The organism is Nocardia bovistercoris (genome assembly GCF_015674855.1).
In the GTDB taxonomy this organism is placed as follows: Bacteria; Actinomycetota; Actinomycetes; order Mycobacteriales; family Mycobacteriaceae; genus Nocardia; species Nocardia bovistercoris.
Map to the genome: position 1 here is coordinate 1 of NZ_JADMLG010000024.1, position 104,969 is coordinate 104,969.

Annotated in this window: 97 protein-coding genes and 1 pseudogene; 32 read left to right on the plus strand and 66 right to left on the minus strand. The window is 68.1% G+C overall.

Going from position 1 to position 104,969, the window contains the following annotated elements:
* Positions 1-292: 292 nt before the first annotated feature.
* The 8 genes from IT779_RS34360 to IT779_RS34395 form a co-directional block, all read right to left on the minus strand.
* Entirely contained in the window at positions 293-1,669 is a 1,377-nt protein-coding gene (locus IT779_RS34360) for an alpha/beta hydrolase family protein (RefSeq protein WP_196153661.1), read from the minus strand.
* Positions 1,670-1,756: 87 nt separating this feature from the next.
* A complete protein-coding gene (locus IT779_RS34365; protein ID WP_196153662.1) occupies positions 1,757-2,200 on the minus strand; it encodes a hypothetical protein in 444 nt (147 codons plus the stop codon).
* A 25-nt stretch (positions 2,201-2,225) separates the two neighbouring features.
* Positions 2,226-3,260 carry an ATP-dependent 6-phosphofructokinase gene (locus IT779_RS34370; RefSeq protein ID WP_196153663.1) on the minus strand — a complete coding sequence of 345 codons (1,035 nt, stop codon included), beginning with the start codon at positions 3,258-3,260 and terminating at the stop codon, positions 2,226-2,228.
* A 271-nt stretch (positions 3,261-3,531) separates the two neighbouring features.
* A complete protein-coding gene (locus IT779_RS39155) occupies positions 3,532-5,763 on the minus strand; it encodes a serine/threonine-protein kinase (RefSeq protein WP_408637823.1) in 2,232 nt (743 codons plus the stop codon).
* 95 nt (positions 5,764-5,858) lie between these two features.
* Positions 5,859-6,752, minus strand: a complete 894-nt coding sequence (locus IT779_RS34380) for a serine hydrolase (protein ID WP_196153664.1) — start codon at positions 6,750-6,752, stop codon at positions 5,859-5,861.
* A gap of 161 nt (positions 6,753-6,913) precedes the next feature.
* Positions 6,914-10,261 (minus strand): serine/threonine-protein kinase, encoded by a 3,348-nt coding sequence (locus IT779_RS38340; RefSeq protein WP_332839093.1) that lies wholly within the window; start codon positions 10,259-10,261, stop codon positions 6,914-6,916.
* Between the two features lie 50 nt (positions 10,262-10,311).
* Complete coding sequence (locus tag IT779_RS34390; RefSeq protein ID WP_198429257.1) at positions 10,312-11,001, minus strand: response regulator; 690 nt, start codon at positions 10,999-11,001, stop codon at positions 10,312-10,314.
* A complete protein-coding gene (locus IT779_RS34395; protein ID WP_196153665.1) occupies positions 10,998-12,362 on the minus strand; it encodes a sensor histidine kinase in 1,365 nt (454 codons plus the stop codon). The genes IT779_RS34390 and IT779_RS34395 overlap by 4 nt, the downstream gene beginning before the upstream one ends.
* A gap of 207 nt (positions 12,363-12,569) precedes the next feature.
* Here IT779_RS34395 and IT779_RS34400 point away from each other — a divergent pair, with 207 nt between their 5' ends.
* The 3 genes from IT779_RS34400 to IT779_RS34410 are packed head-to-tail and all read left to right on the plus strand — an operon-like array spanning position 12,570 to position 16,127.
* Positions 12,570-12,887 (plus strand): hypothetical protein, encoded by a 318-nt coding sequence (locus IT779_RS34400; protein WP_196153666.1) that lies wholly within the window; start codon positions 12,570-12,572, stop codon positions 12,885-12,887.
* Between the two features lie 31 nt (positions 12,888-12,918).
* Complete coding sequence (locus IT779_RS34405) at positions 12,919-13,638, plus strand: ABC transporter ATP-binding protein (protein WP_196153667.1); 720 nt, start codon at positions 12,919-12,921, stop codon at positions 13,636-13,638.
* Positions 13,635-16,127, plus strand: coding sequence for an FtsX-like permease family protein (locus IT779_RS34410; protein ID WP_196153668.1), 2,493 nt, complete (start codon positions 13,635-13,637; stop codon positions 16,125-16,127). Before IT779_RS34405 ends, IT779_RS34410 begins: the two co-directional genes overlap by 4 nt.
* A 28-nt stretch (positions 16,128-16,155) precedes the next feature.
* On the opposite strand, the gene IT779_RS38985 is transcribed toward IT779_RS34410, so the two are convergent.
* Positions 16,156-18,909, minus strand: coding sequence for a serine/threonine-protein kinase (locus tag IT779_RS38985; protein WP_332839094.1), 2,754 nt, complete (start codon positions 18,907-18,909; stop codon positions 16,156-16,158).
* 293 nt (positions 18,910-19,202) lie between these two features.
* Here IT779_RS38985 and IT779_RS34420 point away from each other — a divergent pair, with 293 nt between their 5' ends.
* Positions 19,203-20,075 carry a serine hydrolase gene (locus IT779_RS34420; protein ID WP_232542370.1) on the plus strand — a complete coding sequence of 291 codons (873 nt, stop codon included), beginning with the start codon at positions 19,203-19,205 and terminating at the stop codon, positions 20,073-20,075.
* 3 nt (positions 20,076-20,078) lie between these two features.
* On the opposite strand, the gene IT779_RS34425 is transcribed toward IT779_RS34420, so the two are convergent.
* On the minus strand, positions 20,079-20,744 hold the full coding sequence (locus IT779_RS34425; protein ID WP_196153669.1) for a response regulator: 666 nt from the start codon (positions 20,742-20,744) through the stop codon (positions 20,079-20,081).
* A gap of 56 nt (positions 20,745-20,800) precedes the next feature.
* Positions 20,801-22,009 carry a sensor histidine kinase gene (locus IT779_RS34430; RefSeq protein ID WP_196153670.1) on the minus strand — a complete coding sequence of 403 codons (1,209 nt, stop codon included), beginning with the start codon at positions 22,007-22,009 and terminating at the stop codon, positions 20,801-20,803.
* 578 nt (positions 22,010-22,587) lie between these two features.
* Between IT779_RS34430 and IT779_RS34435 the strand changes: the two genes are divergently transcribed.
* The 5 genes from IT779_RS34435 (at position 22,588) to IT779_RS38345 (ending at position 27,919) form a co-directional block, all read left to right on the plus strand.
* The gene (locus IT779_RS34435) at positions 22,588-23,319 is read left to right on the plus strand and encodes a hypothetical protein (protein WP_232542371.1); all 732 of its coding nucleotides are present in this window, start codon (positions 22,588-22,590) and stop codon (positions 23,317-23,319) included.
* A gap of 152 nt (positions 23,320-23,471) precedes the next feature.
* Positions 23,472-24,953: an alpha/beta-hydrolase family protein gene (locus IT779_RS34440; RefSeq protein ID WP_196153671.1), complete on the plus strand. Its 1,482-nt coding sequence runs from the start codon at positions 23,472-23,474 to the stop codon at positions 24,951-24,953.
* A gap of 21 nt (positions 24,954-24,974) precedes the next feature.
* Positions 24,975-25,421, plus strand: coding sequence for an SRPBCC domain-containing protein (locus IT779_RS34445; RefSeq protein ID WP_196153672.1), 447 nt, complete (start codon positions 24,975-24,977; stop codon positions 25,419-25,421).
* A gap of 49 nt (positions 25,422-25,470) precedes the next feature.
* The gene (locus IT779_RS34450; protein WP_408637824.1) at positions 25,471-26,214 is read left to right on the plus strand and encodes a chymotrypsin family serine protease; all 744 of its coding nucleotides are present in this window, start codon (positions 25,471-25,473) and stop codon (positions 26,212-26,214) included.
* A 136-nt stretch (positions 26,215-26,350) separates the two neighbouring features.
* Entirely contained in the window at positions 26,351-27,919 is a 1,569-nt protein-coding gene (locus tag IT779_RS38345) for an anti-sigma factor RsbA family regulatory protein (RefSeq protein ID WP_232542372.1), read from the plus strand.
* 12 nt (positions 27,920-27,931) lie between these two features.
* Here IT779_RS38345 and IT779_RS34460 read toward each other — a convergent pair whose 3' ends face one another.
* Both IT779_RS34460 and IT779_RS34465 read right to left on the minus strand, forming a co-directional pair.
* Complete coding sequence (locus IT779_RS34460; RefSeq protein ID WP_196153673.1) at positions 27,932-28,714, minus strand: RNA polymerase sigma factor SigF; 783 nt, start codon at positions 28,712-28,714, stop codon at positions 27,932-27,934.
* On the minus strand, positions 28,704-29,129 hold the full coding sequence (locus IT779_RS34465) for an ATP-binding protein (protein ID WP_196153674.1): 426 nt from the start codon (positions 29,127-29,129) through the stop codon (positions 28,704-28,706). Before IT779_RS34465 ends, IT779_RS34460 begins: the two co-directional genes overlap by 11 nt.
* A gap of 257 nt (positions 29,130-29,386) precedes the next feature.
* Here IT779_RS34465 and IT779_RS34470 point away from each other — a divergent pair, with 257 nt between their 5' ends.
* Positions 29,387-29,737, plus strand: a complete 351-nt coding sequence (locus IT779_RS34470; protein ID WP_196153675.1) for an STAS domain-containing protein — start codon at positions 29,387-29,389, stop codon at positions 29,735-29,737.
* Positions 29,738-29,762: 25 nt separating this feature from the next.
* Here IT779_RS34470 and IT779_RS34475 read toward each other — a convergent pair whose 3' ends face one another.
* From IT779_RS34475 to IT779_RS34485, 3 genes are read right to left on the minus strand one after another with little or no spacing between them, the layout of a single operon-like run.
* A complete protein-coding gene (locus tag IT779_RS34475; protein ID WP_196153676.1) occupies positions 29,763-30,206 on the minus strand; it encodes a response regulator in 444 nt (147 codons plus the stop codon).
* Positions 30,203-31,837 carry a sensor histidine kinase gene (locus tag IT779_RS34480; protein ID WP_196153677.1) on the minus strand — a complete coding sequence of 545 codons (1,635 nt, stop codon included), beginning with the start codon at positions 31,835-31,837 and terminating at the stop codon, positions 30,203-30,205. Before IT779_RS34480 ends, IT779_RS34475 begins: the two co-directional genes overlap by 4 nt.
* Positions 31,834-33,105, minus strand: coding sequence for a PP2C family protein-serine/threonine phosphatase (locus IT779_RS34485; protein ID WP_196153678.1), 1,272 nt, complete (start codon positions 33,103-33,105; stop codon positions 31,834-31,836). The genes IT779_RS34480 and IT779_RS34485 overlap by 4 nt, the downstream gene beginning before the upstream one ends.
* Positions 33,106-33,549: 444 nt before the next feature.
* On the opposite strand from IT779_RS34485, the gene IT779_RS34490 reads away from it, so the two are divergent.
* The gene (locus IT779_RS34490) at positions 33,550-34,236 is read left to right on the plus strand and encodes an ANTAR domain-containing protein (RefSeq protein ID WP_408637825.1); all 687 of its coding nucleotides are present in this window, start codon (positions 33,550-33,552) and stop codon (positions 34,234-34,236) included.
* An 8-nt stretch (positions 34,237-34,244) separates the two neighbouring features.
* Here IT779_RS34490 and IT779_RS34495 read toward each other — a convergent pair whose 3' ends face one another.
* A complete protein-coding gene (locus tag IT779_RS34495; protein ID WP_198429258.1) occupies positions 34,245-35,333 on the minus strand; it encodes an SEFIR domain-containing protein in 1,089 nt (362 codons plus the stop codon).
* Positions 35,334-35,576: 243 nt separating this feature from the next.
* Here IT779_RS34495 and IT779_RS34500 point away from each other — a divergent pair, with 243 nt between their 5' ends.
* Positions 35,577-36,305, plus strand: coding sequence for an NPCBM/NEW2 domain-containing protein (locus tag IT779_RS34500; RefSeq protein ID WP_196153679.1), 729 nt, complete (start codon positions 35,577-35,579; stop codon positions 36,303-36,305).
* Positions 36,306-36,370: 65 nt separating this feature from the next.
* Here IT779_RS34500 and gatA read toward each other — a convergent pair whose 3' ends face one another.
* Both gatA and gatC read right to left on the minus strand, forming a co-directional pair.
* Positions 36,371-37,843, minus strand: a complete 1,473-nt coding sequence (gatA, locus tag IT779_RS34505; RefSeq protein ID WP_196153680.1) for an Asp-tRNA(Asn)/Glu-tRNA(Gln) amidotransferase subunit GatA — start codon at positions 37,841-37,843, stop codon at positions 36,371-36,373.
* Positions 37,844-37,886: 43 nt separating this feature from the next.
* Positions 37,887-38,186: an Asp-tRNA(Asn)/Glu-tRNA(Gln) amidotransferase subunit GatC gene (gatC, locus tag IT779_RS34510; protein WP_196153742.1), complete on the minus strand. Its 300-nt coding sequence runs from the start codon at positions 38,184-38,186 to the stop codon at positions 37,887-37,889.
* Between the two features lie 296 nt (positions 38,187-38,482).
* Here gatC and IT779_RS34515 point away from each other — a divergent pair, with 296 nt between their 5' ends.
* A complete protein-coding gene (locus IT779_RS34515; RefSeq protein WP_196153681.1) occupies positions 38,483-39,133 on the plus strand; it encodes an ACT domain-containing protein in 651 nt (216 codons plus the stop codon).
* 5 nt (positions 39,134-39,138) lie between these two features.
* Here the strand turns inward: IT779_RS34515 and IT779_RS34520 are convergent, their stop codons facing one another.
* The 3 genes from IT779_RS34520 to IT779_RS34530 all read right to left on the minus strand — a co-directional run bounded on the left by IT779_RS34520 (position 39,139) and on the right by IT779_RS34530 (position 41,363).
* A complete protein-coding gene (locus IT779_RS34520; RefSeq protein WP_196153682.1) occupies positions 39,139-39,651 on the minus strand; it encodes a GNAT family N-acetyltransferase in 513 nt (170 codons plus the stop codon).
* A gap of 65 nt (positions 39,652-39,716) precedes the next feature.
* Positions 39,717-40,079 carry a hypothetical protein gene (locus tag IT779_RS34525; protein WP_196153683.1) on the minus strand — a complete coding sequence of 121 codons (363 nt, stop codon included), beginning with the start codon at positions 40,077-40,079 and terminating at the stop codon, positions 39,717-39,719.
* Between the two features lie 51 nt (positions 40,080-40,130).
* Positions 40,131-41,363: an AAA family ATPase gene (locus tag IT779_RS34530; protein ID WP_196153684.1), complete on the minus strand. Its 1,233-nt coding sequence runs from the start codon at positions 41,361-41,363 to the stop codon at positions 40,131-40,133.
* Positions 41,364-41,548: 185 nt separating this feature from the next.
* Between IT779_RS34530 and IT779_RS34535 the strand changes: the two genes are divergently transcribed.
* Positions 41,549-41,902: a hypothetical protein gene (locus tag IT779_RS34535; RefSeq protein ID WP_196153685.1), complete on the plus strand. Its 354-nt coding sequence runs from the start codon at positions 41,549-41,551 to the stop codon at positions 41,900-41,902.
* Between the two features lie 46 nt (positions 41,903-41,948).
* Here the strand turns inward: IT779_RS34535 and ligA are convergent, their stop codons facing one another.
* The 7 genes from ligA to IT779_RS34570 all read right to left on the minus strand — a co-directional run bounded on the left by ligA (position 41,949) and on the right by IT779_RS34570 (position 50,239).
* Positions 41,949-44,069: an NAD-dependent DNA ligase LigA gene (ligA, locus tag IT779_RS34540; protein ID WP_196153686.1), complete on the minus strand. Its 2,121-nt coding sequence runs from the start codon at positions 44,067-44,069 to the stop codon at positions 41,949-41,951.
* Positions 44,070-44,579: 510 nt separating this feature from the next.
* Positions 44,580-45,596, minus strand: a complete 1,017-nt coding sequence (locus IT779_RS34545) for a methionine synthase (RefSeq protein ID WP_196153743.1) — start codon at positions 45,594-45,596, stop codon at positions 44,580-44,582.
* A 452-nt stretch (positions 45,597-46,048) separates the two neighbouring features.
* Entirely contained in the window at positions 46,049-47,167 is a 1,119-nt protein-coding gene (mnmA, locus tag IT779_RS34550) for a tRNA 2-thiouridine(34) synthase MnmA (protein WP_196153687.1), read from the minus strand.
* Positions 47,167-48,396 carry a cysteine desulfurase family protein gene (locus IT779_RS34555; RefSeq protein ID WP_196153688.1) on the minus strand — a complete coding sequence of 410 codons (1,230 nt, stop codon included), beginning with the start codon at positions 48,394-48,396 and terminating at the stop codon, positions 47,167-47,169. Before IT779_RS34555 ends, mnmA begins: the two co-directional genes overlap by 1 nt.
* Positions 48,397-48,465: 69 nt before the next feature.
* The gene (locus IT779_RS34560) at positions 48,466-48,663 is read right to left on the minus strand and encodes a hypothetical protein (protein WP_196153689.1); all 198 of its coding nucleotides are present in this window, start codon (positions 48,661-48,663) and stop codon (positions 48,466-48,468) included.
* A 71-nt stretch (positions 48,664-48,734) separates the two neighbouring features.
* Positions 48,735-49,202, minus strand: coding sequence for a PPC domain-containing DNA-binding protein (locus tag IT779_RS34565; protein ID WP_196153690.1), 468 nt, complete (start codon positions 49,200-49,202; stop codon positions 48,735-48,737).
* The gene (locus IT779_RS34570; RefSeq protein ID WP_198429260.1) at positions 49,202-50,239 is read right to left on the minus strand and encodes an asparaginase; all 1,038 of its coding nucleotides are present in this window, start codon (positions 50,237-50,239) and stop codon (positions 49,202-49,204) included. The genes IT779_RS34565 and IT779_RS34570 overlap by 1 nt, the downstream gene beginning before the upstream one ends.
* 347 nt (positions 50,240-50,586) lie before the next feature.
* Here IT779_RS34570 and IT779_RS34575 point away from each other — a divergent pair, with 347 nt between their 5' ends.
* Positions 50,587-51,378 (plus strand): alpha/beta hydrolase, encoded by a 792-nt coding sequence (locus IT779_RS34575; RefSeq protein ID WP_196153691.1) that lies wholly within the window; start codon positions 50,587-50,589, stop codon positions 51,376-51,378.
* A gap of 11 nt (positions 51,379-51,389) precedes the next feature.
* Here the strand turns inward: IT779_RS34575 and IT779_RS34580 are convergent, their stop codons facing one another.
* The 3 genes from IT779_RS34580 to IT779_RS34590 all read right to left on the minus strand — a co-directional run bounded on the left by IT779_RS34580 (position 51,390) and on the right by IT779_RS34590 (position 53,056).
* Positions 51,390-51,566: a hypothetical protein gene (locus IT779_RS34580; protein ID WP_196153692.1), complete on the minus strand. Its 177-nt coding sequence runs from the start codon at positions 51,564-51,566 to the stop codon at positions 51,390-51,392.
* A 359-nt stretch (positions 51,567-51,925) separates the two neighbouring features.
* Entirely contained in the window at positions 51,926-52,396 is a 471-nt protein-coding gene (locus IT779_RS34585) for a DUF2690 domain-containing protein (RefSeq protein ID WP_232542373.1), read from the minus strand.
* A 174-nt stretch (positions 52,397-52,570) separates the two neighbouring features.
* Positions 52,571-53,056 (minus strand): DUF2690 domain-containing protein, encoded by a 486-nt coding sequence (locus IT779_RS34590; RefSeq protein ID WP_196153694.1) that lies wholly within the window; start codon positions 53,054-53,056, stop codon positions 52,571-52,573.
* Positions 53,057-53,301: 245 nt separating this feature from the next.
* Here IT779_RS34590 and IT779_RS34595 point away from each other — a divergent pair, with 245 nt between their 5' ends.
* The 5 genes from IT779_RS34595 (at position 53,302) to IT779_RS34615 (ending at position 59,026) form a co-directional block, all read left to right on the plus strand.
* A complete protein-coding gene (locus tag IT779_RS34595; protein ID WP_196153695.1) occupies positions 53,302-53,670 on the plus strand; it encodes a hypothetical protein in 369 nt (122 codons plus the stop codon).
* A complete protein-coding gene (locus tag IT779_RS34600) occupies positions 53,645-55,078 on the plus strand; it encodes a caspase family protein (RefSeq protein ID WP_196153696.1) in 1,434 nt (477 codons plus the stop codon). Before IT779_RS34595 ends, IT779_RS34600 begins: the two co-directional genes overlap by 26 nt.
* 1,044 nt (positions 55,079-56,122) lie before the next feature.
* The gene (locus IT779_RS34605) at positions 56,123-57,436 is read left to right on the plus strand and encodes a hypothetical protein (protein WP_196153697.1); all 1,314 of its coding nucleotides are present in this window, start codon (positions 56,123-56,125) and stop codon (positions 57,434-57,436) included.
* Positions 57,437-57,683: 247 nt separating this feature from the next.
* Positions 57,684-57,869 (plus strand): hypothetical protein, encoded by a 186-nt coding sequence (locus tag IT779_RS34610; RefSeq protein WP_196153698.1) that lies wholly within the window; start codon positions 57,684-57,686, stop codon positions 57,867-57,869.
* Entirely contained in the window at positions 57,866-59,026 is a 1,161-nt protein-coding gene (locus IT779_RS34615) for a caspase family protein (protein ID WP_196153699.1), read from the plus strand. Before IT779_RS34610 ends, IT779_RS34615 begins: the two co-directional genes overlap by 4 nt.
* Positions 59,027-59,398: 372 nt before the next feature.
* On the opposite strand, the gene IT779_RS34620 is transcribed toward IT779_RS34615, so the two are convergent.
* The 9 genes from IT779_RS34620 to IT779_RS34660 form a co-directional block, all read right to left on the minus strand.
* A complete protein-coding gene (locus IT779_RS34620; protein WP_196153745.1) occupies positions 59,399-59,791 on the minus strand; it encodes a hypothetical protein in 393 nt (130 codons plus the stop codon).
* A 168-nt stretch (positions 59,792-59,959) separates the two neighbouring features.
* The gene (locus IT779_RS34625; RefSeq protein ID WP_196153700.1) at positions 59,960-61,798 is read right to left on the minus strand and encodes a GmrSD restriction endonuclease domain-containing protein; all 1,839 of its coding nucleotides are present in this window, start codon (positions 61,796-61,798) and stop codon (positions 59,960-59,962) included.
* 94 nt (positions 61,799-61,892) lie between these two features.
* Entirely contained in the window at positions 61,893-62,207 is a 315-nt protein-coding gene (locus tag IT779_RS34630; protein WP_196153701.1) for a hypothetical protein, read from the minus strand.
* Positions 62,208-62,216: 9 nt separating this feature from the next.
* Positions 62,217-62,615, minus strand: coding sequence for a DUF4279 domain-containing protein (locus tag IT779_RS34635; RefSeq protein ID WP_196153702.1), 399 nt, complete (start codon positions 62,613-62,615; stop codon positions 62,217-62,219).
* A complete protein-coding gene (locus tag IT779_RS37310) occupies positions 62,612-63,115 on the minus strand; it encodes a polymorphic toxin type 33 domain-containing protein (protein WP_198429262.1) in 504 nt (167 codons plus the stop codon). The genes IT779_RS34635 and IT779_RS37310 overlap by 4 nt, the downstream gene beginning before the upstream one ends.
* A gap of 23 nt (positions 63,116-63,138) precedes the next feature.
* Entirely contained in the window at positions 63,139-63,831 is a 693-nt protein-coding gene (locus tag IT779_RS34645) for a hypothetical protein (protein ID WP_196153703.1), read from the minus strand.
* Between the two features lies 1 nt (position 63,832).
* Entirely contained in the window at positions 63,833-64,132 is a 300-nt protein-coding gene (locus tag IT779_RS34650) for a WXG100 family type VII secretion target (RefSeq protein WP_196153704.1), read from the minus strand.
* Positions 64,129-64,428 carry a WXG100 family type VII secretion target gene (locus tag IT779_RS34655; RefSeq protein ID WP_332839095.1) on the minus strand — a complete coding sequence of 100 codons (300 nt, stop codon included), beginning with the start codon at positions 64,426-64,428 and terminating at the stop codon, positions 64,129-64,131. Before IT779_RS34655 ends, IT779_RS34650 begins: the two co-directional genes overlap by 4 nt.
* A gap of 318 nt (positions 64,429-64,746) precedes the next feature.
* On the minus strand, positions 64,747-65,469 hold the full coding sequence (locus IT779_RS34660; protein ID WP_196153705.1) for a hypothetical protein: 723 nt from the start codon (positions 65,467-65,469) through the stop codon (positions 64,747-64,749).
* A gap of 253 nt (positions 65,470-65,722) precedes the next feature.
* Here IT779_RS34660 and IT779_RS34665 point away from each other — a divergent pair, with 253 nt between their 5' ends.
* The 4 genes from IT779_RS34665 to IT779_RS34680 all read left to right on the plus strand — a co-directional run bounded on the left by IT779_RS34665 (position 65,723) and on the right by IT779_RS34680 (position 67,892).
* Positions 65,723-66,130 (plus strand): DUF4440 domain-containing protein, encoded by a 408-nt coding sequence (locus IT779_RS34665; protein ID WP_196153706.1) that lies wholly within the window; start codon positions 65,723-65,725, stop codon positions 66,128-66,130.
* A 444-nt stretch (positions 66,131-66,574) separates the two neighbouring features.
* Positions 66,575-66,895 carry a hypothetical protein gene (locus tag IT779_RS38350; protein ID WP_232542374.1) on the plus strand — a complete coding sequence of 107 codons (321 nt, stop codon included), beginning with the start codon at positions 66,575-66,577 and terminating at the stop codon, positions 66,893-66,895.
* A gap of 20 nt (positions 66,896-66,915) precedes the next feature.
* Entirely contained in the window at positions 66,916-67,743 is an 828-nt protein-coding gene (locus IT779_RS34675; protein ID WP_198429263.1) for an RNA polymerase sigma factor, read from the plus strand.
* Entirely contained in the window at positions 67,740-67,892 is a 153-nt protein-coding gene (locus IT779_RS34680) for a hypothetical protein (protein WP_196153708.1), read from the plus strand. The genes IT779_RS34675 and IT779_RS34680 overlap by 4 nt, the downstream gene beginning before the upstream one ends.
* Positions 67,893-68,107: 215 nt before the next feature.
* On the opposite strand, the gene IT779_RS34685 is transcribed toward IT779_RS34680, so the two are convergent.
* Positions 68,108-68,740 carry a TetR/AcrR family transcriptional regulator gene (locus tag IT779_RS34685; protein WP_196153709.1) on the minus strand — a complete coding sequence of 211 codons (633 nt, stop codon included), beginning with the start codon at positions 68,738-68,740 and terminating at the stop codon, positions 68,108-68,110.
* A gap of 593 nt (positions 68,741-69,333) precedes the next feature.
* On the opposite strand from IT779_RS34685, the gene IT779_RS34690 reads away from it, so the two are divergent.
* Together IT779_RS34690 and IT779_RS34695 are read left to right on the plus strand one after the other, a co-directional pair.
* Entirely contained in the window at positions 69,334-70,050 is a 717-nt protein-coding gene (locus IT779_RS34690; protein WP_196153710.1) for a hypothetical protein, read from the plus strand.
* Between the two features lie 24 nt (positions 70,051-70,074).
* Positions 70,075-70,506: a hypothetical protein gene (locus tag IT779_RS34695; protein WP_196153711.1), complete on the plus strand. Its 432-nt coding sequence runs from the start codon at positions 70,075-70,077 to the stop codon at positions 70,504-70,506.
* A gap of 65 nt (positions 70,507-70,571) precedes the next feature.
* Here IT779_RS34695 and IT779_RS34700 read toward each other — a convergent pair whose 3' ends face one another.
* The 11 genes from IT779_RS34700 to IT779_RS34750 all read right to left on the minus strand — a co-directional run bounded on the left by IT779_RS34700 (position 70,572) and on the right by IT779_RS34750 (position 84,485).
* Positions 70,572-70,787 (minus strand): hypothetical protein, encoded by a 216-nt coding sequence (locus tag IT779_RS34700; RefSeq protein WP_196153712.1) that lies wholly within the window; start codon positions 70,785-70,787, stop codon positions 70,572-70,574.
* Between the two features lie 106 nt (positions 70,788-70,893).
* The gene (gene fxsT, locus IT779_RS34705) at positions 70,894-73,929 is read right to left on the minus strand and encodes an FxSxx-COOH system tetratricopeptide repeat protein (RefSeq protein WP_232542384.1); all 3,036 of its coding nucleotides are present in this window, start codon (positions 73,927-73,929) and stop codon (positions 70,894-70,896) included.
* Positions 73,930-74,037: 108 nt separating this feature from the next.
* Entirely contained in the window at positions 74,038-75,660 is a 1,623-nt protein-coding gene (locus IT779_RS34710) for an aKG-HExxH-type peptide beta-hydroxylase (protein ID WP_196153714.1), read from the minus strand.
* Positions 75,657-75,821, minus strand: coding sequence for a hypothetical protein (locus tag IT779_RS34715; RefSeq protein ID WP_196153715.1), 165 nt, complete (start codon positions 75,819-75,821; stop codon positions 75,657-75,659). The genes IT779_RS34710 and IT779_RS34715 overlap by 4 nt, the downstream gene beginning before the upstream one ends.
* A gap of 172 nt (positions 75,822-75,993) precedes the next feature.
* The gene (locus tag IT779_RS34720; protein ID WP_196153716.1) at positions 75,994-78,375 is read right to left on the minus strand and encodes an SAV_2336 N-terminal domain-related protein; all 2,382 of its coding nucleotides are present in this window, start codon (positions 78,373-78,375) and stop codon (positions 75,994-75,996) included.
* A 92-nt stretch (positions 78,376-78,467) separates the two neighbouring features.
* Complete coding sequence (locus IT779_RS34725) at positions 78,468-79,487, minus strand: AAA family ATPase (protein ID WP_196153717.1); 1,020 nt, start codon at positions 79,485-79,487, stop codon at positions 78,468-78,470.
* Positions 79,484-81,346, minus strand: a complete 1,863-nt coding sequence (locus IT779_RS34730) for a trypsin-like peptidase domain-containing protein (RefSeq protein WP_196153718.1) — start codon at positions 81,344-81,346, stop codon at positions 79,484-79,486. The genes IT779_RS34725 and IT779_RS34730 overlap by 4 nt, the downstream gene beginning before the upstream one ends.
* 13 nt (positions 81,347-81,359) lie before the next feature.
* Complete coding sequence (locus IT779_RS34735) at positions 81,360-81,698, minus strand: CU044_2847 family protein (protein WP_196153719.1); 339 nt, start codon at positions 81,696-81,698, stop codon at positions 81,360-81,362.
* 153 nt (positions 81,699-81,851) lie between these two features.
* Complete coding sequence (locus tag IT779_RS34740) at positions 81,852-83,159, minus strand: acyltransferase family protein (RefSeq protein ID WP_196153720.1); 1,308 nt, start codon at positions 83,157-83,159, stop codon at positions 81,852-81,854.
* The gene (locus IT779_RS34745; RefSeq protein WP_196153721.1) at positions 83,156-84,082 is read right to left on the minus strand and encodes an SGNH/GDSL hydrolase family protein; all 927 of its coding nucleotides are present in this window, start codon (positions 84,080-84,082) and stop codon (positions 83,156-83,158) included. Before IT779_RS34745 ends, IT779_RS34740 begins: the two co-directional genes overlap by 4 nt.
* Before the next feature lie 16 nt (positions 84,083-84,098).
* Entirely contained in the window at positions 84,099-84,485 is a 387-nt protein-coding gene (locus IT779_RS34750; protein ID WP_196153722.1) for a hypothetical protein, read from the minus strand.
* A gap of 208 nt (positions 84,486-84,693) precedes the next feature.
* Between IT779_RS34750 and IT779_RS34755 the strand changes: the two genes are divergently transcribed.
* The gene (locus tag IT779_RS34755) at positions 84,694-85,614 is read left to right on the plus strand and encodes an alpha/beta hydrolase (RefSeq protein WP_198429264.1); all 921 of its coding nucleotides are present in this window, start codon (positions 84,694-84,696) and stop codon (positions 85,612-85,614) included.
* Between the two features lie 28 nt (positions 85,615-85,642).
* Here the strand turns inward: IT779_RS34755 and IT779_RS34760 are convergent, their stop codons facing one another.
* The 9 genes and pseudogenes from IT779_RS34760 to IT779_RS34800 form a co-directional block, all read right to left on the minus strand.
* On the minus strand, positions 85,643-86,653 hold the full coding sequence (locus IT779_RS34760) for a DUF3349 domain-containing protein (protein ID WP_196153723.1): 1,011 nt from the start codon (positions 86,651-86,653) through the stop codon (positions 85,643-85,645).
* A gap of 320 nt (positions 86,654-86,973) precedes the next feature.
* A complete protein-coding gene (locus IT779_RS34765) occupies positions 86,974-88,155 on the minus strand; it encodes an acyl-CoA dehydrogenase family protein (protein ID WP_196153724.1) in 1,182 nt (393 codons plus the stop codon).
* 126 nt (positions 88,156-88,281) lie between these two features.
* Entirely contained in the window at positions 88,282-88,914 is a 633-nt protein-coding gene (locus IT779_RS34770; RefSeq protein ID WP_196153725.1) for a TetR family transcriptional regulator, read from the minus strand.
* 104 nt (positions 88,915-89,018) lie between these two features.
* Positions 89,019-90,008 (minus strand): ABC transporter substrate-binding protein, encoded by a 990-nt coding sequence (locus IT779_RS34775; protein WP_196153726.1) that lies wholly within the window; start codon positions 90,006-90,008, stop codon positions 89,019-89,021.
* A gap of 34 nt (positions 90,009-90,042) precedes the next feature.
* On the minus strand, positions 90,043-90,789 hold the full coding sequence (locus tag IT779_RS34780) for an ABC transporter ATP-binding protein (RefSeq protein ID WP_196153727.1): 747 nt from the start codon (positions 90,787-90,789) through the stop codon (positions 90,043-90,045).
* Positions 90,786-91,604, minus strand: coding sequence for an ABC transporter permease (locus IT779_RS34785; RefSeq protein ID WP_196153728.1), 819 nt, complete (start codon positions 91,602-91,604; stop codon positions 90,786-90,788). Before IT779_RS34785 ends, IT779_RS34780 begins: the two co-directional genes overlap by 4 nt.
* Before the next feature lie 411 nt (positions 91,605-92,015).
* Positions 92,016-93,122 (minus strand): lysophospholipid acyltransferase family protein, encoded by a 1,107-nt coding sequence (locus IT779_RS34790; protein ID WP_332839099.1) that lies wholly within the window; start codon positions 93,120-93,122, stop codon positions 92,016-92,018.
* A complete protein-coding gene (locus tag IT779_RS34795; RefSeq protein WP_196153751.1) occupies positions 93,119-93,946 on the minus strand; it encodes a GNAT family N-acetyltransferase in 828 nt (275 codons plus the stop codon). Before IT779_RS34795 ends, IT779_RS34790 begins: the two co-directional genes overlap by 4 nt.
* Positions 93,947-94,226: 280 nt before the next feature.
* Positions 94,227-95,501: pseudogene (locus tag IT779_RS34800) on the minus strand (NAD(P)/FAD-dependent oxidoreductase); the annotation flags it as partial.
* Positions 95,502-95,613: 112 nt separating this feature from the next.
* Here IT779_RS34800 and IT779_RS34805 point away from each other — a divergent pair.
* Entirely contained in the window at positions 95,614-96,471 is an 858-nt protein-coding gene (locus IT779_RS34805) for a LysR family transcriptional regulator (RefSeq protein WP_196153729.1), read from the plus strand.
* 4 nt (positions 96,472-96,475) lie between these two features.
* Here IT779_RS34805 and IT779_RS34810 read toward each other — a convergent pair whose 3' ends face one another.
* From IT779_RS34810 to IT779_RS34820, 3 genes are all read right to left on the minus strand, one after another.
* Positions 96,476-97,630 (minus strand): hypothetical protein, encoded by a 1,155-nt coding sequence (locus tag IT779_RS34810; protein WP_198429266.1) that lies wholly within the window; start codon positions 97,628-97,630, stop codon positions 96,476-96,478.
* A 168-nt stretch (positions 97,631-97,798) separates the two neighbouring features.
* On the minus strand, positions 97,799-98,755 hold the full coding sequence (locus IT779_RS34815; protein WP_196153730.1) for an electron transfer flavoprotein subunit alpha/FixB family protein: 957 nt from the start codon (positions 98,753-98,755) through the stop codon (positions 97,799-97,801).
* Positions 98,756-98,782: 27 nt separating this feature from the next.
* Positions 98,783-99,568: an electron transfer flavoprotein subunit beta/FixA family protein gene (locus IT779_RS34820; RefSeq protein ID WP_196153731.1), complete on the minus strand. Its 786-nt coding sequence runs from the start codon at positions 99,566-99,568 to the stop codon at positions 98,783-98,785.
* 191 nt (positions 99,569-99,759) lie between these two features.
* On the opposite strand from IT779_RS34820, the gene IT779_RS34825 reads away from it, so the two are divergent.
* From IT779_RS34825 to IT779_RS34835, 3 genes are read left to right on the plus strand one after another with little or no spacing between them, the layout of a single operon-like run.
* Positions 99,760-100,587 carry a class I SAM-dependent methyltransferase gene (locus tag IT779_RS34825; protein WP_196153732.1) on the plus strand — a complete coding sequence of 276 codons (828 nt, stop codon included), beginning with the start codon at positions 99,760-99,762 and terminating at the stop codon, positions 100,585-100,587.
* On the plus strand, positions 100,584-102,236 hold the full coding sequence (locus tag IT779_RS34830; RefSeq protein ID WP_196153733.1) for a 1,4-alpha-glucan branching protein domain-containing protein: 1,653 nt from the start codon (positions 100,584-100,586) through the stop codon (positions 102,234-102,236). Before IT779_RS34825 ends, IT779_RS34830 begins: the two co-directional genes overlap by 4 nt.
* A complete protein-coding gene (locus IT779_RS34835) occupies positions 102,233-103,495 on the plus strand; it encodes a glycosyltransferase family 4 protein (protein WP_196153734.1) in 1,263 nt (420 codons plus the stop codon). Before IT779_RS34830 ends, IT779_RS34835 begins: the two co-directional genes overlap by 4 nt.
* A 4-nt stretch (positions 103,496-103,499) precedes the next feature.
* Here IT779_RS34835 and IT779_RS34840 read toward each other — a convergent pair whose 3' ends face one another.
* Positions 103,500-104,429 carry an outer membrane protein assembly factor BamB family protein gene (locus tag IT779_RS34840; RefSeq protein ID WP_232542375.1) on the minus strand — a complete coding sequence of 310 codons (930 nt, stop codon included), beginning with the start codon at positions 104,427-104,429 and terminating at the stop codon, positions 103,500-103,502.
* On the opposite strand from IT779_RS34840, the gene IT779_RS38355 reads away from it, so the two are divergent.
* A complete protein-coding gene (locus IT779_RS38355) occupies positions 104,428-104,676 on the plus strand; it encodes a hypothetical protein (RefSeq protein ID WP_232542376.1) in 249 nt (82 codons plus the stop codon). The two genes, IT779_RS34840 and IT779_RS38355, sit on opposite strands and share 2 nt — an antisense overlap.
* The last annotated feature ends 293 nt before the right edge of the window (positions 104,677-104,969 follow it).

A 104,969-nucleotide genomic window follows, 5' to 3' on the forward strand; every position in this document is an offset into this window, starting at 1 on the left:
CGCGTCCCAGCGTTCGAGACAACGCGACGCAGGAGCAAGTCTCGAACGCTGGGACGCGAGACCCCCAGGGCCGCGAACCCGCGGCGCCGAAGGCGACGCCAATAAACACAGCCGCGTCAAACCATTGGGTAGCCATACATCCGGATCGCCCGGCGCCCCCGCATCCGTGCTCACGGCCACCGGTCGACGCCGCCGACGCCACCCCCACCGGACTCCGGCGCACCATGCCCAAGGCGCAGGCTCCGGCGTCGCACCACCGCCCGGCTCGCGCTCTCACAGTGCCGTGCGCTTCCTACTTCGGTGGGAATCGCCGAGTGAGCCAGTCGGTCACGAAGGTCAGCACCTCCGGCGACACCGTGGTCTCGATGACGGCGTACTCGCTCGGGTTTCCGCTGGCGCTCGGCTGCATCAGATGGTTGAGGCCCGCGAAGGTGTGCACCGTCGAATCCGGGCCCGCAGCAAGCAGGTCGCGCATCGGCTGCTCGTTCTGGGCGGGCAGCACCTGCAGGTCGGACCCGCCGAAGAAGGCGAGCACCGGGATGCGCAGCGCGGACAGCGCGGGTGCCGGATCGTATCGGATGAGCGCGGCGAAATACGGGGTGATCTGTGCGTCGACCTGGGCGTCCGGTACCCGCTTGTCCGCGGGCGCGGCGGCGTTGGCGCGTTTCAGGAATGCCTTGGCGCCTTCGACATCGCCCGCGCGCAGCAGCCGCGACATCTCGGCGGTGTTGGCGACCTCGGTGTCGATGTCCTGCGGGGTGGCTCCGTTGGCGGCCATGATGACCTTGGTCTGCTCGACGAGCACATCGGAGCCCGGCACCGAAGGACCGGCCATGAGCACCGCGAACGCGACGCCGCTTTCGGGCGCGGCGGCGACCAGCGGCGCCAGGTAGCCGCCTTCGCTGTGGCCGAAGAGTCCGACGCGCGCGGGGTCGATATCGGTGCGGGCGCGCAGGAATCGCACACCTGCCGCCGCGTCACCGGCGAGGTCGGTGTAGTTCGCCTGACCGAGATCGCCGCCGGTGCCGCCGATTCCGCGGTCGTCGGTGCGCAGGACGGCGTAGCCCGCGCGGGTGAGGGTGTCGGCGAACAGCAGGAAGGGCTTGTGCCCCATGATCTCCTCGTCGCGATTCTGCGCGCCACTGCCGGTGATCATGAGCACAGCGGGGAACGGTCCCGGCCCCTGCGGGGTGGTGAGCGTGCCCGCGACGGTGAGATCGCCGCTGCGATAGGTGACATCCTCGGACCGGTACGGATACGGGGGTTTCGGCTCCTGCGGACGCGACGGACCCGCTACCTTCCCGCGTTCGAAGCTCACCGGGAAGCTCTGCCCCGACTGGCTGAGATCGCCGGTGATGCGTTCGGATTCGTACCGGCCGCGGAACCTCGGATCGCCGGGGATGTTCGGGATCGCGAATTCGACGGCGGTCCGATCGGATTTCACGTCCCGCAGCGGCACCGCCGTGAGGCCCTGCGCGGGAATATCGATGGTGGCGGTGCCGTCGCCCGCGAAACTCACCCCGATCTCGAGCGGCTGCCCCGGCACCTGGACGGCGCCGTGCCAGTCGCCCTCGGTCGGATCGGGAGGATTCTCGTCCGAGGAGCAGGCCGCCACCGCGACGGCGGCCACGAGGGACATGGTGCAAGTGATCAGTCGCCCGGTGCGCATACCCGCCACGCTACTTGGGCGCCGGCATCGGCCGAATCCCGCTCGGGTCGCGGGGCGTGTACCCCGGCGGGACGCCTCGGGGCGCCGTCAGAGCCCGCGCGCGTAGCGGATGTCGGCGGCGATGGCCTCCAGATCCATTGCCAGGCCGGGGTCGCGCCGCATGGCCTCCCTGAACTCCTCCAGCGCGTCGTCGACACTGGTGCGGCGAGCCATCGAGATCAACTGGCCGCGCACGTACTCCGCGAGCGAGACGCCCGCCGCCCCCGCGCGACAGCCGAACCGGTCGAGCGCGTCGGCGGGCAGGTCGTAGGTGTCGGCGAGGGCGGCGGCGTCGGCGTCCCACTCGCAGCCGAGTTCACGGCCCTGGGAACGCAGGAAATCCACGACGGCGTCGTCGGGAACCCGCGTCCGCGCGCGGGCGATCAGTTCCGCCCGCAGGTAATCGGTCACGGCCATGCCCGCCGCACGGGCGCGGCGGCGCAGGACATCGGCCGATTGCGCGGGCAGATCCTCGATTTCGATGAGTGCCATGCCGGCCAGCGTAGACCTCGACCGGTCAGCCGAAGAAGGCTTCGGCCTCGCTGTATCGCGATTCGGGTACGCGTTTGAGCTGTTTGGTGGCCTCCGAGAGCGGCACCAGGTCGATGGCGGTGCCGTGCAGGGCGACCATCTGCCCGAAACTGCCCGCGTGCACCGCTTCCGCGGCGTGCAATCCGAAACGGGTCGCGAGCACGCGGTCGTAGGGCGTCGGGCTGCCGCCGCGCTGCACGTGGCCGAGGACGGTGGTGCGCACCTCCTTGCCGATACGGCGCTCGATCTCGGAACCGAGTTGTTGCGCGACCCCGGTGAAGCGTTCGTGGCCGAATTCGTCGATCCCGCCCTCGCGCAGCGCGAATCCGGATTCCGGCGCGGGATGCGAACCTTCGGCGACCACACAGATGAAGTGTTTGTCGCCGCGCTGGAATCGGCGCTTGATCAGCGCGCACACCTCGTCGACGTCGAAGGGCACCTCGGGTACCAGGGTGAGGTGCGCGCCCGCGGCCATGCCCGCGTTGACCGCGATCCAGCCCGCGTGCCGCCCCATGACCTCGACCAGCATGACGCGCTGATGCGATTCCGCGGTGGTGTGCAGCCGGTCGATGGCCTCGCTGGCGATGCTGAGGGCGGTGTCGTGCCCGAAAGTCACGTCCGTGCAGTCGATGTCGTTGTCGATGGTCTTGGGAACGCCGACCACGGGCACGCCCTCGTCGGACAGCCAGCTGGCCGCGGTGAGCGTACCTTCGCCGCCGATCGGGATCAGCGCGTCGATCCCGTTGTCGTCGAGGGTCTGTTTGATCCTCGGCAGCCCGCTGCGCAGGACGTCGGGATTGGTGCGCGCCGTGCCGAGGATGGTGCCGCCCTTGGTGAGCAGCCGGTCGGTGCGGTCGTCGTTGAGGATCTGGATCTTGCGATCCTCCAGTAACCCGCGCCAACCGTCCTCGAAGCCGACGATAGCGTCTCCGTAGCGACCGTTCGCGGTGCGAACGATGGCGCGGATGACCGCGTTCAACCCAGGACAGTCTCCGCCTCCGGTCAGGACTCCGATGCGCATGCCGGATATCTTGCCCCGTCCGGCATGCCCGCCTGCCTGCGCCCCCGTGAACCTTGGGTAACCAGCTGCGCTCACCGTTGCTCTCCGGATTCGTCGGGTGTGTGGATGGTGTGCTCTCCAGTGTCGGGGCAAGTCCGCCCGCGCGAAACCGGAGCGCTGCGCGGGTAGCCGAAATTCCGCGCCGACCGGCGGTGGGACCGCACGGACGATCGGGCGAACCGAGCCCGAACGGCGTGGGGGCGCCATGAATTCGGCTCCCGAGCGCCGCCCGTCAGTAGAGGTAGACGACCGCGTTCTCGCCGCCCTCGCAGGTGACGAAGTCGGCGCCCGCGACACAGTGCATCGTGTATTCGCGGCCGTTGACCGGGCTGGTCGCGGACACCTCGTGCTCGCCGCCCGCGTCACCGGCGGCGGCGCCGTACGCGGTGCGGACCGCTTCCGCGAACGGGCAGCTGGTCACTGCGGTGCCGACCGCCGACGCGGTGAACCGGCCCGCCGCCGGTTCGGTGGTCGTGCAGGCCCGCGCGCCGTCGGGCAGTCGGATGCCGGTACTCGGCACCGGCGAGGGTTGCTCCGCCCCGCCGCCGCGCACCACCCACCCGAGCACCCCCGCGACGATCGCCGCGGCCGCGAGCACGAGTAACCAGATCAGCCTGCGTCCGCGCCGCGCTCGGGCAGGCGCGGGCGCGGCACTCGCGAGCGCGGACCGCTCCATGGTGACGGCCGTCTCGTCCACCCGCCCGTGCGGGACGCCGCCGAACTGTCCGGGCGGCACGATCCGCGACTGCGCTCGCCGACGCTGCCCCGGCATACCCGCCGCCCGCGCGTCGAACGAGGCGACGGCGGGAGCCGGAATCGTGGGCCGAGCGGCATTCATATCGACCGTCACCGGGTCGCCTCCCGCCATCGGGCCGACCCGCCCCGCTGTCTGCGCCCCAGCCCCTGGCCGGGAAGTCGAACCGTCCCGAGCACCCGCCCTCGGACCGGTCCCCGACGAATTTCCCGCGACCGCGTCGAGACCCACCGTCGGCGCGGACGAGCCCGCGACCCCACCGGACCCGAGCGCCGCCAGATCGATCGTCGGCACCGCGTTGGAATGCGCGGGATCGTGCGTCGGCACACCCGACTGCCCCGCGTCCGACCGCGCACCTCCCGGCCCGCGCCCAGGCTCGACCTGCGGCAGACCCGACCGCGCCGAACTCGGCGACTCCGCTTGCGGCCACGACGAATTCGGCAGCGGCAGATTCGGGTGCGACGCACTCGACCGCGGCATCGCCTCGGCCGCACCGTGTGCGGGCGAGCTCACCTCGGACGGACCGGACCGCGACGGATTCGACCGCGGTGGGCCGACTTTCGACGGCGCTTCGCGAGATGTCCGTGGTCGCGGCTCGCCGTGCGACGTGCGGTGACCGCGGGGCGGGAGCGAGTCCGAATCCTGGCCCGTGCGGCGGGGATTCGGGCCGGAATCCGGTCCGCGACGGATCGCGGCGGACGCATTGTCGCCGACGGTCGGGCGAGGGACCGCGGGGCGGGCGTCGGGAGACATCGGGTTCGGGATGCGGCGGGTGGTCGAGTCGTCGGCGGGCGGGTCGGCGTGTTTGTCGCCGGGTTCGACGGACGGGAACACCACGGTCGGCGGGGCGGGCGGGCTCGCGGCGTCGCGGACCGGGGGCGCGGTGAGGGCGGCGCGGGCGGCGATGGCGAGGGCGCGCGCGGTCGGGTAGCGGTCGGCGGGATCCTTGGCCATGCCGCGCGCGACGACATCGTCCATGGCCGAGGGCAGGCCGGAGCGTTCGGCGCTCGGGCGCGGCGGCGGCGTGCTCAGGTGGGCGCGGATCAGGACGCTGATCGCGGCGGCCGGGAACGGCTGGGCGCCGGTCAGACATTCGTAGAGCACGCAGGTCAGCGAATACACGTCGGCGGTGCCCGCGACCGGGGCGATGTCGAGCCGTTCCGGGGCGATGTAGCTGTAGGAGCCAACGGCGGCGCCGGTATCGGTGAGACCGGGGTCACCGGCGGAGCGGGCGATGCCGAAGTCGGCGAGATACGCGAAATCCGAAGGCGTGACCAGGATATTCGCGGGTTTGACGTCGCGGTGCACCAATCCCTCGGCGTGCGCGGCGTCGAGCGCGGCGGCGATCTGCTCGACCACGACCACCGCGCGCAGCGGACTCAGCGCGCCCTTCTCGCGCAGCAGCGAACGCAGGTCGCGGCCGCGCACGAGCCGCATATCGATGTAGAGCACACCGTCGATCTCGCCCCAGTCGTGGATGGGGATGACATGCGGTTCGGCGAGCCGGGCCGCGGCCCGCGACTCGTGGCGGAAGCGCTGCTGGAACACCGGATCCTTCGCCAACTCGGCGGGCAGCAGTTTCAGCGCGACCACACGGTCCTTCACCGTGTCGAACGCCTCGTAGACCTCACCCATCCCGCCGCGGCCGAGCAGTGCGCGCAGTTCGTAGGGACCGAAGCGGGCACCGACCCGCGTGTCCGCGTCATCCACCCCGTTACCTCCAGCTCGCGCGGGCCGACGCTCTCCTACAGTGTTCGCCTGCCCGGCGACTCACGTTTCCTCACCACGACTTCTACCGCGTGAGCTCACGCGGCGCACCTGCCTGCGGACAGTTCGCCCAGATGCTCCGACACCAGCGCCGCCATCTTGTCGAGTGCATTCATACCATCGGAGAACGCGCCCGAATCCGGTTGCGCCGCAAAGGCCACCGCGATCTGCCCGGACGGTGTCGCGATCAGGCCGAATTGCCTGACCAGGTACTTGCCCGAGGTGTCGGGCCCCCAGCCGCCCTTGAACTCGGCGCCAGGAAACACCCCGAGGCCCCACCGGTGACTCGGCACGATCTGTTCCATGAGTTTCATCACCGTCGCGCTCTGCGCCAGACACGGCAACCGCGACGCGAAGCGGACCTGTTCGGCCAACGACCATTCGGTCTGCCCGAAGGCCGAATGCTCGGCCCGCACGCGGGTGGCCTGCACGGTGGTCTGGGTGGCGCCGCCCTCGCGCAGCACCGTTTCCACGGCCGCCGCCGCCTTCTGCGGCGAACCGAGCGCCTGCCACAGCACATCGGCGGCGGCATTGTCGGATTCGGTGATCGCGGCGTTCGCCGCGAAACCGCCGTTGGCCGGGTCGCTGCGGATCGCGGCGATGGTCAGCGGCACCTTCATCGTCGACCAGGCGGGTCCGGTGGTCCAGTTGCCGAAGGTGGCCATCCGCTGACCTCCGACCGGCATGATCGCCATACCGTAGCGCCCGCGCATGGCGCCTTGGAGCTCCTGGAAATCCGCCGCCAACGTACCGGGCAGGGTCCACGTCAATGCCGGTTCGGAGACCGCGGCGGCCTGGGTGATGCTCGTCGTGGTCTCCGCGGTCGCGTCGTTCGCGCCGTCGTCGCTTCCGCACGAGGTCGTGAGCAGCAGCGCGAGCGCGCCGACACCGAGAGCTCGCCGCCACCGACTGTCAAATAGGACTTCGCGCATCACTGTTACTGGCTCCCAGATACCCGGATCTCCGTACGGTAGCCCGCGTGTACCGCACCCGGTCCGGGCACCGTACACGCGGGCGACGACCCTCGTCCATCCGCGCGCGATCACACCCCGGGCGACCACACGCCCTCGCCCGACCGGTGTGCACGCGCATGTCAGTAGATGTAGACCACCGCGTTCTCGCCCCCGGAACAGATGACGACCTGCCCTTCGGCGACGCAGTTCATCGTGTAGGAACGACCGGTGACCGGACTGACCGCGACCACCGAACGCGGCGCGCGCGAGGACGTGGCCGCCGCCGACTCGGCGTACGCCTGCCGCACCGCCTCCGCGAACGGGCAGCTCGTCACCTCGCTGCCCGTCGCGGACTGGGTGAACGATCCGGGCACCGGCCTGCCCGTCGAACAGGTCTTGGCGCCCGCGGGCAGCGCGGCGGTGCTGGTGGACGAGGCGCTGGTGGACGACGGCGCCGACGGCGCTGCGCCGCCCGGCGTTGTGCCGCGCGGGGCCACCGCCGTCGCGGCCGGACCGGCCTGGTCCTGCACGTCGGTATCCGGCGTCGAACGCAGCATGGTCCAGCCGATCGCACCAGCGACCGCGAGCACCACGATCACCGCGGCGGTGATCAGCAGCGGCGCCGCGATCGAACGCCGCCGCGATTCCTGCCGGTACGGCGCATCGGGATAGTCGTCGGTGTAGGGGCCCTGCTCGTACTCGTACTCGCCCTGTCCCCCATAGCCTTCGGGCCCGTACGGCGCACCTGGATGCTGTTCGGGGCGGTAATCCGAATACGCCTGCGCGCCCGCGAATCCGGCGGCATCGGGATACGCACCCGGCGCCTGATACCCCGGCTCGTCGTAACTCCGGGTCTCGGCGGCATACCCGCCCTCGGGCGCGGGGTATTCCTGCGGAGCGACGTCGTGACGCAGCACGGTCGGGTCGTACTCCCGCGAACCCGGATCGCCTCGGCGCACGGTGGCGTCGTAACCCGCCGCCCCCGAATCGAAGCCGGGCGCCGCGGCGTCACCGCGAAGCACCGTGGTCTCGTAACCACTTTCGCCGCCCGCCACCGGCGCACCGCCGTAACCTCCGACATCCTCACGCCGCCCATGGCCGTCGAAACCTCGCGCACCCGAATCGTAGGCGGGCGCTTGCGGATTCCCGGGAAGCAGAGTGGTGTCGTACTCGGGCGCACCGGCCGCGTAGCCCGGCCCACCCGCGTCGTTGTACCACGCGGCGCCGTCGTGCCCCTGCGGGCTCGCCACACCCCGCAGCACCGTCGCGTCGTAGTCGCGCGCGGCCGCGTCGCCTTCCCACGCACGCTCAGGCGAACTCACGTCCTGGCGCAACACCGTCGCGTCGTAATCGCCCGTGCCCGCGTCGCGGTTCCCCGGTCCGCCGTAAGCAGGCGAGTTCAGGTCACCATGCCGCGCGGCCTCGCCGTGATCTCGCGCACCCGAATCGAATCCGGACCCGCCTCGAGCGCCTTGCCTGCCTACCGCGTCGTAGCCGAGCGCACCGGAATCGTCGCCGTGCGACCCGCCACCGAAGCCCGGCGCGCCCGCCGAATAGCTCTGCGGCTCGCCCGGGTACTCATGCGACCGCGCGTCGAATCCCTGCGGCTCCGAGCGGTATTCCCGCGTCGCGGCGGCGTGGTCATGGGGCTGGTTCGAGAAGTCTCGCGCACCCGCGAAGCCGTGCACCTCCGAGGCGTCGGCACCGCCGCCGGCGTAACCACCCGGTCCAGTCGAATACGCCTGCGCGTCGTAGCCGCGCGATTCGTTCGAGAACCCCTGCTCGTCCGCATCGAACCCTTGCGCCACCGGGCCATCGGCACCGGCATAGCCATGCGGCCCAGCCGAATACGCCTGTGCGTCGTAGCCCTGCGACTCGGCGCCGTATCCCCGTGTCGCGGCGGCGTACCCCTGCGACTCGCTCGCGAATCCCTGCGCGCCTGTGTCGAAGCTCTCCGGGGCGCGGGCCGCGTAATCGGGCGAACTGTCATAGCCGTCGGTCCCGGCCGTGTACCTCTGCGATTCACCGCGATAGTCCTGCGGATCGTCGTAGCCCTCGGGATCGCCCGCATAGCTCGGCGAGCCGGTTCCGTAGCCCTGCGGCTCTTCGTGCCCCCTCGGACCCGACGCATAAGCGTCCAACGGGGCGGCGACCGGCTCGAACCGTCGGTTCATGTCGGGTGCGGCCGCGGCGCCGTATCGCGCGGTCCGCGGCGCGGGTTCCGATGGCGCGCGCGAAATCGTCGGAGCGACGGGCGGTTGCGGTTCGGGTACGGCTGCGCCGTACTTCCGGGTCGGTGGCGCGACGGCGTCGAGCGGGCCGCTCGGCGCGGGCGGGTACGGGCCGGAAATGCTCGGTGACCACTGCGGATCCGGTGCGGAGGTCTCGGCCTCGCCGTAGCGCTGGTCCTCCGGGTACAGGTGCGCGTCGGGGAACGGGCGCATCGGCACCGGCGCGGCGGGTTCCTGCCGGGCCGACGGCAGCGGCGCGAACTGGATCTCGGTGAGATCGACGGCCGTCGCGGCGGTCGGGATGATGGAGAATTCGCCGGTGGCCTCGGGCGGGATCAGCGAACTCGCGGGCGCCACCGACTCGGTCTGCCCGAATCGGGACGGGTCGGGGGTGCGCACCACGAAGGTGGGTCCGGTCGGCGCGGGCGCCGCCGCCAACGCGATCCGCGCGGCCTGCGCCAAGGCGGCGGCCGTCGCATAGCGCTCGGCCGGGTTCTTGGCCATGCCGCGGGCGATCACCTCGTCGACGGCGGGCGAGAGACCAGGTCGCCGCTGGCTCGGACGCGGCGGCGGCTCGGAGCGATGCGCCCTGATCAGCCCGTTGATGCTCGACGCCGGGAACGGCGTGGTGCCGGTGAGGCATTCGTGCAGGACGCAGGTCAGCGAGTAGACGTCCGCGAATCCGGTGACCGCGCCGTCCGCGAAGCGTTCGGGCGCCGTGTAGATGTAGGAGGAGACCGCCCCGTTCGTCGCCACCGCCGCGTCGCCCTCGGTGTGGACGACGCCGAAATCGGCGAGGTAGGCGAAATCCGCCTCGGTGACCAGGATGTTGGCGGGTTTCACATCGCGGTGCACGAGACCTTCGGCGTGCGCGGCGTCCAGCGCGGCCGCGATCTGGTCGACGATCTTCATCGTGCGTTCCGCGGTGATCGGCCCCTGCGTGCGCAGGATGGCGCGCAGGTCGCCGCCGGGCACGAGCAGCATGTCGATGAACAGCGCGCCGTCGATCACGCCCCAGCCGTTGACGGGGACGATGTGCGGACTCCCCAACAGCGCCACGGACCGCGTCTCGCGCCCGAGGCGCTCGCGGTACGCCGGGTCGTCGGCGTACCGGCCTGGCAGCAGTTTCACCGCGACGACGCGGTTCTCGACGGTGTCGTACGCCTCGTAGACCTCGCCCATGCCGCCTCGGCCGAGCAGTGCGCGCAGTTCGTACGGCCCGAACCGACTACCGACCCTCCATCCAGGTCCGTCCACCCCGTGCAGCCTCCGTTTCCCGGGTGGCGGCATGGATCGCGGGCTACCCGTCAAACCATGGATTCTCCAGGTGCGACCACCCCGTGGTCAAACGCAAAGACGATCGCCGCGGCCCGATCCCGCAGGTCGAGTTTGCCGAAAATGTGTCCGACATGGCTTTTCACGGTCACTTCGGAGATGCCGAGCCGGGCGGCGATCTCGGAGTTGCTGCGTCCGCGCCCGATCAGTTCGAGCACTTCGTACTCGCGCGCGGTGAGTTCGCCGATGCGACTGTTCGGCGGCGGCGTGGTCGGGCGGGCGCTGCGGTAGGCCGAGAGCACCCGTCCGGTCACCGACGGGTCGAGCCACGCGCCGCCCCCCGCGACCGTGCGCACCGCGCGGATCAGATCCTCGGCGGGGGAATCCTTGAGGATGAATCCGGCGGCGCCCGCGCGCAGGGCGCCCGAAAGCAGCTGGTCGTCGTCGAAGGTGGTGAGCACGAGCACCGGCGGCGCGCCCGCGGCGGACCGCACGACGCGGGTCGCGTCGATGCCGCCGACCCGTTTCATCCGCAGGTCCATGAGCACCACATCCGGGGTGTTCGCGGCCAGCGCGGCGGGCACCTCGTCGCCGTCGGCGCATTCGCTGACCACGAATCCGTCGCGGCGGCGCAGGATGCGCCGCAGACCGCCGCGTACGAGTTCCTGATCGTCGACCACGAGCACCGCCACGGTGTCCTCGCCACCCGACGCCGTCGTCACATGCCCTCCCGCGCGGTTGTCGCGACACCCGGTATGCCGTCCCGCAATTTGGCCGAGACGCCTTGGATCAGTCCCGCCGCGCACGCCGGTGCGGCGCGGGCGGGTGAGGTGGGGAATTCGGCGCGCACCGACCAGCCGTCGTCGTCGGGCCCCGCGCCGAGTCGGCCGCCGAGCAGTTCGGCGCGCTGACGCATACCGGACACTCCCATTCCCGTACCGCGGTTACGCGCCGGACCGTGCGGCATGGTGTTGGACACGGTGAGCCGCGCGGCGTCGGAATCCACCGTCAACCGCACGGTCACGGTGGCGCCCGGCGCGTGTTTGACCACATTGGCCAGCGATTCCTGGCCGATGCGATAGAGCGCGAGCCCGACCGCCGCCGACACCGCGTCGGGATCACCGGAGATCGCGCGGCGTACGTCGAGTCCAGCGCGGACGAAATCGGCCACCAGGTCGTCCATGTCGCCGAGTCCGGGTTCGGGGGCGTGCTTGGCCGGTCCCCCGTTGTCGAGCAGACCGATGGTGCGGCGGATATCGGCCATCGCCTGCCTGCCCAGCCTTTCGGCGTCGACCAGCGCTTCCACCGCGTCGTCCACATCGCGATCGGTCTGCAGGGCGTGCCGGGCCGCGGTCAAGTGCAGCAGGGTCACGCTCAAGGAATGCGCGATCACATCGTGCACCTCGCGCGCGATCCGACCGCGTTCCCCGTCGGCGGCCTGCGCGGCGCGGATGGCCTGACTCTCCCGCTCCTGATAGAGGTATTTGCGCTGGTATTGCAACATCACCCCGACCAGCCAGCCGAGCGCGACGCCGACGGTGTACATCGGCAGACCCTGCAACCGCTGGCCGTCGACGTTCCAGTGCAGGTTCCCCACCGCGTCCAGGGCCGCCAATTCGACTATCGCGAGCAGAGCGAACAGACCGCTCCACCGTTTGGCCACGATGGCGCCGATCTCCCCCGCGACCACGACCAGGATGAACGGCGCGAAATCCGCGAAGACCGGCTGCACGAGGAACAGCCCGGTGGCGGCGAGGCCGGAGACCGCGACCAGGATCGGGCTCGGCGCGACCCCGAAGACGCAGAACAGCGGAATGCTGAGGAACAACAGGAGTATGCCGAGCAGCGGCAGCGCCGAGGGGAAGTACGCGTGCCGCTGAATCGTCGCGCCCGCGACCACGAGGACCAGCGCGCCGTCGGCGGCGATCATCACCGACGGCGGGTAGTCGAACGGCAGTTCCTCCATATTGGTGCGCACCACGCCGACCGGGTCGCGCAGGAACGCGGCGAACCGCTCGCGGATGGTCCCGCTCTCGCGGAACGGCACCTTCTGCCGCGTTCCGATGGCGTCGGTCACATCCATATGCCCAGGCTAGCCGCATTCGCGCGCCCGTCGCATCGTTCCCCGAACGGTCGCGATCTCCTACCGGAGTAGGAGATCGAATCGGGTCCCTGGCACGACGACACCCTTTCCCGGCGTCCGTAGCGTGATTCGCATCGTCGCGCGTCCCGGCACACCGGCGATACCGCGAACGCATCACGGAAAGAGCGACACCACGGAGGCTGCGCCATGTCCTGGAAAGACCATCACCTTCGCTCCGCCATCGTGCAAACCGTGCTCGACCGGGCCGCGGCCGATCCCGCCGACCCCGAGTTGTTCGCCGATCTCCCCGATCTCGATCGGCTCTTCGGCGGACCCGAAGGCTTGCTGACACATCTACGCTACCGCTGGAACAATCACCTCGCCGCCAAAACGGATCAGGCCATGACCGAAGGAAAGTCGGTCGCGGACGTCCACCTCGAGCTCTGCGCCGAACAACCGGCGCTGCGCGCGCTGCTCGACGCGCACCTGCACACCCGCGACGCGGCCTCGGCCATGGCGCGCTGAACTTCGACGACGAAGAGGAATGGGGGACGATATGTCGGACACCGCGATGCTCGAATTGACCGATATCGTCAAGGATTACCGGATCGGCACGCAATCGGTGCGCGCCCTCGACCGCATCGATCTGCGCATCGAGGCGGGTGACTTCACCTCGATCATCGGGCCGTCCGGTTCCGGCAAGAGCACCCTGCTGCATCTGCTCGGTGCGCTGGACAGCCCCGATTCCGGGTCGATTCGCTTCCGCGGTCAGGAGATCGGCGCACTCGACGAGCAGCGGCAATCCGAATTCCGCAGGCATCAGGTCGGTTTCGTCTTCCAGTTCTTCAACCTGCTGCCGACCCTCACCGCGTGGGAGAACGTGGCCATTCCGAAACTGTTGGACGGCACGGGTTTGCGCAAGGCCAAGCCGCGCGCCATGGAACTGCTCGAACGCGTCGGTCTCGCCGACCGCGCCGCGCACCGTCCCGCCGAACTGTCCGGCGGGCAGATGCAGCGCGTCGCGGTGGCGCGCGCGCTCATCATGGATCCGCCGCTGATCCTGGCCGACGAACCCACCGGCAACCTGGATTCCAAGACCGGCGCGGCCATCCTGGAACTGCTCGGCGACATCGCGCGCAACGGCAACGCGGTGGTCATGGTCACCCACGACATGGGCGCGGTCGAATACAGCGACCGGGTGATCACCCTGCGCGACGGGCGTATCGGCTCCGACGACCGCGTCGACCGGACCGGCGCGGGATCGGTGCACGCGTGATCCGCGCGGCCTGGGACCGATTGCGGCTGTTCAATATCGGTGAACTGCTCGCCCACCGCGGGCGCTCGCTGATGTCACTGTCGGTGATGGCGGTGTCGGCGGCGCTGCTGGTCGCGGTGCTCAGCATCTCCGGTTCGGTGACCGGATCGGTGCACAAACTCACCTCCGCGCTCGGCGGGCGCGCCCAACTGGAGATCACCGGCATCACCGACGCCGGATTCGAGCAGTCACTGCTTCCGGTGATCGCGGCCACTCCCGGCGTCGAGACGGCGGTGCCCATGGTGCGCGCCCAACTCGGCAGCGGCGCCGACCGCGCCCTGCTCATCGGCGCCGACACCGGCATCGCCGCGCTGGGCGGCGACCTGGCGGGTCCGATGACCTCGAAGGTCGTGAAACTGCTGTCGACGCCGAACGGCGTGCTGGTCGGCGCGGCGATGGGCCACGCCGAAGGCGACACCTTCCCCCTCGGATCCGGCACGGTCACCGTGGCCGCGGTGCTCGACGCGAAGACCTCCGACCAGCTCAACAGCGGGCACATCGTCGCCGCGCCGCTGCCGTTGGCGCAGAAGCTCACCGACCGCGCCGGGCGGATCGACTCCGTGCAGATCATCCCCGCCCCCGGCGCCGACGTGGAAACCCTGCGCAAGGATCTGACCGCCGCCGTCGACGGACGCGCCGTGGTGGCCGACCCGAGTCTGCGCACCGCCCAGGCGGGCGGCGCGATCCAGATCGTGCGCTATTCGACGCTGATGTCCTCGGCGGCCGCACTGATCGTTTCGGCCTTCCTCATCTACAACGCGATGAGTATGGCGGTGGCCCAACGCAGGCCGATGCTGTCGATGCTGCGCGCGATCGGCGGCAAACGCGGGCCGATGGTGCGCGACCTGCTCGTCGAGGCCGCGGTGCTCGGTCTGCTCGGGGGTGCGGTCGGCGCGGCGCTCGGCATGTTCATGGGCGGATTCGCCATCGACAAGTTGCCCGCCGCCATCATGCAGTCGGTCGAGGCGCGCACCGAATACATGGTGCCGTGGTACGCGATACCGGTCGCGATCACGGCCTGTCTCGCGGCCAGTGTGATCGCCTCGGCGGTGGCCGCGCGGCAGGTGTACAAGGTCGAGCCGATCGAAGCGCTCACCCCCGTCGGGGTCGGCAGCGCCGACACCGCGAGCCCGCTGCTGCGCGTGGTCGCCATCACCTCGGGCACCGCGCTGGCGTTCGCGTCGGTCTACCTCGCGGAAACCGATCTCGGCCGGATCTCGCTGGCCGCCATCTCGACGTCACTGGCCGCGTCCGTGCTGATCTGCTTCGCGGCCACCGGCCCGCTCGTGCGCGCCACCGCCGCCATCGCCCGCGTTTTCGGCGCGCCCGGCGCACTCGGGTCGACCACGCTCGAGCGCGCGCCGCGCCGCGTGTGGGCCACCGCGATGACCGTGCTCATCGGCGTCGCCGCCACCGTCGCGGTCGGCGGGGCGTCGAGCAATCTGGTCGACTCGGCCACCGCCGGATTCGACGATCTGGAGAGCACCGACATCTTCGTGAGTCCCAGTGCGATGGAACAGTTTCCGACGGGTCCGCTGCTGCCCGCCGACCTGGGTGCGCGGATCGCGCAACTGCCCGGCGTCGAAGAGGCCGTGCCCGCGCAGATGGCGTTCGCGACACTCGGCAGCGGCCGGATCATGCTCCAGGGCTACGCCACCGACCATCCCGACGTCGACATCCGCGATGTCGACCCGGCGTGGCTGCCCCGGCTCACCGACGGAACCGGCGTCGTCGTCTCCCGCGACGTCGCGCGATCCCTCGACGTCGGTCCCGGCTCGACGGTGCGGCTGCCGACGCCGACCGGGGTGCGCGAGGTCGAGGTGGTCGGGGTCATCCCGTACCTGAGCGTCATCGCGGGCGTCATCGTGATGGACCTGAACCAGTTGCGCGCCTGGTATCAGCGACCGGGTGAGACGCTGCTCGCGGTCGAGGTCGCCCCCGGCGCCGACATACCGGCCGTGATGGACGAGATCCGCGCGATCTCACCGCCCGACATGCACGTCGACACCGGACGCGACGCGGTGGTCGCGATCTCCTCCGGGGTGCGCCAGGGCTCGGCCCTGAGCACCGCCATCCTGTGGATCGTGGTGTTGGTCTCCACCGTCGCCCTGCTCAACACACTGATGCTCTCGGTGCTGGAACGGCGCCGCGAACTCGGCGTGCTGCGCGCCATGGGCACCATCCGCCGATTCCTGCTCCGCTCCGTGCTCGCCGAAGCCGCGGGCATCGGAATCGTCGGCGCCACACTGGGTCTGATCGTCGGAACCATCGTGCAGTACCTGGCGACGGTGGCGATCGGACACGCGATGACCATCGATATCGTCTACCGGCCGAGCCCGCTGATCCTGGTCTACGGCGCCGCCGCGCTGATCCTGGCCATGCTCGGCTCCATCCCGCCCGCCGTGCGCGCCGCGCGCATGCCGATCGTGTCGGCGCTGGCCGTGGACTGACGGCCTGCCACCGTCGGCCGACGCGAGGTCACAGCGGCGCTTGGTTCCACCAGTCCGCGATGTCGACGTCGGCCGACGGCTGCACCGACTGCGAGTGTCGTGAGGTGCCGTGGTGGGTCACCGAGATCAGGTACCGGGCGTGCTGCGGGTCGTCCGGGAAGCCGATCACCGTCTTCGCGGTGTAGTAGTACGGCTGGAGCGGGCCGGGCGGGTCGGACACGATCCAGGAGTACCGGGTGTACTCGACGCCGTTCTTGACCCCTTCGACCCGGCTCAGCGCGGGCAGGCTGTCGGCCACGGCCTCGGCTTCTTCGGGCGAATCGTAGCCGAGGATGGTGAAGGTCATGTGCGTCGAATCGTTGATGATGCGCTCGCAATCCCACGCGATAGTCCACGGCGTGCCGCGTAGCGCCTCCTCCCTCGGTTCGAAACCGCCCGTGTTCCGGTAATTCCCGCACTCCGCGCCCTGATAGCCCACGCGCGCGTTGGGCAGCTGCGGGAGCAGGCGAGGAAAGGCACGCCTGCTCGCGTTCAACCGCTCGGTGTCCTCGTCGGTCCTGGTCGCCGACCGAGGACCGCTCGCGGTCGGCGACAGGGGACCGCTCGCGGTCGGTGCCATAGGACCGCTCACGGTCGGCGAAGCGTCGACCGGTGACGCGGCGGTATCGCCACCCTCCTCGTCACCGAGCACCAGGACCGCGACCAACCCCATCGCCACGAACAGCACGGCCGCCGCCCCCGCCGCGACCATCGCGATCAAGGCCCCCGCGGGCCGCCCGCCCCGCGCCGCACCGCCGTACCCCGGCGGATAACCGGGACCCGACGGCGGCGGGCCGTACCCGCCCCCGTTCGGCCCCGCCGCGAACCCCGACCCACCCGGCCCGGTCGTCTCGACACTCACCGTTCGCGCGTCCGGCCCGCTCACCTCGGGGCCGAGCCCACCACGCACCGCTTCCGCCGGGCCCACGGAAGCGTTCGCAGGAGCCGCCGAGGCCGCCTCGATACGCTGCCCGCCAACGACGCGGTCGCCCTCTCCTACCGCCGCGTGCTCGCTCCCGGCCGCGCGATCACATCCATCCGCCCCAGCGTCGGCACGCTCATCGCGAACCGTACGCCCGAGCCGCTCGGCCGCCTCGTCGGTGCGCTCGTCGCGGGCGGCACGGTCCTGCCCTTCCGAGGAACCCGCGCCCGCCGCCGCGGAGTCGACCACGGGCGCGGAGCTGTGCCGTTCGCGCGGATCCTCGCCTCGGTCCCACTCGGTGCTCTCCACGGCGGACGCATCAGCCGTACCGGCTCCGGCGGCATGCTGCCCGATATCGACCGCATCCGCCGCACCCGCGTCACCACCGGCCGCCCGAGACTCGTCGCCGCCGATCCCACCGGCGGTCGACACGACCCCGAATACACGAGTTCGACTGTCCTGCACCGACATTCCCGAAGACGCACCGCCCGACGACCCGTCGGCGGGCCGCTTGACCAGATCCACTCCCGCGCGGCGCGGTGAATCATCGGTCAGGTCGTTCGGCGCCGAACGCGGCCCCGACACCTCCACGGTGAAGGCCGACGTCGTCCCGTCGGCGCGAGCGTCCGGCTGTGCGGGCGGAACCTCCTGCGCCGCGATTCGGTCGGCCTCTCTCCCCGCGGCGCTCGCGCCCGGCTGCGGCGGCTGCGCCGAGACCTGCTCCCCCGCGCTGCCCGGAACACCCGGCGCCGCAACGGGACCCATCGGCTGCGGGGCGGGAACGACCGGTGCGGGAGCCGGATATCCCGCGGGCGCGGCGTATCCGGGTGCGGGCGGGTACCCGGGCTGCGCCGGGGGCGGCTGGGGCGGTGCGTAACCGGGTGGTGCCGGGTTCGGCGGGTGCCGGTAGGCGGGGTGCGGAATCTGTTGCGGCGGGGGCGGATAGGGTGCGGGATAGGCGGGCGCGGGCGGTATGCGTGGCCCGCTGGTCGTGGTGAGCGCGTGCCGGGCGGCAGCGGCGAATTCGGTGCACGAGCTGTACCGGTATGCGGGAAGTTTGGCCATGCCCGCGGCGAGCACGGCGTCCAGCGCCGGATTCAGGCCGCGGCGGCGCACCGCCAGCGGCGGCAGGGCCAGTTGCAGGTGGCCGGTGATGATGTCGGCGGGATTGTCGGCATCGAAGGGGCCGACGCCGGCAAGCAGCCAGTACAACGCGCAGGCGAGCGCGTACTGGTCGGTGCGCGGGTCGAGGTGACCGCCCGTCATCTGCTCGGGCGAGGCGTAGGCGAGGGTCGCGGTGAACATGCCGGTCTGGGTCAGGTGGGTGGAGTCCTCGCGTAGTCGGGCGATGCCGAAATCGGTGAGGAAGACCCGTTCCTTCTGCCCGCCGGACGCGCGAGCCAGCATGATGTTGGCCGGTTTCACATCGCGGTGCAGCACACCCATGCCGTGCGCGTAGTCCAGCGCGTCGGCGACCCCCTCGATGATCTGCACCGCGCGTTCGGGCGGCAGCGTCATCGGGTTGACCGCGGCCGCGTCGACCCCGTCGATGTACTGCATGGCGATCCACAGCTGACCGTTCTCGGAGCCGCGATCGTAGACGGTGACGATGCCGGGATGATCGAGTTGGGCGACGAGATCGGCCTCGCGTTCGAAGCGGGCGCGCACCTCGGCGTCGGTGAACAGTTCCGGATTGAGCAGCTTCAGCGCGGTCTGCCGGGAGAAACGCGGATGCCTGGCCAGGTACACCGACCCCATGCCGCCCTGCCCGAGCAGGCGTTCGACGGTGTAGCCCGCGAACACCTCACCGCTGCTCAGCACCGTCGCCCCCTTCCGTGAACCGGCTGTCACGATGAGCGTAGCGACCGCGCGGCGGTGTGCGAGCGCGCCTGCGATCCGAGATCGCGGGACGGCCCGGCCCCGGTGAGCCGATCAGCACGGCGTCCCCCTGGTCGTGAAAGGAGAATGCGCCCGCGCGGGGACGCGTATCGAGCCTACCCGGTGGCGGTATTACCACCGGATTTCGAATTCTCCGCGAAGATCGGCGAAACTGTTGTGAGATGGCAGGAAGTGCTGGGGAGGACACGGCGGTGAGAGTGGCTGGATCGGTTCACATGCTTCGCACGATGCTGCGCCTGGTCGCCCTGCTCGTGATGTTCGCCGTCGCCTCCTGCGCCCTGCTGCCGCAGCACAACGAGGCGAGCAGCGCGCCAACGGTGCTCATCGACACCGGCGACGGGAAGCGCTCGCACTGGTCGGGCGGTATGCCCGACTCACTGGCCGCAGATTTCACACAGTTGCAGCCGTCGCTGCGCGGCGAGGTCGGGATGGCGATCATGCCGGTCGGCGGCGGCCGCATGACGGTGTTCGGCGACTGGACCACGGGTATCGCGTGGTCGACGATCAAGGTGCCGCTGGCCATCGCCGCGCTGCGCCACGACCGCGAAGCGACCCTCGACGCGGCGGAGGCGGCCATCACGGTCTCCGACAACGACGCCGCCGAACAGCTGTGGCAGTCCCTCGGCGACGGCCTGGAAGCCGCGCAGGCCGTGCAGAACGTCCTCGACGAGGCCGGTGACCGCAGCACCGGCGTCGCGGGTCCGAAGACCACCCTCGACTACACCTCGTTCGGTTCCACCGAGTGGACGCTCACCGAACAGGTCCGTTTCGCCTCGAAACTGCCGTGCCTGCGCGACACCGACGACGTGACGAAGCTGATGGGCGAGATCACCCCCGAACAGGGCTGGGGCCTGGGCACCATCGATGGCGCCGAGTTCAAAGGCGGCTGGGGACCCGACGACGACACCGGCGTCTACCTGGTCCGCCAGTTCGGGCTGGTGCCGACGGCGTCCGGCAAGGTGGCCATCGCGTTCGCCGCTCAGGCCGAGTCGGGCACCTACGACGACGGCACGCTGATGCTGAACCGGCTTGCCCGGCTCCTGACCCGCCACCTCGACGAGTTGCGCGGCGGCAAGTGCGCGCGCTGACGCTCAGCCCGGCGTGACGAGCCCCGATTCGTAGGCGAGCACAACCGCCTGCGCGCGGTCGCGCAGATTCAGCTTCGAGAACACCTTGGACACATGGGTTTTCACGGTCTGCTCGGCCACGAACAGGCTGTCCGCGATCTCGGTGTTCGACATGCCCTTGGCGATCAGTTCCAGCACTTCGCGCTCGCGCGGGGTGAGCGCGGCCAGTTCCGGCGCGGGCTTGGCGCGCGCGGCGGTGCGGCGGCGGGTGACATCGGCGATGAGCCTGCGGGTCACGGTCGGCGCGAGCAGGGCTTGACCGTCGGCGACCACCCGGACCGCCCGCACCAGTTCCTCGGCGGGCGCGTCCTTGAGCAGGAATCCGCTCGCACCGAGACTCAGCGCCTCGTACACGTAGTCGTCGATGTCGAAAGTGGTGAGCATGAGCACCCGCACCGGCGGATCGAAACCCGCGGCCAGGATGTGGCGCGCGGCGTCGAGTCCGTTCATCTCCGGCATGCGTACGTCCATGAGCACCACGTCCGGGCGCAGCCGTTTGGCCTCCGACACCGCGACCTTGCCGTCGGGCGCGTCGCCGACGACGCTGATATCCGGCTGGGCGGCGAGCAAGGCGCCGAAACCCTGGCGCACCATCGCCTGGTCGTCGGCGATCAAAACCGTAATGGGCACCGGCTCAGCCTACGTTCCGGCGCGCGCGAATTCCCCTGTCCGCCCTGGCGATCGCCTCACCCCGCCGAGCGGGCGGCGGCAGGGTCGAGCGCCGATGCGGCGGGGTCGGCGGACAGCGGCAGGCGCGCGTCGACCTCGAAACCGCCGTCCGGCCGTGCGGCCGCGGTCAGTTCGCCGCCGACCGCCAACGCCCTGGCCTGCATGCCGGCGACACCGTGCCCACCGTTGCCGACCGCGCGAGCGGGGGTGTCGGCGGCGGCGTTGGTGATCCGCACCCGCAGATCGATCCCGCACTCCAGCACGACCCGCACGGGCGCGCCCGGCGCGTGCCGCGACGCGTTCGACAACGACTCCTGCACGATCCGGTACAGCGCGAGTCCGGTGGTCTCGGGAACGGCGCCCAGGTCGCCGGACACGGTCCACTCGATGCCGACGCCCGCGCGCCGCGCCCCCTCGAACAGCGCGAGCACATCGGCGGCCTTCGGCTGCGGCGCGTGCTCGGGGAGCTGACCGTCGCTGCGCAGCACGCCGAGCATGCCCCGGATCTCGTTGAGCGCCTCGCGGGCGGTGGCGCCGATGGAATCGAATTCGGCGCGCGCGGCCGGACTCACATCCTCGACCCGGTAGGGCGCCGTCTGCGCCTGCACCACCACGAGCGACATGTGGTGGGCCACGACATCGTGCAGGTCACGGGCAATGCGGGCCTTCTCCTCCAGGATCGCGCGGCGGGCTCGCTCCAACTCGTTCTGCTCCTCCTGCCGCAGCAGTTGCGCCCGCGAGGACACCAGCCAGCGGATCAGCAGCGCCACCAGCACCACGGCCGCCATGCCGATCGGCCACCCCCACGCCGTGCTCACGCCATCGCCCATGGCCGTGGCGAGCAGTAGCGAGGTGGCCACCCACGCGACGACCACGATCTGCGGCGCGGCCCGCAAGGCCACCGCGAACAGAAGCACGATCAGCGACAGGATGTGCACCACCTGGAACGGGATCGCACTGTGCGGCTGATGCGGTATCGCCAAGGCGATGAGCAGCGCAGACCCCGCCGAAATGGCCCAGCCGAGCGCCGGGTTCACCCGCACCAGCACCACCGGGAACGCGGCGAGCGCGGCGATGAACGGCTGCAGGGCCACCGGCACCGCGTGGGTGACGTGCAGCGTCGGCCACGAGATCGAGTACAGGATGAACGCCACGACGACGGCGCCCAGGTCGACCCACAGTCGCGCGGAGTTCGGGCGGAAGAGAGTGCGGCGTTGTCGGTCCATGCCTACGACAGTAGGAACCGCGTCCCCGCACCACCTCATACCGACGGGTGAATTCCACCCCGGTACCGGAGGGTGAGAAGCAGCCGACGCTCCCCCGCCGCGGTGCGCCCGGAACCGACCTCCGGCGGGACGCGAACGAGCACCCCCGATTCCTAGCGTCGACCACCATGAGCATCCCGAGCACCGCCCGCCGACCAACCGGACGAGCCGCTTCGGCCGCCAACGGTGCACGTCGCCATCCGGCCGCCCAACCCGAGTTCTCACCCGAACCGATCCGGCCCGCGAACCGCGGCACATCCCCGACACCGGCCCGCACTACGGCGCGGACTCCGGCCGACAATGCCGCCTCACCCCCGACCCGCTCCGCAGCCTCGAACAGGTCACGGACAGCGTCCGCACCCCGGGTCGCGCCGATTCGCACCTGTCCGGTGGATTCGCCGTCGAGCCGGGGTGCGCGAACCCGGTCGGACGCCGCTGTGTTCGGGCGTTCGCCGCACCGGTACGACGCGACGGCGATCGGCGCGGCAAGCTCGAACGACGCTGTACCCGCGGATGACTCGACAACCTCCCCTCATGCGTTGGCCGGACAGGACACCGCGACTTCGCGCGAAGCGACCACAACGGGCCATGGTGCGGCGGGGCAGGTGGCGGTGCGCCGGACGGCCGCCGTGATCGCGGTGGCCATCTCGACGATGGCCTGCACCGTCGGGTTCGCGCCGCCTGCCGAAGCGGTTCGAGTCGCGCCCGAGAATCCGACCGTCGCGGCGGCGGTCGCCGACCTCACCGGCGGCGCCGTGCGGATCACGCTGCCCACGGACTTCGTGGAGTCCGCCGGGTATCTGCCCGAGATCGTCGACGGTCTGCTCGTGAACCCCGGCGGCGACTGCTCGTCCCCCGTACCGCTGCCTTCGGAATTCGAAACCGCATGCAAGGCACACGATCTCGGGTACGACCTGTTGCGCTACGCCGACCGTGCGGGTGCACCGCTCGGCCCGTGGGCGCGGCAGGCCATCGACGCGGCCTTCGACCGTCGGATGCGCGGCGCCTGCGACACCCGCGTCGGCGAGACGAGCCGCGCGGGCTGTTTCACCATGGCCGAAATCGCCGACACCGCAGTTGATCTGAACTCCCGTCGCCAGCACTACGGCGCTCCGGTGGTCGAGACCCCGTTCGCCTCGGGCGGTCTGCTCGCGCTGCTCGCGGCGTTCGGCCTCGGCGCGACGGGGTCGATCCTCGCGCTCGCAGGCTTCCGCCGCCGCACACGCGCGTCCGCCACCGGTGCGCCACGACCCGTGCGGGTGCGGGCATGATCGACGACACCACCGCCCATCGGCGCCGCTCGCCCCACGGCGATCAGGGAGTTTCCGTCGTGGGCGCCGCATCGACCGCCTTCGCGGGCGCACCGATGGTCGAAGGTGGTTCGCGCCGACGACACACACGCTCCGACATCACCGCACCTCCGATGCGCGAACCCCGAACCGGCAGCCGCGCACGCCAACGGTCCACCGACCCTCTCGACACCGAACCGCCGAACCCCGACTCGGAAGCCGAAAGGAGCTCAGGGCATACGGGCGCGAACGTCGCCGAAACGGCGGTGCGCCCCCGCATCGGCACCACCTTGTCGATCGGCGTCGGCACGCTGATCTCGTTGGCCCCCAATCTTCTTCCCCGGACCCCGAGCGCACAGGCGATCCTGACCGCACTGACCGTCACCGCGGCCCTCGCGGTGGCCGGGACAATTCGATATGCGCTGCACCGCAGCGGATTCGATATCAACGAGCGCTACGGCCGCTACCGAAGCCCACTGGCGTTCGGCACCGCGTGCCTGCTGGCGTCGGCGGCCACCGCGGCCGGGCACTGGCAGAACGAGTTGCGCGCCGCCATGGACGTGCCGCCGATCGGGGCGGGGTACTGGCTGCGCTGGGCCGTCGGCGCGACGTTGCTGATCGGCGGCTGCCTGGCGCTGACCCGAGGCATCGCCCGCGGACTCCGACGCCTCGGCCGCGCACGCACCCTCGCCATCGGCGCGGCACTGGCGCTCCTCATCCAGCTCTACGCGGGCCCCGCATTCCTCGACGGCAGGCGCGCCGCCTACGCCGACGCCAACGCCGCCTTCGACCCCGCTGTCGCACCACCGAATGCACCCGACCGCGCTGGCAGCGTCGAGTCGACGGTGCGCTGGGACTCGCTGGGCGCGCAGGGACGCCGTTTCGTCGCACAGACGCCGCCGGGCCCGACCGTGACCTACATCGGCCTCGATTCCGCCCCCGACCTGAATACCCGCGTGGCGCTCGCGGTGCGCGAACTGGAGGCGTCCGGCGGGTTGGCGCGCTCGAATGTGGTGATCACGGTCCCGACGGGCTCGGGCTGGATCGATGCCGCCGCGGCGGAGGGCTTCACCCGCCGCTTCGGCGCGGATGTCGCGCTGGTCGGCGTTCAGTACTCCTACGCACCGAGTTGGATGACCTTCGTCTTCGGCCGCGAGCGCGCGATCTCGACCGCGCGCGCCCTGTTCACGGCGGTCGAGCGGCGGATCGAGACGCTCGGGCACCGCCCGCGCCTCTATGTGTACGGCCAGAGTCTCGGCGCGCTCGGCGGCAGCGCGATCTTCGCCGACGACACCGATCAGGACCGCCGCACCTGCGCCGTGCTGTGGGCCGGTCCGCCCGCGGGCGAGGTCCATCGCGGCGGCGCGACGGTGTTGTCGAACAGTTCAGATCCGGTGGTGCGCTGGTCGCCCGCACTGCTGTGGCGCGCCCCCGACCTGACCGGCACGCGCCACGACGCGCCCGCACCGCCCTGGCTGCCGCTGGTGAGTTTCGTGCAGACCACCGCCGACCTGCTCTCCGCCCTCGACGCCCCGCGCGGGCACGGCCACCGCTACGGCGTCGATCAGGGGACCGATCTCGGCGGTTGCCCCGATCCACCCTTGCCCGATATGTAGAACTTGTTCTAATTTGCCTGTATGGGCTATGTCATCGCCGAGACGGTCTACATCGACGCACCCGCCGACCTCGTGTGGCAGGTGATCACCGACCTGCCCCGCTACCCGGAATGGAATCCGTTCGTCATCCGCTGCGAGAGCAGCCTCACCCCCGGCGACCCCATCGACATGCTGGTGCACGTCGCCGGATCGGCCCCGCGCCGCCAGCGCGAATGGATCCGCAGCAACACCCGGGGCCGCGAGTTCAGCTACACCATGCGCCCCGCCCCGCTCGGCGCGCTGCGCAGCCTGCGCTCGCACACCGTCACCCCGGTCGGCGACCACCGCACCCGCTACGAATCCCATTTCGAACTCCAGGGCTGGCTGCGCCACGTGGTCGCCGCGATCCTCGGCCGCAATCTGCGCCGCGGCTTCGACGGCATGACCGCGGGCATCCAGCGCCGCGCCGAATCCCTGCGCACCGCCTGACGCGATAACCGACCGTTTGACATCGATTCGCTAGGGCATCCGACACCGCGTGCGAACGCCAACCGATATCCGGACCCTGCCCGCCCTGTGCGCCGCCGCCACGATATCGGCGGTCGCCACCGCCGTCTGCGCCGCCACCGCCACCGCCGAGCAACCGCCCGCGGTCGGCGGTGGTTCCGGCATCGTGATCGATCGGCAGTTCGGCTGCACCCTCACCACGGTCGGCTACGACGCCGCCGACCGACTCGTCGGCCTGACTGCGGGCCACTGCGGCGAGCCGGGCGCCGAAGTGCTCACCGACGCCGCGCCGAATCGGGGCACGGTCGGTCGTATCGTCCACACGAATCACGAATTGGATTACGCCGTCATCGAATTCGCTCCCGGTGCGATCAGGCCGTCGGCGCGGGTCGGCGCGCTGACCATCCTCGACACCGGCGCGGCGGCGAGCTTCCCGACCGTGGTGTGCAAGAAGGGCAGGACCACCGGCACCACCTGCGGGATCACCTGGGGCGACCTCGCGGGCCGCCCCGCCGACACCTGGACCCAGCTCTGCGTCCTCGAAGGCGATTCCGGCGCACCGGTGGTGGTCGGCACGCGCCTGGTCGGCATGGTCAACGCCTATCTCGGCATCGGCTGCTTCGGCCCCGAGGTCGGCACCGACATCGACGCCATCACCGCCGATCTGAACGCGCGAGCCGACGTCGGGGCCGGGTTCCGCCCGGTCGCGGCCGACGAACACGAGGTGCGACGAGTCACCGACGACGGCGGGATTCGATCAACCCCGCCCGGGTAACCAACCGATATCGGCCGACGCGCGGACCGCAACACGCCAGCGGTCGACCGAATCTTCAATGCAATCAACAGCTATCGGCCGGGCGCCGGCCCGTAACCCCTTCCGGGGTCCGGCTCGCAGAGGTGGTGCAATGTCGATGAGATCCAACTCCGGCCTTCCGAACTCGGGAACCCTCGCCGAGACGACCACCGTACGGATCCGGCTGCCCGCGCGCCGCGAGCGACTCGGATTGGTGCGGGCGGTAGCCGAGGCGGTATCGATGGACGCCGAATACACCGCCGAGGACATCGCCGACATCCGGCTCGCCCTCAACGAGGTCGCCTCGGCGCTGATCGTGACCGCGGTCCCCGGCTCGGATCTGGACTGCGCGTTCACCTACGACCGCGACCGACTCACGGTGGCCGTCACCGCGTCGGCGTTGACCGAGCCCGAACCCGACGTGGTCCGCCGCGATATCGGCTGGCGGATCGTGCAGACCCTCACCACCGACGCGACCGCCACCCGCGAACCGTTCGACATCACCGTCTCCGGCTATCCGACCAGGGTGGAATTCGACTGGCGGCGCGACGCACCGCGGACGAACGCGCCGCTACCGGTCGACACCGCGTCGAACGGTTCCGCCGGGCGTGGTCCCCGCGTCGTGCACCGCGGCGGAGGACCGGTCACCGAGCGACGCGCGCGAACCCGCCCCGCGACGGGAGACGCCCGAACGCCGTCGGTACGGTGGGACCATGCGGTGGCCTGCGCGACATCATCCCCCGATCGCCACGGAAGCAGCATGACCGCGACACGTGGCGAGTTCCGACACCCCGCGATGTTCTACGACGGCGACGAGGACTACGTGGCCGGTCTCCTTCCGTTCCTGCTCGATGGCATCGAGCAGGGCGAACCGGTCGCCGTCGCGGCCCCGAACGGCAGGCTCGACCTGCTGCGCGCCGCACTCGGCTCCTCGGCCCGCGATGTGCGCATGATCGATATGGAGCAGGCGGGCCGCAATCCGGGACGCATCATCGCGACGGTGCTGCGCGCCTTCGCCGACGAATATCCCGACTCGCCCGTGCGCATCGTCGGCGAGCCGGTGTGGGCGGGCCGCACCGCCATGGAATACCCGGCCTGCGTCCAGCACGAGGCCCTCATCAACCGTGCCTTCGACGGCCGCGATCTCACCATCGTGTGCCCCTACGATTTGTCCACACTCGACGCGACAGCCATCGCAGACGCCACCGCGACCCATCCACAGCTGTGGGAGGGCAAGCACCGCCGCGAGAGCCCCGACTACGACCCGGATGCGATCGTGCGACGCTACAACGAACCGATTCCCGAACCCGCCGAGGCGGCCGAACTGACGGTGGCCGAATCCGCCGACGTCGCCACCGCGCGCCGCTGGGCGGTGCGCAACGCGGGCGAGTTGGCGGGCGACGCCGACCGGATCGCCGACCTGGAACTGATCGTCACCGAGCTGGCCACCAACGGCCTGTGCCACGGCGTCGGACCCGTGCGCATCAGGATGTGGACCGACGACACCCACCTGATCTGCGCGGTGCACGACCACGGCGAATGGACCGACCCGCTGGCCGGACGCCGACCGCCCGAACCCGGCGTTCCCGGCGGGCGCGGCCTGCTGCTCGTGCATCAGCTCTGCGATCTGGTGCGCACCCACACCGGCCCCGAAGGCACAACCCAGTACGCGATGATGGCGCTGTGAGACGGTGCGCGATCAGTCGCGCATGGCCTGTTCGCGCAGCGAGGCGAGGGTCTTGGTGAGAATCCGCGAGACCTGCATCTGGGAGCAGCCGAGTCGCTGCGCGATCTCGCTCTGGGTGAGCGAGTCGAAGAACCGCCAGATCAGCACCTGGCGCTGCCGTTCGGGTAGCGCCTCGATGAGCGGGCGCACCGCGAGATAGTCCTCGACCGAGCCGAAGTTGGCATCCGGCGCGCCGAGGGTCTCGAGCACGGAGATCGGCGCGTTGTCCTGGTCGCTCTCGGGCGTGGGGTCGATCGGCGCGGCCTGGTAGGCGTTGCGCGCGATCAGGGCCTGGGTGACCTCGTTGAGTTCGGCGCCGATCTCCTCGGCGATCTCCCGCGCGCGCGGCATCCGGCCGAGTTCGTGGGTCAGTTTCTCCGTCGCGGGGCCGAGGGTCTGCTGGATCTCCTTCAGCCGCCGCGGCACCCGCACCGCCCAGGTGTGATCCCGGAAATGCCTGCGCACCTCGCCCATGATGGTCGGCACCGCGAAGGACAGGAACGAGGCGCCGTAAGTGGGGTCGAAACGGTCGACGGCCTGCACCATGCCAACGCGCGCGATCTGCAACAGATCGTCGAAGTTCTCCCCGCGCCCCGAGAACCGCCGCGCGATATTCGACGCGAGCGGCAGGCAGCGCTCGATCAGGTCGTTGCGCAAGGCCTCCCGCTGCGGCCCGTCCTGGTCGAGTTCGGCCAGCCGCGCGAACAGCGGCTCCAGATTGTCGTAGCTCTCGGTGCCGGAATGTCTATCGGCCATCGGTGCCGCCCCGCACCCACTCGAAGTCGACGACGGTGGGATAGCCCTGGCGCACCGCGTCGAACTCGGTCTGCGTCGCGGCGACCGAGCGCGTGAGCGTGCGCACGATATGCCAGCCGAAGCTGTCCTGGCTCGGCGGGTTGGCGGCCGAGGAGACCGCGTACACCCGCACGTGCATGGAGGTGGCGTCGGAATAGCTGAACTGGCAGTCCAGGGTGGTGTCGGGGGCGGCGTCCAGGATCAGGCCGGTGGCGACCTCGTCGAGGGCGAGCCGGATGTCGGTGACCTCGTCCACGGCGAAATCGGCCATGAAGGCCACCGTTTCGACCAGGGCGCGCAGCATGGCGAGTTGCTCGAGTTGCGCGGGCACCTTCACCTCGATCGTGGTCGCGGCGCCCGTGGTCCACTCTGCCATAACCTACCTACCGCCTCGTCGAGATGAAGAGCTTCCGGAGCGGCCAGGATAACCCGACCGGCCTTCGCGGCGAACCGGGGGCATATGTCCGCCCCGAGTCGGGTAGGTTTGCTTGGAAGGTTCATCCTCTGCGCCGCATTCGGATTCGGCAGAGGTTCGACTGGCAGCGGAGGTAGTGCAGTGTTGGCGACCCGGAGCGCACGGTATGTGCGCGTTGTTCCCGAGCACCACATGGGCAGCGCACCGGCGGTGGCACGATGAGTGCGGAGGGTAAGAACTTGCTGCTCGACGTGCGGCGGACCTCGATCCGCTCGACCGAGGTACTCACGGTTTCCGGCGAGGTCGACGTCGCCTCGGCCCCGCAGCTGCAATCGGCCATCGACGAGGCGCTGCGTGAGCAGCCGCCGGTGCTCGTGGTCGACCTGTCCGGCGTCGGATTCTTCGGCTCCGCCGGGCTGAGCGTGCTGCTGGTCGCCACCGAGGCCGCCCCGAAGGGCGGGTTGCGGGTGGTCGCCTCGGATCAGGTGCGCCGCCCCATCGAGGTGACCGGTCTGGACAAGTTGCTGGCCGTCTTCGACACCGTCGACGGGGCCGTCGGCGCCGAGTGAGCGCGGTGCGGCGGCCGCGCGGTGTTCACCGCCGATGCGGCAGCCGCACCACCTGCACGAAGAAGTCGTCGATCTGCTTGATCGCGGCGATGAACTGATCCAGGTCCACCGGCTTGGTCACATACGCGTTCGCGTGCAGTTTGTAGCTGCGCAGGATGTCCTCCTCGGCCGAGGACGTGGTGAGCACCACCACCGGGATATGCGCCAGGTCGGGATCGGACTTGATCTTCTCCAGCACCTGCCTGCCGTCGTATTTCGGCAGGTTGAGGTCGAGCAGGATCAGGTCGGGGCGCGGCGCTTCGGCGTGGGGGCCCTGTTTGTAGAGGAAGTCGAGCGCCTCCTCTCCGTCGTGGGCCACGTGCAGGGTGTTGCCGATCCGGTTGTCCTCGAACGCCTCCCTTGTCATCAGCTCGTCGCCGGGATCGTCCTCGACGAGCAGGATATCGATCGGTCTACCGGATTCGCTCACGCGGAAAGCTCCTTGTCGGAAGTCTGGTCGGAATCGGTCCGCTCCTGGCCCGAGGTGTTCGGATCGAACAGGGTGAAGACGAAGCGGGTGCCTTCGCCCGTCTCGGCGTAGGCGGGGTCGAGCCAGATACGCCCGCCGTGGTACTCGACGATCTTCTTGCACAGCGCCAAACCTATTCCGGTTCCACTGTATTCGTCGCGACTGTGCAGGCGTTGGAAGATCACGAACACCTTGTCGGCGAATTCCGGAGCTATGCCGATTCCGTTGTCGGACACCGTGAATCGCCAACCGGACTGATCGCCGGGTTCGGGTTCGCACGCGATGCGGATCACCGGCGCGCGATCCGGGCCGCGGAACTTCACGGCATTGCCGATCAGGTTCTGCCACAACATCACCAGTAGCGTCGGGTCGCCGCTGATCCGCGGCATCCGCTCGGGCCGTTCGACCACCGCCCCCGTGTCCTCGATGGCGACGCCCAGATTCTGCAACGCTTTGTCCAGTATCTGGTCCAGTTCCACCGACACCGTCCGATCGCTGACCCGCCCCACCCGCGAGAAGGTCAGCAGATCGTTGATGAGGACCTGCATGCGCTTGGCGCCGTCCACCGCGTACGCGATGTACTGCGTGCCGCGCTCGTCGAGCTGATCGCCGTAGCGTTTCTCCAGCAACTGACAGAACGAGGCCACCTTGCGCAGCGGTTCCTGCAGATCGTGGGACGCCACATAGGCGAACTGCTCGAGCTCGGCGTTGGAGCGGCGCAACTCGACGGTCTGGGCGTCCAGATTCGCCGTCTGCTCCGCCAACCTGGTCTCCTGCACGCGCGAGGCCGCCAGCTCGGCCACCACCCGGCGGCGCATGCTCTCCACCGCCGTGGCGACGGTGGCCAGGTCGGATGGGCCGTGCGCGAGGATCTCGTGCTCGAAATCACCACCGGCGACCCGCAGTGAGGAATCCTCCAGGTACTTCAACGGCTTGGCGACCAGCCTGCGCACCAGCGTCATCAGCACCAGACTCGCCACGAGGAAGGCCACGATCATGCCGCCGAGCACGCCGTCACGCACCGAACGGGTGCTGGTCAGCTCGTCGCGGTCGTTCTTGTTGGCCGCGGCGAGGCCGTCGTTCTGTTCGGTGAAACGCATCCGAAGCAGGTCGAACAGATCCTTGCCGCGCGCCGAAGCGGTCTCGTCGAACGGCGGCGGCGCACCGGGCGTCACGGTGGCCGCGAGCGGTTCGGCGTACCCGTCGCGCCAGGCCCGCGCGGAAGCCTCGACCTCGGCCAGATCCTCGAGCAGCGGATCCCGGTCGGCCAGCAACTCCCGCAGCCGCGCCGCCGATTTCACCTCGTCCTGTTTGCCCTGCAGATACGGCTGGAAGAACTGCGGATCTGCGGTGATGGCGTAACCGCGGATACCGGTCTCCTGGTCGATGAGCGCGGCCTGCAGGCGATATGCCTCGGCGGTGGCGGGCTGCACGTCGTCGAGCAGGCGATCGGCCACCCGGTTGCCCTGGAGTATCACCACCGACCCCACGATCGCGCACACCAGCACCAGCAGAGCCATGATGCCGAGCACGATCTGGAACCACGCCTGCACGGTGAACCGGCCCGCCAGTTCCCTCGACCGCGCGTTCATCGCGCACCGTCCTCGGTCGCGGCGTCGACATGCCAGCGCAGGAACATCACCGCCACGTCGTCGGCCAGACCGCCGTGGTCGGCCGCCAGCGTCTCGGCCCGCTCGATCAGCAGGTCGACGAACTCCGACGGCCCGTGCCCGCGCAGTTCACCGGCCAGCCGCAGCAGGCCCTGCTCGCCCAGGCGCTCCTGTCCGGCGCCGATATGGCCCTCGAAGAGTCCGTCGGTGAACAGCAGCAGCCCGACGCCGACCGGCATCGACAACTCCTGCGGCGGCCAATGCGCCTGTCCGGGAAGAAATCCCAGCGCCGGACCGCCCGGCACCTCGACCATCCGCACCCCTTCGGCGTCGCAGACGAACATGCCGTGATGGCCTGCCCGCAGCACCGAGGCGGTCCGGCGGGCCGGATCGAGCACCAGCGTGGTCACCGTCGCGAAGGTGCGCCGCCCGGTGCGTTCGGCCAGCAGCACCTCCTCCAGCAGCGACAGCTGGCGCGTGCCCGTGATGCCGCTGAGAACCAGTGTGCGCCAAGCCAATCGCAGCGCGACGCCGATCGCCGCCTCATCGGGGCCGTGCCCGGAGATATCGCCGATAAGCGCGTGCACGGCGCCGTCGCTGTGCTGGACCACATCGTAGAAATCCCCGCCGAGCAACGCCCTGACCCGGCCGGGCCGATAGCGCGACACCACATCGATCACCCGCTCCCCGCGCAACAGCGGGGTCGGCAGCAGGCCGCGTTCCAGGCGCGCGTTCTCCTCCGCGCGCATCCGGCTGGTGCGCAGCGCCGCCGCGGCCAGCTCGACCTGCTTGCGCTGGATCGCGTACCGAACCGCGCGACCGAACAGTTCGGGTTCGACCCGCCCCTTGACCAGATAGTCCTGTGCCCCCGCGGCCACCGCGGCCAGACCGGTCTGTTCCTGGTCGAGGCCGGTGAGCACCACGACGGGAACATGTTCGGCGTAGTCGTGCACGGCGGCCAGCGCGTCGAGACCGTGCGCGTCGGGCAGGTTGAGATCGAGCAGCACGCAGTCGGGCAAGCCGTCCGCCAGGTACGTGTACGCTTCCGCGATCGAACTCACCCTGGTCAGCCGGATACCGGGCGCGCCATCGGCGACGAGTTCCTCGACCAGCAGTGCGTCGCCCTCGTCGTCCTCGACCAACAGGACGCGCGGTTCGGGCAGCGGCCACACCCCGTGATCCAGCGTCCCCTCCGTTCGGGACAGCTCAGCGGGAAGTCCGCCGACGGCATCGTCTCGCCCGGACAGCATGGCACCGATCTCCTTCTCGACCAGCGATGGATACTCACCGTCGCGGCGCGCGGCAGACCCCGCGACGCCGACGCCGAGACGGGGCGACGGCGGGCGTCGCGACAACCCCGGACGAACGGCGACGGGAGTAGGTCGGTCACGCACGCGGACGCGTCACGGGGGCTGGACCCGCGCGGCGCGCGCACCGACGACACGACCGCTCGGCCGGTGCGGACGCCGAACTCGACTCCTTCGAAACCGTATCGGTGGTTCCGTCTAGCAACACCTGTTACCCGGCCTTTCCGGATCAATGGCGCCCCTCGGAGTCGAGACTCCCGTGAAGGGCTGACGTAGCCTATCCGGTCGCCGCCGCCGACCGCACGGCGAACCCTGTTCGTGGTTCGAACAGCCGTTCGCGCGCGGCCCGACTAGCAGGCAGTTCGACAACTTGGGCATACTCGTGCGGTGACCGAAATCGAGCACGTCGTCCGAGACGTCACCGAATCCGCCGAGCAGATCCGTGGCGGCGTACCGGTGACTGCGGGGCGATTCGACTTCCGCTTCGCCGACCAACGGTGGGAGTGGTCCGACGAGGTCGCCGCCATGCACGGCTACGCCAAGGGCGAGGCGCATCCAACCACGGAGCTGCTGCTCTCCCACAAACACCCCGACGACCGCGAGTACGTCGCCACGCTGATCTCCGACGCGGTCACTAACTCCCAGGCGTTCTGCAGCAGGCACCGCATCATCGACGTATCGGGCGCCGCCCACGAGGTCATCGTGGTCGCCGACACCCTGATCGAGAACGACGCCATCGTCGGCACCACCGGTTTCTACATCGACCTCACCGAGATCATCGACCAGGAACGCAAGGAAGCGCTGGACGAGGCGCTGCCCGACCTGCACGAAGCCCGCGCCGCCATCGAACAGGCCAAGGGCGTGCTGCGCTACGTGTATCGCATCTCTCCCGACCAGGCGTTCGGCGTGCTGCGCTGGCGTTCCCAGGAGACCAACACCAAACTGCGTGACCTCGCCGCCCAGATCATGGCCGATCTGAACACTCTGCCCGGCCCCGCCGCCCACACCCAGACCCAGTTCGACCACCTGCTGCTGACCGCCCACCTGCGCATCACGCCGGGCCCGGAACAGTAGGCCCGGGCCTACAGGTAGAGCGTGGGGTTCCCCCAGGCCAGTGCGGGCAGATTCGCCGAACGCCCGACCGCGGCCCCGATCCCCGCGAGCAGCGGGCTGCCGACGGTATCGGGCCGGTAGGCGACCAACCGGAGCCGGAGCACACCCGACACGTCGCAGCGCAGGGTCACCGGATCGCCGAGGGTGACCTGGACCTGCTCCTGCGCGACATCGTCGGTGAAGATCTGGAAGAACCCGACCTGACGGGAGTCGGTGGCGTCGTCCAGGACGCCGACCACGGTCTCGAAGCGGCGGTAGGCGCGGCCGATGTTGTACTCGACCGCGCTGCGCGGATCGCCGCAGAACGACGAGCACCGGTGCACGATGCTGTGGCCGTAGTGCACGCCGTTCAGCTCGGCGCTCGTCTCCCGCAGATCGCTGCCGCGCGAGACCGGGCGCAGCGCGTCGGTGAGCAGGGACGCCGCCGGACCCGTACCGGCGTTGGCCTGCGGGGCGTCGGCGGGGCGCGCACTCGCCCGCGCGCCCCCGGACTTCGCGGACGCCGAAGGCTGCCGGTCGTGACCGTGGTATGTGCCGAGCGGCGGGCGCGACTTCTGGGACGCCCCGTCGATGGTCTGGAGCAGTTCCTGCACACCCGCGCGCGTGAATTCCTCGATCACATAATGTGATACCGAATACGGGAACAGGAAAGGCGGGATATCGGCGAGCGAACCGCCGGGCAGTACGACCGGGAGGAAGCGCGTGGTCGCCTCGTCCTGATTCTCGGTGAGCTGATCGAGAATGACGGCCGCCTCCAGCCGCACCCCGCGGCCCTGACCGGGCGGCACCTCGCCCGCGGCCCTGCGCCGGTACTCCGGCGAGGCGATGACGAGCACGAAATCGACCGAACCGATCTGCCGTACCGCCCAGTCCGACCACTTGTGCCGTCCCGACGCCGCCCAGATGTCGAGTTCGACGTCGAGGCCGATCTCACTGCGCAGGAATGTGCAGAATTCCTCGACATGTTCTTTGTGCGCGTCGGAATCGTGCGCGTACGAGACGAATACGGTGGGGTTGGGCAGAACGGGTCGCGCCATCGTCTCCGACTCGTCGATCATGTTCACCCGATACCTTTCCACAGACCGATGGCCGGACCGGCGGTGTGCGCCGAAACCCACCGTATCGACCGACATTCTCTGGCGGTGTAATTCGATCGAATGAATTGTCGGGCGGTTTCGGACAATTCCGTTGCCAAGCCGGGAAGTCCTGCCGTATCGATGGATCCGGCCGCGCGCGTACGCCAGGTGTCACCACCGCGATCGGCGGCCGTCCCACGTATCCGACGAGGACTGGAGTCCGTCTTGAACTTCGCCAAGAAGAAGCCGCTGTGGATCGGCGTGATCACAGCGGCGACGCTGCTCGTCGTCACCTTGGCGAATATCGACGGCGCGTGGTCGTTCATCGACCGCATCACCGGGGACGACTCCGGCGGCGCGACGCAGATCGCCCGAACGCCCGCCCTGCCCCCCGCCACGACAACCACCACAACCGCCACCACAACCAGCGGGACGCCGACGAGCACGTCGACGACGAGCACGACCGGCGCCTCCACGAGCCCGAGCTCCACCCGCACGACGAGCGCCGAACCTCGTACCGCAGACGGCTGGTACGACCTGGTCGAATACCAATCCGTCAGCTGGAACAACGGTTTCGACCCCGTCGACCCGATCCGCATCGGCGCCGCCAGCTTCCCGAGCAGCATCGTCGGCTACTACCCGTCGAGTTCTTCCGATCCGATGAACAAGGCCACCTGGACGATCGGCGGCGGCTGCGACCGGTTCTCCGCATGGATCGGCAAGGACTCCGAATCGTCGTCCTCCGCCGGTGTCGGCCGCTTCGTGATCAAGACCGACGATCGCGAGATCTACACCGCCGAGATGGCGATGAACGACGGCGCGCGCGAGGTCGACCTCGACATCTCCGGCGCGGTCCGCCTCACCCTGCTCGACACCCGCCGGTCCCAGGACGCCAAGAACGCCTGGGGCAGGCCCCGCGTCCACTGCGCGACCGCACCCGGCCGCAAACGCTGACACCGCACCTCCCGGGCCGAACCCCTTACCCGACAAGCACTTCCAGGTAAGGGGTTGCTCCCGCGTCAGGCGATGGCGCCGCGCGCCGCCTCGTAGGCCGCGCCGACCCGGTAGAGGCGGTCGTCGGCCAGGGCGGGCGCCATGATCTGCAGGCCGACCGGAAGGCCGTCGTCCGCGCTCAGTCCCGACGGCACCGACATCGCCGGATGACCGGCCAGGTTGGTTGGCAGCGTGCACAGATCGGACAGGTACATGGCCAGCGGGTCGTCGACCTTCTCACCGAGCTTCCACGGCGTGAACGGGCTCGTCGGGGAGACAAGCACGTCGACCTGTTCGTAGGCGCGATCGAAATCGCGGGTGATCAGGGTGCGCACCTTCAGGGCCTGACCGTAGTAGGCGTCGTAGTAGCCCGCCGAAAGGGCGTAGGTGCCGATCATGATGCGGCGCTTGACCTCGGGGCCGAAACCCGCCGCGCGGGTGGCGGCCATGACCTGCTCGGCGCTGTGCGCGCCGTCGTCGTCGACGCGCAGGCCGTAGCGCATGGCGTCGAAGCGGGCCAGATTGGACGAGACCTCGCTCGGCATGACCAGGTAGTAGGCCGACAGCGCGTATTCGAAGTTCGGGCACGAGACCTCGACCACCTCGGCGCCGAGCTCCCGCAGCACCGCGACGGCCGCGTCGAAGGACGCGATCACCCCGGATTGGTAACTGTCGGAATGCAATTCCTTGACCACGCCGACCTTCACGCCGCGCAGGTCACCGGCCGCGCCCGCGCGGGCCGCGGCGACCACGGGCGGCACCGGCACGTCGCGCGAGGTGGAATCGCGCGGGTCGTACCCGGCGATGACCTCGTGCAACAGCGCGGTGTCGAGGACGGTGCGCCCGCACGGGCCGCCCTGGTCGAGCGAGGACGCGCAGGCGACGAGGCCGTAGCGCGAGACCGTGCCGTAGGTGGGTTTGGTGCCGACGGTCGCCGTCACGGCGGCGGGCTGGCGAATGGAGCCGCCGGTGTCGGTGCCGATGGCGAGCGGCGCCTGGTGCGAGGCCAGCGCCGCGGCCGAACCGCCGCCGGAACCGCCGGGTATGCGGCTGGTGTCCCACGGGTTGCGGGTGGGGCCGTATGCCGAGTTCTCGGTGGAGGAGCCCATGGCGAACTCGTCCATATTGGTCTTGCCGAGGATCGGGATGCCCGCGGCCCGCAACCGCTCGGTGACCGTGGCGTCGTAGGGCGAAACCCAGCCTTCCAGGATCTTGGAGGCGCAGGTGGTCGGCGCGTCGACGGTGGTGAACACGTCCTTGAGCGCCAACGGAACCCCGGCCAGCGGCGAGGCGGGCGCCTTGCCGTCGGCCAGCGCCGTGTCCACCGCGGCGGCGGCGGCGAGCGCCTGTTCGGCGCCGATGTGCAGGAACGCGTGGATCTCGCCGTCCGCCTCGGCGATTCGATCCAGGTGCGCCCGGGTGACCTCGACCGAGGTGATCTCGCGCGCGTGGATCTGCTCGGCCAGCTCCGCCGCGGTGCGGGTGGTCAGATCGCTCATATCGCCACCGCCGGGTACGCGGTGTTCGTCGACAAGGCGGTGTTCATTCTCCCTCTCCCAGGATCTGCGGAACCATGAACCGCTGCTCTTCCACGGCGGGCGCGCCCGACAACGCCTCGCCGGGGGTGAGGCTCGGCCGCACCTCGTCGGATCGGGTCACGTTCGTGGCCGGATTCGGCGACGAGGTGGGCGGGACATCGGCGGCGGCGACCTCGGAGATGGTCCGCACGTGGCTCAGGATCGAATCCAGCTGTCCGGCGAACTGATCGAGTTCGGCGTCGGACAGCGCGAGCCGGGACAGCCGGGCGAGGTGTGCGACCTCGTCGCGGGAGATGGCGGGCACCGCGGGACCCCTTTCGGCATGGTCGGAGGTGGAAGTGCCGAGTGTGGAGAATTCGGCCATCGAACAGCCTAGCCCCCCGGTCGGACACCCCCTTCCCCACACCGGCGGTACGCCGACACACCCGGCGAACTAGAGCGACACGCCGCAATGACGCGAAATTGCCGCGTGGCGTTGCTCACTGGCCGCAGTTCGAGTCGATAACAGGCCCTCCGGGGTGTAAGTATTGCCGGACCGGGGTATCCGACGACCACGCTCGGCCGGCCACAGGTTCGGCAGGCTTTAGGAAAGGATCGCGCGTGTCATATCTGCTCCGCGTGCAACTTCCGGATCGCCCTGGAAGCCTCGGTGCCCTCGCGCTCGCACTCGGCTCCGTCGGCGCGGACATCCTCTCCCTCGACGTGGTGGAGCGCGGCGCGGGCTTCGCGGTCGACGACCTCGTCGTCGAGGTGCCGCCCAACGCACTGCCCGACACCCTCATCACCGCCGCCGAATCGCTCGGCGACGTGCACGTGGACTCCATCCGGCCCTACTCGGGCGTGCTGGACACCCACCGCGAACTCGAACTCATCGACCAGGTCGCGGGCGCGCGCGACGACCGCATGCAGGTCCTCGTCGACGGGGTGCCACGGGTGCTGCGGGTCGGCTGGTGCACGATCATCGACCTCGGCCCGCAGGGCGCCTACCGGGTGGTCGGCAGTCAGAGCGCCCCGGAGACCCAGGCCGGATCGGCGCCGTGGATGCCGCTGGACAAGCCGACCATCCTCGACCCCGAGGGCGAGTGGGTTCCGCAGATCTGGCGCGATATGGACACCAAACTGGCCGCGGCCCCGCTCGGCGCCGGCGGCAAGGTGCTGCTGCTCGGTCGGCCGGGCGGCCCGGATTTCCGGCCGTCGGAGGTCGCCCGGCTCGGCTACCTCGCGGGCATCGTGGCGGGCGTCCTCGGCTGAACTCGCTACGCGGCGGGCAGGTCGAGGCGCATCACGGTCAGCGCGTCGCCTGCGTCGGTGCGCCAATCGCGTTCAGGGGTCGCGACGAATCCGAGGCGGTCGTAGATCCGGCGCGCGTCCACCATCGCGGGCATGGTGGTGAGCACAACGGCCGCGAAGCCCTCCGCCGCCCCGATCTCGATCACCTTGCGCACCAACGCGGTTCCCACACCGAGTCCGCGCACCGCCTTCGACACCGCGAGCATGCGGAATTCGATTTCACCCGGTCGCGCGACGTCGGCGTAGACGGTGCCTGGCCGCGCGACGGTGAGCGATCCGACGATCGCGCCCCCGTGCTCGGCGACCAGGATCTGCGCGTGCGCGGCGCGGCGCGCACCGTCGCCCAGTTCCGAGACATAGGGGCTCGACCTGCGGATATATCCTTCGCCCACATACACTTCGAGCGTCAGTTCTCCAACGGCGTCGAGGTCGTCCGGACGCGCGGTGCGGATCTGTGGCGTGGCGTCACTGTCACCCATGGCCCGCATATTGCCACCCGGCCACCCGACCGCGGACCGGCTGAGAAACAAGTCACAGACCCGATTCAACCGCCGAGACCGGGGCGCGCACCCGGATGCGCAAGGCGCCAGCGGTCCGGTTTCCCCACCGGATACACCACAGCGATGTCGTCGCCGATGGCGGGCCAGCGCCGCACATCCCACGCGAAACGCCCGTAGACCACGGTGCTCGGCACCGAAGGCCCGGACAGTTCGCCGGTGATCGTCACATACTGCTCCCCGTCGGCGTCGGGACACGGACTCACGCCGGTCACCGACAGCGATCCCGTCTCGATGGGTCGCGAACTCCCGAATCCGCCGCCGAACCGACCGCCGCGACCGCGCAGATACAGCACAACCATGGCGATCAGCGTGGTGACCATCATGATCAGCATCGCGATTTCCAACATGGCACCAACTGTATGGCCGCGCGTGGTCAGGCCCGCGGCGCCGCGTCTCGACTACAGCGCGTCGAGTTCGCTCGTCCCGTTCTCGGTGCGCCGCACCCGCCACAGCGCGGCATCCGACCGCCGCACGTCGCCGCCCAGGGCACACTCGTCACCGGTGAAGATGAGTTGAGCGCCACGGACATTCGTCTCCGCCGCCCGGAACAGGCCGATCAGCCCCGCGGTGAGTTCGGCGGGCAGGCGGGCGCCGATATCGTCCACCGCGAGCACCTTGCCCTCGTCGAGCGCGTCGAGCACATCCGGGAGCAGACCGAGCAGCGACAGGCCCGCCGCGGACTCGTCGGTGACGTCGAACGGCGTCTCGATGCCCGCGTGCACGAGATTCAGCCCGACCCCGCGACGCGCCACCATCCGCGTGTACAGGGCGTCGCGCGCGGCTCGCAGCGTGGTCAGTTCGCGGGCCAACACCAGTGCGGTCACACCGTGTTCGCGCTCCAGCTGGTCGGCGTGGCCGGGCGAGGTGGCGCACAAATCGACCTGTTTCGCGGTCCCGGCGATATCGGCGTCCAATTCGCGCAAATAGTCGGCATACATCGGGTCGGGCTCGGCGACCAGCACATCGGTGATGCCGAGACCCGCCGCCCGCAATTCGCCCAGCAACCGCGCGGCGCCGTCGGGTGAACGCGACAGGTACGCGCCGAGCCGATGCGCGACCTCCGCGGGCTCCGGCGTGCCTCGGCGCACCTCCAGCACCGAGGAGAACCACCGGTACGCGGGCACCAGCGCCTCGGCATACATCTGCCCCGCCAGACTCAGCAGCAGCGCGTTGGGTCGCACCAGCGGAACCAGCGCGGCGACACCGAACCGCGCGGCCTCGAACTGCGGACCGATCTTGATCTCGGTTCCCCTGCGTTCGAAGATGATTCGCTTGCGCGAACGCGGATGCGTGTGCAGCCATTCGGCGGTCACGTCGACGGTGTCGAGGCGGAACCCGTAGGTGTAGGGGACGCCCTCGGCGACGAAACCCGCCACGAACTCCGTCGGCCGGTCGGGATGGCCGAGGTGCGGGGTGCGCGCGGGTCCGGCGTAGGGATCCCAGCCGGTCACCGAATGCAGGACGGCGTCCCGCATCCGCGCCAACGCGTCGATCAGACTCGACTTGCCCGAGGCCGTCGCCCCGTAGATCGCCGTCACCGGCACCGGGATCGGTCCGCCGCCTCGCGTCAGCCGCAACTCCTGGGTTTCGGCCAGCGATCGGTGATTGGTCACCTGGAAACTGCGCAGCATGTCCGCCATACTTCCCGTTCGCCGGTCCCGGCTCCGACATCGGCCCGGTGTCGCGGCCTGTCGACACGCTGCGACAAGTCCCGCGATCGGCGTTAGCATGCCTGAACGCGGCCGTTCGCCGCGTCGTTATCCGACTGATGAGCGTTATCCGACTGATGAGGGTTCGCGTGATGGGAACTGCCGCGATGGCAACTACTGTGCGTCGTCTTGTGATCCGAAGCGGCGTCGCCGTCGCGGTTGCCGCCGGATCGCTACTCGTGTTCGGCCCGCAGGCCGCCGCCGACGCACCGTGCCCCGACGGCACCGCGCGGATCTTCTTCAACAACTCGACCAACATCTGCCAGGGCGCGGGCACCGCCACGTACTCCTCCCCGTGGGCCAGCCGGGTGTGCACCACCTCGGGCACCAAGGTCGTCATCGACACCACAGGCAAGCGCCGCGTCAACAAACGCCACATCGAACTCGACGGCGGCGGATACTGCACCCAGCTGGAACTGAACGGCCAGGAGAACGCCACCATCCAGGTCTCCCCCGCCTGAGCCCCGTCTGCGACGGCCCGAAGCCCGCTCGACCCGAGGCGCGCCATCACGACTCGTCCTCGACACGCGCGGCGTCCTCCTCGACGCGGACAGCGACCGCCTCGGGCCCACGTTCCAGCAGCAGGCGGAAGCCGTCCTCGTCCAGGATCGGGACACCGAGTTCCTCGGCCTTGGCCGCCTTCGACCCCGGAGCGTCGCCGATCACCACGAAGGCCGTCTTCTTCGACACCGAACCCGAGGCTTTGCCGCCGCGCACGAGGATGGCCTCCTTGGCGCCGTCGCGGGTGAAGCCCTGCAAGGAGCCGGTGACCACGATCGACAGACCCGCCAGATTGCGTTCGACGGATTCGTCGCGCTCGTCCGCCATGCGCACACCCGCGGCCCGCCACTTGTCGACGATGGCGCGATGCCAGTCCACGGTGAACCATTCGGCCACGGCGGCGGCGATGGTTGGGCCGACGCCGTCGGCCGCGGCCAGTTCCTCGACGGTCGCGGTGCCGATGCGCTCCATACTCCCGAACTCCGCCGCCAACGCCCGCGCGGCGGTGGGACCGACGTGCCGGATGGACAGGCCGACCAGCACCCGCCACAGCGGGCGGTCCACGACGGTGCGCAGATTCTCCAGCAGCCGTTGACCATTCGCGGACAGGTCGCCGTTCTTGTTCGCGTACAAGGTGGTACGCAGCAGACGCGTCTCGTCCAGGTCGAACAAGTCGCCCTCGTCGGCGATGGCGCCGGACTTCAGCAGGTCGTCCGCGCCCTCGTAGCCGAGCGCCTCGATATCGAAGGCACCGCGACCGGCCACGTGGAACACGCGCTCACGCAACTGCGCCGGACAGTGCCGTTGATTCGGGCAGCGGATATCCGCGTCGCCCTCCTTCTCGAAAGCCAGCGCGGTGCCGCAGACCGGACAGTGCGTCGGCATGTCGAACGGGCGCTCGTCGCCGGTGCGCGCGTCGACCACGGGGCCGAGCACCTCGGGAATCACGTCGCCCGCCTTGCGAATGGTGACCGTATCGCCGATGAGCACGCCCTTGCGGACGACCTCCGAGGCATTGTGCAAGGTCGCCATCGACACCGTCGATCCCGCGATGGACACCGGCTCCATCACCGCGAACGGCGTCACACGACCAGTGCGGCCGACGTTCACCTCGATGTTCAGCAGCTTGGTCGTCGCCTCCTCCGGCGGGTACTTGTAAGCGATGGCCCAGCGCGGGGCCCGCGAGGTGGAGCCGAGGCGGCGTTGCAGCACGATCTCGTCGACCTTGATCACCTGGCCGTCGATCTCGTGCTCGATGTCGTGGCGGTGCTCACCCCAATAGGACACCCGCTCGATCACCGCGTCGATGCCGTGCACCAGCCGCGTGTGCGCGGAGACCGGCAGACCCCACGCGGCCAGCGCCCGATACGCCCCGTGCTGTGTGGCGGGCGCGTACCCCTCGATCCTGCCGATACCGTGGCAGATCATGCGCAGCCTGCGCCGCGCCGTCACCGCCGGATCCTTCTGCCGCAGCGAACCCGCCGCGGTATTGCGCGGATTCGCGTACGGCGGTTTGCCTTCCGCGACGATCGCCGCGTTCAACGACTCGAAATCCGCCAGCCGGAAGTACACCTCACCGCGCACCTCGAGCAGTGCGGGCACCGGGAACTCCGCGGTGGCGCTGAGTTCGCCGGGAATGTCCTCGATGGTGCGGGCATTGAGCGTGACATCCTCGCCGGTGCGCCCGTCGCCCCTGGTCGCGGCCCGCACCAACCTGCCGTTCTCATACACCAGGTTGAGCGCGACACCATCGATCTTGACCTCGCACACATAGTGCGGACTCGTACCGGTCTCCGCCTCGACACGACCCGCCCACGCGCGCAACTCCTCCACATCGAAGACATTGTCGAGCGAGAGCATGCGCTCCAGATGGTCCACCGGCGTGAAATCCGTCGCGAAGCCACCGCCGACGAGTTGGGTCGGTGAATCCGGCGTGAGCAGATCCGGGAACCGCTCCTCCAGTTCCTGCAACCGCCGCAGCAGCGCGTCGAACGCGCCGTCGGAGATGATCGGGGCGTCCCGCACGTAGTAGCGGAACTGATGCTCGCGGACCTCGCCCGCGAGCTGCTGCCACCGCTTGCGCTCTTCGGCGGGCGCCGGAACCGTCGCACTCTCGTTCTCGCTCACACCGAAAACACTAGCCGGTGCCACCGACACATTCCCGCACGTCGCCGCCCTATTCGACGTCCGTACCAGCGGAATTCGGCACCGCACGGGCAGTGATGGAAGTCACAATTCTCCCCTGGAGAGCGCCGTCAGGCCATCGTCTTTCGGATGTGCGCATTACACACTCCAGCAGCCCGCGAGCACACCCCCGCAAGTGCCCGGCAGTACCGCACCTCACCCGTCGGGAACGGGTCACCCACCAGTCTGGACAGGGCCACACGTGGGAGTCGACCGCAAGACGCCGGACCCGCTGTTCCCGGAGCACGAAGACGCGGCAAGTCCGATACCTCTTGCAGCGAACCACCGAGAGAACGCCCGGACCACTTGCAATGACGCCACGCAACGCCGCAATCCTTCCTGAGCCTCACGCCCGGTACGGCGACCACGCGGCCGAAACACCGAACGTGTGGTCAGGCTCGGCAGGCCGCCGCCTCGGAGTCGGCGCGCCACAGCCCGCCACACCCGCCGATCTCAATCGAAGTTCAGCGATTCCGGTTCCTCGGCGTAAGCGCGGGCGACCTCGACGGACAGCGAAACCGCCTTGCGCGCCCAAGCCAACGGCGCCGCGCCGAGACCGCACGAGGGCCCGACGATCACCGAACGCGCGAGAGTCGCACGCGCGAACCCGAGCCGATCGATCAGCCGCACACCGGGTTCCGCGATATCGCGCCAGGTGGGCGGCGCCGCGGGTTCGCTCGTCGGCACCAAGCCGAGCACCAGATGCTTTCCGGCGTCGACGATCTCACCGACATGATCGAGGTCACCGGTCCCGATGGTGGTGATGTCGAAGCCGATACCCACCGCGGCGCTGCCGCGCAGGAATTCCAGCGCGGGCGGCGCGGCACAGGTGTGCACGAGCACCGGCGCCGACTGGGCCGTGATCACCGCGTCCAGCACCGCGAGCGCTTCGGGCGCGGGCATGGCACGCACCGTGTCCAACACGCTCACCCCGCGCAGCGAACCCCGCAGCACCTCATCGATCGACGGCTCGTCGAGCTGCAACACCACCCGCGCCCCGAGCCGCTTCCCGACCTCATCCACATGCCGGTTCAACCCCTCGGCCAAGGATTCCGAAATATCGCGCACCGCACCGTGATCGGTGAGCACCCGATGCCCACCCGGCAACTCGACCTGCGCCGCCAACGTCAACGGCCCACACGCCTGCACCTTCACCACCCGTTCGGTCCCCGCCGACCCCGAGGTCTCCCACACCTCCTCGAGCGCGTCGAGATCGGACCGCAACAGATCGCGCGCCCGCCGCGACAACGCCCCCGGCCGCGCGGCCAGGCGATACCCCCGCACCGTCGTATCGAACCGCAGATCCACCAACAACGCCGAAACCCGCCCGACCATATCCGCCCCGGCCCCCCGTCCCGGTAACTCGGGCAGATGCGCCAATTCAGCGAACTCCCCCACCACCGTCGCCGCCGCCTCCCGCGGATCATTCCCGGGCCACGACCCGACCCCCGTAGCAACCCCACCCCGCACCAACGCCCCCGCACTCTCCCCATTCCCACTCACCACATCCACACCCCTGTCCCTCGCCGACCCGTCCAACAAACCCACATCCGCCTCCGGGCAAGGTCAACACGCACTCGAACAGATGTCCGGCATCCTACCCACCGGCACTCTATCGATCCCCACCAACAAATGCGGCACACCGCGAACCGCCTCGATACACCGAGTCTGATCAGGCAATATCACGTCAGCATGACACTTTCGTTCGTGCATTTGTTCGAGCTGGATGCGATATGACCACCACACCGCCAAAGATCGGCCAGGAGAATTCGGCCGCCGGAGCGCGGAAGCTCGCGCGACCCCGAGTACCAGGCTGCCTTCCGAGCGGCCGAGATCGCCTACCGGCTCGGCGAGCAGGAACGACAGGCCAGGCAAGCGCCAGGATGGACTCCCGGTGACAGGCGAGATCCGGACAGGACGGTCTAGCGGTTCACTTCCGCCGCAGCTTCTCCGACCGTCTCATCGACACCGCCCGCACCGCTGATCGTGCCACTCCCCATGACTTCGTCGCCCACCTCGTCGGGCCGATACAGCACGACGGCCTGACCGCGCGCCACCCCGGTCAGCGGCTCACGAAGCCGAACGACGAGGCCGTCGCCAACCGCTTCGGCCACGGCAGGCGCGGTGCCGCCGTGCGCACGCACCTGCGCGACACAATCGATCGGGCCTTCGGGAGCCCGGCCGGAGGTCCAGACGGCACGGTCGGCGGTCACCGTCCACACCCGCAGGTCCTCGGCCGACCCGACGCGCACGGTGCCGGATTCGGGATCGATGGCGGTCACATACCGCGGCTTGCCGTCGGCGCCGGGTCCCGGCAGTCCGAGACCTTTGCGCTGACCGACGGTGAACCCGTGCACACCGTCGTGACGTGCCAGTTCCCGACCGTCGGAGTCGACGACGGCGCCCGGCCTGATACCGATCTTCGCACCGAGGAATGCCCTGGTATCGCCGGAGGGAATGAAGCAGATGTCGTGACTGTCGGGCTTGTTCGCGACCGCGAGCCCCCGCTCGGCGGCTTCGGCGCGAATCCGCGGCTTCGGTGTGTCACCGACGGGGAACATCGCGCGAGCGAGCTGTTCGGCGGTGAGCACGGCGAGCACATAGGACTGGTCCTTGTCGGCGTCGACCGCACGACGCAGCACACCGTCTTCCAGGCGCGCGTAATGACCGGTGACCACGGCGTCGAAACCGAGAGCGACCGCACGATCGGCCAGCGCCGAGAACTTGATCTTCTCGTTGCAGCGCAGGCACGGGTTCGGGGTCTCGCCCGCGGCGTAGGAGGCGACGAAATCATCGATCACGTCCTCCTTGAAGCGTTCGGCGAAATCCCAGACGTAGAAAGGGATACCGAGCACATCGGCGGCCCGCCTGGCATCGCCCGCGTCCTCCTTGGAGCAGCAGCCGCGCGAACCCGTGCGCAGGGTGCCCGGCGTCGCCGACAGCGCGAGATGCACACCGACCACATCGTGCCCGGCATCGACGGCGCGCGCCGCCGCGACAGCCGAATCCACGCCACCGCTCATCGCCGCGAGAACACGCATCACACACCACCTTTCGCTCCGGCCAGGCCCGCGGCCCTGGCGCGTTCCACCACCTGCGGCAGAACGGTCGTGAGGGCATCGACGTCGGCGACGGTCGAGGTATGCCCGAGAGAGAAGCGCAGCGAACCCCGCGCCTGCCACGGCTCGACACCCATGGCTATCAGCACATGACTCGGCGAGGCGACCCCGGCCGTGCAGGCCGAACCGGTCGAACATTCGATCCCGGCCGCGTCGAGCAGCATCAACAGCGAATCACCTTCGCAGCCGGGAAAAGTGAAGTGCGCGTTGCCCGGCAGCCGTCGCGCGCCGAGCGGGCCGTTGAGGATCGCGTCCGGAACCGTCTCCGCGATCCGCGCGATCAACTCGTCCCGCAACGCACTCGACTCGGCCCCGCGCGCCGCCATCTCCGCGACACCTTGCCGCAGCGCCGCCGCGAACCCGACCGCCCCCGCGATATCGGAGGTGCCCGAACGCAGGTCACGCTCGTGCCCGCCGCCGTGCATCAGCGGCACACACGGCACCTGCCTGCCGAGCAACAACACCCCGAACCCGTGCGGACCGCCGATCTTGTGCCCGGTCGCACTGACGGCCGACAACCCGCTCTCGGCGAAATCGACAGGCACCTGCGTGACCGCCTGAACGGCGTCACTGTGCATCGGCACCCCGAATTCCCGTGCCACCGCCGACAACTCACCGATCGGCTGCACAGCCCCGACCTCGTTGTTCGCCCACATCACGGTGACCAACGCCACCTCGTCGGCGAACTCGGCCAACACCGCCCGCAACGCGCGCGGCGACACAACCCCCTCGGCATCCACCGGCAGCCAACTGACCCGAGCCCCCTCGTGCCGCTCGAGCCACTCGACCGCATCGATCACCGCGTGATGCTCGACCGCACTGGCTACGATCCTGACCCGCTGCGGCTCGGCATCCCGCCGAGCCCAGAAAATCCCCTTGACCGCCAAATTGTCACTCTCGGTCCCCCCCGAGGTGAAAATCACCTCCGAAGGCCGCGCCCCCAGATCAGCCGCGATCGACTCACGCGCCTCCTCCAACGCCCGCCGCGCCGCCCGCCCCGACCCGTGCAGCGAAGACGCGTTACCCGGCCGCGCGAACGCAGCCGTCATCGCCTCGAGGGCGGCACCGAGCATCGGAGTGGTGGCCGCATGATCGAGGTAGACCGTCTGGGGCGCACCACCGGTGACCGAACCCGAAAAAGCCGACTTCATGACGTATAAAGCCTATCCCACCGTTGACCTGCGCATCTTCGGGGTATCCCCCCGCTGGTTACGAAATTTCTACGAATTCTCCACGAGATGCAACCCGATCCGCTCGCGCCGGTATTCCCGCAACCCTCGTGCCAGCACTTCTCCCAACGTCGAGGCCCCGGCCCGTGGGACGTCGAGCAGGTGGGTGTAGATGTCGAGCGCGGTGGTGTTGTTCTTGTGCCGCATCCGCCGGATGACGTCGGCGATGCTGTAGGCACTGGTGGCCAACAGCGACCCCGTGCAGGTGACCTAGCGAGTGGAACGCAGCGCATCTCGGGCACCGGCCGACCGACACACTGTCAACGAGGGAGGCCGAACCGCAACAGCGGTACGTCGAACAAGTCGGACTGCGGTGTCCGCAACAGATCGGGCGCGGCGATCTCGGTGACGATCATCTCGGTGAGGAACTGCACGCGGGCACCGAGTAGATGGCTGGTGTACCCGGTCGCCGATTGTTCCTTGAGGCCGACCGCGACGTGGATGTGTGGCGTGACCTCGCCGCGGCCGGGATCGTAGGCGAGAGTGCCGCCGCCGAAGGCTTCCACATTGCGTAGCTGCACTTTCGACCAGACCGGCGCGTCGGGGTTGTCGAGTCGTTCACAGGTGCCGACCAGATCGACCTCGCCGAACCCGGCGACGAACGACGGGATGAAACCGGCGCGCACTTCGTTGTCGCGGCAGAACTCGGCCAGGGCCGTGTAGAAGTCGTCGCCGTGATCGAACACGACCACGAAACTACGGCCGAGGACGATCTCGTGGGACCGCATCAGAGCTCCGCTATCGGCCAGGGCCAGGTGTGGGACGGGGCGTATCCACCGGCGACCGCGAAGGCTCGGCGCACGGTCGATCGGTCGCCTCCTGCCGCGAGGACGGTGTGCAGGAGGAGACGGGCTTTGAACGGGTGCAGGTCACCGGCACCGACGAGCCCGCGTGCGAGCAGGTCGCGTTCGGAACCAGGGAAACCATAGGTGGATTCGAGTACCGGCCCGGCCCCGACGCGGGAGGCCAGCACCACGGGAACACGCGCGGCGAGAGCTGCCAGGGCGGGTACCAGGACGGCGGGGACGTGGCCTGCTCCCATCGCGGCCAACACGATCCCGTCGACCCGATCGGCGACAGCCTCCAGAACAGCGCCGTCGTCGCCCAGAACGACGGGTACCAACGCGACGCGTGGATTCCTGCCGGGTCCGGTGGGAACGGTGTGGCGTTGGAGAGGAGTGCCGAGGAATCGGGGCGTGTGTTCCACAAGGTAGCCCAAGGGTCCGCCGGTGAGTGATCGGAAGGTGGCGGTGCTGGTGGTATGGGTTTTGCGGACGCGGCGAGCGGCGTGGATCTCGTCGTTGAACACCACCAGACAACCGTGTCCCCGAGCCTGCGGGTCGGCGGCGGTGCGGATGGCGGCCAGGAGGTTGGCGGGGCCGTCGGCGCCGGCGAGGGTGGGGTTGCGCATGGCTCCGGTGACCACGATCGGGGCCGGGCCGGGGTGCAGTAGGTCGAGGAGGTAGGCGGTTTCCTCGATGGTGTCGGTGCCTTGGGTGACCACGGTGCCGTCGATGTCGGCGGGTTGGTCACCGATCGCCGCGGCGAGTGCGGTGATGTCGGGGATGGTCAGCGACGCTCCGGGCAGTTGCCGGAAGTCGACGACCTCGAGGGTGATCGCGCTGTCGGCGAGTCCGGGCACGGCGGCGAGGAGTTGTTCGGCGCTCAGGCTCGGGGTGACTCCGCGAGTCTGGTCGCCGGACATGGCGATGGTGCCGCCGAGAGCGAAAACGGTGACACGGCGCGGTATTCGGGCGATGGGCACCCCTCGCAGCCTAGCGAGGATGGTGGCGGCCCTCGGCCAGGAATCGGCAGGCGCGGTCGAGCCCGGCCAGCGACAGCAGACGACTCCTCGGTTTGGTGAGACCGGTGGCGCCGCAGTCGACGAAGCCGGCTGCCGTCGAGCAGCGACGCCAAGTGCGCGTATCGCTCGGCGGTGTCGAATATCGTAGTGCGTGAGTAGTTTTCGCCGCTGGTGTCGGCACCCACGCCGAGCGGTGTCGTAAGGACCGGTATCGCTGGCGTGTGATGTTTTCACCACTTCGGAATCGGAGGGTCGCTAGGCTGGGGACTCGGTATGCGAATTGCTGGATTCGAGCGAGGAGTTGTTCGGTGCACGGCATCGAGTTGATCTCTGGAGACGGCCTGCGGCTCGACATCGCACTTCACCCGACATCATTCGAATCCGCACGTGGGCCGGTGTTGTTGGTGCACGGAATCACGGTCGATCTGGACGAGGGCGGTGGGATGTTCGTGCGTTTGGCCGAGCGGCTGGCCGAGTCGGGCTTCGACGTGGTGCGCTTCTCCTTCCGTGGACACGGCGGCAGCGAGGGCACCCAGCGAGGGGTGACCGTAGCCGGTGAATGCCTCGACCTGGAAGCCGCTGTCACGTTCACTCACGACCGGTACCCCGGACCGATGTCGATCGTGGCGGCCAGCTTCGGAGCCGTATCGACCCTGTCGACTCTGTCATGGCTCACCGAAGATCTCCATCGACTCGTTCTGTGGAATCCGGTCCTCGACCTACGCCGCACCTTCCTGGAGCCCGAACTGTCCTGGGGTGTAGCCAACTTCGGCGCGAGCCAGCAGAAGAGGCTGCGCGACAGCGGATTCCTTCGAGTGGACGAGGAATTCGAGCTCGGGCGAGTGCTTTTCCACGAATTCGAGAACTACGACCCGCTGGACGCGTTCCAGAACAGCACCGTCCCGACCCTGATCGTGCACGGTGATCGAGACACCGCGGTCTCCTACGAGATAGCGGCCGAGGCAGCGAGGACCCGTCCGGCGACCCAGCTACACACCGTGACCGGTTCCGACCACGGGTTCGACTCCCCCGACCGTGAAGCCGAGGCGATCGAGGCGACAGTCGCCTGGCTGATCGATGCACCGACCACGAAGCCATGAGTCCGGCGGATCTATCGGATCTGTACGGACCCGTCAGCCTCGGTGACGATGTGGTCGTCGGTGAATTCTGCGTTCTGGGGTTTCCCAGAGAGGCTCGGATTCAGGACGCGCAGCAGGGGCACCGAGTCGGCGGTGATCCCGTGGTGATCGGTGATCGAAGCGTGCTGTTCAATCAGGTGGTGATCCACGAGGGCACGATGCTCGGTGTGGAGACCGTGATGGAGGACCGCGCCCGGCTCGGGTACGGGTGTGTGGTCGGGGACAGAACGCGGCTGGTCCACGGTGCCTACGTCTGTGACCGACTCGTATCAGCAGTTCCGTCATAACGTAGGTCGAGAGGACTTGACCACCCGGGGGTTCGTCGATGAAGAAGAACACCATGAAGAACGCGGTCAAACGCGTGACTGTCAGCTGGTACGCCCGGATCAGCTGACGGTTCGCTATCCTGCCCGCCAGTCGCTGATCAGCAACAAAAACCCAACCCCGACCCCACAGCCCCGGCGAAAATCTAGGCAGACGATGCGGGACCGGGCCGAATCTGACCTTCTTATACGCAGAAATGTGTTCCGACGGTGTGGAAGTTCAGTGTTCCGAAGTCGGATGAGACCGACGCCTGCACGCATGCGGCGCTTTCAGGGTTCTCCGGTCGCACGTAACGGGTCCATGCGGATGTCCCGTTCTCGCCGGTGTAAATTCCCCCATCTTCCGATATCGCGGTACGACCGGCCACCGTGATTTCTTGACGCACTGTGACCGAGGACGAGTACAGTCCGCCGAAGAGGACAACTCGCGCCCAGTTGGCATGGCATTGCCAGGACCATCGAAGCTCAAGGTATCCGATCACGTTGCCTTTGGTGGGGCCACGCTCACCTGTGATCGGTCTCGATGCGACCACGTACGCGTCTTTGCAATCAGCAGCGTTGCCGTCGCCACCCTGCTCGTACGCATGAGCGAAGGCCGGGCCGACCATCGCCATGGCCACCAGTGTCGATGCGACAGCGATAGTCTTACGGATCATCGCGTTCATTCCCCTCTAACGGATTCGGCGCACGGGGCAAGGCCCAACCGAATTGCTTGGCTAGCAACGCTAAATTTCATGCCGTATTGTGTTCTGCGATCTGGTTTGGATACAGCGGGACGCAGATCGTCAGGAGACGTCGGGCATCCAGTTTGCGGACAGGCTTGAGCGACGCTACAAACAGATCGGCGGCTCGACCGTGACCTCAGTCGAACCGTTGGTCGCCGAACCGGTCGCGCACAAACGATCGGTTGGATCCTGCCGAACGATGACCATGGTGTACGCCGAATCGACATCGTGCTCGTCAGCGAACTGTCGACTCTCCCCCTGTGGTTCCGAGCGCCGGAAGATCGTGACGGTGATCCGGTTCCCGAACCCGGCGTGGTCTGTGCGAGTCACCTTCGCCCAAGCGGCGTTGCACCTCGTCGAGTAGAGGATCTTCAGCTCGAAGGCACCCCCCGCGGCGACAACACTGTTGGCGGTGACAACGTCCTTCATGCACTCCGTGTTGAGGGGATCGCCGCCGGTTACGATCGTCGGCGCCGCGGCTTGCGCGTCATCGCGCACAATCCACCCCGCTGTTACGGCCGTAACGGCGTTCGTGACGATGAGCAAGGCCAGCGTAACCACGGCCCATTTCCAGTGTCGAGTCACGGACATATACCTGCTCTCCTCTGCATGGCGTCGTTTCAGTCGTGACGTGCGGGGTCCACAAATCGGCTAGCAGATGTTTACGCTGCGCCCCGCAGGGAATCAATGGAAAGCTACCCGACGCGGGCAGTGGCTAGCAAACCGATTAATTCATTCGCAAAGTCGTTGCCTCTGCTATTTTTCCAGTTGAAATACCTTCCAGTTGGTTTACAATGGCGGATGGTTGTCAACGCACGCGTGTGTACGATGCGGTGGTGACCGAAAAATTGACTGTCGAAATCGAGGTAGTCGCCGATACTGCACGCGTCGCGGATGTGTGGACCGATGAACTCGCCAAGCGGATCAGATCGCGAGTCGACGGCACGGATCCCGATAGGCGGCAGTTGGACGAGACCCATCAGGATGCGGGAACAATCATCGCGCTCACCCTTGGCTCACCGGTGGCCGGGTTGCTCGTCCGCGAGGTCTCCGCGTGGTTGAAGTTGCGCTATTCCGCGACCATCAAAGTGACCCGGAAGAGCGCGAATGGCGAGGAGTACACCTGGGACCAGAAGGGACCGATGTCGAAAGAACAGGAGCAGTTGATGCGGAATATCCTTGACGGTCAGCAAGACGGAAACTGAAGCAAAAAGCTACCGGCACGCAGTCGCTATTGTCTGCGGTGCGAGCAACTGGCCGGTAGGCCCCTTCAGAGCGTCGACTGCGTTCGCAATTACAGCACGAGGGTGGTGCGATTATTTCGGTGACGGGCTAGGAATCCGCAGTGAGAACCTGCTAGACCTCTTCGACTCCGAGGAACTGGCCGATGCACAGCTGACAACAATCGCAGATTTCCTTCGCAAGCGCGCAGAAGCACTCCGCTGCGATAACGGCCAGGGCCTACTCGTTCTTTTCCTATACATCGGACACGGAACATTTACCGGCAAGAAAAGCGAGTATATCGTCCTGCTTCGGGCACGTGGTCATCTGCAAACCTTGCCGTCGTACATTTCGGTTGCTGCAATCGCCGAACTGCTCGAAGATGTGGTGTGCCGCAGTTCTCGCATTGTCGTGCTCGACAGCTGTTTCGCTGGAGCGGCGGTCGCAAGTTTCATGAGCGACCCGGCAATGCTGGAGGGGGTCAAGGTCCAGCAGATCCTGGATCACGACCCATTGTCCGCCGGTGTTTCCGTGCTGTGCGCGGCGAGTAGGGACGATGCGGCACAGTTCGATGAGCACGGGCGATACACCCTGTTCGGCAATGCCGTATTGACCGTGCTTTGGAGCGGCATCGCCGGGGACACGAAGCGACTGAGTCTGCGGCAGGTGTGCAACAACGCCAAAGACCTGCTCCGGCCAGCAGAATTACCGACTCCCGAGGTCCATAGTCCAGAGCAATCAGACTGCGACCTGGCCGACCTCGATATCTTCCCGAACCTTCAGTCCTCACAGTACGACTGGTACACGAAATATCTCGCCGAGGCGGAGCCCATCGTCCTGAGCAATACTGCCGCGCCGCAAAAGCCGCCGACCGTGCTGCGGAAACCACCTGCCGTGTCGGAAGCGAATACCCCGCGTAACCGGAGATGGCGACTCCCGGCGATACTCGGTGTGGTCGTCGTAGCGGGCGGAGTGATCCTGGGCGGCGCTCGCATCGTTATCGATTGGCCTACTACCTCGGCGGGATTCGACACCTCCCTGATCGGAGCCGATTCCTCCGATCGCGGGTGCGCCACCGACGCGCAAGTCTTGCGGGCTACAGCAGAAAATCCGGACTTCCTATTGGAAATCGTATGGTCCGCACACTGCAACACCGCCTGGGCCCAGATCACCTGGCGCCGCACTCCCGGCCTGCCCGAGATGATCGAAGCCAGGGTATATCCAAAGAGCCACGACCCCACAGGACCGGATGCCCAAAGCTCGGTCAAGCCAAACGTCGGCTTCACGCGGACCCACATGGTCGACCGAGGCACCCGCGGGTCGGTCTGTGCAATAGGAAACGTTGTCATCGACGGGCGAGGATCGCCATCACCCGTCGAATTATGCGGCTGATCGGTCCAACTCACCGCTCGCCCTGACGGGATGCCCACCCGAAAGATGGGAAGCCTGGTACGGCCTCGACGCTGGGCCAGCTGAGGTGATCTATCTATCCGGAAACAGTCGCGCGGGGGTCATCACCAGTCTGCTTGCCGCACACCCAACGCCTCCCAGTACGGCGATACCGCCCGCACACCACTGGCATCGATCCAAATAACCACCGAGGACCCCGTGCCTCCCGGCGCGTTCTGTCTCACACGCAACTCGGCGAGCAGCCCGGCGCTGACAACGACCTCGAATTCGCACCCAACGGGCGCGCCCTCTCCGCCTCTGAACAACCAGTACTCGGTCGAATCCTGCGCTCTGCTCCTGCGGCCGGACCCGGCGATCTGGACATACCCCGCCAACACCTGCCCTCGAGTGGTCGCGGCATCCGGTGGCCCGATTCGGGCGAGTACATCGGCCTTCGCCATTCCCGCTCGCAGCCCGCACACCGGATGCTGTGGCAGCGGCGGTTGCGGGACCGGTGGCCCCGACCTGAGCTGCGTGGGGCCCGACCCCGACTGTGGAGGTCGAACAGGCTGATTCTTTCTACGTCCGAACAGACCCACAGACGTCCTCCCCGACTTTCGTTACGTATCAACGGCTATGGTAATCCGCGCCGCGTCTGTGGACCTTGTTCGTTTCCGCCGATTCCACCCACACTGCGCACCGCTCGAACGGGCCGCGAGACCGAAAAGCGCTCAGCCTGGCGATCTTCTCGCCCGCTCGACCAGATGGCCACCCCGAGGCGAAGCCGGGACGGTCAAGGGTTCTTTCCCGATTCGTTCGGAACTGCCGAGCACCGCGCTCGGGTGGGATGTTGTGGGGGTCGGGTCAGAGATTGTCGACCGTAACTCCCGGGTGGCGTGGGTCGATCCGGATCACGGCCCGTTCGCGTGCGAGCGGGTTCCGATCGACGGCGGACAGTTCCCCGCGGAACATCGGAGTACAGACAAAAATTGGCGGCCCGGATTCAGCACTCGATCAGCTGGTCGGTGTTGTCTGTGCCTGCTACGGTTGGCCTGGGCTGTTCACGGGTGGTTCGCGAATTATGTTTTGTCGCAGAGGATTAGCCGCCATCCGCGCATCTTAGGGGGAAGCATGGCATTCCGATTCGGACGTAAGCGTCCTCGTGCCCTCGGGCCGCCGCCCGAGCCTCGGCACGCCCGCCCGAAGATCGGGCCGCCGCCGGAGCCGCCGCCCGAGCCTGGGCGCGCCCGCGCGAGCGAGCCCGCAAGCCGCTTTCAGGACAGCCGTGAGAAGGCCACCGGCCTTGTGGGAGTGGCGGAGGTGTTCGATGTCGCCGCCTCCGATGACATCGAACAGGATTTCCTGACCGTCGCACAGGTCTGGGGCGCCGAGCGAGTGCTGGACCTCGACCCCAAGGGCCTCGAGTGGCTGATCGAGAAGATTCTGGCCGACAACGCCTCCGAGGGCTTCTACAGCCACGGCATATTCGCCGAGATGGCACCCAAACAACGGCCCCCGCGGATCCAGTTGAACCTGACAGGTGTGAGCGGCGAAGAGCGGTCCTTCCGGATCGCGAAAAGGACCGAGGGCATATTCGCGGTGTACGGCCACGCGAGCATGTACGGGGTGCATCCGCCTCGCCCGCCCGCCGACGTGGAACGATTCGTCATGGTCTGTAGCGGGGCTTACCCCGACCACCAGGAGTCCTGGTGGTTGCTGCACGCGGTAGGTCTGCGCGCGAGCGTCGATGCCACCGGGGTACCGGCCTCCGCTGTCACGACGAGCACCGGACAACGTGCGACCGTCGCGGGGGCGAACAGTACAGTGGCCAGGCTCGCGGACGAAGCGCAGTTGGCTCCCGCCGCGCTGGAACGCACGTCGGCCTACATCATAGATGTGGGGCGGGGTCCGTCGGTGGTAGCCGTGGTATGGAAATCCGACCGGAACGAAGCCAACCCCTGGGTACGAACCCGCATCCCCTGGCACCTGGAAAAAGTCGAACGCACCAGCCCCGAGCTGGCTCACCGACCCGGTTGGACCTTCCTCGAGGACGAACCGGCGATGTCGTTCGTAGCCAACGCAAGTGACAAGACAGCCAGGCAATTCAAGGACGTCTTCATCGCGGTGAGCATCGTGCCCGAAACAGCGCCCGACCGTATCCTGAGCCGACTACCCGGCACGTTCGAGCAATGGTCCGATACCTTTCTGCACGACCTCGGCGCGCCACTGGGCGAGATCGACGTCGCGCTTTGGATCCTCGCCGCGGACGGCACCGAAAACAACGCGGTGCATCTGCTGTTCCTTCCCTCATATCACCCAGGTGTCGCGGTCATCCCGACAGACCTGATGCACTTGCCCTGAGCCCCTCCGCCGATGCCAACCGCCGTCGTGCGCAGAGCGGGACACAGCGGCGCACACCGGTCAACGCGGGTGCCCCGTTCTGTCGCATGCAGAGTGCGCGCCATATGCAGCGCATTCACTCGCAGTCTCGAATCCTTGGATTCGAGACTGCAACTCAGTGGCTCTCAGCTGGGGTGCTCTTGCTGTCACGAGCGCCTTGACCCGTTATTCTGCTTGTTCACGTAGTGGGATGGGAGGGGAGTTCGGTATGCCGGATCCCGTCGTGCACCGGCTGATCCACATTGATGAAAGCGCCGAGCAGCTACCGGATCGATCACGCGACTGTGTCCGATGGGATCCCGCCTCGATCCGCGAAACCGTTAGACGCTTCAATGTCGATACGATGCTGGACTGGATCCATACTTCGGCCGGCTCGATCGACCGGCCGCGGTGAATGCGGGCAGACCGCACCCCGAGCGCTCGCGTGCGGTACTGATCGGTGTCGGTGCCTACGATCACTCCGACCGGTTGCCTCCCATTCCCGCTGCCGCCCGCAATCTCATCGACCTGAACTGGCTGTTGACCGGCGAGGGGGGTGTCGTGCGCACTGAGAACTGCTGGACCGTGCTCGATCCTGCGGGCAGTGCCGAGGTTGGTGATCTGGTCGAGAGGTCTGCCGAGCAGGCCGGCGATATGTTGTTGGTGTACTACACCGGCCACGGGCTACTCGATCGCCGCGGTCGCCTGCACCTCACTCTGACCGGCACTCATCCCGACCGCGCCGGCTACACCGCGTTACCGTTCACGACATTGCGCGAGTCGATTCTCGACAGCCCCGCCACCACACGCATCCTGATCCTGGACTGCTGTTTTTCCGGCCGGGCGTTCGACGCCCTCAGCGATGGACCGGATGCCATCCTCGGCCAAGCCGACATCGCAGGCACCTACACCATCACCAGTTCCGCCAGAAACGAAACCTCCTACGCCCCACCGGGACACCGCAATACCGCCTTCACCGGCGCTCTGCTCGCGGCCGCCACATCCACACCCGGTCTTGTTCTCGATGACCTCTACACCCACACCCGACAACACCTGCGCCGTCACGGACACCCCCAGCCTCAACGGCGCGCCGTCGACACCGCCGGTCGAGTCGTCCTCTTCCCTCACAGTCCGTCATCTCGAAGCGTCGATGAACGCGGAAGGCCGTCGACGCCGCGAAGAGCAGATCGGCACCCACCCCAACGAACCCTTCACCCTTCCGTGATCGCACCGAACACCCTGACTACACAGTTCGAAGCATCACATCTGCCCCTTATCGAACCACCCACCTTCACCACGTCTCTCCCACCGGGCAATTACTGGGACGAACCGGTCAAGGCACGAAGGAACTTGCTCCGAGTGGGCGTGGTGGGAGCCATCGCGATATTGCCCATCGTCTTGGTGCTCATCATGTCGTTTGGCTTCCCATTCAGCACCGACACCCACAAAGACGCACCCACCACGATTACGCCGGCAGAGACGCGTCTGACCACGACGTCGGATCCCGCACCCGATCCACCGGTCTTTCCTGTGCCGCTGAGTACAACCACAACCCCGTTCATCGTTTTCTGACCTGCTGAACGGTGGGGCTGGGAGCCTGTGACTGCTGAGTGGTCATCGACTCCGCCGGTGAGGTCGTACACCTGTCGCTGCATCCCAACCCAGAGACCGCAGCCCAGGCTCTGCACGCGGCCGTGGCCTTGGCCGGGCCGGTCCGGGGCTGCCCGGTGAACAGTCGCCGCAGGTGGTCAGGGAGGGACCGGTACGCCAGCTCGATACCGGTACCCGGACACCCGTCCCAAGCAGGGAAACCGCCGCCTTGGTGAGGATCCCCGGGGCGCGGTGGGAGTGTCTGGTCACCTCCTTCCGGCGCAGACGAGACAGCTCGAGTACCGCGGTCGAAGCCCACTCCGTGTGACAGCCGAACGACCCGCGCAGCGCCGTCTACGGGGTATCCAGGACACCGGCCGGAACGCCGTAGGGCAGGAACCGCACCTTACGGCGTTCATCGATGTTGTCGCGATGCGCGCGCAGAGCCTCGAGCTCGTTCGGGAAGACCTGGTCGACCCTGGCCCGACCGTCCTCATCGATGGTGTAGATCGCCCACACCCCGCTCCCCGACTCACCGGTGGTCTCACCTTCGGGATTCGATGCCTCCTGCCACTCCGGTCGAACGAACTGACCGAGCAGCGCCATCAACGAACCGGACCCCGCGGTGTCCACGCGATCCAGGTACAGCCCGGCCTTGCCGAGCAACTCACGCAGCTCAGCGCCCGCCCCGCGCAACGCGCGGTCGAAATCGTCCGGATCGATACCGAAAGGCCCATTGGTTGCCATCGACTGTGCTCCCGTGAACGAGTTGAGCGCCGTACCGCCAGTGTCCACATCGTCGCTGGTATCCGCAACCGTCATCGGAACGCCGAACAGGATGCTCAGCGAATCCGCGAGCAACTCGCTGGGTTGATCGGCTTGCATCCGAGACGGTGATGCGGCGACTGGGCGACCTCATTCGACTTCGTCGGGCAGTTCTTCGATCTCCGAGATCTCGAATCGTGCTGAGTCTTCCTGCGCTCCTTGGTCCACGTCACGCGGGACCGCCTTACCCATCGCTTCCTCGACGAGTTCACACAGGCGAGCACGCCTGCCCACGAAATAGGCGTCGAAATCGTCGGCGCGCAGATGCTCGGCGGGCACCAGGTGGGCTTGCACCAGGTCGTTCAACCGGACGGAGGTGATCTGCGCCTTCTTCTCGATCGCAGCCAGGTAGATCGAAGGAGCCGATCCGCCGATCGTACGGTTGGTGACTGCCGAGATGGCGGTCTTGTTGACGATACTCTCCCGCCGTTCGTCGTCGATCTTGTGACCGTCGCACCACTTCTTGGGAAAGATGTGGTGGATATCGACAGCCAGACTGGTGTACTGCACTTTGTCGAGTGCTTTGTCCTCCATCCAATCGCGTGCCTCGTTGCCGAGCAGCAGCGCGTAGATGCCCTTGTACGCGGCGGCTTGGCGCGTGCGCAGGGAATGAAGACGGGACTCGACGAATGTCGCGTCGTTGACGGTATTCGGTATCGTGGCAGCATCATCGCCGCGAGCCCAACCCGGCACCTGCTCCAGGTCGCGAACGAAACGTGTCTCGATCGCGCCGCCGTAGAGCTCACCGAGAATGCCGCACCAGAACCATCGGACGAGTTTCTCCCGCGGTCCCAGTAGATCGGCATCGTGACCCATCACGACCCGGATCGCCGCCAGTGGCACCAACTGCTTGGGGTAGGGCAGGAATCGGGTGCCGAAGATGTGACGATCGGCCAAGAAGTCCGATACCCAGATAAACGCTTCGCGCAGCTGTCCTGCCCACTCGAGATAGTCGTCGAGTGTCAGCTTCAGGACGTCCTCGCGTTTGGCGGAGACAGCCGGAGGTCGTTTGCCGGAGTACTCGAGGTTCCGCTTGCGAGTGGCGAGCAGTGTTACCGCTTGCAGAAAGTCGGTGTTTTCGAGTCCGGCGAGCACCGGGTAGGGAGCGAACTTCGATTGCGTTTCCCTCCAGTCGTCGTTGAGACGGAAGTCGGTACCGTGCTGCCGAAAATAGTCCGCGTCGCCGGCGAACGCGGCGGTGAGGAGCTCGAAGACGTTGAGCGACAGTCCACCGACATTGACCTTCTCGAACACTGTCGCCACAGCGGACTTGCTGGTGTTCTTGTCCAGCTCGATCGCTGGAATATTATAGGAGGCGGCCGGTTTCAGGATCGCGGTGTTGAACGCCTTACCCAGATCGCGATCGTCGAAGTCGAACAGCCACGACATCGCGTCGCCGAAGAGCAAAGATACCGGGAACAACCCCGCCGCGCGTTCTTTGTCGGGTGTGGAGACATCTCGCTGGATGTCCTTACCGAAGTTTGTCCGCTCGATACCGTCACCGGGCAATGACACCACTGCCTCGTCCAGGCGGTCCTCGCCCTGCACCGCCAGTGCCATGTCGACGTAGTACCGCCGATCCATCCGCTTGCCACGACTGTCCATCGTGTGGACCACACCGCTGCCCGTCAGCGCTTGGGTGAGCGAAGTCAGCCGTTGTTGTCCATCGAGCAGCAACGATTCCGCATGCGTGCCGGGCACCACGTTCGTGCCTTCGATCGGTCGCGGTTTGAACCGGATCTGATCGTTCCCCGTCTCGAGGAGCATCACCACCCCCAGCGGATGTCCCCGCAGAATTGTGACCAGCAGTTGACGGATCCGCTCGTCTTCCCACTTGTATCCGCGCTGGAAGTCGGGGAGCTGGATCTTTCCGCTCGTTGTGCGGTCGAGGTAGTAACTCAGTTCGTAGAGCGGTGTCTGAAAACCCACTCGGCAGCCTCCGATACTGCGGAATCGGCACGGATTCGGTTCGGGCCGACGCGATTCGGCGCGGCGCGATTCAGCGTAGCGGGTAATCCCGATCTCAGGTTTGCGGGGTTGCGCGCGGCCCAGTCGTGATCCGCACCGACCAGCCGGTCGAGGCAAGGCGGTTCAGGAGGCTGGTATCGAAATGCATGGACGGAAAACTTCGGCCTACCAGGGTGGCCTCTACCTGAATCTCGCCACTCGCCCCGCCCTGCGACGTCACCGACCCACCCGCACTCAACTCGTCCAGGAAGGCGCCGATCTCTTCGTCCAAGTTCCAGTTCACGCCCACCCGATGGCAAGGCTCGTCGTCGATCTGCCTGGTCACTTCGGTACGGATGACTGGGATTTCACGGTCCGGATCATCGATCATCGTGCACTCCTAGATGATATCGACATCGAGCGACAGCCCAGACGAGGCCAGAAATGCCAGCGCCGCAGCCGATATCAGGACCACCGGCCAGCCATCGTCACCGGCGTCTACGGCGACGGTAAGACATCCGGCTATTCCCCGAGTCGAGAGAACTCGACCCAACGGTTCGCCGATCTGCGCGAGTTGTCCCACGGCACGGTCTATCTGCTCGCCAACCTGTCCGGCAACAGCACCCAGTCCGAGAACCCAACCATCGGAGTTCCTGCGAAGCTTGGGCGCCTGGCCTTGCTGCCCGACCCGCCATTGATCGGACGGCACGATACCCAGGGCGGCGGTCACTTCGTCCGGATCGAAGGAGCCGGTCAGCCTCAGAGAGACGGCCACTTCGACAAGTTCCTCGACAGTCATCGCAATCTGATCCCCGTCGGGTCCCCTGGACCATTCCCGCCTTTCGGCTTGATATACACGTTTCCTTTCCCATCCTTATATAGATCGTAGCGAGACGGAGGATCCGGCTTTATATCGTGCGGATCATATCCACGAGATTTCAGTTCTTTGATGTCTTTATTGGTCAGAATCTTATCCTGTGCAGGGTTCCGTGTCCGCTCCTCTGCACTATCCCATACCGGCTCGTCGCCTGCGGCATCGTCTATCGATGCTATCAGGACCGCAAGACCTGCTATGGTAACCAATCCGCCGGTCGCGAGCGCCGCAGTAGAAAAGCTGATTCCCGATAGGCCTCCAAGAAAGGTACCAACAGTACCCGCGATGGCCGAAGCGGCCGTGTCGAGAGCCATCCCTTCCAGCGTCAGCGCTTTGGGATTGCGAATCATAACCACCGAGACCGCAATAACGACCGACGCGCCTACGACGACCGCGGTGAACTGCGTATTGATGTCTGCCCGCATCGTAGACAAGGCGGAGGACAGCCTCAGAGTCGAGGCAGCGAAATCGGAGGAAGCCAATCGATCTCGCCAGCGCTGGTCGCGAGAGTGCGCAGATGGTCAGTCAGGTAGGGGATATCCTTTGCGACATCGGAAGAATATGCCTGCTCGAGACCTTCCGCCACCAACCGCAGACGAGTCTGCGCACCGAACACGCTGGGATGATCGGCAAAGGTCTTCCACGCGGTCGCTGCGTTGCCGAACTTGTCGGTATCGCTGTCCGGGATCTCGCCGCCGGCGATCTGTGCGACCACCTTTTCGTACAAGCCGGGAAACTCCGATTCGAGCCCCCGACCATTGGCACGCGACGAAGCGACGCCGATCACCGAGTCCGCGCCGTAGGGCAACTCCGTGGGAATCGCTGTTGGAAGCGTTGGAGCAGCACCCTTATCCGGACTGCGATTCGCCTTATACTCGCCGCAGGCCCAGTTGTAGCCAGCAGCTGTCAGGACATCACCGAAATGCTGCAAAGCACGAGCGAAGTTCGTTGCCACCAGAGTGAATGCGCCTACCCGCTCATCGTACCCGGATGACCATGTCTTGATCGCTTGATAGCCGCCCGCCATACCGCCAGTGGTCAGCAGGACTCTTTGCAACGGATTGTATGCTTCCTGGAATTGCTTGGATATCGCGTAGCATTCGCTGGCCGCACCATAGTAACTTCGTGGCGCTACCCGCATTTCAGCCTCGCACCATACGAAGATTCATCGACTCGGCGTCGGCATACGCCGCATGTGCAACCCTGGCCGAATTATGGATCAACGTCAACCCCTCGGCCATTTCGCGAGCGCCGACCACCCACTCCTCGTGCGCGTCCGTATATGCCGATGCGGCCACGCCTGACCATTCTCCGCTGGCGAGGAGACTCGACACAAGACTGTTTAGGTTCTCCAGATACTCGGAAACAAACCCCGACAATCCCGCCAAACGTGCGATCAGCTGATCGAGGTGGGCGAGATCGACCGAAAATTCCGCACTCATGGCAGATCTAGACTGTGAATAGCCGCGAGTGCACCCGCGTTGGATTCGTCACGCTGACGATAGCTTTCGGCGGTGACGCCCAGCTTCGTCGCCAACTCTTCGAGCGCTGACACAATCACCATCGCGCCGTCGTAGACCTCGGTCCACCCGGTCGCGAACTCGTCCGCTGCGGCACCTGTCCAACTTCCGCCCGCAACCGATCCCACCTCGGCGCTCGCGGACCTCAGCGCGCTGGTCAACGCTTCGACAGCAGCAAAGGCGTACCGGCCGACGTTCTGCACGCTTTCCGGGACCACTGTCAGCGAAACACTCTCTCCCCCTGCTTGGCTCCCTCGCGGGATGTTACCCGGGAGTCACAGTTTCGACAACGGCCCGACAGAGCCCTAGCACAGGAGACGACCGGGCTGCCGCGTGACTGGCCTCGGCCATTCATACGTGGTGAGCCCGCGGTGGCCGGGGAATTACAAAGGGTGCTCCGAGCTGCGATGATTCGATTTGCATAGGGTCGATGGCGCTCATGCGCTACATATCGAGATAGCAGCTTCCGCCGGAAATCCATCGAACTGTGCGACAGCGCCTTCAGCAGTTCGCTCGGAACGGAAACAGCCGAGCACTCAAGCGGCCTTGCGCACCTTGTCGACCGCGTCGGTGAACAACTTCGTGAAACTCGACTCGTTCGGTGCGTCGCGCTCACTGCTCACGTGCAACGAGACGGTGACTCCGCGCAGGACGGCGTGGCCCGTGTAGTCGATGCTGGTCGACGGTTTGCGCTCACCGTATGTCGAGATGCTCGTGGTGCGGTAGACAATGGCCTCGATGCCCTTCAGCGCGGCAGGGACGGTGAGTGCCTCGACTTTGGTCAGATAGGTGGTCGTGCCTCCCTCGTCGACATGGGTCATGGTGACCTCGGAGCAAGCCTGGTTGTCCGCGCTGATTCGGGACAGATCAGCGGCGCTGCCCGCGATGGTTTCGGTGTACACCGCTCCGGATCGTTCGTCCTTGGCGCCGACCACAGCGGATTGCGCCAGCAGATCCTTGGTCTGGTCCCTGTCCTCTTGGCCGATGCGCGCGCAATCAGGTGGAGTGACGGGGACACCCTCGAGGGCCTCGGCTGCGAACTCGGCCACCTCGAGCAGGTCGGCTATGGAGACTTCTTCACGCTTGGCTCCCGCGGGGAATTCTTGTTCGGTCAGCAGCAACTGCTCTCGGGCGGTGCTCAGCGGGGCGGTTTCGGTCGCGCCCATCGAATCGTCGTTCGATCCACACCCGGCCACGATGACCACGCCTGCCGCCATGATCATCGCACCTAGTCGGGCCGCGCCACACAGCTTGATCATGTCCCCAGCATGCCGGCCGAATCCGCACTGAAGGAACCCTTTTCGACTTATCGGCCGTCAATCGCACTTACCCGAGTCGGTCGCGATCCCGGTCCTGAGCGACAGGCCGAGCATCAACCACCGGCGAAGAGTAACTCCGGCAAGCTCAGAAGAGGCTGCACTCCGGGATGTTGTACATAGCCGACGATGAAATCGCCGGCACGCATGTCGCGACCCTTGACCTCAACTATGGTTGAGAATTTATCGTGAGGTCGTGAATATTCGTCCTGTACTCCATGATTCGAACCGGTCAGCGGAAGCCGCCGAGCAAGCTGAAGAGTTGGCTCAGGTACTGCAACGAGCGCTTGTCGAGTCCGATGCCGACCTCTACGACAGTCGATTCGCCGCGGATATCGTATGGGGAAGCCCGAAGGGCGCGACCTTGATCGGCTACGACAGGCTCAACGCCATTCATCACGAACTCATGCGTGCCGGTGTCGCTCCGCCCTCGCGTTTCGAAGTCGTCAGCGCTCACGCGCCCGCGCCGGGTGTGATCGTGGCTCAAATCCGGCGCCGCGCCCTCGAGGGGGCCGGGTTCTCGGAATCGGCGATGTATGTGCTGATCGAACGCGATGGGCATTGGTGGTTGACTGCCGCGCAGAACACGCCGATCACAACATGAAGCGAGGGCGCCACGGGAAACCGATCCGACAAGCGCCGTCTGGGTCGCGGGGATCGTGTCTCCGGGAAAGCCGTGGCACGGGCACGCCTTACGTTCAGGCCGAGGCTCGACCCGGTGCCGTGCATAGGCGCAGAAGGTCGGGGCTCAGTCCCGCGCCGTCGAGGGGCCCGGCGACTCGGTGAACCCCGCGCGCACCCCGCTGCTGTTGACCGCCCATCGATCCGGCTGTTCCGAACTCGCACACCGTCACCGGTGGAGGCGACATCGGTGATGTTCAACACCGCCGACACCAAACCCTCCACAAGTGGGCGCTCGACAACGTCTCCGACCCGAACAGTAGGAAGGCAATCCGATCAGGATCCTCGTGCAGCCCTCACGCCGGAAGTGATTGCGTCCCATCGGCTCGCTGCCAATTCGCCCCCACCGGCATGTGTTCCGGGGGCCGTGATCGTTTCGATACCCATTCTCCTGGAACAGAAGTTCACGCTCAGGGGTGACACGGACCACTTCATAGGCAAGAGCAACGCAATCGGAAAGGGCGGGCTGCTCATGTACTGGAATGTGATCGTGCTCGTGATCGCACTGATCGGGCTTCTTGTGCAGGTGGGACAGGCGGTGATCGCGCTGAGCCAGTTACGGCAAGGGCGACGATCGGGCGCGTCTTCGACATTGCCGTGTGGATCGAGTGCGGCGGGGTATATGCGCACCGGGACTCGCGACGACATCGCGGGAACGCCTGACTCTCAGACCGGGGGAACACAATGATCAAGGTGACCGACAGGTCCATGACAAGTAATCTCACACCAGAATGCGCTTGGTCGGTGGCCGGTGTCTGGTACGTGAGCTGGTTGCCTGCCGTCGGGATGAGCCGGCGCGCGGCCATGCTCGAAATGACCATCGATGACCTGCTCAGCGATCCCGACCTCGTCGACGATATCGAGATCTTCGGCATCATCGCGCACGACGGCGAGCAGATGGGCGTTCCCGCCCGCGCGGCCGTGCTCGCGTTGGCCACTCGGATGCTCGACCGGCTCCAATCCGCCCCGCGGCTCGCTACCGCTCTCGTCACCGCCGAGAGCGCGGCCGAGCGGGCCGAGGAACGAGCCCGTCGACACGAAACAGGCGAAGACCAGGCCGAGTTCACCACCTTCTACCGCAGTTTCGTCGCTCAATTGGTGGCTTTCCTCATCCGCCATGGGGCCCAGCGCGCGGACGCCGCAGACCTCGCCCAGGAAACGATGATCGAGGCATACCGTTCCTGGGCGAGGATCACTTCGCCGACGGCATGGTGCTTCCACGTCTCCTACCGCAAACTCCAGCGCAGCCGGGCCTCGCGCACCGAGGTCGCCAACGAGGCGCTGCCACTGCCGGAACAGCGCTCGCCATTGTGCACTCCGGACATCGAGCTCGCAGACCGCGATTTCACACAGCGAATACTCGCGCTGTTGCCACATCGACAACGCCAGGTCATGGCGTGGACCATGTTCGGCTTTACCCCGAAGGAGATCGCCGACGAACTGAAGATCACCCCCGAGGCGGTTCGTAGCAGCCTCAAGAAGGCCCGCCAGACACTGGCCACCACCCTCGACCGCGGAAGCAGGCGGCACCGATGAGCGAGTCGACAGAAGCAGTCAACAATGTGTTGGGCGAGGAGAACCGCGCACTCATCGCCGAACTGACCGAATCTCTCGACATCGAGGCGGGCCTACGTGACGCGCTCCGTCGAGCCGCACCGACTCGCTCCACCCGCGGAACTCTCTGAACACGAAGCCTGCACCGCTGCGCTCGACCAGAGCCGCGACACCGACATTGTCTGTCTCCGCTCGCGATTCGTCACCGCTGTTCCGAACGGATCCGATCAAACCTCCCGCCATGCGGGCGATCCGGGCGCGCACCGGGTTCCGACCATCGTGGCCGAATCCGCGTGCAAATGGGAAAGCCTTGGAGCATAGGTCTTTCGGGCGACGACTGCGGCCCTCAGGTCGGTTCCGAGTCGGTGAGGGCGGGGGTTCGTACCCATTTGTGGATGGAGGGGGCGAGCCAGCGTTGGAGGTAGGCGCGGAGTTCGTCGTTGGTTCGCTCGGGGGTGCCGGGGTCGGACAGGAACGATTGGACTACGCGTTGGATCCATTCGACGAGTTCGTCGAGCATCGTCATGGACAGGGGGGTTTGCGTCCAGTCGACGGCGGTGCGTTCCAGTAGGAGTGCGCGGGCGATGGTGCGGGTGGTGTCGGAGGTGACGGTGCGCAGCAGGGTGTGGGACGGCTCGTCGTAGAGGAGTTGCAGGTACGGGTCGGTCGGCACGCGGGCGACGATGAAGGCGACGCCTTCGACCGCGGCTTCGGCCAGGTCGTCGTAGCCGTGGAGTTTGTCGCCGAGTTGTTGCATGAAGTCCTTGGTGCCCTCGGCCGCGGCCGCTTGCAGTAGCGCCGCGGTGCTGGGGTAGTACCGGTAGACGGTGGCGCGACTGAGCCCGAGGTCGGTGGCCACGTGCGCGATCGTGGTTCGCCCGCCGCGGTCGAGGATGCTGCGGTGCGCCGACTCGAGAATCCGCTGCCTGGCTTCGTCGTCGGTCGCCGGGGGATGCCCCAGCCATCCACGGGTTCGCATATCAGGAATCTAACGCCTCGCCTTCACCCGCTGGTCGTGGGTTGTCGGTGCGCGGGTTGCCGACACCCCCTAGACGATACACTCTACGAAAGCGTATCGTCTGTCGAGTCGCGGACACCAGGCAGTCGCGACCCCACGCGACCCACGGGCGACGCGGGCAACAGCGAACAGACCCCGCCCCCGGCACGTGACCGTTCGAGTACCGGGTCGCGAGCGATCGAATCGATGGAATACAGGACACGAAATGTGGCAAGAAATAGTGCGATTGGCGGCGGCGTGGGGTGGCATGTGCGCCGTCATCTACTTCTGGTACTGGATCATGAGTCGAATCGGGACATTCTGATCCGATGACGCCGAGGTGATTAATACTCGGCATATTCTCCAACACAGTTCGACCGCAGTATTCGGCTGCGGTATTCGAGCACGCCCGCATATCCCCGAAAGGGCCCTCTCCGAGGAAATTCATCGTGAACGAACAGGACCGCCGGCGACGCCGCGCGTTGATCGTCTTCCAGGTCTGCATGTACGGATTCCTGCTGACCATGTTCTTGATCCAGCTGAATATGTACGCGACGCGAGATTGGTAGGCGACCATGAATTTGCCGTCCTTCATCCGGCCACGCACCACCGCGACCGGCGACACGGCGACCTACGACGAGCACTACGACCGGTCGCGGCAGGCGCAGCGCGAAGCCGACCGATGGCTGATCGTCGGCACCGCGCTCATGGGCAGTCTCGTGCTGGGATTCATCGGTCTGCCCATCTTCATGCGTGGCGTCTGGATGTTGCGCAAAGCGCAGCAAGATGGCCTTTCGGTGCGGCCGATGATCGTCACCCTCATCGGCTACCTGGTCGTCCTCGACGCCGCCATCAACAGCATCGGCTGGGTGCTCGACGTCTTCGCCAGCCACAGCCTGATCAACCGGGTCTTCTTCACCGCGTGGGGAAACTTCTTCGACAACGGCTATTTCTGGCACTACAACGAATGGTGGATCGGCGGCTCGGCCGCGCCGGGAGAAAAGGGCTGGGAGATCGCCTGCATATTCGTGGTCTTCCCCATGCGGATCGCCGCGGGCATCGCTTTTCTGCAGATGAAGCGGTGGGGGCATCAGTGGATGGTCGTCACCTGCTGGATGGGCGTTGTCATCTGGGTCGGCTACATCACGAATATGACCATGTACGCCGATATCCGCTTCGACGGCACCGTGCTTCCGGTCATCGGCTGGTGGCTCTACGACATCTTCTACATAACGCCGTTCCTGGCGATCCCCTATCTCCACACCGTCAATCGGGAAATATTCTCCGACTGAACGAAATCGAGGAATCGACGGATCATGACCGATCGAAAAAGCACCGCGAGCGAACCGGATCTGCCGTCCGGCACCACCCCGGCGTTCGCCAGGATGCACAAACTACTGCAACGAGGAATCTTCGTCTGCCTGTTCGCGCTGGTCATCGAGGGCGCGTTCACGGTTCCAGCGCTCGCCATCTGGTACGGATACCCCACGCTGTCGCTGACCGAGATCTGCGGCGAACTGATGAAGGTCCGATTCCACGACGACAACGCCGAATGCGAATACCCGTACCCGCTCAGCGGGCCGCCCTACGGCGGAGCGCCCGAGGCCGCGAATCAGACTACAGCACAGGATGATTGGGGTGTCCAACCGAAGCCGCGATACGACCGGATCGGATTCCGCGAACTCGTTCGGCTCCACGACGAACGCCTCGCCCGCGAAGCCGACCGGACGGCCGCCCCACCGAAGTAGGCCACGACCGTGCGTGCGGCGGTGCTCGAGCTCGAAAAGGCCTGGGCGCCGCCGCCGCGCGAAGGTCAGAACAGGCTGCACTCCGGGATGTTGTACATGGCCGCCTCACCGGCGCTGATGGTTCCGTATTGGAGAATCGTCTTGATGGTGCAGACGAGGTGGCGGGTGTCGGCGGAACCGGTGCCCGCGGAGCCGGTATCGGCGGTGGCCATGGTGGATGCGCCAAGGGTGAGCCCGGCGGCCGCGATCGCGACGAACGCGCCACGCGTCAGAGTCGACATCATGTGTCCCTTCACTTTTCATCGATGTGCGCGATGAACGTACCGGGCCTTCGCTGCCGAACGCGCGCCCCGAATTACTGTGCCGACAAGGCTCGCGGGGGCGGCTTCACATGGGTGGGGGCTCGATGTCGCAGACGCCTCGGCGGCGCTCGAGGGCGGCCTGGTATTCGGGGTGATCGTCGCCGAGAGTCTCGAAATAGCGCTCCAGCGTGTCACGTTCGAGGAGGTCGGCTTCCTCCGCGCGGCCGACAGCGCGGAGATCGAGTGCCAGATTCACCGCCGATTGCAGGGTGTAGGGGTGGTCGAGGCCGCGCACTCTACGGGAACGGTCCAGGGTGTCGGCGCCGAGTTCGGCGGCGACGGCGGCGCGGTCGAGGCCCGCGAGGTCGGAGGCGAGCCCGGTCTTGGCCGCGAGAGTGTAGGGGTGGTCGGCGAACAGGCGCGAATCGAGGATGTCGACGGCCTCCCGGTCGAGGGCGATGGCGTCTCGATGGCGGTCGGCGGCGCGCAGTGCGGCGGCGTAGTTGACCGCACAGGCGGCGACGTACGGGTGGTTGGTGTATCGGTCCGAAGCGAGCCGGTACGCGGTCGCCGCATGTTCCAGGGACAGTTCGATATCACCGAGCACGCGATAGTCGTTGGCCACATTCGTGCGCGCGGCAATGCTTTCCGGGTGGTCGGCGCCGTACACGGTCACGTGGTCGGCCAGCACGTCGCGCTGGGTTCGCAGCGCGTCACGGTAGCGGCCCGCCTTGCGGTAGGACACACCGAGATTCATCCGCGCGCGCAGAATGTGCTGTTGCCGTGGGCTGCCGAGCAGTTCCCGCAGATCCGAGACCACCCGTTCCTGCAACACGACCGAGGTCGCGGCGCTGCCGAGTTCGCGGTGGTTTCGCGCGAGACTGTTCACGCAATGCAACCGCAGCACCGCGTCGTCGGCCAGCGACGGATCATTCTGGAAATGTTCGTAATTGCCGCGATCGAGCCGCATCGCATCGGTGTAGCGGCCCATGACCCGGTAGGACACGGCCAGGTTGTGCGCGGCCCGGATCGTCTCGATGCTGTTGTCGCCGAGGCGTTCGACCGCCCACCCGTAGGACTGCTCGTTGAATTCGACCGCCTCCGCCCAATCACCGGCGATGCGCAGACACGCGGCGACCAGGTCGCTGGACCAGACGTACTCCTCCGGATAACTGGCGCGCACCTGCTCGACACCTCCGCGCGCGTTCACCGCCGCGGTGCGCGCGCGCTGATGGTCACCCATCCGCCACAGCGTGTTGCCGGTGACGATCCAGATCCTGACCACGCGAATATCGGTGTCGCCCAACAGCCTCGACCACACCCGCGCCGCCCGCACGCCCAAGCCCGCGGCGGCGGTCAGCTCCCCCTGGTTCCGCAACGCCGACACGATACGACGGACGAGTTCCGGCAGGTGCGCGCACGGATCGCCGGATCGCGTGACATGCGCGCAGGACAGGACCTCGGTGTACTCGATCTGCTGCCACAACCACAGACTGCGACCCCACATATCGGGCAGTTCGGTGCGCTGCGGGGACGCGTCACACAACACCTGATGCGCGATATGCCGGTTGGACTCGGCCCGATTCCTCGGGAGGAATTCCCGGATTCCGTGCCACGGCACCGCGTGCATGCGCAGCGCCCGACCCCGGTCGGTGAGCGGGTCGGCGCAGATCTCCGCGACCGAATCGCGGGTGGCCAACTCCAGCACTTTGCGCCGCCGATGTTCGACGGCAAGTACCTCGGCCAGCTGATCGGGCAACCGCAGGCCTGGCCGCAGTGTGGATTCCGGCAGCTGGGAGGTCAGCAACGCCATCGAAACCGCCTGGCCCGGTGCGAAAGCGGCCAGCAGGCGCAGCAGTTCACCGGCCGCCCAGGCATCGGAGCCGACCGGTTCGTCGAGCAGCGGGCGCAGCGAGTCGCCGACGATGGACGCGGCCCGCCGGTAGTAGCGCGCCAACTCGTCGTCCAGCGCGCCGAACGGCGTCGGCCTGACCCGCTGCAACAGCGCTTCGTCCATGGGCACGCTGCCGCGCGCGCCCCGGTGCGCCAGCGCGTTGAGCAGGAAAGGGCCGCCGCCGACGGCCGCGCTGAACTGCCGCGCCAGCTCGTCGGAGATGTCATCGACGTGCCTGCGCAGCAGGTCGGCGCCCTCGTCGATGTCGAACATGGGGACCCGGATCGGTTTCGGCACATCCCAATCCGGCGCTCGCGAGGTCAGCAGGACATGTCCGGAACCGTCCCACGGCACCATCTCCGACAGTAGCGCCGGCTTGCGCGGCAGCGGCAGCTTCTCGAGTCCGCCGCGATGATGGTCCGGCGTCACATTGTCGTAGACGATCAGGTATCGCTTCGCGGTGCGGCGCAATTCGACGATCACGGCCTCGTGCAGGGTGTCGCGGGCAAGGACCTCCGGCAGACCGAGCGGTTCGGCCAGATGGCCGAGTTCGGTGCGCATGACCGCGCCGTTGGCGCCCGAGATCCAGGCGATCAGATCGTATTGGGAGCGAAACCGACGTGCGTAGGCCGCGGCCAGCCAGCTCTTGCCGCTGCCCGCCATGCCGGTCAGCACCGCCGCGCCCGCCCGGTCGAGTTGATCGCGGATCGCGGTGAGTTCGCGTTCGCGGCCGTAGAACCAGTCCGGTTGATGGACCGGGATGGTCCGGGTCTGGTAGGCGACGAAGATCTGCTGATTCGGGTACCTGACCCGCATCCGCCCGGCCCGACCGAGAGTTTCCGGGGCTCCCGCGAGATCGCGATACCCCAACGCGCGCAATACCTTTGCCTTCGCCTCCTCTTCGCCGGGCAGCACCCTCAGGTCGACCGCCGCGATCCGCTCGGCCGCACTCGGCACATCGGCCGTCGCGACGATCACCGCGACCGCCTCGGCCGAACAGCGCGCCCAATCCTCGGCGGTCGCGCCGAGCGCACGCATGAAATGCTCGCTGATCACGAGCAGCGTTCGGACCCCGGCCGAGGTGGGCGGCAGTCCGTCGCCCGGCTCGACGCACAGCAGCGGGACATCGAGTCCGACATCGGCGCCGACCTGCTGTAGCCACAGACCCCACACCGCGTCCTCGGCCGCGTGTGCGACGACGACCGATTCGCTCGTCGGTTGGGGCATAGCTGCCACGTGCGGTACTCCTGTCACTGTCCGGGTTGTCACTGCCTGGGTTGTCACTGTCCGCGCGGTCACTGTCTCCGCGCGGCTGTCACTGTCTCCGCGCGGCTGTCACTGCCACCGCACGGTCGTGCGGTCGCCGATATCGGTCGCGGCGGTGTGCCGCATGACGGTCACGAACCGCCGACCGGCCGGGGTCAGCCGGTCCGAGTCGAGCAGGGTCTCACATCCGAGGAGAGTCTGCCCGCGCACCGGCTCCGCGGCCGGGACCGGCGCCGAGCCGGCGTGGTCGGCGGCCCGCCGTAGGAAGCGGCTCACCGCGAGATGGGCGTAGACGCCGTGCAGTACGGCGCTGGCGGGTCTCGGGTCGGCGCGCCACGGTGATGGCAGATCGGCGGGCCGCTCCACCGCGATCAACGGCCTGATCTCCATCAGCGCACTCAACTTCGAATGCTGGAACTCGTGCAGCAGCCCGGTCGCCATGCCCACCGCGTCGTCCGGCTGGATCATGGCCGCCGCGCCGAACATGTCGACGAGGGTGGCGCTGGTGAACGGGTAGGTCTTCGCGCGGCGGGGCAATATCGCCCGGATGCCTCGGATCAACGGGGTGGCGAGTTCGGGGACGGCGGCGGCCAGCAGCGGGATCGCCTCGGCGAAAGCGCCTCGCCAGAGCTCGAACTCGGTGTCGGGCCACGGTGTCCACGCGACGCCCGCATCCGCGGACTCGGTGCCTGATGTCTTGGTGTCCCGCGTCGTGGTACCCGACGTCACGGCGCCCCGCATCGCGGCACCCGGCGTCACAGTGCCCGACGTCACGGCGTCCGGCATCACGGCGCCCGACATCACGGCGCCCGGCGTCACGCCGCCCCGCATCGCGGCGTCCGACGTCACAGTGCCCGGCATCACGGCGTCCGACGTCACAGTGCCCGGCATCACGGCGCCCGGCATCACGGCGTCCGGCATCCCGGCACCCGACATCCCGGCGTCCGACGTCACAGTGCCCAGCATCGCGGCGCCCGACGTCACGGCGTCCATCGAGTCCGTCTCCGCTGATGCCGTATCCGCTGTCTCGGTATCCGCCACCGCGTCGGACCACGCTGCCGGAGTCGCCGGGAGATCATCGAATTCGATATCGAGGACACCGCGCGCCAGCGGTGCGCGCAAACGCCGGATAGGGGTCCAGCGGTACCCGTGCGGCGCGAGCACGCCGCCCGCTGTGCCGCGTATTCGAGCGGTGTCGGTCGCAGGCCCGGTCCATGCGCCCATGCCTGGCAGTACCACCGCGCCGCCCACGCTGGGGAGCTCCAGATCGAATTCCATGCCCGCTCGCGCCGCCGCGGCGGCCGCGAACGAGGCGAGATGGGCGGTCGGCGCTTGGCGACCGATGTCCGCGTCGACGGCGCACACCGCAGCCCATGCGCCGAACCTGGGGTGCAGCAGAACTTCTCGCGCTCGCGCGGGCGCACGGCGTTGCACGGCGCTCAGGAGTTCGAAAGACCTACGCACGACTCGGCATTCGTCGTCGGCACGGGCACTGGCATCGCTGCCGCGCAGCACCGCCGCCAGGAAGGCGAGATTTCGACTGAGCCTGGTACGTCGCAGCAGCGGAAGCAGTGTCGCGGGATCGGCCAGGGCTGCCACGGCGTCGAGTTCGGCGTCGGAGACCTCGAGCACCCGACCGCGCCGGGTGTTCGCGGCACCCGGTGCACCGAACCTGTAGACGGTCTCGGTCATCCGTCGCCCCCCGTACTGTGACCGCCGAAGACCGTGCCTACCGCGGCGCGGCGGCGCAGGGCGAGGCGCACCGCGCGAGTCACATCGGGCCGGTCTTCGAGCAATTCGTCGAGCGACAGATCGGCCAAGTCGGGTAAGCCGGTGCTGGATTCCGCGTCCATCTGTCACCCCTCCCCGGACCGATCGGGCCACGGCCCGGCAGCGCCGGATTCGCCGCGGATTCGATCGCTTCCGGCTTTTTCCTTGTGACACTTGAATTTAACACAGCAAAATGGGTCGATCACCGACCGGCATCCGGTGCGAGCGAAGGGCCATCGGCTCGGAAACCGGGAGCTACCGAGGCGAGGAACTCCCCGCGCCGTCGACGGGTATCGAATCCAGCATCTGCCGTGCGGATCTCAGTGGCGCTTCGCTGTGCGCGCGCAGCACGTTCGACAGCGTCGCGGCGAAATCCGGCGGCAGGGCGCCCGCGCGAACAGCTCGAACCGCCCGCTGCACCGTAGCCGTCAGCGCGGTCGCGGCATCGTGCGCCGTGGTGTTCGCGAACCCGGCGACCGCGAGCCGGAAGTGTTCGACGGCCTCGTCGGACAGTTCGGCGTCGGCACTGTCCGACAAGGTGATGATGTCGATGTAGGCGCGCGTGATCTTGAACCCGAGGACCACGCCGCGGTCGGGATCGCCGGAGGCGCCCGCCGCCGCGAGACACACGTCGACGGCCTCCCACGCGTACAGCGGGTCACCGGTGATCTCACTGCGCTGCAACAGGGCATCGGCGAGACGTTCGGACACCTCGGCGCGCTCCGGCGCGTCAGGGGCGGTGACCGCGAGCGCCGAACGCAGCACCCGCGTGGCGTCGGTGAGGAAGTCGGCGCCGCCCGCCGATTCGTACCGGCGCAGCAGCAGCTCACCGAGCCCGGCCATCGCGGCGTCGCCCGCCTCGGTATCGGCGAGTTCGGCCTGGGCGGCCTTGCCGACGGCGATCGCCTCGTCGAGGTCACCCGGTTTGCGGGTGTCGTCCCATCTGTTCCGCAGCAGCGTCATGAATTCGGTGAGCAGATCCGCACGCTCGGGATAGCCCATCGGCACCGTCTCCAACGCGCGGCGACAGGCACTGAGCGCGGCATCGGCGCCACCCGCCCGGATCGCCTCGGTGGCGGCGTCGACGACGGCCAGATAGTGCGCCTTGTCATCGGCGCTCGGCGGATCCGGCGGCGGATCGGGGAAATTCGGGGCGATGCGCCGCAGGATCTCCGGTGAGAGATAGGCGAACGGCGACCCGCCCGAGCTCGGCTGCGAAACCACCGCGCGGAACACCCGGCCCGGCACGTCGTAGCGCTGGGTGACGAATCGCGAGACCGCGGTGAGCACCTGGGCCGCGTCGCTGCGCGGAATCGCTTCGCGCAGGATCTTCGCGACGTCGGGACGGAACGCGAATACCCGGCTGTCCTCGGGGATGCTGTACGGCGGTGCGGAATCGTCGCCCGCGTCCTCGATCAACCCGCCCGCGAGCACCTCGGCGAGCACACTGCGTTTGCTGCCCGGCAGCACCGCCTGCTGCACCAGTCGCATGATCGGCGGCAACAGCGGCACCTGGGCCAGGCACGCCGCCAAGCGGAACGCGTCGGGAGAGGACGCCGAACGGAAACGCCGGACCCGCTCGAGCGCGCCGTGGCCGAGTTCCTCGCGTTGCCGCACGGCAAGGGGTCTGGGTTCGTGAGTCGGGTCGGGGCGGCGCAGCAGCGGATAGCCCGCCGATCGCCGGTCACCGGAGAGCAATTGAGCCCACGGACGAATCCAGCCCGTCGTCAGTTCCAGCACCGGAATGGGCACCGTGCCTGTGTCGTCCGGCGCGGTCAGGCGCAACGGCGACGGGCGATCGGGCACCACGGCGGTGAGCCTGCCGTGACCCCAGGTCAACCCGGTCCGCTGCCACAGGTTGCTGGGCAGCGGCTGGGCGATCGCGACCGGGGAATTCGCGGCCAGCCGCGCCAATTCCCTGGTGGCCGCGCCGGATACCCACGCGTCGCCGAGACAGGCGCTGAACACCATGACAACGCGGCGTCCCGTCGGATCCGACAGCACCGACAGCGAGCTGTCCGGGGTCCCCATCGGATGCGTCGCCAGTCTCGGTGCGCCCGCGTCGTCGTCGAGGTACCACACCGTGACCTGCCGGAAGCCGACCGCGTTCACAAGGGCGTGCACCGACTCGGCGAGTCCGCTCCACGCGGCCATCGACGGATGCCGGTCGAAGACCAGCGCGGCCTCGCGCTGCCGGACCGGATTCGCCTTCGTGACCGGCCAGGCGATCGCGGTACGCGCGGTGCGTTCCACCGTCGCGTCCTCGTCGAACACCTGCTCGTGCGGATCCGGCACCCGGCGGGCCAGCGGGCGCAACTCGCCGAGCACACTCGCCTCCGAATCCAGCGGCGAAGGGGTGGGCACGTCGACGTCGAGCCGGTACGGCCAGTGCGCGGTGTGTGCGGCGGGCGCCGTCAGCGCCGAGTCGCGAGGCAGCAGATGTCCGCCGACGATGCCGGGGTCCGACAGCGCCCGGTTCGACGGTACGTCGACGTCGACCTGCGTCGAATCGTGGTGAGGCGCGTCCGAATCCGCCCGGTGGGTGATGTGGTTGGCCAGCCAGAGCGCCTCGGCGACGGTGCTGCCGTCGACGTCGAGGCCGTGCAACGCGTCGAGGAGATCCGAGAGGCTCGCCATCTCAGCGTCCCTTCGCCGTCTCCGCGTGCCTTGCCATCTCAGCATGCCTCGCCATCGCCGCGGGTGTCGCCATTTCAGCGTGCCTCGCCATTTCAGCCTCCGGTGTCCATGGGCTGCATCAGCCGCTCGGCCAGGCTCTTTCGGTCCGCGCCGTCCACGCGGGTGGCTTGGGTGAGCACGTGGAGGGCGATCAACAGCCGATCTGTCGGCAACGACCCCAATTCACTTCGCCTGCGCACGAACTCATCGATTATATCGCGGTACTCCTCGACGGCGGTATCACCGAGATGCGCGGCGACCACCCGTTCCAGTTGTCCGCGTTCGGGTTTGCTGAGCCGCAGATGTAGGCAGCGACGCAGGAAGGCGGCCGGGAATTCGCGTTCGCCGTTGCTGGTCATGATGATCACCGGGAACGCGTTGCACTGCACGAACCCCTCACGGATGGCGACCCTTTCGCGGCCCTCGTGGGTGAAGACCTCGACCTCGGGACTGTGCGCCCTGATGCGGCGCAATTCGTCGACCGGGTATTCACCGTTCTCGAAGACGTGCAGCAGGTCGTTGGGCAGATCGATATCGGCCTTGTCGATCTCGTCGATGAGCAGCACGCGCGGCCTGCGATAGGGCAGCAGCGCGGTGCCGAGCGGGCCGAGGGTGATGTAGTCGGCCAAACCGGACTCGCCGTCGGTGCGCAGGCCCGGCACCTGCGACTCCTCGAAGCGGCGCAGGGCGTCGTACTGGTAGAGGCCGTCGCGCAGGACGCTGCGGCTTGTGATCGGCCAGTGCAGTACCGGACCCAGGTTCAGTTCCCTGGTGATCAGATAGGCCAGCGACGATTTGCCGAGCCCGGGCGCACCGCTCACCAGCAGTGGTCGCCTGCACAGCAGTGCGGCGTTGATGACGTCGAGGTCGTCGGGCCGCAGCTGGTGCGCGCCGATCCCGTTGCGGCCCAGTTTGCGGTCGAGTTGGGCGGCCTGATCCGGCTGCGGACGCGGCGGCGACACGAATGGGCCGCCGGTGAAGGTGCGGGCGACCATGGGGGGCGGCACGGAATCCCAACCGTCCGGGCGCGGCTCCCCCGACCCGTGGAATACGTGCCACGTCGGCGCCGTCATATCAACTCCCTCGTAGCGCCGGGCCCCGCGAGAGGCGGCGGACGTCGTCGACTCTCCCCGGGTCTGTCGATGATGCACACGATCTTGCGCCAGAACTCGTCCCGATCCACGGACCGGGTGTGATCTCGCTGTTCGCGCCAGATCGCAGTGTACCAATCCAGCGGCGAGCTTTCGCCGATACGAGTCGCCACGTGCCTTCGGAACAGCGTGCCGTCGCAGGCCGCGCCGCCGGGATGTTCCGGGCACGACGCGACCCGCCAGAGGCTGACCGGCAGCGCGTTCGTTCGCGACGCCGCGAGGACGTGCTCGGTCGGCGGTTCCGAGACGCCGAGACCGTCCGGCGGATCGTCATCGGCGAACAGCACCTGCAACTCACGCAGCGCGCGGCCGCGCGGGTCGTCGCAGCCGAGCCAGACCATGCGGTCGGAATCGTGACGCCGCAGGCGATTCCAGCGCAGATCGAGTTCGGCGAGTTGCTCGCTGTTCTTCTCCCAGGTGGCACTGCGCCGCAACCGCATCATGAACTTGCTGAACGGCCGCTCGTCGGCGCGACGCCATTCGTAGAGTGGATCGTCGGTCAGGTGGTCGTCGGGCAGCGCGACCACGATCTCGACGGCATCCAACGGCTTGTCGATGGTGGTCAGCTCGATGTCGATGGCCCGCTTCAATTCCCGCTTCGCCTGGTCGTAAGTGGGGAATCGACCGGTGGGCGGAAGCGTGATGATCTCCTGCTCCCCCGTCCTTCGCGCCAGTTCGTAGCGGTGCGGCAACGGGGCGTGCTCGTCGATCCGAGGCCCTTCCTCCGGCACGATGATGCCGAAAAGTGTAGTTACTTCGGCGGATTCGGCGCGTGGCACGGCGAAGCGGCGCTCGAACTCCGGGAGGTCGCGCGGCGGGATGAGTTTCTTGGGGATCTCCCGCAAGCCCCGCGCGACGTGCGGCGACTCGGGCAGGTAGTTCGGTGCGAGCGCGCAGAAACGCGCGAGGTGCAAAGGGGGATCCTGACTTTCGGTCCCGATGTACTCCACCAGGTCGCGCAGGGTGACCAACCGGCCCGAATCGGGCGCGAACGAGTCGCGGAACAGTTCACCCACCAGCGCCGCGGGCACGCGGCGGTCGGCGGCCGCGGAGATCGCGGCCAGCCACCCTTGCAGTTCCACCACCCACCGACGGACCGGCGCCTCCGCCCCGACCAGGCGATCCGTCCACGCCGCCTCGTCGCGGTGCCTGGCGTCGTGCGCGGTGACGATCTCCTCGTAGAGTCCGCGATCGCAGCGCCGCAGGCCGTCGAGCAGGTAGGCGACGGCGCCGCCCTGCGGGGATTGCAGGTTCTCGCTCGCCTTGAGGAAGCCGACGACGCCGCCGTGGCGCACCGACCACACCGGCCCGCCGGACATGCCCTGGATCACCGACCGATCGCCGTCGACGGTGAAGAATCGCTCGTGCTTGTCGCGGAAGCGGTAGTTGCGATACAGCTCGACGACTCGCTCGACATAGCTCGCGTTCAGCGCGCAGACGAGCAGTTCGTCACCGGGGGTCAGCACCGGTTCCGACATCAGGACACACGGCGCCGCGACGCGGTCGGGCTCGTCGAGGCGCAGCACCGCAAGATCGTCGAAACCCCAACGCCCGCCACCCGGCGGGGCGGCGGAAGCGGCGACCACCTCGCAGCCGCGGTCCGCACCGTCGCCGAAGGCCAGCCGTAGCCGCGCCGCGCCGTCGGCGACATGCGCCGCCGTCACCGCGTAGTTCGGTGCGATGCGGAAAGCGGTGCCGATCCGCTCGGCGCCGTCGCGGTCGTGCGAGACCGCGGCGACCGCGTCCTTCAGCAGATCATCGATACCCTCGTGGCCGGGCACGGTGCGCCCCCGCCTACGACGCGGCGGGTGCGGCGTCCGGCTCCCCGTGCATATCCCATTCCAGGTTCACCTTGAGCGACGCCTTCATGCCACCGGAGGCGAGCACCGCGACGACCCGACCGGAGTCCAGCGACAGCTCCACACCGAATTCGACCGAGACGGCATCCGGTTTCAGCCCATCGACCGCGCCGTGCACCGCCGAGGCGACGCTGCGGATCGTCGGCCCGAGGGTGTCGAGCCGGAAACGATCACGCAGGCCGACGTCGACGCCGGTGGGACCGGTCTCCTCGGCGTCCACCCTGGCGTGGATGACCGTGCCGTCCGGCATCTCAACGCGTTCGATTCGAGTCATGCCACCCCCAGCTCACAATTGGTCGAACCAGCGAAATCCCCTGAAGCAGTCGCACTCTAACACCGAAAGCCGCTGCGTGGCCATCGTTCCGCAACACCTCACCGTCGCCGAGCGCGACCGGATCGGGCGCACCCGGCATCATCGCCCTCTTGATCAGCGGCGGATTTCCCCCGACAGGGCACGCGCGGGCGGATCGAGTGTGACGGACTCCGCACCGGGTGGACTCGCTCGGGTGCGTCCGGCGAACCGGTTCATCACCGGCACGTCGACCCAGTGGTAGAGGGCGGCCGCCGCCACGGTCGACAGCACCAGGGCGAGCAGGGCGAACCCGATCCAGCCCAGGAAGCCGAATTGTCCGCCGCCGATCAGGAATCGGGTGATGAGCACCATCACCGGGAACTGGATCAGGTAGAAGGCGTAGGAGATATTGCCGAACCACACCATGCGCGGATGCGCGTTGAGCCCGGAAATGCCTTGTAGGTCACGGGCCGCGAGGGTGGCCACCAATGCCGCCATGGGAGCGATCAGCAGCGCGGACATCTTGAAATCGACCGGCACCACCCAGGTCGCGGCGTAGGCGACGATCAGAGCGAGCAGCGGCGGCGCGAGACGGGTGTTGCGCCATTGCTTTTCGAGGACGAGGCGGGCGGTGAGCACGCCGAGGTAGAACTCGGGCAGCCGGGACAGCGGGAAGGTGTAGCCGAGCCAATACGACGGCGACACCGGGATATCCGGCTGCGCGAACCACGCCTGGGAGGCGTGCAATTCGTAATGCGGTGAGCTGTCGCCGGGTACCAGCCGCGGCGCGAAGGCGTTCGCGATGCCTTTGGGGCCGGGCACCCACAGGTAGAACGCGGCGTGCACAGCCAACACGAACAGCACAAGCAGCGTGGCCGCCAGCAGCAGCCGCCGCGTCGGGACGCGCCGCACCAGCGGAAGCAGCAACGGAAAGCTCAGGTAGAAAAGCATTTCCGAGACCAGCGACCAGGACGGCACGTTGAGTCCGCCGACCGTACTCCATTTCGGCACCCACGCGTGCACCAGCAGCACATTCGGCAGCCACACCACCAGCCGGTGCAGCGGCACGCCCGCGGCGACCACGAATACGGCCGCCGCCACCAGATGGGTCGGGTAAATCTTCAGCACCCGCCGCCGATAGAACAGCCCCACCGGCATTCCCGGACGGAACGACCAGTAGATGATGAAACCCGACAGCACGAAGAAGAACGTGACCCCGGCGGCCCCGAGTTGCATCGGCATCCACTGGTGCAAACGCCGGAAGAGCTCCGACTTCTGGAACGGGTACACCGGCAGGAATACCAAGGCATGCAGGACGAATACCGCGAACGCCGCCCACCAGCGCGTGCCGGTGAGCGAGGGCAGCGCGGGACGCGGCGGGTCGGTGGCGGGTGCGGTGGTCGCGACCACCGGTGCGGGCAGCACCTCCGGCGAGTGGGTCATCGAAGGTACCTGTCGTACAGAGCGTTCGCGAGCACCGCGTCGCCGCGCGAGGACGGGTGCAGCGGCAGCCCGATGATGTCGGTGTGCGGATCGAAGACGCCGTTGATCCACGGTTCGGCCGAGCACAGTCCGTGCCCGACGGTCAGCGCGCGGGCGTCGAAGAATTCCACCCCGAGTATTGCGGCGGCCGCGCGCTGGGCGGCGTCCATGCGGTCGAAGTACTCGACGATGGCGCGTCCGCGCGGCTGGATGTAGGGCGCGACGCCGAGGATGCTGACGCAGGCCGTCTCCTGTCCGGCGGGCAGGACCTCCGGGTATCCGAGAATCACTACGTGCGCCGCGGGCGCGTAGTACCGGATGTAGGTCACCGCGGCGCGGACCCGGTCGGCGTACGCGGGACCGGTCACCCCGTACAGGTCGGGGATGCGGCCCTGTTCCACCGCGTCGAGGCCGCAGCCGCGGATCAGGTCGAAGACGCACTGCTGGAGCGCGTACCAGAGGGTCTGGTCGGATTCGCCCCAGTGGTCGTCGAGACCGAGTTGCAGGGTCACCAGCCTGGTCGCCGAACCGAACGCGCCGTCGCTCTTGGCTTGGAGCACCTGCATGGCGAGGGTGTATCCGGGGCCGCTGTCGATGGTCGCGCCCGAACAGGACGGGTCGGCGATCTGCTCTGACCCGTTCGGCCCGAGCAGGCGGCCGAGTTGCGCGGGCCACGCCGTGCCGCCGCGCACGCACACGTCGCCGAGGGTCAGCGGATCCCAGCCGTTCGCGGTGAACGAGTCGCCGAGGACGACGACCTGTTTGCCCTCGGGCTCCGAATCCGCCTGCGCCGCCGTGGTTCCCAGGGCGGACGCGGTGATCGCGACGGCGGCCGCGCATAACGCGCGCAGCCACGTGCCGACACCGTAGGTTGCCGATCGCATGACATCTACCCGCCGCTCAGTATCCCGCGCGCGGTTCGAAGCCGGGGGCCTCGAGTGTCGGCGGCGCGGGTTTGGGCTGCGGGGCGGGCTGGGGCGCCGGTTGCGGGGCGACCGGACGCGGGGCGGGCGCTTCGGCCACGGGGGCGGGCGGCTCCGGCGCGGGCGTTTCCGGCTCGACCGGTGCGGGCGCGGTACTGCTCACCGGCGCGGGCGCCGCACTGTTCACCGGCGCGGGCAGTGTGACAGGCGCCGTTGTGGTCGGGGCGGGTGCGACGGCGCTACTGCCCGAGCCCTGCTCCTTGTCCGTGTCGTTGTCGCCACAGGCCGCGACGCCGAGTAGGCACCCCGCGGCGAGCAGTGCGCCCGCCGTCCTGACGACGACACCCGAAGTGCGAATCTTCATGGGACTCCTCGCATCACAGTCTGAAATGTCAGTACTTCACTTTTGGGCAAGCGTACAAGTCCTCCGGTCCGAGGGGAACGCGATCCGCCCGATTCCGAACGGCGCCCGCATCGTCGGCACCGTACCAAGATCCCCGTAACGCCAGTTGGGAAACTATGTTCTTCAGTGGAGAGATGATTATTCTCGAATGTAGCGAAAGGCGCCAGTGTTGACCGTCCTCAATCATGAGCAGATCGAAACCCCGCCGATCGTCGTCGCCGAGGTCGACGGCATCCCGGTCTCCGCGCGCCTGGCCACCGTCCCCGAACCGCGCGCGACCTTGGTCGCACTGCACGGCGGCTGGACGAGCAGCGCCTACTTCGACTGCCCCGGCCACCCGGAACTGTCACTACTGCGCCACGGCGCGGCAGCGGGCTTCACCGTATTGGCGATCGACCGGCCCGGATTCGGCAGCTCCGCCCCGCACATCGACCGGTTGCGCGACCCGGTGCGCCGCGCCGAGGTGACCTTGGCCGCGATCGAAGCGCACCTCGACGCGCTGCCGCGCGGCGTCGGCACCTTCCTGGCCGCCCACTCGGCGGGCTGCTACCTCGCGATCCAGATGGCCGCGGGCGCACACGGCGCGGACCTGCTCGGGCTCGAACTCGGCGGCTTCGGCTTCGACCCGACCCCGGAGGCGACCGAACGATTCGGGGCGACCGGCATCGCGGAACTACTCTGGCAACCCGCAGGCCACTACCCGCCCGATATCGTCGGCGGCTCGGCCCTCGGCGCCGTCGACCCGCGCTACGACGCCGACCTCGGTGCCCGCTGGCGCGATATCACCTTCCCCGAGCTGGCCGCCGAGATCCGCGTCCCGATCCGCCTGACCCTCGGCAAACAGGAGGCGATCTGGGCGCACGAGGTCGACGACCTCGAACGCCTCGCATCCCGGTTCACCGCCGCCACCCGCACCGTGGTCAACATCCAGCCGCACAGCGGGCACAACCTCAGCGTCGGAAAGTCCGCTGCGGCATATCACTTCGCGCTGCTGTCCTTCGTCGAGGAGTGTGCGCTGGCCCGAGAGATGGGCGAGATCGACTGTTACGAAACACAAGTCGACGGAGGACCGGGCCGCCCGCGCGGATAAGCCACCCGCGCGACCGAAATAGACCGTGTCAGTGGCGATGTCGCGAGGTGACGGCGGGATCGGGCAGCGTCCGCCTGCCGATGTCGACGGCGTTGTCGGCGAAGCGCTCGTAGTAGCGGCCGAGCAGCGCGATATCGACGGCGGCGGCGATTTCGTGTCCGCGTTCGGAGTCGACGATGGCGGCGAGGAGTTGTTCGTGGAGGTTGTCGATGGTGTCGTCCTGGGTGTCGAGGGCGACCGCCGCGTCGGAATCGCGGGATAGCAGGACCTCGGCCGCGCTGGTGGCGATCGCGATGGTGGCGGCGCCGAGACGCTCGACCAGCGGCCGCACCGTCTCCGGGACCACGGCGGCGGGGTGGCGACGGCGGGCGAGTTCGGCGACGTGGGTGGCCAGCGCACCCATCCTGCGCAGGTTCGCCAGCACCTGGAGCGCGCCGCCGATCTCGCGCAGTTCGGCGGCGACCGGAAAGCGCAGCGACAGCAACCGCAGGATCTCGTGTTCGCATTCGCCGCTCATCGCTTCGATGTCACGGCCGATATCGATGGCGCGTTCGGCGTGTTCGAGGTCGGCGCGCAGCAGTGCGAGGGTCGCGGTGGCGATGGCGGTGCGGTCGCGCAGGCAGATGGTGTGCAGCAGCGTGGCCAATTGGGCCACGTCGCGGCTGTGCGGGCGGCGTAGGCTGCGCACCCCGGGATCGCCCGCGTCGAGGTGTTTGGGGACGTCGGGGTGGATGTGGTCACGCCAGGATTCGGTGATCGGCCAGCCGCCGTCGATGAGCCGGTCCCTGACCCGGGCCAGGTCGGTTTCGCTCGGCAGTTCGTGGGTGATGGTCGTGATCGCCACCGCGGTGTCGACGCGATTGCCCGGCAGCACCCCGCCCGCGGTCAGTTCGGCGACCACGTGCTCGACCTCGGCGGGGGTCAGTCGCCTGCCGAGCACGGCCAGCAGCGGCAGATAGTCCCGCTCGGGGACGCCCGCGGGATATCCGGCGCGCAACCAGGCGACGATGCGCCCCGCCAACCACGACAGCGCGATCATGAGCGCGGTGATCCTGTCGGACCCGGCGCGCTCTGCCGTGCTGCGATCACCTCAGCCATACCTACCAGGGTAAGCCGAGATCGCCCGTGTGGCCTTCCCAGCGGAGCGTGTCCGGCGATGCGGCGTCCACATCATCGCTGCGCGAGCGCATTTCGGTCGCCCGCGATCCGGACATACCGGTAAGCGCTACCACGGCGCCTCGGTATCACGGCGACCGTCCCGCAATCGCCGCCGGATCCGAAAACGGCTGTCGCCGATGGGATCCGGCACCCGCTCCGCGGCATTCGGTACGAGCGGGAGGTATCCGTCCGCCCACCGGATCAAATCATGATGCGCTGCGCGGGACGGGGTTCGATCCCCATCGTGGTCAACGCGGTGGCGTGATAGGTGAGGCCGGGCGTGTGGATCGCGTGCTGCAGGCCGGTGTGGGCATCGCGCCAGAAGCGCTGGATGGGGTTGTCGCGACGCACGGCGTTGCCGCCGGACCGCGCGAAGATGGCGTCGACGGCCCCGACGGCGCGCCACGCGGATCGGATCTGGTTGCGCCTGGTCACGGCGCGGTCGGCGAAGGTGATGGGGGTGCCGACGTCGGCAAGGTCGTAGAGACGGCTGATGCCGTCGAGCAGTTGCGCGCGGGAAGCGGCGATCTCGGCGGCGGCCTCCGAGATCGCGGACATGGTGTAGGGGTCGTCGATGATGCGGGTGCCCGTCATGGGCGTGCGTTCCCGCTGGTAGGCCAGGTGCACGGCGAGTGCGCCCTCGGCGATGCCGATGACGGCGGCGGTGATGCCGAGGGGGAACATCGACCAGAACGGCAAACGGTAGACGGTCTCGTCGCGGCCGACCTGCGCCGCCCGTCCGCCGTCGGCCATGGCCGCGGCGTCGACGGTGCGATAGTCGGGCACGAACGCGTCCTCGACGATGATGTCCTTGCTTCCGGTGCCGCACAGGCCGATGACATCCCAGGTGTCCTCGACGACGACGTAGTCGCGGCGCGGCAGCACGACGTGCAGGGTGCCCCTCGGGTCGGCGGGCGCGCCGTCCGCGTCACCGAGGACGGCCCCGAGGAATATCCAGTCGCAGTGGTCGGTGCCCGAGGAGAAGTTCCAGCGGCCACGCAGTCGGTAGCCGCCGTCGACGGGCGTCGCGATGCCCTGCGGGGCGTACGGCGAGGCGATCCAGGTCTCCGGGTTCTCGCCCCACACCTCCTGTTGCAGGCGCGGGTCCATCAGCGCCATCTCCCACGGGTGCACCCCGCCGACCCCGCACACCCAGCCCGCCGACCCGCAATTGCTCGCCACCACCATCACGGTTTCGGCGAAGTCGCGTGGGTGCGCGGCGGCGCCGCCGAATTCGGCGGGCTGCAGCATCCGCATCACGCCCGCCTGCCGGATCAGCGCGACGCTCTCGTCGGACAGTCGCCCGAGCGCCTCGCTGTCGGGCGCCGTGGCGGCGATCTGCTCGCTCAGCGCTTCCACCTGTTCCAGCGCTTTCCGTGTCATGTGCCCAACCTCTCGAGACGGCCGCTGCCGATGCGGCGGCACCCGAAACTAGAATTAATTCTAGTTTCGCGAATGTCAAGAGGTCATGCGACCCGCGATGCCCGGAAAACTACCCGCGCACCACTGTCAGCGCGCGTGCCCGGCCAGAATCAGCGACGCGGCCAGACGCAGTTCCCGCGCGGCGCGATCCGGGGACATCCGCCTGCTCAGGCTCGACGTCAGCACGCCCCACCAGGTGTAGACCAACAGGATCACCGGATCCTGGTCGGCCGGACCCGGATCGCCCACACCGAGGGTGTCCAGGATCGCCCGCGTGAGCGCCGACTCCGACTCCAGCCACAACTCCTGCGGCGGCGGCTCGCTCATATAGGCGTCGGCCGTGGCGCGCAGCATCGCCGAACACAGCCGAGGGCTGCGCAGCAGCGCGACATTCAACGCGGCCAGATTCCGCCCGACACACTCGACGGGATCATCGGCGCCGGGCGACTCCCACCGCTGCGCCGTGAACGCGCCGATCTCCTCCTGGAACAGCGTCGCGAACACCTCGGTCTTGGACGGGAAATACCGGTAGAGCGTCCCGAGCGCCACGCCCGCCCGCGCCGCCAGATCCGCCATCTGCACCCGCTCGAACTCCGCCTCGGCCCCCAACTCGGCCGCGGCCCGCAGGATCGCGCCGCGCCGCGCCACCTGACGAGCCGACGCCGGAGCCGCCGCGGTCCTCGGCTGCGCGATCCGCCCCATGGTCCCGACCTCCGTCACTTCCGGAATTCCGACGATAGCGCCTGCCCGGCCGGGCAACCCACCGCGCATCGAACGGGGAAGGCTCCGCATCACCTCGGATGCGGAGCCTTCCCCGGCCCGATCTACTTCTGTTCGAAGCGGGTGTCCACGAAGTCGGCGAACTCGATCTTGCCCGGGATCGCGCCCGCCTTGGTGAAGGCGTCGGCGATCTCCTGCTCGGAGGCGACCACCTTGTCGTCGAGCGGGATCGGCTGCTTGATCGAGCGGGTCCAGGTGATGCGGGAGGCGTCGACCGGGATCGAGGTGAGTTCGGCGTACTTCGTCGACCACAGGTCGAGGTTGTCCGATGACCACTTGGTGGCGGCGGCGTAGCGGGTGAAGAAGTCGCGGATCGCGGCCGACTTCCCGGCGTCGCCGACCGCCTTCGACGAGGCGACCCAGAAGTTGTAGCCGTTGGCGGCCTGGTCGGCGGTCGCGATCACCTTCGCGCCGACCTCGTTCTCCGCGATCGCCGTGTACGGATCCCACACCGCCCACGCCTCGACATCTCCCCTGGTCAGCGCCGCGTAACCGTCGGCGGGCGCGAGATAGACCGGTTCCACGTCCCCGAGGCCGAGACCCGCCTTCTGCAACTGCAACAGCAGGTTCGCGTTGGCGGAACTGCCCTTGGTGACCGCGACCTTCTTGCCCTTCAGCTCGGCCACCGCGCGGACCTGGGAATTCTTGCCGACCAGGATCGCGTCGCCCTTGCCGGTGGCCGAGAGCGCGCCGACGATCTCGATATCGGCCTTCGCCGCCGCCCCGAAGATCACCGGGGTATTGCCGACCTGCGCCAGGTCGATGCCGCCCGCGCCCGCCGCCTCGATCAGCGGCGGCCCCGCGGTGAAGGTGGAGAACTCGATCTTGTACGGCAGATTCTCCAACTGCCCGGACGCCTTCAACAGCACCTCGATCGAAATCGCCTTCTGATCACCGACTTTCAAGGTGACCGTGGACAGGTCGACCGGACCGTCGGCGGTGGGCTCGGAGTCGCCGCCGCACGCCGCGGTGGCGAGCACGGCCACGGCGGCCACGACGGCGCACGCGAGTCTGGATATCGAGAGTCGTTTCACGAGAACTGCTTTCCTGCGTCGAACTGGAAGAAAATCAGGGGCGGACGCCGAGCAGCGCCAGCAGGCGGCTGATGTACCCGGCGGCCTCGGGAGCCGAATGCGAACGGGGGCGCGGAAGTTCGATGCGCACCTGCTCGGCGATCCGGCCGCCGTCGAGCACGAGCACCCGGTCGGCGAGGGTCACCGCCTCGGTCACGTCGTGGGTCACCAGCAGCACGCCGAACCCGTGTTCGGCGTGCAGGCCGAGCAGCAGATCGTGCATGGACAGCCGGGTGAGCGCGTCGAGGGCGCCGAACGGTTCGTCGAGCAGCAGCAGCTTCGGACGCGCCACCAGCGCCCTGGCCAACGCCACCCGCTGCGCCTCGCCGCCGGACAGGGTCAGCGGCCACGCGTCGGCGCGCTCGCGCAGACCCACCTGATCCAGCAGCGACCTGGCGAACTCCTCGTCCCGGCGGCGGCTGCGCGGACGCGGACGGCCGAGCGCCACATTGCGCACCACAGGCAGCCACGGAATCAGGCGCGCCTCCTGGAAGACGAACGTGGGCTGGGCATCCACCGTCACCGAGCCGCGATCGGCGGTATCGAGCCCGCCGATGACGCGCAGGAGCGTCGACTTCCCCGAACCGCTGCGGCCGACCAGCGCGACGATCTCGCCCGCCGCGATATCGAGGTCGATGCCGTCGAGGACGCTATTCGGGCCGAAACTCTTGGCCAGACCCGCGATCCGGGCGGCCTCGCCCGCGCGCACCGGTTCGGCGCTCACATTCTCGGTGATCGTCATCGGCTGCTCCTCCGGTCGACGGCGGTGCGCCAGCGCAGGGCGCGGAGTTCGAGCGCGCGCACGATCGCGTCGGTGATCAAACCGAGCAGGCTGTAGATCAGCAGACCGAAGATGACGATGTCGGTGCGCAGGAATTCGCGGGCATTGTTGACCACGAACCCGAGACCGGCGCTCGCGTTGATCTGCTCGGCGACCACGAGCGACAGCCAGGCGATGCCGAGACTCTGCCGGACACCCACCAGGATCTGCGGCAGCGCACCGGGCACGATCAGCAGCCGAAGCCGTTCGGCCAGGCCGAGTCCCAGGGTGCGGCCGAGTTCGAGCAGCTTCGGGTCGAGCTGGCGGATGCCCGCGTAGGTGTTCAGGTAGAGCGGGAAGAAGACGCCGAGCGCGATCAGGTAGATCTTGGGTTCCTCGCCGATGCCGAACCAGATGATGAACAGCGGGATCAGACCGAACAGCGGAATGGTGCGGATCATCTGCAGCGGCGGGTCGAGCGCGTACTCGCCGACCTTGCCGAGCGCGGCGACGGTCGCGAGGATCAGCGCGAGCCCGGCGCCGAGCAGGAACCCGAACAGCGCGCGCTGCCCGGAGATGACGAGCGCGTCACCGAGTTGGCCGGAACGGTAGATCTCCAGTCCGGCGTCGAGCACGACCGAAGGCGCGGGAAGTTTCTTCGCCGACACCAAGCCGTTCGTACTGGCGACCTGCCAGATCAGCAGCAGCGCAAGCGGAGCGAGCGCGCGCAGCAGCCACGGGCGACGGTACAGCGGGACCCGTCGCCCGACGGTTGCCGTGTCCCTCACTTCGAGCATCCGTGCAGGATGCGGAAATTCCGGCGATCACACCAGGTTTGCACTCACCGTGAATCGAACGCCGCCGGTCCCGATCGGTTCTCGGCCTGACCGCATCGCACGACTCGACCTGCGGACGCATCGCGGAGACCGACCGATTTGCGCTGATCGAAACTCGGCGTGCAACAACTCGATCGCCGCGCGGACTGTCCACGAAGGTCTCCCCCTCGCTCCCACCTGCGGACGCATCGGTGGGTCACCGTCGACGCACGCTCGCATCGGACGCGTGGATCTCCTCGGCGCGCCTGGACTGACGGCAGAACGGTTCGCCTACACCCGTATCGGCCGCAGCACCCGGCTGCCGATCGGTCGACAGCGGCCATCAGCTCAGTAGAGCTCTTCGCGGTGAGATCACCACGGCGACCGCCGAATTCACCCGATCCGTACGGATTTCGCGTCCCTGCCCCGGCCTCGGAACAACGCGACCGCCCTGCGGCGCATGCCGGGACCACGCTGCCCGGGGGCGCGCTGCGGCACGGCGGGGGCGGGGTCCTGCACGCGGGTCGCGCTCGCTTCGATCCACTCGGTGTCGGCGCCGCCGTGGCGCGATGGCACGGAACCGCGGACGGCGTTCTCGCAGCGGCGCGCGAGATCGCGGCGGTCGAGGCCCGGATACTCCAGCGGCTCCAAGGTGATCTCCGCCACCATGCCTCGGCTGCGCAGGATGCGGGCCGCGGAGCTCGCGAAGGTGTCCTCGCCGACGAATCCGCAGACCGTGCACTGCGCGCCGTCGCGGTCCAGGTAGCGCAGGCGCACCGGCTGCACGTAGGCGCCCGCGTCGACGGCGGCCTGGAACAGCGCGGGACGCATCCGGCCGAACGCGCGCCCGCACCACGTGGTGCCCTCGGGGAAGGCCGCGATTCGGTCGCCTGCGGCTAGTCGGCCCGCGATGGTGTCGACCACGCCGGGCAGCGCGCGCAACTTCTCGCGCTCGATCGGGATGATGCGCATGAGCTTCGCCAGCCTGCCGAGCAGCGGCCAGTCGATGAGGTCGGCGCGCGCCACGAAACCCAGCGGCTGCACGGCGGCCAACACGACCACGTCGGTCCAGCCGATATGGCCGGTGATCACGAGTACACCGGTGTCCTTCGGCGCGAAACGCACGGGATCGGCGCCGTCGCGCGCACCGCGGTCGTCGCGACGCAGCGCGGTCCCGATGTGGCTCACCAGATCCGGGCGCGCGGTCTCGCTGACGGTGGCCGCGGCGACCCGGTTGTCCACCACCCGAAGCCGCATCCCGAGGCAGCCGAGCAGCGCCTGCGCGTAGCCGCGCTGCACCGCCTCGCGCCGCCCGCGCGGTGTGATCGCGTTCACCACGGGGAAACTGACCAGCAGCCCGGCCACCTGTGCGAGCCTGCCCGCCAACCGTGCCGTGCCGACCCGGTCGACGGCTTCGACACAGTTCGGTCCGCAGGGGCTCGACGGCATCCAGGCGTGGGCGTTCGTCGCGAGCGGCGCGTCGAATACCACCGAACTCACCGTCCTCCGTCGAGGGACGCGGCCGCGTCCTGTAGGCGATTCAGGTAGCGGGTGTTGATGGTGTCCAGACCGAGCAGCACCACGAAATCGGCCACCGCGAAATCGGGATCGTGTGCGGGCTCGCCGCAGATCTCCGCGCCCAGGCGCAGATATCCGCGCAGCAGCGGCGGCAGTTTCGGCCGCGTGGGCGAGGGCAGTTCGTCGAGAGTCTTCCCGTCGACGACCACCGGGTTGTAGGGGTGCACCCGACGCTCGGGATCGGAACCGTGCCTGGCCAACACCATGTCGCGCACACCGCGCACGTTCACACCGGCCGGATCGCCGGGGGTGTCGCGCATCGGCACCGACGCGCACCCCATCACCCAGTCGTAGCCGGTGAGTTGGATGTAGTGCAGGATGCCCGCCCACATGAGCGTCAGCACCGAACCGTTGCGGTGGTCGGGCACCACGCAGGCGCGGCCCATCTCGACGATCCGCTGACCTTCGGGATCGATCTGCTCCAGATCGAATTCGGTGGCCGTGTAGTACCCGCCCGCCGCCGCGACCCGGTCCGGGGGCAGCATCCGGTAGCAGCCGACGAATCTGTCGGTGGCGTCGTCGCGGACCAGCATGTGGTCGCAGTGCTCGTCGAACCGATCGGCGTCCAGGCCGGTGCCGTTGTCGGGGAGCTGGAATCCGGGCTCGTTGGCGAAGACGCCGTAACGCAGCCGCTGCGCGGCCTCGCGATGTTCGACGTCGGACGCCACGACCAGCGAGTACCGGGACCGTTCCACCCCTGAGTCCGTCGGCCCGCCCTTGGCTGTCAACACGGACGAAATAGTCATAGCCGTGATGACACCGGCCCGAGAATGCGATGGAGCGACCTCGAAGTGTCGCGTCGATGCAGGTTCGGTGAACGCGACGGCGGTCACACCGACCGTTCACCGTTCCGTAGCGTCGCGTTCGCGCCCCCGCGTCGTGTTCGCCGCCTTCGCGCTGATAGGAGACATTTTCGCGATACCGTCCCGCCCCGAAAGCACTGCCGCGGCGCCCCGCGGGCGCGGGGGGGCGCCAATAAAGAGGGCGCGCAACCGGGCAAACGGCCCAAAAGTCCGACGCGGACCTGACCGGCTCGGTGGCGGGTTCCACCTCGTCGAATCCGGGGCGTCCGCTGCCGATGAAGGCCACCAGCCACGACGCGACCGCCGCGAAGCGGTTGCGGAACCCGACCAGATAGAACAGGTGCACCGCCAGCCACATGACCCAGGCCACGACGCCGCGGAAACTGATGTGCTCGTTGAGTTTCGCCACGGCGCTGAACCGGCTGATCACCGCCATGCTGCCCTTGTCCCAGTAGACGAACGGCGTGCCCGCCCGCTTCTCGCGGCGGATGATGTCGGCGGCGTGCCTGCCTTCCTGCATGGCCACCGGCGACTGGCCGGGATAGCCGTTGAGCGAGGTCATATCGCCGATGGCGTAGATGTCGGCGTGCCCGCCGACGGTCAGGTCGGGATTGATCAACAGCCTTCCGGCGCGGTCGGTTTCGCATCCGGTGACTTCGGCGAGAATCTCGGCGAAACCGCCCGCTCGCACGCCCGCCGACCACACAACGGTCTCGGCGGCGATGCGGCGCTCAACGCCCGCCTTGTCCTTCACGGTCACCTTGCCGGGTTCGATATCGGTGACGAAGGTGTCGACCAGCACCTCGACGCCGCCCTTGGTCAGCGAGTCCTTCGCGTATTCCGACAGCCCGCCGCCGAAGGGCGGAAGCACCTCGGCCGCGCCCTCCACCAGGGTCACCGAAACCTCTTGGTGGTAATAGCGTTTCGATAATTCCTTCAGCTGGCCCGCGACCTCGACACCGGTGGCGCCCGCGCCGACCACAACGAAACTGAGCAGCCTGCGCTTGCTCTGCTCGTCCGCGCCCGCCGCCTCGGCGAAGACGCGCTCGATCTGCGCGCGCAGCGTCTTGGCGTCGTCGATGGTCTTGAGCGAGAACGTCTTCTCCGCGAAATCGTCACGCCCGAAATAGGATTGCGACGCGCCGGTGGCCGCGATCAGCGATCCGTAGCGGATGCGGGTGCGTTCGCCCTCGTGGTCGTAGGTCAATTCGGCGCGTTCGGCGTCGACCGCGATCACCCGGCCCTGGCGCACATCCGCGCCGCGATGCTTGCGCAGGATGGACGCGATCGGTGGCGCGATCTCCGCCGAGCCGAGCACACCGGTCGCGACCTGGTAGAGCAACGGCTGGAAGAGATGTTCGGGCGTGCTGGAGATCAGCACGTATCGCACACCCGACTTCGACAGTTGCTTGGCTGCGGCCAGCCCCCCGAAGCCCGATCCGACGATGACCACATCCGTGTAGTCGATCTCCGCTTGTTCCATTGCCGCGTGTTCCATGACAGCCTCCTTCTCTCATTACCAACCGTCATCGGAACCGCAGATATTTCAGGTCTTGACCGGCATAATGAAGATGACTCTTATCTCGATCCGTCATGAACGGGAGGTTGTCGTGGAGCTTCGCCAGCTGGCATACTTCGTCGCGGTCTGCGAGGAGCTGAGCTTCAGCAAGGCGGCCGCCCGCTGCTACATCTCGCAGTCGGCGATCAGTCACCAGATCGCCCGGCTCGAACGCGACCTCGGCGTATCGCTGTTCGAACGCTCCACCCGAGCCGTGGTCCCCACCGACGCCACCACGCGGGTACTGCCGCTGGCCAAACAGATGCTCAGCCTGGAATCGGCGATCCGCGCCACCGTGCGCAACACCGGACACCGTATCCGTTTGGCCGCCAACATGTCCTTCGCGACCCGGTCGCTGTCCTCGATCGCGGCGGCGCGCGCCGCGCACCCCGACGCCGAGATCGAGTTCGTCATCAAACCGTTCCGCCAGCGTATCTCCGCCGTCGCCGACGGTGACTGTGATCTGGCCCTCATCCGAGGCAGCGTCGCGCAACCCGGACTCACCGTCGAACAACTCTGGGTGGAGGACCTCGTGATCGCCACCACCGGCGGCCACCCCCTGGCCGACCGCGACTCCGTAACCCTCGCCGAACTCAGCCCCTACCCACTACTGCTCCCACCCGAACAGGAACAAGTCCTCCTACACACGGTGATCCGCACCGCCTTCGCCGACCTCCCCACCGGCCCCACCTTCGGCCCTCCCATCCCCCCCGACCACACCGCCACCATGGAACTCATCAACCGCCCCGAAGCCTGGACCGTCCTCTACGCCAACAGCCCCACCGAAGGCCTCGTAGTCCTCCACCTCACCGAACACCGCCTCCGAATCCCCGTCTCCGCCATAATCCGAGACGACGCCCGCCCCTCCCCCATCCTCACCACCCTCCTGACAACCCTGCACCGCCCCTGAGCGATCAGCGCTCCCGATCGGACAGTCGGCGGTCGGCGACGATCGCACCGGTCAATCGCCACGCGCCACGCTCGAAGATCAACTCGCCCGAGATCGCGATCGGTTGCTCGACCGCGTGCGCCTGTATCGCCCACTCGTATTCGCGCCCGGCCAGAGGAACGTGCACCTTGCGCGGACGCCCGTCGACATGGGTCGACAGCACAATGCTGGTGGCTTCGTCGTCACCACGATCATCACGCTCCAGACTGCGCACGGTGCCGAGCAACGTCACCTGCCGCGCAGGCTCCTCGCGTCGGACAAGTCGTTCACGCACCCGAGGCAACCCGGCCATCGCATTGCGATCGACCACAATCCGCGAAACATCCACCTCGGGCGACGACCCACCCGCGGCCCACTCGAACGACAGGTCCAACGCCCGCACTTGATCGGGTTGGGTCAATTCGAGGACGGATTCCACGAGACCGGCGCTGAGGCCCAACGTCGCGGCATTGTCGAGTGCCGACTCGTCCCAGTCGAGCCCGCGAGCAAGGGTCGTCATCACTCGGCGCGGAAAGAGCTCGACAGGCGTGAGTGACTCGTCACCGAGCCGGGAGACCACCGTGAACACGAAACTCCCGTGTTTCGTGTGTCCTAGCCGAATATCGTCTTCGAGGAAATTCGTCACCGTCGCGGATCGGCGCCCCCGATGCGAATGCGAAGGATCATCGGTGGTCGTCGCGGCGGCCTTCATCATGGTGAACAACGCTTGCAGCGCGGCTTCCGCCTGCCGGAACGGAATGGTCCCGTCGACCATCTCCTGATCGAAGCGGACGAAGAACAAGTCGGCGCGGGCCGCCGCTATCCGCTCTGCTAAACGCACCGGATCCCACCCGTAGATCGTGGCGAGCGATTGCAGCATCTCCCGGAAGCGCCGTGAGAAATCGACGTAGTCGGTCGCCAACGGAACCATCACCCGACCGCGAATCCCCTCCGCGCCTGGCAGTCTCCAGATCTCCTTGATGTCGTCATCCCGCGTCTCCAACTGCCAATCATTGGCAGCCAGATACTGCGACACAGCGGGTGGCGACAGCGTCGATGCGATCTCACGAAGCGGGTCGAGCGGAATTACGGTCATCGAATTCTCGATCGGGAGACGACTCTCCACCTCTGCGTCGGTCACGCTTTGACTCCCCCTGCTCCCGAACCCCTACGGCGCAGGAGCAACAATAGCCAATGTCTATGGCGGAGCCAAGTTTTCGGGGATTGGTGACCGGATTCCGCGCGATAGAGACGAGTACGGCCCCGGACGGGAGGTCCGGGGCCGTAGCTCTTGGGGCGGATTCGGGGATCAGCCCTTATGGTTCTTGACCGCTTCGGTCAGTTGGGGGGCGACGTTGAAGAGGTCGCCGACGATGCCGTAGTCGGCGATCTCGAAGATGGGGGCCTCTTCGTCCTTGTTCACGGCGACGATGGTCTTCGAGGTCTGCATGCCCGCGCGGTGCTGGATGGCGCCGGAGATACCGAGGGCGATGTAGAGCTGCGGGGAGACCGTTTTGCCGGTCTGGCCGACCTGGAACTGGCCGGGGTAGTAGCCGGAGTCGACGGCGGCGCGGGAGGCGCCGACGGCAGCGCCGAGGGAGTCGGCGAGGGCTTCCACGACCGAGAAGTTGTCGGCGGAACCGACGCCGCGACCACCGGAGACGACGATGCCCGCCTCGGTGAGTTCAGGACGGTCACCGGCGACGACCGGTTCCCGCGCGATGACCTTGACCAGGCCCTCTTCCTGAGCGGGCACCTCGACGGCGACCTGCTCGCCCGCACCAGCGGCGGGCTTGGCCTCGATCGCGCCGGGGCGCACCGAGATCACCGGCACGTCGCCGGTGGCCTTGGCGTCGACGGTGAACGCGCCACCGAAGATGGAGTGCACGGCCGAGCCGTCTTCCTTGACGTCGATGACGTCGATGAGCAGACCGGAGCCGATGCGCGCGGCGAGGCGGCCCGACACCTCCTTGCCCTCGGCGGTGGCGGCGACGATCACGGCGGCCGGTGACACCGACTCGACCAGCGCGGCGAGCACGTCGATCTTCGGGGTGAGCAGGTAGTTCTCGACATCGTCGGATTCGGCGATGTAGATCTTGTCGGCGCCCGCCGCGGTGAGCGCTTCGGCCAGCTTCTCGCCGGTGCCAGCGGCGCCGAGCACGACCGCGGCGGGCGAGCCGAGCGCCTTCGCGGCGGTGAGCAGTTCGGTGCTGACCTTCTTGATCGCACCTTCGGCGTGCTCGATGAGCACGAGTACTTCAGCCATGTGTGTTCTCTCCTAAGTCCGCGGCGATCAGATGATCTTCTGGCCGATGAGGTACTGGGCGATCTTGGTGCCGCCGTCCCCTTCGTCGGCGATCTTCTCGCCCGCGGTGCGCGGCGGCTTCGGGGTGGACGCGGTGACCGCGGTTGCCGCGTTCGCCACACCGACGGTCGACGGGTCGACGCCGAGGTCGGCGAGGGTGAAGGTCTGCACTTCCTTCTTCTTCGCGGCCATGATGCCCTTGAAGGACGGGAAGCGCGGCTCGTTGATCTTCTCGGTGACCGAGACGATCGCGGGCAGGGTGGCCTCGAGCTTGAAGACGCCGTCGTCGGTTTCGCGCTCGCCGGTGATGCGCTCACCGTCGACGGTGAGCTTGCGCAGGTGGGTGAGCTGCGGCAGGCCGAGGTATTCGGCGATGATGGCGGGCACCGCGCCCGCGCGACCGTCGGTGGCCTCGTTGCCCGCGATGACCAGTTCGACGCCTTCGACCTGGCCGAGCGCCGAGGCGAGCACCCACGCGGTCTGCACCGCGTCGGAGCCGTGGATGGCCGGGTCGTTGATGTGGATGGCCTTGTCGGCGCCCATGGAGAGGGCTTTGCGGATGGCTTCGGTGGCCCGGTCGGGTCCGGCGGCCAGCACGGTGACCTCGCCGCCCTGCGCTTCCTTGATCAGCAGCGCTTCTTCGACGGCGCGCTCGTTGATCTCGTCGAGAACGGCGTCGGCGGCTTCGCGATCGAGGGTGTAGTCACCGTCGGTCAGCTTGCGCTCGGACCAGGTGTCGGGAACCTGCTTGATGAGTACGACGATGTTCGGCATCGGTCTTCGTCGACCTCCTGTTCTGGGGGCGTGTATCCGGTGGTCGCACGTGCTGTGCCGTACGTCCTTGTGAGTAGCTCGGGCGTGACACTACCCTACGTTAAGTTACTCGTGGGTAACTTACCTGCCGCACTCGCACAACACCGGTCCGGCCGATATCGTGCGCGGGCCCTACCAGTAACGTCGGAACGATGAGCGAGGCTGTGATCCCTGCCGCAGTGGACGACCCGAGGGTCATAACCGGGTCCGAGCCGCCCGTCGACGCGCACGGCGCCGACGTCGAACCGCTGCCGCTGACCGGCGAGCGGACCGTGCCCGGCATCGCCGAGGAGAACTACTGGTTCCGCAGGCACGAGGTCGTCTACGCCGCCCTGCTCGACCGCTGCGCGGGCCGCGTCGTCCTCGAGGCGGGCTCCGGCGAGGGCTACGGCGCGAACATGATCGCCGACGTCGCGGCCGAGGTCACCGGACTCGACTACGACGCCGGCGCGGTAGCCCACGTGCGCGCGCGCTACCCGCGCGTGCGGATGATCCAGGGCAACCTCGCGCAACTCCCGCTCGACGACGCGTCGGTCGACGTCGTGGTGAATTTCCAAGTGATCGAACACCTCTGGGATCAGGGGCAGTTCCTGCGGGAATGCCTGCGCGTACTGCGTCCCGGCGGCGAACTGCTCATCAGCACGCCGAACCGGATCACGTTCTCACCCGGACGCGATACCCCGCTCAACCCGTTCCACACCCGCGAACTGAACGCAGCCGAACTCACCGAACTGCTGGTGGAGGCCGGATTCCGGGTGGAGCGGATGATCGGGGTGCACCACGGCCCGACCCTGAAGGCATTGGACGCCGCGCACGGCGGCTCGTTCATCGACGCGCAGATCGAACGCGCGCTGGCCGGTCAGCCATGGCCCGCCGAACTCACCGCCGATGTCGCCGCCGTGCGCATCGATGACTTCGCGCTGCTCGCCGAGAACATCGACGACAGCCTCGATCTGGTCGCCATCGCGGTGAAACCTTGAGCGACGAAGTCCCCGGCCAGTTCACCCTGGTCCTGCACTCCCATCTCCCCTGGCTCGCCAACCACGGTCGCTGGCCGGTGGGCGAGGAATGGCTATACCAGTCATGGGCGGCGTCCTATCTTCCGGTCGTCGAAGTACTGAGAACCCTTGCCGCGGAGGGACGTTCACACCTGCTGAGTCTCGGCATCACGCCGGTGCTCGCGGCCCAGCTCGATGATCCGCACTGCCTGGCAGGCATGCACCACTGGCTCGGGAACTGGCAGCTGCGCGCCGACGAGGCCGCCATGGCGGGCAATGTGACGCTCGGCCGCCACGAGCACCGGCTCGCCGCGGCCGCGCTCGCCGACTTCGAGCGGAACTGGCGCCACGGCGCGGCCCCGGTCTGGCGGCAGCTGATCGACGCCGAGACCATCGAACTGCTCGGCGGACCGCTCGCGCACCCCTTCCAACCGCTGCTCGACTCGCGGCTGCGCCGATTCCAGCTGGTCGAGGGCCTGGCCGACGCGCAGTTGCGCTGGGGCCGCACCCCGCGCGGCATCTGGGCGCCGGAATGCGGATACACCCCGGGCATGGAGGTCGAATACGACGCCGCAGGTGTGACGCATTTCATGGTCGATGGTCCGGCCCTGCGCGGTGACAGCAGCCTCGGGCATCCCGTGCACGATGCCGACGCGGTCGCGTTCGGACGCGATCTGCACGTGAGCTACCGAGTCTGGTCGCCGAAATCCGGGTATCCGGGGCACTCCGCCTACCGTGATTTCCATCACTACGATCACGGCACCGGACTCAAACCGTCCCGCGTCACCGGCAAGACCGTCGCGGGCCCGGACAAGGCGCCCTACGACCCCGACCTCGCTGCCGAAGCCGTCGCCCGCGACGTCGAGGATTTCGTGCGAACGGTCCGCGAGCGACTGCGCTCCGAATCCGCCCGCATCGGCCGTCCCGCGCTGGTCGTGGCCGCATTCGACACCGAACTGTTCGGCCACTGGTGGCACGAGGGCCCGCAATGGCTCGCCGCCGTGCTGCGCGCGCTGCCCGAAGCGGGCGTCACCGTCGGAACCCTCGCCGACGCCAGGGCGCGCGGCTACGTCGGCGACCCGGTGCCGCTGGCCGACTCGTCCTGGGGATCGGGCAAGGACTGGCGGGTCTGGGCCGGAGATCAAGTCCGTGACCTGGTCGAACTCAACGACGACATCGTGCGCCTCGCCCTCGACACCCTCGACAAGATGCGCGAGACCCGCGGCGACGCCCCCGCACTGCGCGACCCGGTCGCCGACCAGCTGCTGCGCGAAGCCATCCTCACCGTCTCCAGCGACTGGGCCTTCATGGTCAGCAAGGACTCCGCGGCCGGATACGCCAGGGATCGCGCGCACCGGCACGCGCACGCGGTGCGCGAGATAGCCGCCGCGGTCGGCGCGGGACAGGTCGCCAAAACCCAACAGTTGGCGGCAGGATGGGAAACGGACGACGGACTCTTCCCCGGATTGGACGCGCGACGACTCGGGGCACGGTACGAGGCGAACCCACCGGGACAGACCGTCCCGACCGGACAAGACACAGCCGCCGCTTCGGACGGCGGCGACATGGTCACCGCCGGGACGGGCGCCGCGTCCGCCATAGAAGAACCGGCTGGAGAAAGACGCACATGAAGATTCTGATGGTGTCATGGGAGTACCCGCCGGTCGTCGTCGGCGGACTCGGCCGCCACGTGCATCACCTGGCCACCGAACTGGCCGCCGCCGGACACGAAGTGGTCGTCCTGGCCCGCCGCCCCTCCGGCACCGACTCCATCACCCACCCAACCCACTCCTACGTCGCCGAAGGCGTCCTCGTGGTCGCGGTGGCCGAAGACCCGCCGTGCTTCGACTTCGGCGAGGACATGCTCGCCTGGACCCTGGCGATGGGACACGCGATGGTGCGCGCGGGCGTGGCGCTCGGCAAGCCGGGCATCGGCGACGGCTGGGTGCCCGACGTGGTGCACGCGCACGACTGGCTGGTCGCCCACCCCGCCATCACGCTCGCCGAATATTACGACGTGCCACTGGTTTCCACGATCCACGCCACCGAAGCGGGCAGGCACAGCGGCTGGGTCGCCGGCAAGGTCAACAAACAGGTGCACTCGGTGGAATGGTGGCTCGCCAACGAGTCCGACGCGCTCATCACCTGTTCGGCCTCCATGCGCGACGAAGTGGAACGCCTCTACGGACCCGAACGCATCCCGATGACGGTGATCCGCAACGGAATCGACGTCGGCGCCTGGACCTTCCGCCCGCGCGCGCCGCGCTCCGGCCCGCCGCGCCTGCTCTACGTCGGCCGCCTCGAATACGAGAAAGGCGTCCAGGACGCCATCGCCGCGCTGCCGCGCATCCGCCGCGCGCACCCCGGCACCACACTCACCATCGCAGGCATCGGCACCCAGTTCGAATGGCTGCGCGAACGCGCCCGCGTGCACCGCGTCGCCCGCGCCGTCACCTTCGCGGGCCAACTCGACCACGATGGACTGCTCGGCTGGCTGCACGGCGCCGACGCCATCCTGTTGCCGAGCCGCTACGAACCCTTCGGCATCGTGGCGCTGGAAGCCGCGGCGGCGGGCACACCGCTGATCACCTCCACCGCGGGCGGACTCGGCGAAGCCGTCATCGACGGCGTCACCGGCGCGTCCTTCGAACCCGCCGACGTCGACGGCCTCGTCGAAGCCGTCCGCGCCACCCTCGACGACCCAGCAGCCACCCAGGCGCGGGCCGACGCCGCCCGCGAGCGGCTCACCGCCGACTTCGCCTGGGACGTGGTGGCCGCCGAGACCGCGCTCGTCTACTCGGCCGCCAAACGCCGCGTGCGCAACCCGCTCGGCCGCCCGACCATCGTGGAACGCCCACTGCCCGAACGCGACCCGAACAAGCCCGTCTAGCGCACTACTTCTCCGGCTCGAAGGCGAACACCTCGCCGATCCGCGTCGCGACCACCACCTGGCCCTGCGCGCTGACCGACGTGCCCGTCGTGCTGCCCTTCGCCGCAGGCAGCACATCGGAATCGATCGTGTCGCCGTTCGCGATGTCGAACGTGACGAGGTTCAAGCCGTCACCGATCGCGGCCACCGTGTACCCGACACCGCCGCCCGTCTGCACCGGGACGCCGCGCAACTCCAGATCCTTGCGCTCCCACACGATCTGCGAGGTCTCGTCCTTGTCGCGCACCGCGAGCAGATAGCCCTCGTCGCCCGCCGGAATGATCAACCCGTCCGCCGACACCGAAAGCGCACCGCGCGGCGTGAACCCCAACTGCCGCACCCACCTGGTCCGCCCGTCCGAGGAATCAAGCGCGATAAGCCGATTCGAATTGTCACCCACATAGACCGTGTCACCGTCCGCGGACACCGCCGGACTCGTGCCGCTACCCGCGACGAGCACCTCGGCGCTCCACAACCGCGCGACCACACCGTCGCCGTAGCGCAACGCCACCACCGACGCCATCGGCCGCCCCGGTTCCCACACCGTCAGATAGAAACGGCCCGACGCCGCATCCACCGCCGCGATATTCGCCACCGCGCAACGCGGACCACCCGTCAGGCAATCATCCAGACCATCCCCCGCGGCGGGCCGCGTGAGATCCGGATACGCCAGGAAATCCGCCTCCCCCAACAACTGCAACGTCGGCACCTCACGCTGCCCCGTCTGTCTGCTCAACACGTCGATCTGCCCCGACTGCGTCACCGACAACACCCGACCGTCACCGGTGAACTGCACCGAAACGGGAACACCGGCCACCGGAGTCCGCCACCGCGGCTGACCGAGATAGTTGAACGAATTGACCGCGCCATCGTCGCCGACATACGAATTGTTCATGCCGTCCACCACCGACGGCGACGAAATAGCGTTGGGCCCCAACGGATTACAGAAACGCTTCCGCCCCGTCGGCATCTGGAACGACAGAATCGCGCACCCACTCGCAGTGCGCGTGGTAACGAAGATCTGCCCCTCCGACCCGATCGACACCGGCCGCTCCACCGGCCCCGCCACCGGCCGCGACCAACTCAAAGCCATCCGCCGCGCCCCCTCCACCGAGGTAACGCCGCTATTGCGCCCATCGTGATAAGCCGCAGGCCACCCCGCCCCCGCCCCCACCGCGATGTCATCCACATCGGTACCGCAACCGGCCACCACCGCAACCGAGGCCACCAGCGCCACCCACCCCGATCTCGAGACACGCGAACGCTCCAACGAAGCCCACAAGCTGCCTGTTCGCACCTGCTTACTCCCCTCGAGTCGATGGCCGCCCGCAACACTAATAGCCCCCCGAGAACCACCGCACCCCGGAACCCTCCAAACCCTCCCCCAACACCCCCACACCGGCACCACCCAAGCCACTCCATCCCCACCCCACCC

Coding starts and splice junctions, on each gene's coding strand:
- IT779_RS34360 (WP_196153661.1), bottom strand. CDS start 1,669: ATGCGCACCGGGCGACTGATCACTTGCACCATGTCCCTCGTGGCCGCC.
- IT779_RS34365 (WP_196153662.1), bottom strand. CDS start 2,200: ATGGCACTCATCGAAATCGAGGATCTGCCCGCGCAATCGGCCGATGTC.
- IT779_RS34370 (WP_196153663.1), bottom strand. CDS start 3,260: ATGCGCATCGGAGTCCTGACCGGAGGCGGAGACTGTCCTGGGTTGAAC.
- IT779_RS34380 (WP_196153664.1), bottom strand. CDS start 6,752: ATGCGCGAAGTCCTATTTGACAGTCGGTGGCGGCGAGCTCTCGGTGTC.
- IT779_RS34395 (WP_196153665.1), bottom strand. CDS start 12,362: ATGGATGTGACCGACGCCATCGGAACGCGGCAGAAGGTGCCGTTCCGC.
- IT779_RS34400 (WP_196153666.1), top strand. CDS start 12,570: ATGTCCTGGAAAGACCATCACCTTCGCTCCGCCATCGTGCAAACCGTG.
- IT779_RS34405 (WP_196153667.1), top strand. CDS start 12,919: ATGTCGGACACCGCGATGCTCGAATTGACCGATATCGTCAAGGATTAC.
- IT779_RS34420 (WP_232542370.1), top strand. CDS start 19,203: ATGCTTCGCACGATGCTGCGCCTGGTCGCCCTGCTCGTGATGTTCGCC.
- IT779_RS34430 (WP_196153670.1), bottom strand. CDS start 22,009: ATGGACCGACAACGCCGCACTCTCTTCCGCCCGAACTCCGCGCGACTG.
- IT779_RS34440 (WP_196153671.1), top strand. CDS start 23,472: ATGCGCGAACCCCGAACCGGCAGCCGCGCACGCCAACGGTCCACCGAC.
- IT779_RS34445 (WP_196153672.1), top strand. CDS start 24,975: ATGGGCTATGTCATCGCCGAGACGGTCTACATCGACGCACCCGCCGAC.
- IT779_RS38345 (WP_232542372.1), top strand. CDS start 26,351: ATGAGATCCAACTCCGGCCTTCCGAACTCGGGAACCCTCGCCGAGACG.
- IT779_RS34460 (WP_196153673.1), bottom strand. CDS start 28,714: ATGGCCGATAGACATTCCGGCACCGAGAGCTACGACAATCTGGAGCCG.
- IT779_RS34465 (WP_196153674.1), bottom strand. CDS start 29,129: ATGGCAGAGTGGACCACGGGCGCCGCGACCACGATCGAGGTGAAGGTG.
- IT779_RS34470 (WP_196153675.1), top strand. CDS start 29,387: ATGAGTGCGGAGGGTAAGAACTTGCTGCTCGACGTGCGGCGGACCTCG.
- IT779_RS34480 (WP_196153677.1), bottom strand. CDS start 31,837: ATGAACGCGCGGTCGAGGGAACTGGCGGGCCGGTTCACCGTGCAGGCG.
- IT779_RS34485 (WP_196153678.1), bottom strand. CDS start 33,105: ATGCTGTCCGGGCGAGACGATGCCGTCGGCGGACTTCCCGCTGAGCTG.
- IT779_RS34495 (WP_198429258.1), bottom strand. CDS start 35,333: ATGATCGACGAGTCGGAGACGATGGCGCGACCCGTTCTGCCCAACCCC.
- gatA (WP_196153680.1), bottom strand. CDS start 37,843: ATGAGCGATCTGACCACCCGCACCGCGGCGGAGCTGGCCGAGCAGATC.
- IT779_RS34520 (WP_196153682.1), bottom strand. CDS start 39,651: ATGGGTGACAGTGACGCCACGCCACAGATCCGCACCGCGCGTCCGGAC.
- IT779_RS34525 (WP_196153683.1), bottom strand. CDS start 40,079: ATGTTGGAAATCGCGATGCTGATCATGATGGTCACCACGCTGATCGCC.
- IT779_RS34530 (WP_196153684.1), bottom strand. CDS start 41,363: ATGCTGCGCAGTTTCCAGGTGACCAATCACCGATCGCTGGCCGAAACC.
- IT779_RS34535 (WP_196153685.1), top strand. CDS start 41,549: ATGGCAACTACTGTGCGTCGTCTTGTGATCCGAAGCGGCGTCGCCGTC.
- mnmA (WP_196153687.1), bottom strand. CDS start 47,167: ATGCGTGTTCTCGCGGCGATGAGCGGTGGCGTGGATTCGGCTGTCGCG.
- IT779_RS34555 (WP_196153688.1), bottom strand. CDS start 48,396: ATGAAGTCGGCTTTTTCGGGTTCGGTCACCGGTGGTGCGCCCCAGACG.
- IT779_RS34565 (WP_196153690.1), bottom strand. CDS start 49,202: ATGCGGTCCCACGAGATCGTCCTCGGCCGTAGTTTCGTGGTCGTGTTC.
- IT779_RS34585 (WP_232542373.1), bottom strand. CDS start 52,396: ATGATCCGTAAGACTATCGCTGTCGCATCGACACTGGTGGCCATGGCG.
- IT779_RS34590 (WP_196153694.1), bottom strand. CDS start 53,056: ATGTCCGTGACTCGACACTGGAAATGGGCCGTGGTTACGCTGGCCTTG.
- IT779_RS34610 (WP_196153698.1), top strand. CDS start 57,684: ATGCCGGATCCCGTCGTGCACCGGCTGATCCACATTGATGAAAGCGCC.
- IT779_RS34620 (WP_196153745.1), bottom strand. CDS start 59,791: ATGGCAACCAATGGGCCTTTCGGTATCGATCCGGACGATTTCGACCGC.
- IT779_RS34630 (WP_196153701.1), bottom strand. CDS start 62,207: ATGATCGATGATCCGGACCGTGAAATCCCAGTCATCCGTACCGAAGTG.
- IT779_RS34635 (WP_196153702.1), bottom strand. CDS start 62,615: ATGACTGTCGAGGAACTTGTCGAAGTGGCCGTCTCTCTGAGGCTGACC.
- IT779_RS37310 (WP_198429262.1), bottom strand. CDS start 63,115: ATGCGGGCAGACATCAATACGCAGTTCACCGCGGTCGTCGTAGGCGCG.
- IT779_RS34645 (WP_196153703.1), bottom strand. CDS start 63,831: ATGCGGGTAGCGCCACGAAGTTACTATGGTGCGGCCAGCGAATGCTAC.
- IT779_RS34650 (WP_196153704.1), bottom strand. CDS start 64,132: ATGAGTGCGGAATTTTCGGTCGATCTCGCCCACCTCGATCAGCTGATC.
- IT779_RS34660 (WP_196153705.1), bottom strand. CDS start 65,469: ATGATCAAGCTGTGTGGCGCGGCCCGACTAGGTGCGATGATCATGGCG.
- IT779_RS34675 (WP_198429263.1), top strand. CDS start 66,916: ATGACAAGTAATCTCACACCAGAATGCGCTTGGTCGGTGGCCGGTGTC.
- IT779_RS34680 (WP_196153708.1), top strand. CDS start 67,740: ATGAGCGAGTCGACAGAAGCAGTCAACAATGTGTTGGGCGAGGAGAAC.
- IT779_RS34685 (WP_196153709.1), bottom strand. CDS start 68,740: ATGCGAACCCGTGGATGGCTGGGGCATCCCCCGGCGACCGACGACGAA.
- IT779_RS34690 (WP_196153710.1), top strand. CDS start 69,334: ATGAATTTGCCGTCCTTCATCCGGCCACGCACCACCGCGACCGGCGAC.
- IT779_RS34695 (WP_196153711.1), top strand. CDS start 70,075: ATGACCGATCGAAAAAGCACCGCGAGCGAACCGGATCTGCCGTCCGGC.
- IT779_RS34700 (WP_196153712.1), bottom strand. CDS start 70,787: ATGTCGACTCTGACGCGTGGCGCGTTCGTCGCGATCGCGGCCGCCGGG.
- fxsT (WP_232542384.1), bottom strand. CDS start 73,929: ATGCCCCAACCGACGAGCGAATCGGTCGTCGTCGCACACGCGGCCGAG.
- IT779_RS34710 (WP_196153714.1), bottom strand. CDS start 75,660: ATGACCGAGACCGTCTACAGGTTCGGTGCACCGGGTGCCGCGAACACC.
- IT779_RS34715 (WP_196153715.1), bottom strand. CDS start 75,821: ATGGACGCGGAATCCAGCACCGGCTTACCCGACTTGGCCGATCTGTCG.
- IT779_RS34720 (WP_196153716.1), bottom strand. CDS start 78,375: ATGGCGAGCCTCTCGGATCTCCTCGACGCGTTGCACGGCCTCGACGTC.
- IT779_RS34725 (WP_196153717.1), bottom strand. CDS start 79,487: ATGACGGCGCCGACGTGGCACGTATTCCACGGGTCGGGGGAGCCGCGC.
- IT779_RS34735 (WP_196153719.1), bottom strand. CDS start 81,698: ATGACTCGAATCGAACGCGTTGAGATGCCGGACGGCACGGTCATCCAC.
- IT779_RS34740 (WP_196153720.1), bottom strand. CDS start 83,159: ATGACCCACTCGCCGGAGGTGCTGCCCGCACCGGTGGTCGCGACCACC.
- IT779_RS34745 (WP_196153721.1), bottom strand. CDS start 84,082: ATGCGATCGGCAACCTACGGTGTCGGCACGTGGCTGCGCGCGTTATGC.
- IT779_RS34750 (WP_196153722.1), bottom strand. CDS start 84,485: ATGAAGATTCGCACTTCGGGTGTCGTCGTCAGGACGGCGGGCGCACTG.
- IT779_RS34760 (WP_196153723.1), bottom strand. CDS start 86,653: ATGATCGCGCTGTCGTGGTTGGCGGGGCGCATCGTCGCCTGGTTGCGC.
- IT779_RS34765 (WP_196153724.1), bottom strand. CDS start 88,155: ATGACACGGAAAGCGCTGGAACAGGTGGAAGCGCTGAGCGAGCAGATC.
- IT779_RS34780 (WP_196153727.1), bottom strand. CDS start 90,789: ATGACGATCACCGAGAATGTGAGCGCCGAACCGGTGCGCGCGGGCGAG.
- IT779_RS34785 (WP_196153728.1), bottom strand. CDS start 91,604: ATGCTCGAAGTGAGGGACACGGCAACCGTCGGGCGACGGGTCCCGCTG.
- IT779_RS34795 (WP_196153751.1), bottom strand. CDS start 93,946: ATGACTATTTCGTCCGTGTTGACAGCCAAGGGCGGGCCGACGGACTCA.
- IT779_RS34815 (WP_196153730.1), bottom strand. CDS start 98,755: ATGGCTGAAGTACTCGTGCTCATCGAGCACGCCGAAGGTGCGATCAAG.
- IT779_RS34820 (WP_196153731.1), bottom strand. CDS start 99,568: ATGCCGAACATCGTCGTACTCATCAAGCAGGTTCCCGACACCTGGTCC.
- IT779_RS34825 (WP_196153732.1), top strand. CDS start 99,760: ATGAGCGAGGCTGTGATCCCTGCCGCAGTGGACGACCCGAGGGTCATA.
- IT779_RS34835 (WP_196153734.1), top strand. CDS start 102,233: ATGAAGATTCTGATGGTGTCATGGGAGTACCCGCCGGTCGTCGTCGGC.
- IT779_RS38355 (WP_232542376.1), top strand. CDS start 104,428: ATGCCGTCCACCACCGACGGCGACGAAATAGCGTTGGGCCCCAACGGA.
- IT779_RS34840 (WP_232542375.1), bottom strand. CDS start 104,429: ATGAACAATTCGTATGTCGGCGACGATGGCGCGGTCAATTCGTTCAAC.